Annotated in this window: 98 protein-coding genes, 1 pseudogene and 1 riboswitch (2 of these 100 running past the window's edge); of the genes and pseudogenes, 48 read left to right on the top strand and 51 right to left on the bottom strand. The window is 43.2% G+C overall.

Annotated features, from left to right (window positions below; genetic code table 11):
- The 5 genes from L884_RS0103710 to L884_RS0103690 form a co-directional block, all read left to right on the top strand.
- Positions 1-680: the 3' portion of a MotA/TolQ/ExbB proton channel family protein gene (locus L884_RS0103710; protein WP_028766227.1), read on the top strand. It extends 76 nt beyond the left edge of the window; only the last 680 of its 756 coding nucleotides appear in the window; its start codon lies off the left edge, out of view; it ends in the stop codon at positions 678-680.
- Entirely contained in the window at positions 677-1,090 is a 414-nt protein-coding gene (locus L884_RS0103705) for an ExbD/TolR family protein (protein WP_028766226.1), read from the top strand. The genes L884_RS0103710 and L884_RS0103705 overlap by 4 nt, the downstream gene beginning before the upstream one ends.
- Positions 1,091-1,225: 135 nt before the next feature.
- Positions 1,226-2,131, top strand: a complete 906-nt coding sequence (locus L884_RS0103700) for a heme/hemin ABC transporter substrate-binding protein (RefSeq protein ID WP_028766225.1) — start codon at positions 1,226-1,228, stop codon at positions 2,129-2,131.
- Between the two features lie 21 nt (positions 2,132-2,152).
- Positions 2,153-3,169, top strand: coding sequence for a FecCD family ABC transporter permease (locus L884_RS0103695; RefSeq protein WP_028766224.1), 1,017 nt, complete (start codon positions 2,153-2,155; stop codon positions 3,167-3,169).
- A gap of 10 nt (positions 3,170-3,179) precedes the next feature.
- On the top strand, positions 3,180-3,968 hold the full coding sequence (locus L884_RS0103690; protein ID WP_037410304.1) for a heme ABC transporter ATP-binding protein: 789 nt from the start codon (positions 3,180-3,182) through the stop codon (positions 3,966-3,968).
- Between the two features lie 46 nt (positions 3,969-4,014).
- Here the strand turns inward: L884_RS0103690 and L884_RS0103685 are convergent, their stop codons facing one another.
- Positions 4,015-4,584 (bottom strand): TetR/AcrR family transcriptional regulator, encoded by a 570-nt coding sequence (locus L884_RS0103685; RefSeq protein WP_028766222.1) that lies wholly within the window; start codon positions 4,582-4,584, stop codon positions 4,015-4,017.
- Between the two features lie 160 nt (positions 4,585-4,744).
- On the opposite strand from L884_RS0103685, the gene L884_RS0103680 reads away from it, so the two are divergent.
- The 9 genes from L884_RS0103680 (at position 4,745) to L884_RS0103640 (ending at position 13,355) form a co-directional block, all read left to right on the top strand.
- Entirely contained in the window at positions 4,745-5,278 is a 534-nt protein-coding gene (locus tag L884_RS0103680; protein WP_028766221.1) for a dihydrofolate reductase family protein, read from the top strand.
- A 46-nt stretch (positions 5,279-5,324) separates the two neighbouring features.
- Positions 5,325-5,822: a YdcF family protein gene (locus tag L884_RS0103675; RefSeq protein ID WP_028766220.1), complete on the top strand. Its 498-nt coding sequence runs from the start codon at positions 5,325-5,327 to the stop codon at positions 5,820-5,822.
- A 181-nt stretch (positions 5,823-6,003) separates the two neighbouring features.
- Positions 6,004-7,395, top strand: coding sequence for a heme anaerobic degradation radical SAM methyltransferase ChuW/HutW (hutW, locus tag L884_RS0103670; RefSeq protein WP_084221388.1), 1,392 nt, complete (start codon positions 6,004-6,006; stop codon positions 7,393-7,395).
- An 80-nt stretch (positions 7,396-7,475) separates the two neighbouring features.
- The gene (locus L884_RS0103665; protein ID WP_051435524.1) at positions 7,476-7,850 is read left to right on the top strand and encodes a DUF2956 domain-containing protein; all 375 of its coding nucleotides are present in this window, start codon (positions 7,476-7,478) and stop codon (positions 7,848-7,850) included.
- Positions 7,851-8,131: 281 nt separating this feature from the next.
- Positions 8,132-8,302: a periplasmic nitrate reductase, NapE protein gene (locus L884_RS0103660; RefSeq protein WP_028766217.1), complete on the top strand. Its 171-nt coding sequence runs from the start codon at positions 8,132-8,134 to the stop codon at positions 8,300-8,302.
- 39 nt (positions 8,303-8,341) lie between these two features.
- Complete coding sequence (gene torC / locus L884_RS0103655) at positions 8,342-9,520, top strand: pentaheme c-type cytochrome TorC (RefSeq protein ID WP_028766216.1); 1,179 nt, start codon at positions 8,342-8,344, stop codon at positions 9,518-9,520.
- Positions 9,521-9,534: 14 nt separating this feature from the next.
- Entirely contained in the window at positions 9,535-12,027 is a 2,493-nt protein-coding gene (gene torA, locus L884_RS0103650; RefSeq protein ID WP_028766215.1) for a trimethylamine-N-oxide reductase TorA, read from the top strand.
- Positions 12,024-12,689 (top strand): molecular chaperone TorD, encoded by a 666-nt coding sequence (torD, locus tag L884_RS0103645; protein WP_028766214.1) that lies wholly within the window; start codon positions 12,024-12,026, stop codon positions 12,687-12,689. Before torA ends, torD begins: the two co-directional genes overlap by 4 nt.
- Positions 12,690-12,815: 126 nt before the next feature.
- Positions 12,816-13,355, top strand: coding sequence for a prepilin-type N-terminal cleavage/methylation domain-containing protein (locus L884_RS0103640; protein WP_037410301.1), 540 nt, complete (start codon positions 12,816-12,818; stop codon positions 13,353-13,355).
- Between the two features lie 63 nt (positions 13,356-13,418).
- Here L884_RS0103640 and torS read toward each other — a convergent pair whose 3' ends face one another.
- The gene (gene torS, locus L884_RS0103635; protein WP_028766212.1) at positions 13,419-16,589 is read right to left on the bottom strand and encodes a TMAO reductase system sensor histidine kinase/response regulator TorS; all 3,171 of its coding nucleotides are present in this window, start codon (positions 16,587-16,589) and stop codon (positions 13,419-13,421) included.
- Between the two features lie 121 nt (positions 16,590-16,710).
- On the opposite strand from torS, the gene torT reads away from it, so the two are divergent.
- Positions 16,711-17,784 (top strand): TMAO reductase system periplasmic protein TorT, encoded by a 1,074-nt coding sequence (torT, locus tag L884_RS0103630; protein WP_028766211.1) that lies wholly within the window; start codon positions 16,711-16,713, stop codon positions 17,782-17,784.
- A 3-nt stretch (positions 17,785-17,787) separates the two neighbouring features.
- On the opposite strand, the gene torR is transcribed toward torT, so the two are convergent.
- From torR to L884_RS0103610, 4 genes are all read right to left on the bottom strand, one after another.
- Positions 17,788-18,498, bottom strand: a complete 711-nt coding sequence (gene torR / locus L884_RS0103625; RefSeq protein WP_028766210.1) for a two-component system response regulator TorR — start codon at positions 18,496-18,498, stop codon at positions 17,788-17,790.
- A 285-nt stretch (positions 18,499-18,783) separates the two neighbouring features.
- Positions 18,784-19,521, bottom strand: a complete 738-nt coding sequence (locus tag L884_RS0103620) for a TorF family putative porin (protein ID WP_037410297.1) — start codon at positions 19,519-19,521, stop codon at positions 18,784-18,786.
- A gap of 254 nt (positions 19,522-19,775) precedes the next feature.
- Entirely contained in the window at positions 19,776-20,600 is an 825-nt protein-coding gene (locus L884_RS0103615; RefSeq protein ID WP_028766208.1) for an ion transporter, read from the bottom strand.
- 207 nt (positions 20,601-20,807) lie between these two features.
- Positions 20,808-21,104, bottom strand: coding sequence for a winged helix-turn-helix domain-containing protein (locus L884_RS0103610; protein ID WP_028766207.1), 297 nt, complete (start codon positions 21,102-21,104; stop codon positions 20,808-20,810).
- A gap of 186 nt (positions 21,105-21,290) precedes the next feature.
- Here L884_RS0103610 and L884_RS21685 point away from each other — a divergent pair, with 186 nt between their 5' ends.
- Genes L884_RS21685 through L884_RS0103595 form a run of 3 tightly spaced genes read left to right on the top strand, consistent with a single transcriptional unit; the run spans position 21,291 to position 24,191 of the window.
- Positions 21,291-22,115 carry a PH domain-containing protein gene (locus tag L884_RS21685; RefSeq protein ID WP_051435522.1) on the top strand — a complete coding sequence of 275 codons (825 nt, stop codon included), beginning with the start codon at positions 21,291-21,293 and terminating at the stop codon, positions 22,113-22,115.
- Positions 22,102-23,619 (top strand): PH domain-containing protein, encoded by a 1,518-nt coding sequence (locus L884_RS0103600; RefSeq protein WP_037410295.1) that lies wholly within the window; start codon positions 22,102-22,104, stop codon positions 23,617-23,619. The genes L884_RS21685 and L884_RS0103600 overlap by 14 nt, the downstream gene beginning before the upstream one ends.
- 2 nt (positions 23,620-23,621) lie before the next feature.
- Positions 23,622-24,191, top strand: a complete 570-nt coding sequence (locus L884_RS0103595; protein ID WP_028766205.1) for a DUF924 family protein — start codon at positions 23,622-23,624, stop codon at positions 24,189-24,191.
- Positions 24,192-24,251: 60 nt separating this feature from the next.
- Here L884_RS0103595 and L884_RS0103590 read toward each other — a convergent pair whose 3' ends face one another.
- The 3 genes from L884_RS0103590 to L884_RS0103580 all read right to left on the bottom strand — a co-directional run bounded on the left by L884_RS0103590 (position 24,252) and on the right by L884_RS0103580 (position 25,736).
- Positions 24,252-24,695 (bottom strand): universal stress protein, encoded by a 444-nt coding sequence (locus L884_RS0103590; protein WP_028766204.1) that lies wholly within the window; start codon positions 24,693-24,695, stop codon positions 24,252-24,254.
- A gap of 104 nt (positions 24,696-24,799) precedes the next feature.
- Complete coding sequence (locus tag L884_RS0103585; RefSeq protein ID WP_028766203.1) at positions 24,800-25,231, bottom strand: universal stress protein; 432 nt, start codon at positions 25,229-25,231, stop codon at positions 24,800-24,802.
- 124 nt (positions 25,232-25,355) lie between these two features.
- On the bottom strand, positions 25,356-25,736 hold the full coding sequence (locus L884_RS0103580) for a SpoIIAA family protein (protein WP_028766202.1): 381 nt from the start codon (positions 25,734-25,736) through the stop codon (positions 25,356-25,358).
- 170 nt (positions 25,737-25,906) lie between these two features.
- Here L884_RS0103580 and L884_RS0103575 point away from each other — a divergent pair, with 170 nt between their 5' ends.
- From L884_RS0103575 to L884_RS22760, 3 genes are all read left to right on the top strand, one after another.
- Entirely contained in the window at positions 25,907-27,337 is a 1,431-nt protein-coding gene (locus tag L884_RS0103575; RefSeq protein ID WP_028766201.1) for a coniferyl aldehyde dehydrogenase, read from the top strand.
- A gap of 31 nt (positions 27,338-27,368) precedes the next feature.
- The gene (locus L884_RS0103570) at positions 27,369-27,941 is read left to right on the top strand and encodes a TetR/AcrR family transcriptional regulator (RefSeq protein ID WP_028766200.1); all 573 of its coding nucleotides are present in this window, start codon (positions 27,369-27,371) and stop codon (positions 27,939-27,941) included.
- Between the two features lie 75 nt (positions 27,942-28,016).
- A complete protein-coding gene (locus tag L884_RS22760) occupies positions 28,017-28,238 on the top strand; it encodes a DUF1272 domain-containing protein (protein WP_084221387.1) in 222 nt (73 codons plus the stop codon).
- 41 nt (positions 28,239-28,279) lie between these two features.
- Here L884_RS22760 and L884_RS21680 read toward each other — a convergent pair whose 3' ends face one another.
- The 7 genes from L884_RS21680 to L884_RS0103535 all read right to left on the bottom strand — a co-directional run bounded on the left by L884_RS21680 (position 28,280) and on the right by L884_RS0103535 (position 36,190).
- A complete protein-coding gene (locus L884_RS21680; protein ID WP_245603056.1) occupies positions 28,280-29,611 on the bottom strand; it encodes a sensor histidine kinase in 1,332 nt (443 codons plus the stop codon).
- 44 nt (positions 29,612-29,655) lie between these two features.
- Complete coding sequence (locus tag L884_RS0103560) at positions 29,656-31,059, bottom strand: sigma-54-dependent transcriptional regulator (RefSeq protein WP_028766199.1); 1,404 nt, start codon at positions 31,057-31,059, stop codon at positions 29,656-29,658.
- 231 nt (positions 31,060-31,290) lie between these two features.
- Positions 31,291-32,502 (bottom strand): ABC transporter permease, encoded by a 1,212-nt coding sequence (locus L884_RS0103555; protein ID WP_028766198.1) that lies wholly within the window; start codon positions 32,500-32,502, stop codon positions 31,291-31,293.
- 26 nt (positions 32,503-32,528) lie between these two features.
- Positions 32,529-33,830, bottom strand: a complete 1,302-nt coding sequence (locus L884_RS0103550; protein ID WP_028766197.1) for an ABC transporter permease — start codon at positions 33,828-33,830, stop codon at positions 32,529-32,531.
- Between the two features lie 20 nt (positions 33,831-33,850).
- Complete coding sequence (locus L884_RS0103545) at positions 33,851-34,582, bottom strand: ABC transporter ATP-binding protein (RefSeq protein ID WP_028766196.1); 732 nt, start codon at positions 34,580-34,582, stop codon at positions 33,851-33,853.
- Positions 34,583-34,666: 84 nt separating this feature from the next.
- Positions 34,667-34,909 carry a hypothetical protein gene (locus L884_RS0103540; RefSeq protein ID WP_028766195.1) on the bottom strand — a complete coding sequence of 81 codons (243 nt, stop codon included), beginning with the start codon at positions 34,907-34,909 and terminating at the stop codon, positions 34,667-34,669.
- Between the two features lie 18 nt (positions 34,910-34,927).
- A complete protein-coding gene (locus tag L884_RS0103535; protein WP_028766194.1) occupies positions 34,928-36,190 on the bottom strand; it encodes an efflux RND transporter periplasmic adaptor subunit in 1,263 nt (420 codons plus the stop codon).
- Positions 36,191-36,656: 466 nt separating this feature from the next.
- Between L884_RS0103535 and L884_RS0103530 the strand changes: the two genes are divergently transcribed.
- On the top strand, positions 36,657-37,814 hold the full coding sequence (locus L884_RS0103530; protein WP_028766193.1) for a porin: 1,158 nt from the start codon (positions 36,657-36,659) through the stop codon (positions 37,812-37,814).
- 178 nt (positions 37,815-37,992) lie between these two features.
- Here the strand turns inward: L884_RS0103530 and L884_RS0103525 are convergent, their stop codons facing one another.
- Positions 37,993-39,519: a sigma-54-dependent Fis family transcriptional regulator gene (locus L884_RS0103525; protein WP_028766192.1), complete on the bottom strand. Its 1,527-nt coding sequence runs from the start codon at positions 39,517-39,519 to the stop codon at positions 37,993-37,995.
- Positions 39,520-40,489: 970 nt separating this feature from the next.
- Here L884_RS0103525 and L884_RS0103520 point away from each other — a divergent pair.
- The 3 genes from L884_RS0103520 to L884_RS0103505 all read left to right on the top strand — a co-directional run bounded on the left by L884_RS0103520 (position 40,490) and on the right by L884_RS0103505 (position 44,300).
- Positions 40,490-42,049 (top strand): flavocytochrome c, encoded by a 1,560-nt coding sequence (locus L884_RS0103520; RefSeq protein ID WP_028766191.1) that lies wholly within the window; start codon positions 40,490-40,492, stop codon positions 42,047-42,049.
- A gap of 38 nt (positions 42,050-42,087) precedes the next feature.
- Positions 42,088-43,737, top strand: a complete 1,650-nt coding sequence (locus L884_RS0103515) for an HAL/PAL/TAL family ammonia-lyase (RefSeq protein WP_028766190.1) — start codon at positions 42,088-42,090, stop codon at positions 43,735-43,737.
- Between the two features lie 182 nt (positions 43,738-43,919).
- Complete coding sequence (locus L884_RS0103505) at positions 43,920-44,300, top strand: cytochrome c3 family protein (protein ID WP_028766189.1); 381 nt, start codon at positions 43,920-43,922, stop codon at positions 44,298-44,300.
- Positions 44,301-44,616: 316 nt separating this feature from the next.
- Here L884_RS0103505 and L884_RS0103500 read toward each other — a convergent pair whose 3' ends face one another.
- The 12 genes from L884_RS0103500 to L884_RS0103445 all read right to left on the bottom strand — a co-directional run bounded on the left by L884_RS0103500 (position 44,617) and on the right by L884_RS0103445 (position 58,939).
- Positions 44,617-45,000 (bottom strand): MAPEG family protein, encoded by a 384-nt coding sequence (locus L884_RS0103500; protein ID WP_028766188.1) that lies wholly within the window; start codon positions 44,998-45,000, stop codon positions 44,617-44,619.
- A gap of 131 nt (positions 45,001-45,131) precedes the next feature.
- Complete coding sequence (locus tag L884_RS0103495; protein ID WP_028766187.1) at positions 45,132-45,689, bottom strand: HdeD family acid-resistance protein; 558 nt, start codon at positions 45,687-45,689, stop codon at positions 45,132-45,134.
- A 185-nt stretch (positions 45,690-45,874) separates the two neighbouring features.
- Entirely contained in the window at positions 45,875-46,705 is an 831-nt protein-coding gene (locus L884_RS0103490) for a cobalamin-binding protein (protein WP_037410288.1), read from the bottom strand.
- Positions 46,706-46,990: 285 nt separating this feature from the next.
- The gene (locus L884_RS0103485; RefSeq protein ID WP_028766185.1) at positions 46,991-48,361 is read right to left on the bottom strand and encodes a tetratricopeptide repeat protein; all 1,371 of its coding nucleotides are present in this window, start codon (positions 48,359-48,361) and stop codon (positions 46,991-46,993) included.
- On the bottom strand, positions 48,361-49,023 hold the full coding sequence (locus L884_RS0103480; RefSeq protein WP_028766184.1) for a hypothetical protein: 663 nt from the start codon (positions 49,021-49,023) through the stop codon (positions 48,361-48,363). Before L884_RS0103480 ends, L884_RS0103485 begins: the two co-directional genes overlap by 1 nt.
- Before the next feature lie 5 nt (positions 49,024-49,028).
- Positions 49,029-49,430: an ExbD/TolR family protein gene (locus tag L884_RS0103475; protein ID WP_037410285.1), complete on the bottom strand. Its 402-nt coding sequence runs from the start codon at positions 49,428-49,430 to the stop codon at positions 49,029-49,031.
- Positions 49,430-49,819 (bottom strand): MotA/TolQ/ExbB proton channel family protein, encoded by a 390-nt coding sequence (locus L884_RS22590; protein WP_169731774.1) that lies wholly within the window; start codon positions 49,817-49,819, stop codon positions 49,430-49,432. The genes L884_RS0103475 and L884_RS22590 overlap by 1 nt, the downstream gene beginning before the upstream one ends.
- Position 49,820: 1 nt before the next feature.
- Complete coding sequence (locus L884_RS23205) at positions 49,821-51,059, bottom strand: MotA/TolQ/ExbB proton channel family protein (RefSeq protein WP_051435520.1); 1,239 nt, start codon at positions 51,057-51,059, stop codon at positions 49,821-49,823.
- Positions 51,046-51,846, bottom strand: a complete 801-nt coding sequence (locus tag L884_RS0103460) for a DUF3450 family protein (protein WP_028766182.1) — start codon at positions 51,844-51,846, stop codon at positions 51,046-51,048. Before L884_RS0103460 ends, L884_RS23205 begins: the two co-directional genes overlap by 14 nt.
- Complete coding sequence (locus tag L884_RS21665) at positions 51,828-53,570, bottom strand: ABC transporter ATP-binding protein/permease (protein ID WP_051435519.1); 1,743 nt, start codon at positions 53,568-53,570, stop codon at positions 51,828-51,830. Before L884_RS21665 ends, L884_RS0103460 begins: the two co-directional genes overlap by 19 nt.
- Positions 53,571-53,624: 54 nt before the next feature.
- Positions 53,625-56,441, bottom strand: coding sequence for a M16 family metallopeptidase (locus L884_RS0103450; RefSeq protein WP_028766181.1), 2,817 nt, complete (start codon positions 56,439-56,441; stop codon positions 53,625-53,627).
- A gap of 56 nt (positions 56,442-56,497) precedes the next feature.
- Positions 56,498-58,939: a TonB-dependent receptor plug domain-containing protein gene (locus tag L884_RS0103445; RefSeq protein WP_028766180.1), complete on the bottom strand. Its 2,442-nt coding sequence runs from the start codon at positions 58,937-58,939 to the stop codon at positions 56,498-56,500.
- Positions 58,940-59,509: 570 nt separating this feature from the next.
- On the opposite strand from L884_RS0103445, the gene L884_RS0103440 reads away from it, so the two are divergent.
- Positions 59,510-61,825: a tetratricopeptide repeat protein gene (locus L884_RS0103440; protein ID WP_169731773.1), complete on the top strand. Its 2,316-nt coding sequence runs from the start codon at positions 59,510-59,512 to the stop codon at positions 61,823-61,825.
- 121 nt (positions 61,826-61,946) lie between these two features.
- A complete protein-coding gene (locus L884_RS0103435) occupies positions 61,947-62,390 on the top strand; it encodes a hypothetical protein (RefSeq protein WP_028766178.1) in 444 nt (147 codons plus the stop codon).
- Positions 62,391-62,660: 270 nt separating this feature from the next.
- Here the strand turns inward: L884_RS0103435 and L884_RS0103430 are convergent, their stop codons facing one another.
- From L884_RS0103430 to L884_RS0103370, 11 genes and pseudogenes are all read right to left on the bottom strand, one after another.
- Positions 62,661-63,563 carry a hypothetical protein gene (locus L884_RS0103430; RefSeq protein WP_028766177.1) on the bottom strand — a complete coding sequence of 301 codons (903 nt, stop codon included), beginning with the start codon at positions 63,561-63,563 and terminating at the stop codon, positions 62,661-62,663.
- Between the two features lie 274 nt (positions 63,564-63,837).
- Positions 63,838-64,170: pseudogene (locus L884_RS0103425) on the bottom strand (transposase); the annotation flags it as partial.
- Between the two features lie 171 nt (positions 64,171-64,341).
- The gene (locus L884_RS0103420; RefSeq protein ID WP_028766175.1) at positions 64,342-64,773 is read right to left on the bottom strand and encodes a hypothetical protein; all 432 of its coding nucleotides are present in this window, start codon (positions 64,771-64,773) and stop codon (positions 64,342-64,344) included.
- A gap of 593 nt (positions 64,774-65,366) precedes the next feature.
- Entirely contained in the window at positions 65,367-65,984 is a 618-nt protein-coding gene (gene cobO / locus L884_RS0103405; protein WP_028766174.1) for a cob(I)yrinic acid a,c-diamide adenosyltransferase, read from the bottom strand.
- A gap of 287 nt (positions 65,985-66,271) precedes the next feature.
- Positions 66,272-67,879 (bottom strand): cobyric acid synthase, encoded by a 1,608-nt coding sequence (locus L884_RS0103400; RefSeq protein WP_028766173.1) that lies wholly within the window; start codon positions 67,877-67,879, stop codon positions 66,272-66,274.
- A gap of 11 nt (positions 67,880-67,890) precedes the next feature.
- Positions 67,891-68,427: a bifunctional adenosylcobinamide kinase/adenosylcobinamide-phosphate guanylyltransferase gene (cobU, locus tag L884_RS0103395; protein ID WP_028766172.1), complete on the bottom strand. Its 537-nt coding sequence runs from the start codon at positions 68,425-68,427 to the stop codon at positions 67,891-67,893.
- Positions 68,424-69,203, bottom strand: coding sequence for an adenosylcobinamide-GDP ribazoletransferase (locus L884_RS0103390; RefSeq protein ID WP_028766171.1), 780 nt, complete (start codon positions 69,201-69,203; stop codon positions 68,424-68,426). Before L884_RS0103390 ends, cobU begins: the two co-directional genes overlap by 4 nt.
- A 10-nt stretch (positions 69,204-69,213) precedes the next feature.
- Positions 69,214-70,242, bottom strand: a complete 1,029-nt coding sequence (gene cobT / locus L884_RS0103385) for a nicotinate-nucleotide--dimethylbenzimidazole phosphoribosyltransferase (RefSeq protein WP_028766170.1) — start codon at positions 70,240-70,242, stop codon at positions 69,214-69,216.
- A 36-nt stretch (positions 70,243-70,278) separates the two neighbouring features.
- The gene (locus L884_RS0103380; protein ID WP_028766169.1) at positions 70,279-71,322 is read right to left on the bottom strand and encodes a FecCD family ABC transporter permease; all 1,044 of its coding nucleotides are present in this window, start codon (positions 71,320-71,322) and stop codon (positions 70,279-70,281) included.
- The gene (locus tag L884_RS21660; RefSeq protein ID WP_051435518.1) at positions 71,306-72,166 is read right to left on the bottom strand and encodes an ABC transporter ATP-binding protein; all 861 of its coding nucleotides are present in this window, start codon (positions 72,164-72,166) and stop codon (positions 71,306-71,308) included. The genes L884_RS0103380 and L884_RS21660 overlap by 17 nt, the downstream gene beginning before the upstream one ends.
- 404 nt (positions 72,167-72,570) lie before the next feature.
- Positions 72,571-73,194, bottom strand: a complete 624-nt coding sequence (locus L884_RS0103370) for a histidine phosphatase family protein (RefSeq protein WP_028766168.1) — start codon at positions 73,192-73,194, stop codon at positions 72,571-72,573.
- A 249-nt stretch (positions 73,195-73,443) separates the two neighbouring features.
- On the opposite strand from L884_RS0103370, the gene metH reads away from it, so the two are divergent.
- The gene (gene metH, locus L884_RS0103365) at positions 73,444-77,199 is read left to right on the top strand and encodes a methionine synthase (protein WP_051435517.1); all 3,756 of its coding nucleotides are present in this window, start codon (positions 73,444-73,446) and stop codon (positions 77,197-77,199) included.
- A 75-nt stretch (positions 77,200-77,274) separates the two neighbouring features.
- Here metH and L884_RS21655 read toward each other — a convergent pair whose 3' ends face one another.
- Complete coding sequence (locus tag L884_RS21655) at positions 77,275-78,390, bottom strand: flavin-containing monooxygenase (protein ID WP_084221386.1); 1,116 nt, start codon at positions 78,388-78,390, stop codon at positions 77,275-77,277.
- Between the two features lie 317 nt (positions 78,391-78,707).
- A riboswitch (purine riboswitch) is annotated at positions 78,708-78,807 on the top strand.
- A gap of 92 nt (positions 78,808-78,899) precedes the next feature.
- On the opposite strand from L884_RS21655, the gene add reads away from it, so the two are divergent.
- Positions 78,900-79,895 (top strand): adenosine deaminase, encoded by a 996-nt coding sequence (gene add, locus L884_RS0103355; protein ID WP_028766166.1) that lies wholly within the window; start codon positions 78,900-78,902, stop codon positions 79,893-79,895.
- Positions 79,896-80,144: 249 nt separating this feature from the next.
- Positions 80,145-80,840 (top strand): class I SAM-dependent DNA methyltransferase, encoded by a 696-nt coding sequence (locus tag L884_RS0103350; RefSeq protein ID WP_084221393.1) that lies wholly within the window; start codon positions 80,145-80,147, stop codon positions 80,838-80,840.
- A gap of 116 nt (positions 80,841-80,956) precedes the next feature.
- Here L884_RS0103350 and L884_RS0103345 read toward each other — a convergent pair whose 3' ends face one another.
- The gene (locus tag L884_RS0103345; RefSeq protein WP_028766164.1) at positions 80,957-81,421 is read right to left on the bottom strand and encodes a hypothetical protein; all 465 of its coding nucleotides are present in this window, start codon (positions 81,419-81,421) and stop codon (positions 80,957-80,959) included.
- Between the two features lie 468 nt (positions 81,422-81,889).
- Here L884_RS0103345 and L884_RS0103340 point away from each other — a divergent pair, with 468 nt between their 5' ends.
- Genes L884_RS0103340 through L884_RS0103330 form a run of 3 tightly spaced genes read left to right on the top strand, consistent with a single transcriptional unit; the run spans position 81,890 to position 84,033 of the window.
- Positions 81,890-82,627 (top strand): basic amino acid ABC transporter substrate-binding protein, encoded by a 738-nt coding sequence (locus tag L884_RS0103340; RefSeq protein ID WP_028766163.1) that lies wholly within the window; start codon positions 81,890-81,892, stop codon positions 82,625-82,627.
- Positions 82,628-82,634: 7 nt separating this feature from the next.
- Positions 82,635-83,315 (top strand): amino acid ABC transporter permease, encoded by a 681-nt coding sequence (locus tag L884_RS0103335; RefSeq protein WP_028766162.1) that lies wholly within the window; start codon positions 82,635-82,637, stop codon positions 83,313-83,315.
- The gene (locus L884_RS0103330) at positions 83,308-84,033 is read left to right on the top strand and encodes an amino acid ABC transporter ATP-binding protein (protein ID WP_028766161.1); all 726 of its coding nucleotides are present in this window, start codon (positions 83,308-83,310) and stop codon (positions 84,031-84,033) included. The genes L884_RS0103335 and L884_RS0103330 overlap by 8 nt, the downstream gene beginning before the upstream one ends.
- 74 nt (positions 84,034-84,107) lie before the next feature.
- On the opposite strand, the gene L884_RS0103325 is transcribed toward L884_RS0103330, so the two are convergent.
- Complete coding sequence (locus L884_RS0103325; RefSeq protein ID WP_245603055.1) at positions 84,108-85,127, bottom strand: SEL1-like repeat protein; 1,020 nt, start codon at positions 85,125-85,127, stop codon at positions 84,108-84,110.
- A gap of 296 nt (positions 85,128-85,423) precedes the next feature.
- Here L884_RS0103325 and L884_RS0103320 point away from each other — a divergent pair, with 296 nt between their 5' ends.
- Entirely contained in the window at positions 85,424-85,765 is a 342-nt protein-coding gene (locus tag L884_RS0103320; RefSeq protein WP_028766159.1) for a TM2 domain-containing protein, read from the top strand.
- 97 nt (positions 85,766-85,862) lie between these two features.
- Here the strand turns inward: L884_RS0103320 and L884_RS0103315 are convergent, their stop codons facing one another.
- Positions 85,863-87,164 (bottom strand): hypothetical protein, encoded by a 1,302-nt coding sequence (locus tag L884_RS0103315; RefSeq protein WP_028766158.1) that lies wholly within the window; start codon positions 87,162-87,164, stop codon positions 85,863-85,865.
- 373 nt (positions 87,165-87,537) lie between these two features.
- Positions 87,538-88,431, bottom strand: a complete 894-nt coding sequence (locus L884_RS0103310) for a LysR family transcriptional regulator (RefSeq protein WP_028766157.1) — start codon at positions 88,429-88,431, stop codon at positions 87,538-87,540.
- 150 nt (positions 88,432-88,581) lie between these two features.
- Here L884_RS0103310 and L884_RS0103305 point away from each other — a divergent pair, with 150 nt between their 5' ends.
- The 7 genes from L884_RS0103305 to L884_RS0103275 all read left to right on the top strand — a co-directional run bounded on the left by L884_RS0103305 (position 88,582) and on the right by L884_RS0103275 (position 99,241).
- Positions 88,582-89,814 (top strand): adenosylhomocysteinase, encoded by a 1,233-nt coding sequence (locus L884_RS0103305; protein ID WP_051435516.1) that lies wholly within the window; start codon positions 88,582-88,584, stop codon positions 89,812-89,814.
- A gap of 457 nt (positions 89,815-90,271) precedes the next feature.
- Positions 90,272-92,875 (top strand): acylase, encoded by a 2,604-nt coding sequence (locus L884_RS0103300; protein WP_028766155.1) that lies wholly within the window; start codon positions 90,272-90,274, stop codon positions 92,873-92,875.
- A 246-nt stretch (positions 92,876-93,121) separates the two neighbouring features.
- Positions 93,122-93,625, top strand: coding sequence for a hypothetical protein (locus L884_RS0103295; protein WP_028766154.1), 504 nt, complete (start codon positions 93,122-93,124; stop codon positions 93,623-93,625).
- A gap of 440 nt (positions 93,626-94,065) precedes the next feature.
- Entirely contained in the window at positions 94,066-94,632 is a 567-nt protein-coding gene (locus tag L884_RS0103290) for an NAD(P)H-dependent oxidoreductase (RefSeq protein ID WP_028766153.1), read from the top strand.
- Positions 94,633-94,658: 26 nt separating this feature from the next.
- Positions 94,659-95,906 carry a NupC/NupG family nucleoside CNT transporter gene (locus L884_RS0103285; RefSeq protein WP_028766152.1) on the top strand — a complete coding sequence of 416 codons (1,248 nt, stop codon included), beginning with the start codon at positions 94,659-94,661 and terminating at the stop codon, positions 95,904-95,906.
- 306 nt (positions 95,907-96,212) lie between these two features.
- A complete protein-coding gene (locus L884_RS0103280) occupies positions 96,213-96,887 on the top strand; it encodes a DUF2076 domain-containing protein (RefSeq protein WP_028766151.1) in 675 nt (224 codons plus the stop codon).
- 311 nt (positions 96,888-97,198) lie between these two features.
- Entirely contained in the window at positions 97,199-99,241 is a 2,043-nt protein-coding gene (locus L884_RS0103275) for a S9 family peptidase (protein ID WP_028766150.1), read from the top strand.
- A gap of 73 nt (positions 99,242-99,314) precedes the next feature.
- On the opposite strand, the gene L884_RS0103270 is transcribed toward L884_RS0103275, so the two are convergent.
- The gene (locus L884_RS0103270; RefSeq protein ID WP_169731772.1) at positions 99,315-101,144 is read right to left on the bottom strand and encodes a carboxypeptidase-like regulatory domain-containing protein; all 1,830 of its coding nucleotides are present in this window, start codon (positions 101,142-101,144) and stop codon (positions 99,315-99,317) included.
- Between the two features lie 415 nt (positions 101,145-101,559).
- Between L884_RS0103270 and L884_RS0103265 the strand changes: the two genes are divergently transcribed.
- The gene (locus L884_RS0103265; protein ID WP_028766148.1) at positions 101,560-105,123 is read left to right on the top strand and encodes a hypothetical protein; all 3,564 of its coding nucleotides are present in this window, start codon (positions 101,560-101,562) and stop codon (positions 105,121-105,123) included.
- 95 nt (positions 105,124-105,218) lie between these two features.
- Positions 105,219-105,431, top strand: a complete 213-nt coding sequence (locus L884_RS0103260; RefSeq protein WP_028766147.1) for a hypothetical protein — start codon at positions 105,219-105,221, stop codon at positions 105,429-105,431.
- Positions 105,432-105,443: 12 nt separating this feature from the next.
- Here L884_RS0103260 and L884_RS0103255 read toward each other — a convergent pair whose 3' ends face one another.
- Complete coding sequence (locus L884_RS0103255; protein WP_028766146.1) at positions 105,444-106,520, bottom strand: linear amide C-N hydrolase; 1,077 nt, start codon at positions 106,518-106,520, stop codon at positions 105,444-105,446.
- Positions 106,521-106,618: 98 nt separating this feature from the next.
- On the opposite strand from L884_RS0103255, the gene L884_RS0103250 reads away from it, so the two are divergent.
- On the top strand, positions 106,619-107,659 hold the full coding sequence (locus L884_RS0103250) for a GGDEF domain-containing protein (protein WP_028766145.1): 1,041 nt from the start codon (positions 106,619-106,621) through the stop codon (positions 107,657-107,659).
- Positions 107,660-107,739: 80 nt separating this feature from the next.
- On the opposite strand, the gene L884_RS0103245 is transcribed toward L884_RS0103250, so the two are convergent.
- Positions 107,740-109,041 carry an NAD(P)/FAD-dependent oxidoreductase gene (locus L884_RS0103245; RefSeq protein ID WP_028766144.1) on the bottom strand — a complete coding sequence of 434 codons (1,302 nt, stop codon included), beginning with the start codon at positions 109,039-109,041 and terminating at the stop codon, positions 107,740-107,742.
- 415 nt (positions 109,042-109,456) lie between these two features.
- Here L884_RS0103245 and L884_RS0103235 point away from each other — a divergent pair, with 415 nt between their 5' ends.
- The gene (locus L884_RS0103235; protein WP_028766143.1) at positions 109,457-109,843 is read left to right on the top strand and encodes a DUF2541 family protein; all 387 of its coding nucleotides are present in this window, start codon (positions 109,457-109,459) and stop codon (positions 109,841-109,843) included.
- 63 nt (positions 109,844-109,906) lie between these two features.
- Here L884_RS0103235 and L884_RS0103230 read toward each other — a convergent pair whose 3' ends face one another.
- Positions 109,907-110,431, bottom strand: a complete 525-nt coding sequence (locus L884_RS0103230) for a hypothetical protein (protein ID WP_028766142.1) — start codon at positions 110,429-110,431, stop codon at positions 109,907-109,909.
- A 159-nt stretch (positions 110,432-110,590) separates the two neighbouring features.
- Here L884_RS0103230 and L884_RS0103225 point away from each other — a divergent pair, with 159 nt between their 5' ends.
- Positions 110,591-110,878 carry a DUF6482 family protein gene (locus tag L884_RS0103225; protein ID WP_051435515.1) on the top strand — a complete coding sequence of 96 codons (288 nt, stop codon included), beginning with the start codon at positions 110,591-110,593 and terminating at the stop codon, positions 110,876-110,878.
- Between the two features lie 32 nt (positions 110,879-110,910).
- Here L884_RS0103225 and L884_RS0103220 read toward each other — a convergent pair whose 3' ends face one another.
- Positions 110,911-111,696, bottom strand: a complete 786-nt coding sequence (locus L884_RS0103220; protein ID WP_028766140.1) for an AraC family transcriptional regulator — start codon at positions 111,694-111,696, stop codon at positions 110,911-110,913.
- Positions 111,697-111,796: 100 nt separating this feature from the next.
- Here L884_RS0103220 and L884_RS21650 point away from each other — a divergent pair, with 100 nt between their 5' ends.
- Positions 111,797-113,047, top strand: coding sequence for an MFS transporter (locus L884_RS21650; protein WP_051435514.1), 1,251 nt, complete (start codon positions 111,797-111,799; stop codon positions 113,045-113,047).
- A 65-nt stretch (positions 113,048-113,112) separates the two neighbouring features.
- Here the strand turns inward: L884_RS21650 and L884_RS0103210 are convergent, their stop codons facing one another.
- Positions 113,113-115,176 (bottom strand): TonB-dependent receptor, encoded by a 2,064-nt coding sequence (locus L884_RS0103210; RefSeq protein WP_028766139.1) that lies wholly within the window; start codon positions 115,174-115,176, stop codon positions 113,113-113,115.
- Between the two features lie 147 nt (positions 115,177-115,323).
- On the opposite strand from L884_RS0103210, the gene L884_RS0103205 reads away from it, so the two are divergent.
- Positions 115,324-115,343: the start of a hypothetical protein gene (locus L884_RS0103205; RefSeq protein ID WP_051435513.1), read on the top strand. It continues 247 nt past the right edge of the window; the window shows 20 of its 267 coding nt (coding positions 1-20); it begins with the start codon at positions 115,324-115,326; its stop codon lies beyond the right edge, outside the window.

Raw genomic sequence — 115,343 nt, 5'->3', positions numbered from 1 at the left:
TAAGCTTAATGATCATTCTAGAACGCTTAGCACTGATGCTGTACGAACTGCCTAAGCGTGATAAATGGTTAACCCAGCTACGTCAACAAGCTCGCAGTGCAACACCTGAGCAAAGACAAGAATTAATGAGTCAAATAAGCCAAGGCCACAGCATGCTTTCGAAAGGCACAGCTTTATTGCTAAGTCATGCCGAGCAATCAAGAACGATGCGTGAAGAGATCGTCTCACTATGGCTGGTGAAGCAAAAAAACAAACTACTATCAGGGCTGAAGATTTTACATATTATTGGGGTGATCACTCCCTTATTAGGCCTACTCGGTACTGTACTAGGTCTAATTGAGATGTTTGATCAACTCGGTTTATCAGATGGTCCGGTAACACCTTCACAGCTCGCCTCAGGTTTAGGCCTTGCCATGAATACCACCGCTGCGGGTCTGATTATTGCGGTTCCAGCTATCACACTTGCGCACCTATTTACGCTGTGGGCTGAAAGACGCTGCAATAAATTGGCCCATGCACTAAACCTGCTCAACCTATGGTTAGACGGCTTTGATCAAGCACTAAGTATTGGTAGTGACTCCCCTGCTCAACTTTGTAGTAAAGCTGCCACCTGTAAAGAAGCCAGCTGTCGTAGCGAAACTGAGCCGCAGCTAACTCAAGCAACTGGGGCTACCTCATGATAAACGCAGGCAATGACCAAAGCAGTCCGAGCTTTGGCTTAGATCTTACGCCACTAATTGACATTATTTTTATCGTACTGGTGTTTCTCCTGCTCACGGCTAACACCCAGTTACTTAGCTTGCCTGTTGATGTCCCTACAGAGGCAGACTCCAACCTAAGCGCTGTTTCACAAGAGAAGCATATTGCAATAAATGTGTTAGTTAACGAGCCGCACTGGGCGCTTGACGGAAAAAGTTATGCTGATTTTGATGAGTTTGAAGCTGCTTTTTCAAACAGTTTTAAAGCAAACCCTAAAGCAAAAGTGATTATTGCGGCTGATAAAACCGCACCAGTACAACCTTTAATGACGGTATTGGCAGCGTTGCAAAGGCAAAACATCAGCAACACTCAAATTTTAATGGAGCCCTGATGCTGCTAGAGGTTAGTTCTTCTCAAGATTAGTTCGGCTAAAAATTGCACCTGTTGTTGCTATTGATATTCAACTTTGATTAGCGAAATACCCCGCTAATTTTATTAATGAGTTTTGATTATTTTGGAGTTACCCATGCTTGGTAAAAAGATTTTTAATAACAAATTATTGGCTAGCGTTACCCTGTTATCTTCACTGGCATTTAGCCAGACAGTTCTTGCTCATGCAGACCATGAACATGCAGCCCCACGAGTGGTCAGTGCCGGCGCAGGAGTGACTGAATTAGTATTAGCTTTAGATGCTGGCAATGAGTTAGTCGCGGTAGACTCCACCAGCCAACTGCCTAAAGGCTATGACAAAGTTGAAAAATTAGGTTACCACCGCATGCTAAGCGCTGAAGGAATTTTGGCACTATCGCCAAACCTAGTGCTTGGAACAGATGCCATGGGACCTAAAGCGACCCTTGATGTATTAAATGGTGCTAACGTCAATGTTATCCAACTACCTGATGCACATACCCAGCCGCAGTTACTGAGTAATATTGACGAAATGGGCAAACTGCTTAACCGTGAAAAGCAAGCACAAGCCCTACAAAACCAAGTAAAACAATCATTTGTTCAAATCGAGCAAAAGCAGCAACAAATTGCTAAACAAGGCGATGCGCCTAAGGTGCTATTTTTATTATTGCAAGCAGATAGACCTGCACGCGTAGGTGGTGATGATACTGCTGCAGATATCATTATTAAACTTGCCGGCGGTAAAAATATCGCAGGGTTTAGCGGTTATAAATCAGTATCACAAGAAGGCATTTTATCACTACAGCCCGACGTTATTTTGATCTCAAATCGCTCTGACAAAGCCATTGAAAACCCAGTCGCTGATGTACTTAAGCAAATGCCGTTACTTGAACATACTCCAGCAGGTAAAAACCAACAGATCCAATCACTCAAGCCTCAAGCTCTATTAGGTGGCTTAGGCTTAAGTGCCATCGAAGCGGCTGACCAGCTTGCCAGTGATTTTATTAACGTCAAACAGTACTAGTTATAAAGCTTAGGAATACAAATGGATAATCGTCGTTGGCTTTGGCCCAGTTTACTCGCCGCTTTGGTGATAACGAGCCTGATGTCTGTCAGCATAGGTCCACTACAAATTAGCCCCACAGTCAGTTTTCATGCTGTGATGAACTGGCTTACACCGCTAGACATAGGTAGTGTCGCCCCCCACGAGCAACTGGTGATCAATAATGTGCGCTTACCGCGCACGTTATTAGCGCTTGCCGTAGGTGCCGTGCTCGCCCAATGTGGCGCTGTCATGCAGGGCTTATTTAGAAACCCTCTTGCAGATCCTGGCATTATTGGCGTCTCTTCAGGTGCGGCTCTTGGGGCTGCGATCTGCATTGTACTTATTCCCCAAGGTGGAGAGTACATGGTGGCGCTTAGCGCATTTATCGCCGGCCTTGTGACCACCTTAGTTGTCTACCGCTTAGCAAGTAGTCCTAGTGGCACCTCGGTAGTATTGCTGCTACTTGCAGGTGTGGCAATTGCAGCCCTAGCAGGCGCAGGTATTGGCTTACTGACATATATGGCCGATGACATGGCCCTTAGGGATCTGACCTTGTGGCAACTCGGCTCAATTGCTGGCGCACAATGGCATTACGTCATTTTAAGCTTAATCGCGCTAGCCTTAGTCAGCTGGCAGTTTAATCGCAGTGCCAAAGCACTTAATGCGCTGTTACTTGGTGAAGCTGAAGCTCGTCACCTAGGGCTTGATGTCGATAAACTCAAGCTTAGGCTAATCGTGTTGTGTGCTATTGGTGTCGGTATTTCCGTAGCGGCTACCGGCATTATTGGTTTTATTGGCCTTGTTGTGCCGCATCTGGTTCGCATGATGGTGGGGCCTGATCACAAGCAATTATTACCACTTAGTGCCATGTTAGGCGCTGCGCTATTAGCATTGGCTGATATCGGTGCACGCTCCCTCGTGGCGCCATCGGAACTGCCTGTCGGTTTGGTCACCGCTTTGCTTGGTGCTCCCTTCTTTATTGTGTTGCTGCTAAAACAGCGCCACCGCTTGGTTTAAGGTCATCATTATGCAGACAGACTCATTAACACCCGCCCTTGAAGTCAACCGTTTATCAGTACGCATCGGCCATAAGCCTGTGTTAACCGATATCAACCTAAAACTACAGCCTGGGCAAGTTACCGCACTGCTCGGCCCTAATGGAGCGGGCAAGTCGACCCTGCTTAAAAGTTTTTGCCAAGAAGTCGCCTTAGATGCTGGTGAAATAAAAGTTTACGGTAAAAATGTCAATAGCTGGGATCGTCAGCTACTGGCTAAGTCCCTAGCTGTTTTACCACAACATGCATCACTGACCTTCCCTTTTAAAGTCAGAGAAGTAGTGGAGATGGGACTCTACCCGTTAACCCTAAATCAGCAACAAGGTAAAAGACTTGTAGATGAGCAATTAGAACAAGTGGCACTGGCCCATTTGAAAGAGCGCAGTTATCCAACGCTTTCTGGAGGCGAGAAGCAGCGAGTGCAACTGGCTCGAGTATTAACTCAACTCGCACAATCTGAAAGACCACCTATTTTACTGTTAGATGAACCCACTTCTGCACTGGATTTGGCACAGCAGCACCGCGTATTAGCCTTAGCACGCAGCCTTGCTCATGAACAAAACTATGCTGTCATTGTGGTATTGCATGATCTAAACCAAGCATCACGCTACGCCGACAGATTAGTCGTACTCGAAAATGGCTGTATTGTTAGTGACGGTAAACCAAGTGACACCTTAACGCCAGAAACTATCAGACAAGTTTGGCATTACGATCCTGTTGTCGTAATGGAGCCGGGTAAACAAACACCGCTGTTGTTTTAAAGCAGCGCTAGTATATAAAGCGCTCATATTCTTGAGCGCTTTATATTCAAAATGACTTTAATGGTTCAATCGCCTTAAAAATGAGGCTTAATGGTCCTTTGATCGCCGCAATATCTAAGCTCTGTGGAGTTGTGTTACAGCGGGAAGCCAATGCAAACCCATGTAAGTAGTCCACTAATAAACATAAAATATCAGTTTGCAATGCTCCATCTAAATCAAGCGGCTTCAATATCATCTCAAAACGGCTCACAAATACCTCAGCAGGCCCAGTAGATTGCATTGATAACAAGGTTTCCAATAAACCTGAATACTGCTGTAATAAGTTGAGATAGCTACTACTTAATGCCATTAAAGCTTGCTGCCAATCATCCTCTATATTTGGCTGGTAGATCTCGTTCACTAAAGATATTGTAATCGCCTCAAGCAAAGCATCTTTGTTTTTAAAGTAATAATAAATCGCCATCGCATCCACCGATAGTGCACTGGCTAATGCTCGAATACTTGGCATTTTGCCACTGCTTAACATCAAACTCTTAGCCTTAGTAATTATCGCTTGTTGGCTCAATTGTTCAGCGTGACTTGCTGGTCGACCGCGCTTCTTTTGCTTGACAGTCATAAATTACTCTCGTTAAAATCCACCTTTTTCTACAGTGTAGAATAAAGTTTATTTTGCTACTTTACAAGTTGCTGCTTAGCTTAATTAAGCGCTGAAAATCTCAACACTCATAGCCAGACTAGAGTGACTGTTAACGCCAGTATTTCACTAAGGGATCATAATGACCAATATCGTGTATATCGCCACTAGCCTTGACGGCTTTATTGCAGACAAAAATAATCAAGTCGATTGGTTACATGACATTCCTAATCCTGATGGCTCAGATCTTGGCTTTAGTGAGTTTATGTCACGTATTGATGCGTTAGTGATGGGACGCAATACCCTAGAAATAGTGCTAAGTTTTGGCATTGACTGGCCCTATAGTAAACCCGTGTTTGTGCTAAGCAATACCTTGACCAAGGTACCAGATGGACTTGAAGATAAAGTGTTTTTAGTCAATGGTTCACTACCCGAGATTGTCCAGCAACTCAATAATCAAGGATATAACCAGCTTTATATTGATGGTGGTAAAACGATTCAAGGCTTCTTGCAGCATGATTTAATTGATGAGTTAATTATTACCACAATTCCAGTCATACTCGGTGGCGGGATTCCATTATTTGGCGAGTTAACAACGCCGCTTAAATTTAAGCACGTTAAAGCCAAGCGCCTCGTTGACTGTTTAGTGCAAAATAGCTTTGTTAGACAAAGGTAAACTGCGAGTGTGAAACGAAAATTAGCAGTAATGAGCAGAGTAAACTATGAATAGCGTGATTATCGTTTTAGGGGCACCAAATGACGACCAAGGTAACCTGTCAGAAATTGCGCAATCTCGCTGCCAAGAAGCGCTGAGAATACATAAGACTCAGCCACAGAGTAAATTGCTAATGACGGGCGGTTTTGGTGCATTCAATCAGACTGATATGCCCCATGCTTATTACTGCCAGCGCTACTTGATGTCCCTAGGTGTACCCGCTGATACCTTTACCAACATCGCCCTCAGCCGCTTCACGTTTGAAGATGCCACACTCGCTAAACCTATCGTGGAGCAGCATGGTTTTAGTCACATTACCTTAATCACCTCTGAGTTTCATATGCCCCGTGCAAAGCTTATCTTCAGCGCACTATTTGCCAATTACCAGCTAAGCTACTACGCGACAACCTCGCCTGTTTCACCTCAAAAAATGCGACAACTTCAAGCCCATGAACTAACCGTTATGGACAGAGAACGAGCTAATATAAGCAACTATTTTGCTTAGTCGATTTGCCATGTGCTTGGTTTACGCCAGCTAAGTAACCCAGAAACATAGCAGCGACACAATACAGCCTTAATCTAGCGCCATCTTTACATTGCAAAGAATGAAACATTGATCCATCGCACCAAATTTACAGTTGATAATAATTATCATTATCAAAATAACTCTGTAGATTGAGATAATCATGATTTTAACGCCAACCATGACAGGAATTACTAGCCCTGACCCATTGCAACATGCATTCAAAGTTAAGAGCGCTCCCCACGCTGGTCGAAGCGGCAGCCGCCCTGTTTTGCTTCAACCTCCGCAATGGCAACAATGGTGGCAGCAGCCTAGCCAAGCAACTGAACGTGCTCTGTATATCCATATTCCGTTTTGCCGTAAGCGCTGCACTTTCTGCAACTTCTTTGAAAATGGCACCAACACTCAGCGGATCAACCGCTATATGCAACGCTTAACTGAGCAACTAAAAATAGCCGCCGATACGGAGTTGGCGCAAAGCCGGCCCTTTAATACCGTATATGTTGGTGGTGGCACGCCCACGGATATCAGTAGTGATGAAATAAAACGGCTTGGTGAAGCTATAAGTCGCTTTCCACTTATCGACAATGCAGAGGTGACATTAGAAGGCAGACTCAACGGTTTTGACGATGATAAGTGGCATAACGCCACCGAAAATGGCTTCAACCGCTTTTCATTCGGAGTGCAAAGCTTTGATACTCAAGTTCGCCAAGCAGCTGGGCGCTTTGATGATAAAGAATATCTGCTTACAAGACTTAACCAACTCAGCCAGCACCCAAGCGCCAGTATTGTTATCGACCTTATTTTTGGATTGCCGGGACAAACCATGGAGATCTGGCAGCAAGACTTGCAAGCTGTTATCGACAGCGGTGTACACGGTATTGATCTCTACCAGCTAATTGGTTTGAGCGGCACCCGCATTGATCATGCACGGGAAAAAGGCAAAGTCTTAGGCACGGCTTTAAGTGAATATCAAGCAGACAGTCAAGCTAGAGCCAACATGTATGCCACAGGCGCAAATCACTTTGAATCATTAAATTGGCAACGACTTTCAAGCTGTCATTGGCGCAGAGATAGCCGAGAACGCAGTGTGTATAACAGTCTGGCCAAAAGCGGTATCGAAATATTACCTTTTGGGGCAGGTGCAGGCGGCTGTATTCATGGTCATGGTTGTATGAATGGCCGTGACTTAAAGCAGTGGCATTTGACACATGATGAGGCAGACGCTGCTGGTACATTAACCGCCCCAGTACAAGTGCCAGGTATGCTCATGAGCCCCAACCCGGCAGCTAAGTTAGATGCTATCTTCAAACGCGGGCTAGACAGTGGACGACTCGATTTAAACTTATTAGCAAAGGATATGACGCTGCATTTGATGCCTTTATTTAAAGCTTGGCAAACCAATGGGTTAGCTAAACTCGAAACAAGCAGCCTTACACTCACTTTGGCTGGACGTTTCTGGAACGTCAATATGCAAACCGGTTTATTTGAATTCCTGAGCGAAAATCCATTTGTCGCGTCACAAGATCCAGCTGCACAATCGATAGCAAGCTAACCATGACCCAGAGATGCGCACTGCACAACGCTTAGTAGAGCTGATATAGTGCGCTTATTCTTAGTTAACAATTAAAGTCGATGGCAACTCGTAGTAATAAAAAAGTCGCTACTCAAAGCGCAGCTGCTAAACAGCCAATTTCCGATGAAACCAAAGCGGAAGCAATGAAAATGGCAAAAGCTACTCAAAAACCCAATCAAACCAAAGAGCAAACTAAACTGATCGCCCAAGGTATTGAGAAAGGCATTGCTGAATATAAAAAATTGCAAAAAGGCAAAGCAAGAGAACGTGATAAAGCACGTAAACAGGAATCTAAGGCCAAAGCTCGCGAGGCCAATATTGCTGCTCAAGACCACAGAAATATAGAGGAAAGAGCATCCAGCCCATACCTGCCATGGGGATTACTCACATTAAGCTGGATTGGTTTTATCACTTATATACTTGTTTCAAAGTAATCTTTCAGCCCCCTATCTATCTGCTTCTTCCTGCCAACATGAGAGTCATTAAAGTTTAACTTATCGAAGTTATTCTATGACTTTCATAATCAAATCATTGTTTAGTATTTAAAAATATAGCTAAAGCTGATATAAGTTTCAGTCTAAAAACACGATGAGAAATCCATTCATATTTTGTCATAAGTTGTCTTATCTCATTCATTGATGCCCTCATCACTATTCACATTCACTAACTATACTTACCTTAATCAAAAAGTATCGATTAGCCGGAGCACACAGCTATGACTGAGCAATGTCCCCCAAAAGAACAGGTTCGCACCAAAAAAGATGAGCTTAAAGCTGTAGGCTTTATCATCTTCATTCTATTTCCAGCATTAGCCGCTACGTTTGTCAGCGTATACGGTTTAATCATTTGGATATCGCTTACATTTAGTGGCGTTGCGTCTCACTAATTTCAATTACATTTTAAAATTTATTACGAGGATGCCGTTATGAGATGGTTACTTAACATCTGGCGCACACTAACTAAACCAGCTAAATACTTAACCTTAGGAAGTGTCAGTGTATCTGCTTTTCTAATGGGTATTATCTTCTGGGGCGGTTTTAACACAGCACTTGAAGCGACTAACACAGAAGAGTTCTGTATTAGCTGTCACAGCATGGAAAGCAAGCCTTACCAGGAGCTACAGCAAACAGTGCACTTTTCAAACCACTCAGGTGTTCGTGCAACATGTCCAGACTGTCACGTACCACATGACTATGGCCGTAAAATTGCGCGTAAATTAGAAGCTTCTCACGACGTATACGGTTGGTTATTCAATACCGTCAACACGCCAGAGAAGTTTGAAGCTAAGCGTCTTGAAATGGCAAGCCGTGAATGGAAACGTTTTGACCGTGATAAATCAGCAGCATGTAAAAACTGTCACCAATATGAGTCTATGGACTGGGACAGCATGTCTAAACTAGCCGTTAAGCAAATGAAGCGTGCAGCAGAATTAGACCAAAGCTGTGTTGATTGCCACAAAGGTATTGCACACAAGCTACCAGAAATGGGCACCGCCCGTGCACCAGAACTGATTGCAGAAGTAGGCCGTGGAGTTAGCGGTGTACAAGTGGGTCAAACTTACTTCACAGCACTAACTAAGCCTTTATTCTTCAACGAAAAAACTGATGTTGAAGCGGGTACACTTAACATTGCAACTAAAGTGAAAGTGCTAGAAGTAAAAGGCACTCGAGCTAAGATTGGTATCACTGGTTGGAGAAAGAAAATCGGTGCTGGTCGCGTGATCTACTATGACTTTGGCTTAAACATTCTTTCAGCTCAACTTTCTAAAGATGCAGCACTTGAAGAAGGTGTGATAAAGACTTTCGAAGAGAAAGAAGATCCAATGACAGGCCTAAAATGGCAACGTGTTGAAGCAGATATCTGGACAGATACAGACTACTTGCTAACTGATCTGCAACCACTATGGGACTATGCTCGTAGCACATACAGCACAGCTTGTAGCGTATGTCACACTCAGCCAGCTGAAGCGCACTTTGATGCCAACACATGGCCAGGTATGTTCCAAGGCATGATCGCATTCGTCAACATGGATCAAGATACACAGGCTTTGGTGCAAAAGTATTTACAAGAGCATTCATCAACTTTCGATAAGTCAGCTCACTAATAGGACATAGCGTAATGAACAGAAGAGACTTTCTAAAAGGCTTAGTAGGAACATCTTATGTCGTACTGAGCGGCTCATCGGTACTTGCGCCATTAAACGCGTTAGCGGCATCTGGTGCTGACGCATCTGATGGCTGGTTAACTACAGGTTCGCACTTCGGTGCGTTCAAAATGAAGCGTAAAAATGGCGTGATTTCAGAGGTTAAGCCTTTTGACACTGATATGTATCCAACGGATATGATCAACGGTATTAAAGGCTTAGTTTATAACCCATCACGCGTTCGTTACCCAATGGTTCGCTTAGACTTTCTATTAAAAGGTCACCAAAGCGATACCACTCAACGCGGTGACTTCCGCTTTGTACGTGTGACATGGGATAAGGCACTGCGCCTATTTAAAGATTCACTTGATGAGATCCAAACTAAATACGGTCCATCAGGTCTACACGCAGGGCAAACAGGTTGGCGTGCAACAGGTCAGTTGCACTCAAGTACTAGCCACATGCAACGCGCTGTAGGCATGCACGGTAACTTTGTGAAAAAAGTTGGCGACTACTCAACTGGTGCAGGGCAAACGATTTTGCCTTACATCTTAGGTTCTACCGAAGTTTACGCTCAAGGTACTTCTTGGTCGTTAATTCTGGAACATTCTAAAACCATTATTTTATGGTCAAATGATCCGTACAAGAACCTACAAGTCGGCTGGAACGCAGAAACACACGAGTCTTACGCTTACCTTGCTCAATTAAAAGAGAAAGTAGCCAAAGGCGAAATTCGTGTGATCAGCATCGATCCTGTCGTCACGAAAACACAGCAATACCTAGGTTGTGAGCAACTTTACATTAATCCGCAAACCGACGTAGCGCTAATGCTAGGTATTGCTCACGAAATGGTAGAAAAGAACCTTCATGATACTAAATTTATCGAAGGTTATAGTTTAGGTTTCGACAAGTTCTTACCTTACATCAAAGGTCAAACTGACGGTGTTGAGAAAACACCTGAATGGGCCGCTAAAATCACTGGTGTTTCAGCTGAAATCATCCGTGATCTTGCTAAGGTTATGACTAAAGATCGCACACAAATGTTGATGGGCTGGTGTATTCAGCGTCAGCAACATGGTGAGCAGCCTTATTGGATGGCAGCTGTACTTGCAACCATGATTGGCCAAATTGGTCTACCGGGCGGCGGTATTAGCTATGGTCACCACTACTCAAGTATTGGTGTACCGTCTTCAGGAGCTGCAGCGCCAGGTGCGTTCCCACGTAACCTTGACGAAGGCCAAAAGCCAATTTTTGATAGTAACGACTTTAAAGGTGCAAGCAACACGATCCCGGTTGCGCGCTGGATTGACGCAATCCTTGAGCCAGGTAAAACCATTGACTCAAACGGCACTAAAGTTACCTATCCAGACATTAAGATGATGGTATTCTCGGGCAACAACCCATGGAACCATCACCAAGACCGTAACCGCATGAAAAAAGCGTTCCATAAGCTTGAGTGCATCGTGTCTATCGATATGAACTGGACGGCGACTTGTCGCTTCTCTGACATCGTATTACCTGCATGTACGACGTTCGAGCGTAACGACATTGACATCTATGGTGCCTATGCTAACCGTGGTTTGTTAGCGATGCAGAAAATGGTTGAGCCATTGTATGAAAGCTTGTCAGACTTCGAGATCTTTACTCGCTTTGCAGCACTACTTGGCAAAGAGAAAGAATACACTCGCGGCATGACAGAGCGTGACTGGTTAGTGAAGCTATACAACGACTGTAAAGCTGCTAACGCTGGCCAATTTGAAATGCCTGAGTTCGATGAATTCTGGAAAGCGGGTTACGTTTACTTTGGTGAAGGTAAGCCTTGGGTTCGTCATGCGGCATTCAGAGATGATCCAGAGATCAACCCACTTGGTACGCCTTCTGGTTTGATTGAGATCTACAGCCGTAAGATTGCTCACTACGAATATGATGACTGCCCAGGCCACCCAACTTGGATGGAAAAAGCAGAGCGTAGTCATGGTGGACCAGGTTCAGACAAGCACCCAATTTGGATGCAGTCTTGCCACCCAGATAAGCGTTTGCATTCACAAATGTGTGAATCGGAAGAGTTCCGTGAAACTTACACGGTAAATGGTCGTGAGCCTGTATACCTCAACCCTGAAGATGCTAAAAAACGTGGCATTAAATCAGGTGACGTTGTACGCGTATTTAACGACCGTGGTCAGCTGTTAGCAGGTGCTGTGGTATCAGATAAATTCCCACAAGGGGTTATCCGTATCCAAGAAGGTGCTTGGTACGGTCCTGTTGGCGAAGATGGTAGCAAAGAAGGCGGTGCAAAAATTGGTGCAATCTGTAGTTATGGTGATCCAAATACCTTAACTATGGACATTGGTACCTCTAAACTTGCACAGGCTTGTTCTGCTTATACTTGCCTTGTTGACTACGAAAAGTATCAGGGTAAAGTACCTGCAGTAAGTTCATTTAGCGGCCCGGTTGAGATTGCATTATGATAAAAGATGCTGTGAACACAGAGACAGTTGAAGTTAACCCAGTAGATCAGGTTAGAAGTACGATTTATCAATTACTTTCGTCATTATTTGCCAAAGAAATTGATCATAAAACGCTACACGATTTAACCAGTGATCAAGCCAAACAATTTTGGGCGCAACTGGGTAGCGAGGCTGAATTTAAAGCTGACGTAGATGTATTAGTCGCTGAGCTTGCAAAGCTTAACACTGATAAAGCTTTATTAGAGCTTGCCGCTGATTATTGCGGTCTGTTCTTAGTCGGCACTAAATACAGCGCATCACCATACGCAAGCCTTTACTTAAGTGATAAGCCTGCTAAGAAAGGTGATGAACCACTGCTCTTTGGTGAACAGCATCAGCAGATGACTCAGTTTTTAAAACAGAGTCAGCTGCAAGTACAAAGTGAGTTTCCTGAGCCTGCTGATCACATTGCAGTGATCTTGGCCTATGTTGCTCACCTTTGTACTCATAGCGATGAAACCGAGCAGCTCAGCTTTATTAACGCTAACTTAGCTAACTGGCTTGGCAATTTTGTGACCAAAGTGACTGAGGTTGATACGGGTAACTTTTACCAAGCCTTAGTTCGCCTCACTCACGCTTGGGTGAAGTCTGACGCTGAGTGGCTTGAGTCAGAGCTTAACTAAGCAGCATGCATCAATAAGAAATGCCGACTATGATTATCTTAGTCGGCATTTTTTGTTTTAGAGCGATAACCAATATCGCGTTTATACAACAGTTTCCCCTCCCCGATAACACTTAGGTCAGCTCCTATGAACATTCAACATAATTCAAAATCTACAAAAAATGCAGGCTTTACTCTAATAGAGCTTGTTGTAGTCATCATTGTATTAGGGGTTTTGGCTGTCATCGCAGCCCCCAAATTTATTAACTTAAAGTCAGATGCTAACCGCGCTGCAATCAAAAGCGCTGTAGGCTCGATAAAATCTTCAGTATCACTTTTTAAATCTAAAACACTTACTTCTGGAAACAACCTAACCGATGTGGTGACTTTCTCGGAGATCACTGGCAGTAATCATCAGCCATGGGCTGCAACGGCAACCGGAACAGGATTTAATGCAGGCTATGCGACACCGCCAGAAATATTTAAAGCAGCTGGACTGGATGTCAATGATTGGCGCTACCGCATTTATGTAGAAAACGGCAGCTACGCAGTTGCTGCAGCGCCTAAAAGTATCTTAGATATTGCTCAGCCGACAGCAAGCCAAGTTAAAGCAACTAACTGCTATTTTAACTACCATTGGCAAACTGCTGGTACACCCACAATCACCGATATCGATACAGGTTGCTAGCTAACTGAGTTCAAATAAATACGCAAATCGGCCGCTTTAAAAGTTTGTTTCGCTTTAAAGCGGCTAATCTTGCTGGCTAATCCACAATTGTAACGCCGCAATTGAGTCTTTTCTTAGTGCGCTTAATGCTTGCTGCTCTTGCGTTTGATATTCGCTTTGAGTTAAGCCCTTTAATTCAAGCTGTTTGCATTTTAATGACAAGGCATGCAGGCCAATATTAGCGCAACTGCCTTTTAGTGCATGCAAAATATGCTTCACATCAGCATCTGCCTGCATCAGCCCTGTAAAGTGCACCTCACTGCTTTGTTCAAAAATAGCTGCGAGCTCTTTTACTGTCTCTAAGCCGAGGTAATTCAAATCTTGTTCAAGTTGGCCAATATCTAATAGTGTTGGTGATTCTTGAACCACGCTTGATACTTGTGGAGCTGGTATAGCTGGATCGGCGTCTATACCAGAAGGCTCTTTACTGGCTAAAGGTTCTTTACTGGCTAAAGGTTCTTTACTGGCTAAAGGTTCTTTACTAGCTAAAGGTTCTTTACTAGCTAAAGGCTCTGCATTCCCTAACCAGTTAGATAGGGCTTGCATATCAAGGGGTTTCATCAATACTAAGTTAAAACCTTTAGCTTGATAATGCTGCATATCATCAGCCTGTAACTGTGCAGTAAAGGCGGCAATCTCTAATTGATGCCCCGCTTGTTGATTCACTTGTTGTAGTTCCTCGAGCAACTCAACTCCTGAACCATCACCCAATTGAATATCAAGCATCACCGCATCAAACTGCTGCGCTTTTTCTACCGTATAAAGTAACCGCGCCGCTTCACAGCTTTTCGCCAGTTCCGAGCTGTGGCCTAAGTGAGCCAAAAAGCCTTGAGCAACCATGGCATTGATTTTGTTATCTTCAATCACGAGAACATGTTTGGCTGCCGCTACCTTGGTGTGAGTTTGTTGCTCAATATCAGGGCAGTCACAAATCACCAGCGGTAAACTAAAGCCAAAACAGCTGCCCTTACCTACCTCACTCTCGACCCATACGCCAACATCGCTGAGCATAACGTCTGACGCTAATACCTGACTATTGCAGTAGTTACTCACATCACTGTTCATTAGCTCAACCAGCTGCTTACTAATCGCCAGTCCCAAACCGGTACCACGATCTCGGCCTTTGCTCGATTCATTACTATAAGCTTTAAACAGCTTTTTCATTGCCGCGGCATCAATCCCCACACCGGTATCTTGTACCCTAAATAACAGCTGCTTTCCCTGTGCCTCCACAATGAGTTCAACCCTACCTTGAGGAGTAAACTTAATCGCATTACCTAACAGATTAAGCAGTACTTGGCGTAATTTAGGGCCATCAATATATACCCACTTAGGTAAGTTTTCATGGCTTGATCTAAGAGTAAGCCCCGCAAGACCAGCCCCTGCAAGCATAATCGCCACAACTTGATCTAACAGTTCATTGATATCCACTGCTCTTGGTTCATTGGCAAGTTTTCGCTGCTCAAGTCGCGAAAAATCGAGGATATCGTTCAATACCGTTTGCAGTAGCGTTCCGCTGTACTGGGATAAGGCAAGCATCTGCTGCTGGGCTGGAGGTAAATTGGAGTGGCCAAGTAAGGTTAATGTCCCCAATAAGCCATTTAACGGCGTGCGGATCTCATGGCTCATGGTTGCTAAGAATAGCGATTTAGCTTGGTTAGCTTGCTCTGCCATTTCACGAGCTAATTCATGGCCTTTAGACTCTTTGTCTAGCTGAATATTGGCTTCTGCAAGTTCCTGAGTTCGCTCTTCAACTTTAACCTCAAGCGCTTGCTTATGCTCAAATAGCTCAGCAGCAGTATCACGCAGCTCCGCTTGAAGCTTTTGGTTATGGTCCGTTTTTTGTTTGAAAGCTTTAATAGCGCTTGCCATAGCTGCCAACTCATCATCACCTTGGGTATCAATGGTGACTGCAGTATTACCTAAACTTAGTTGTGCAAGCGCCTTAGTGGCGGCATCAAGCTTTAGCGCGATGCCTTTATAAATCACTTTATAAACCACCACAAAGATCACCAAAAACATCAGCAAACCAGTGACCCAAAGCCCTGCTTTAGACCAGCTCAACTGCTTTAAATACTCATGTCTGGCGTTTTCAGCTTCAAGGCGCTGAAACTGCATTGCCGTTGACACTATGTCATTCAACTCATCGAGCTTATCGGTGATCTGCTGCAACTGTAGTTCCTGCGCTCGATTATACTGAGTATACTCTTGCTGTAGCGCTACGCTCTCCGGTAACTTTTGCAACACGCTAAATTGCTGTGAAAGCGCATTAGCTCGATTAGGATCGCCGATTATTTTAGTTAGACTGGTTAGCGAAGATAAGTAACGAACCTCGACATCACCCACAGCCCTTGCAAACTTATCTTGTTGGATAAATCCTGAGTCTTTAGCCACTTGACTCGCAACTGAATTTGACGGGATATCGTAAATAACTTGAGTCGAACTGCTGCCTATATCACCGAGTAGTGAATATATCCCAGATTCAAGCTCTGGTGACTGAAACATCTGCCCTATCAAAGCAATGTTGTGGACTATCTTTAATGCTCGATTAAGCCGCTCTTGAGTATCTAAATCGCGCTCTATTAATGTATCTAGCAATTGCGCTGTTTTCTCTGCCCCAACCGCATCTGGGTATGCCAAACTCAATTTCGATAAAATGCCAGAGTCAACAATAGCTAACTCCGCGAGCAATAATTTAGTACTTTTGTTCGCGGCATCAACTAATGCTTGACCTCGCTGCTGCAGATCTCGACTGACAGCAATACGGCGGCCAACTTGCTCACCTAACTTGGAAACATCAACAATAATTTCAGATGCGCTTTGCTCAAGACTGAAGTCAAAGTTAACTTCTAACTGCTTAAGAATTTTAATCTCACCCAGCATGGTAGCGCTTTCTATAGATAACTTGCGCCCAATAAGCTGACGTTGCGACTCATCTTCTGTCAGCCCAAGTTGCTTAGCATTTTCCGCTAATGCACTGCTCGATAGCGCTAACTGACTAGCCGCTTCTGATGCTGGTAACGCACGATTATATAAATACTTATCAGCTTCTTGCAGACCACGTAAGCTAATGCTCCCTAAGGTCACCAATAGCAATAATAAAGAGCCCAACAAGCCAAACGCCAACATCAGTCGGCCAATTAAGCTTTTGCGTGATAAAGACAATTTCGGCAACGGGGAATTAGGCAAAAACAATACGCTCACTGCTATCTATTAAACTGATACAATACTATACCAATTGCATTAAAGAATTAATCAATTCAACAGAGCTAGACGTTTCAATTAAGCTCTATGATGAAGCATAGGAGTTCTCTGCATGATAAAGCTTCTGCAACAGCGCTTGTTATTTTTAGGCTTACTAATTGTAAGCCCGCTGATGAATGCTGCAGATAATACAGCTTGGTCGCTAGAACAGCGTGAGCCTTTTGCTCGCACTATCCAGCAAAGCAAAGCTATATCGCTTCAGCCGTTACATACCGCTAACCAAGCTTGGCGGCTATGTGTACTGGTTCCACATTTGAAAGACACCTACTGGACCGGCATCAATTACGGTCTAGTTGAGCAAGCTAAAGCGCTCAATATAGAGTTAGCATTATTTGAAGCCGGCAGTTACTACGGCTTAGATAAGCAGCTTAGCCAGCTCGATAACTGTATAAAACAAGACTATGATGCCATCATTATCGGCAGTGTTAGTCCTAACCTCCTCAGAGATTATGGTCAACCAATAACCAAACCTGTTGTCGCACTGGTTAACCGCCTTAGCCATGAAAAAGTCAACACGCGCATTGGCGTCAATTGGTATCAAATGGGTGTCAATGCAGCCAAGCATATTTTGCAACAATCTAACAAGCCAATAAAAATCGCATTGTTAACAGGCCCCGATAAGCTTGGTGGTAGCGACTCTGTTGAGCAAGGGCTTATTGATACGTTAAAAGATAGCCCGGCGACTATCAGTGCCATTCATCATGCAGACAATAATCGCAACTTATATAGAGATGAGTTAGAAGCGTTATTAGATAAGCAAACACCTGACTATATTCTTGGCAGTGCTGTCGCGGTTGAGGCTGGTGTCAGTATTCTGAGGCAGTACCAACTCACAGATAGAGTGAAGCTCGTCAGCAGCTATCTCTCTCCTGCCGTTTTAAGAGGAATTTATCGCGGTAAGGTAGAGTTCAGTAACGATGACCAAGTGGTATTGCAAGGTAAGCTTGCTGTTGATATCACGGTAAGAGAACTGCAAGGCGCTAAGGCTTTTGGCGATATAGCCCCCAAGATTCAAAGTCTTTATCCCAAGCACATTAACAGCAATGTGCTTGAAACCAGTTTGCCTCCAGCAGACTATTACCCGATTTACCGGGTAAATACCGACCAAGCTGATCCTAGCGAGTAAGCCTTAGTCTTTAACCTTAGCGGCAAACAGGTAGCCTTCACCGTGGACGGTAACGAATAAGTCACTGGATAACTTGTTACGCAATCGGCGGATAATCACATCAATTGTGCGATCATTTACATCTTGATTGCGGTGACTGGTTTGCATCATCAAGCGTTCACGGGACAGCACCTGTTGCGGGTGTAATGAAAATGCAGTTAACAGCTCAAACTCGGCTTTGGTTAGCTTGATCTGTTCACCATTGCGGCTCAACTGGCGACTATTAAGCTCTAATACATAGTCATTAAACGCAATAATGTTGTCATTGGGATCTTCTTGCTCTGCACTATCGGCTACCGCTTTTTTCACTAATGACATACGCCAAAGTAAATTCTTCACTCTGACTAATAACTCTCTAAGCTCGAAAGGCTTAGTCACATAGTCATCGGCGCCCATCTCAAGACCAACAATTTTATCTATGGTTTCATCTCGCCCTGTCACCAAGATGATCCCAACATGACTTTTACTGCGTAATTCACGAGCAAGACTGAGGCCATCAACGCCCGGCAAATTGATATCAAGCATCACCAAATCTATGTGCTGACGATTAAACTCATGCCACATCTGGTCGCCATCTTGAGCTTCAAGAACTTCATAGCCCTCTTTCTCAAAATAACCTTTTAACCTAGCTCTGATAACTGCTTCGTCATCGACAACCAGTACCCGGTATGCCATATATCACTCCAACCTTAAGGCGCCTTTATCTATAAAAGTGTCTGCATTTACGCGGCACATAATATACACAAGTTAGCACGTAAAGCGAGCAGTTAGGCGTGCAAGTAATAAATCACCGTAAAGTCAAAGGGATATATTAATACCAATTAGTATAAAGATTTGGTCGCTCAGCGAGAACTTAGCGGCTCTGAGCGAATCAACCTTTTATACTAATTGATATAAAGCGACTAGGCACAAAAAAGCCAACTAAAAAGTTGGCTTTCAACAACGCTTGATTGCTAGCAGTTAGAAACTCTTGCTGACGCCGAATACAACACGGTCATCGAAGATCTCGGTTTGAGTACCGTATACTAAGTGAGACTCGTCAACTGAACTGCCGTGGTAACGTAGATCGAATGTTAGTCCAACGTAGTTAGCTTCAACGCCTAAGTTCCAGTGTGTCCAACCTTCAGCGCCCTCACCATCAAGATCTTGATAGCCAAATGAGCCAGATAGTTTCACGCCGTTATTGAAATCATAGCTTGGGTGAATCGCATAGTTAACACCTTGCCAACCATCAACACCAAACCAATCATCTAATGTAGGTGTCACTTCTAACTGAATGTTTGCTTGGCCAAACTGCTTAGCGACACGCACCCATAATTCTGTGTAATTTGAGTAAGAAGCACCAGGATAAAGATATGAAAAAACCATGACATCGTAAGTAAAGCCGCTGTCACCAAAAGCACCCGCTTTACCTATGTAAGGAGCAGTAACAATTTCAAGGTTTGGATCTGCAAATTTAATGTTTGATGCAAATACACCAGTGTACCAACCGTCATCATTTGCCCAGCCTAATGTACCTTGTACCACAGGTACGTCGCCATCCATAGTTTCAGATTCACCACGGAAAACATAATCAGTTGCAAATTTTACATTACCACTAATTTGACCACCCAACAGCTCATTGTCGTCAGCTGCGAAAGCTGATCCCATACTTGCCATTGCTAAGCTGCCTAGCATAATTGCATGTGTAAACTTCATAATCATCATCCCAATATTTTCGATCTAAGTTATTAAACTAAATAGCTAACTTAAGTGTTGAATCAATCTAAACCAAAACGATGTTTAGCTTATACTAATTTAGCTTAACACCTAAGCTTTCAATCTAAGTTTCATCTAATCTTTTATCTAAATTGGGTAAAGCTTACTCTCAAGTTATTAACAAACTTGAGAGTAAATATGAATTAAAAAACCAACAATATGAAAAGATATGAATAACGAAGCAGAACCCGTAACTAGCTTGCCTTACTAACAAGTAAACGCTTTAGCTCATCAATTTGCAGCTTTAGCTCAGCAACATCGGCTGCACTCGCTGGTTTATCCTGTTCACTTTCAACAACTTCTTCTCCGCGCATCGTAGCGGTTTCTTGAGTCATCACATCAAGTACAGCTCCCACCATCATATTTAAAAATACAAATGCGGTTAAAAAGATAAAGCTGAGATAGTAGATCCAGCTCAAAGGATACACCGCCATGGTTTCATACATAATTGAGGTCCATGACTCAAATGTAGAGATGCGAAATAGCGTTAACATGGCAACCGAGACATCTCCCCAGAGAAAGTCGTTCACATCGGCAAAGAACATGCTGCCAATCGCGCCATAAATATAGAAAATCACAAACATCAATAACGCTATATAACCCATGCGTGGGATCGCTTTTAACAGCGCATTCACCAACATTCGAAGCTCTGGGATCATAGACACTAGACGCAGCACTCTAAAAATACGCAGTAAACGCGCTAGCAAGATTGCTGAGCCGCCAGCAGGAATGAGACTGCCAATGACAATAATGGTGTCGAATATATTCCAGCCATTGCTGAAAAAGCGCTTAGGACCATCACTGGCTAAGAAACGGATCACAATTTCAATGGCAAAAAATACCGTAATGCCGATATCTAACAACGCTAAGCTTTGTTCCATCCAACCGGGTAAATGGTAGGTATGCGCGCCAATCGATAGTGCTGACACCACAATAACGAAAATAATAAAGCCTTGAAAAAACTTACTATTGTCAATTTTTTTTAGTTTTGACTGTAAGCCTGAAACATTCGCAAGCACGCCGTGCTCCTATAAATATTAAAATTAAACAACACAGATAAAACCGCAAGATTTTAAAGACCGCGCAGTTTAATAAGCAAGGCTTAATTTTGTGTTAAATGCACTAGCGGGGAAGCAATAATAACAAAGCTCCCCAACATAGAACCGCAACTAGCATGGCGGGAGGATTGGCTTGGAAATATAAGCTAAAAAGCAGTTCGCTAACAATTAGGTTAACTCAGCAATTATTTGCTGCAAATGAGCCTCAACCCAATCACGATTAATCGCCCCCCAGTGGTTAATTTGATAGTAACCGGCATTATTACGCTCACCGTCTTGCACAAACTCGCATTCAATAGCGAGATCGCTCAATACTGCAATGGCATCTTGTAAAGTTCGTCGCGGCATATTGGTAAGCTTGTGCAGTGACAGCAAGTTATGCCTGTCATTATCAATTAGATAGGCTATATATATCTTACGTAAAAAAGCTTTCTGTTGTTTAGAGCCGTTAAAGTTAACATTCATATCTTTTTAGTATTAGTTATTGTTATTAAAAGAGTTCCCCATAAGCTACGCGATTGAACATAAATAACAAGCGACAATTCAAGTATTACAACACAATATGTTGCCAAATATGTCTCGCTATAGCGGTAACCTCTGCCATGCTGATATAGTAAATTCTAAAGAAACCATAACTAACTGCGGTGACACATGAGCGAAAACAGGGACATTAAGTTTACTCACAGTAAACTAGAGCAAGAGGCTCAACAGCAAGTGAATCCAAAGCAAAGTCAAGCGGCGCCAGAGTTCAGCTCTGAGCCAGTAAACAGCCCTGAGCCAGTAAGCAGCCCTGAGCTAGTAAAGAGCTCTGAGGCAAAAAATAACCTTGAGCATCCGCCCCAAACTGAATCGCAACCAGAGCCAACTCTCGCTAATCATCAACCGATAAACCATCAAGAGTGGCAAGGCTTCGATCAAGTTCCACTCGAACCCGTGCACGCAAACCACTACACCCAAGTGAATACCGAGAGCCTGATATTTAGCTGTTTATTATTGGTTGTCGCTTCATTAGTGATTATTCTTCCCGGTGATTTCTATCCAGCAAAAGTGCTCGGTGTCAGCCTAGCTGCGCTATTAATTATTAGTGTGGTGAGCTATGTGCGCTATCTGCATGCTAAATCACTGGCTTATGCCGTTTGTGAGCATGAGTTGATCATGCAGCAAGGTTTTTGGTGGGTAAAGCGCACCTCTTTGCCTTATTCAAGATTACAACACGTTAGCCTCAGCCATGGCCCACTCGAGCGCCACTTCAACTTAGCGACGCTAAAATGTTTTAGTGCCGGTAGCGGTAGCGCCGAAATCGAATTACCAGGAATTGAACAGCAAACTGCTGAAAATCTGCGCCAACATCTGCTAAACCAAGCTGCAAAAGCGAACCCTACAGCCGCCCCCGAAGCGACAGACTCTACACCTGAGCAACAAATAACAGCCTTGACTCAAACACCAATGAAGGAGAATCGTCATGACGACAGCTAAATTCTCCCAATGGTCACCGCTTTCCCCGTGGTCAATTATTAGCTTTACTTTACTTACAGCCAAACAGTTACTCAGCAGTGGCTACGCGATTATTCCGGTGGTATATACCGGCTGGAAGCAAGGTTTTAATAGCCCTTGGGTGATTGTTGCTATTGTTGCAGTCATTGGCGTTATCTTGCTATTTAGTGTGCTTAATTGGCTCAAGTTTCGTTTCAAAATTGCCAGCGACAAACTCATTATTCGCCACGGAATTATCTTTAAAAAAGCCGACGAACTGCCATTTACCAAAATCCAAAACGTGCGTTTAGAGCAGCCATTGTATTTTCGCCCTATGGGGCTTTATCGGTTAATCGTCGAAACAGCAGGGTCTAAAGAAAATGAAGCAGAGTTATCAGCATTAACCTATAAAGATGCGCTGAGTCTAAAAAAACAGTTAATGGCCGAACATGATGCACTGTTCACCCAAACAGACGGCATTAACAATCAAGATGTGAGTGACAGTCATTCTAAACAGGTTCACACCCTCAGCCGCAAGAATATCAGCGAGTTGGTATTATTTGGCCTTTACCAAAATAATGCCATTTGGTTGGCTGTGATTTTAGGCCCTATTTTTGGCCAGCTAGATTGGGAGTCCGTTGAAAGCCTGCAATTAGTACAAGCCTTTTTGACTTGGTACGATAACAATATTGCTGTGAGTATTTTGCTACAGCTAGTATTTGCCTCGTTAGCCTTAATCTTGTTTTACCTGCTATTTTCAATTTTATCGATTGTATCTGCAGTGTTGAAGTACTTCCCTTATAAGCTGAGTCGTAGTGGTAATACCTTGCATCGTACAGGGGGAATTATTGCCAAGCAAAATGACGCTCTTGCGATTAAACGAATTCAAGTCATTAAGTTTTATCAACCCCTTGTTGGTCGTTTACTCAAGCTGTGGACCTTGTACTTTAAGCAAGTCAAAGGCCATGAAGTTGAAAATCGGGGCAATACCAATATGTTGATCCCGAGTATGACGCGAACAGAAATTAGTAGCCTGCTACCTGAGCTAAAAGGCATTGAAGCCAGCGCAACTGTGTTACCCACTGATTATCAACGCATCCACATGGGTTGGTTTTGGCGCCGCGGCTTACTGCCTTTTATCGTCCCAGCGGTGAACAGCTATTTTTTAGGTCTCAATGTTATTACCGATATTATGTGGTTAGCAGCCGGGCTATTCAGCTTGGGGATTTACCTTAAGTATCGCCAGTATGGCTATGTCATTGAAGGGGATGATCTATGGTTCCATTCAGGCCTTCTCGGTCACAGTTGGCAGCTCATCGCATTAACTAAGGTGCAGCATGTTGCTATTAGCCAATCTCCTAACCAACAACGTAGCGGTTTAGCAAACCTTGAAATTGGCCTTGCGAGTGGTACAGTTAAACTGCCTTATATTTCAGTCAATGCGGCGCGAGACATTGCAGAACGCTCCCTTGCGCTTATTCATAACGATCACCGAAACTGGATATAGCTATGAACACAACAACCTCACTAGAGCAAGCTTTCACCCCAGATATGATTATTCATTTTTGGTTTGAAGAAATTGAACCTAAACAGTGGTGGATTAAAGATCCTGAGTTTGATCAGCTTATTGCTGAGCGATTTGGCAAATTACTTGAACAAGCAATACAAGGTGAATTATACCATTGGCGCGCCAGCCCTAAGGGACGTCTGGCTGAAATTATTGTACTTGACCAATTTAGCCGCAATATTCACCGCGATACCCCACAAGCATTTGCAGCCGATGCTATTGCGCTGGTCTTGGCCCAAGAAGCTGTAGCGGTCAACGCCGACTCAGAGCTTAAAGCGAAACAAGTTCCGTTTTTGTTTATGCCTTATATGCATAGCGAGTCAAAAGCAATTCATGAAGTGGCAGTCAGGCTATTTAACCGCGAAGCGGCACAAGGGAATTTACAGTTTGAAATAAAGCACAAAGCCATTATCGACCAGTTTGGTCGCTACCCGCACCGCAATCAAATTTTAGGTCGTGAGTCGACAGCTGAAGAAATTGCATTTTTACAGCAGCCAGACTCAAGCTTCTAATACCAATAAAAAGCCAGCTATGTCGATAAGAGTTAGCTGGCTTTATGTCATAAGGTTTGGCTATTTCACTACCAATACTGGGCACTTAGCTTTATTGGCTAGGCCTTCGGCAATATTTGGATTGAGTAAGTGAGAAATACCTTGATGGCCGTGACTGGCGATAACAATCATACCAATCTCACCCACTTTTGATTCAGCCAAAAGTTGATCTAAAGTATCGCCTTTACGCACCACAGTTTGCACTGTTAAACCTTGGTTTAACTCTTGTAGCATCTGTGACTTTAGTTTTTCTAGGTTACCTTCTGCTGCAGCTTCAATTTGACGATCTAACTGCTGAGCAGATTCCATTGCGATACCATAATGGTACTCGCTCAATGGCTCACTCATCACATGCACAAGTCTTACCCCCACGCCATATAGGTTGGCCATCTCGATGGCATAACTCATTGCGTGGGACGCTGTTTCAGAAAAGTCGGTTGGACACAAAATTTGTCGGGTACGCATAAACTCTCCTCAACCAAGCCCGTTTTAGCTTGGTTGCTAAATATTAACCAGCAACTACTAACCCAATAAAATCATTTCATTAAAACGCGTAACTATATTGCGCTTTATTTCACGACTAAAACCGGACATTCAGCACGATTTGCAACACTCTCCGCCACATTTGTATGTAAAAAATGGGCAAGTCCTGTGCGGCCATGGCTAGCAATAACAATCATCCCCGCTTCAGACACTTCAGCCTCTTTAAGGATCTGCTCTGTGGCACTACCATGACGAATAACCGATTCAACTGACAATTCACTCTTTAATTCAGCCAGTAACGCACGCATATTCTCTGCTGCACTGTCCTCCATGCTCTGCGCGAGCTCTTCAGGTGTCACCACCAACATCTGGTAGTTATCAACCCCTATTGGCTGCTCAATCACATGTACAATTCTTAGGCCTACATGATAAAAGTTTGCCATTTCAATTGCGTACCTAAGCGCATGTGAAGCAGTTTCAGAAAAGTCTGTTGGGCATAAAATTTGACGTGTACGCATAGCTAACTCCTCCAAACATTAACCTACTACTAAGATAAAACCACAAACTTGTGCCAGCATGAATTGAAGCTGAAAATGGCGCTAATACCAATTAGTGTAAAGCAAGCCTGCTCAATCTCTAAGATTAGTCATTAAGCCAGTCGCGCGCCTGTTTTTTATTATCAAAAAACTTAGCGTCATAGGGCGTAAACCAGTCAGCAATTTTTGCCATCCACTCCTGTAACTTACCTTCACCCACTATGGCTATTTTTTTAAATGCTTTACCGTGCTCAATGCCAATTTTTAAATCGTCCCACGCTGCACGTAACTCCCAGCCATCTAGCTCTGAAATATCTGCTAGGACATTTATCTCTGGTTTATCCACGCCAGCTATTGCCGCTTCAAGCATAGGTACCATGTATTGATAATCTTCATGGGTAAGCTTACCAACGGCAACAAACGTCATATAAAACTCATTCCCACTGCGCTCAATTCCAACAGATATTCCATGTACATTGCTGCTCATTTTTAATCCTTAGTTAACTAAGTACCTACTCTAATTTTAGAGTGCTGGCGATTATTGAATTTGATCTTGGTCACATCTTTTATGGGTATTTGCGCTTTAATAAAAACTTCATTATAGTGAAAACTGACTAATCAGTCGGTCAATAACCAAGCATCAGTGGAGCTCACTTAATGAATATGCATATCGACAATCAAACGGCACAACCCCTCACGCAAGTGTTGTTAAAAATGCGCAGCAGTTACCTTAATGAACCCGCCGCTAAATACGATGCTAGAGTAGAGCATTTGCAAAGCTTAAAGGCCGCACTATTAACGTATCAACAGCAACTCGTTGAAGCATTAAACCGTGACTACGGCAATCGTTCAGTCGATGACAGCATGATCTCAGATATCATGCCTTGCATTAACAATATTAATTACAGCCTAAAACACTTAAAAAAATGGATGAAACCGAGCTCACGCCATGCAGGTCTATTGCTCGCACCAGCTAAAGTTAAAGTACATTACCAACCACTAGGTGTGGTGGGTATTATCGTGCCATGGAACTTCCCAATCATGCTATCTGTAGGGCCACTTATCACTGCGCTTGCAGCCGGTAACCGCGCGATGATTAAACTGTCTGAGTTCACACCTGAGACCAATCAGGTTATTAAAACCATGCTTAGTAGCATTTTTGATGACACCCACGTTGTCTGTATTGAAGGTGAAGCTGAAGTTGCGGCAGAGTTTTCAGCATTACCCTTTGATCACCTACTGTTCACTGGGTCGACTACAGTTGGTCGCCATGTTATGCGCGCAGCAGCTGACAACCTAACTCCAGTGACACTCGAGCTAGGTGGTAAATCCCCTGTCATTATTGCCGATGATATCGCGATGGATATTGCTGTTGAACGCATGATTTACGGTAAATGCCTTAACGCAGGACAGATCTGTGTCGCCCCTGATTATGTTCTCGTTCCTCGTGCAAAACTCGATAATTTTATTCAGGCTTATAAAGCCAAGTTCACTCGTATGTACGGTAGTAAGGTTAGTGACAACCCAGATTATGGCAGCGTGATTAATCAGCGCCAATTTGATCGTATAATGCAAGTGCTAGAGGATGCCAAAAGCAAAGGTGCGCAAATCACTAGCGCCAATGGCGAAGCAATTAATAGCGTTAAGCGCAAGGTGCCAACACAACTCATTGAGCAAACCTCTGATGATATGTTACTGCTACAGGATGAGATTTTTGGCCCCTTGTTACCAGTGATCCCTTACGATGACATCAATGAAGCTATCGCCTACGTTAATCAGCGCCCTCGCCCACTCGCTCTCTACTTAATGAGCTTTGATAGCAAGATACAACAACAAGTGCTAACTCATACTCACTCTGGCGGAGTGTGCATTAATGAAACTGTATTCCATGTAGCAGCTGATGACGCACCGTTCGGTGGTATAGGTCCATCGGGAATGGGGCACTATCACGGTAAAGAGGGCTTTTTAACCCTAAGCCATGCCAAAACCGTGCTCAGCCGTGGAAAGTACCTCAATACTGGCAAATTGGTACACCCACCGTACGGTAGCTTTATTCAACGTATATTAATGAAGTTCTTCTTACGCTAGTAAACTAACCTAAACCGGACACGATATTGAAATGAGTCGTCTCGATAAAAAGCAAGCGCTGTTAAACACAGCGCTAACACTCTTTGTTAGCCAGGGGTTTCATGCAACCTCAACCGCCTCTATTGCCAAACAAGCAGGGGTGGCAACTGGCACGCTATTCCATCACTTTTCGTCAAAAGATGAATTAATGAAACAGCTGTTTCTCACAATCAAACAGGAATTTGCCGATGCAATAAAAGCGCAGCTCAGTCAACAGGGCGACTTAAAAGCTGACACTAAGCATTTATGGCAAGTCGCGATAGATTGGGCAATAGCCAACCCACTCAAACAAGAATTTTTCCAGCAGTACTCTATGTCTCCTTCAATCCCCACTGCGATTCGTCAACAAGCCATGAACGATATTCTCAGTTTTATGGGGGAATTGATTTTACAGGGGCAAAAAACGGGCGAACTTGCAGATTATCCACTATCCTTGATGCAAGAGAGTTGTCATGGTCAGTACTTGGCAGCCACTCGATATTTTCTTGACCACCCAGATATGTGGCAAGATGAAGCACATAAACAGGCAAGCTTTTCGATGTTTTGGAATGCAATGAAAGCCTAGTTTAGCAATAGCAAACTCATGGATGAGCCTTGTAGTCGCTATTGCCTTGTAGCTGTGATATTCAAAGGAGTGAATATGTTAAGAATGAAAACCGAATGCGAGCAATGTAAAACTAAACTGGCGCGTAAATCTGTCGCCTATATCTGCTCATTCGAATGTACCTATTGCAAAAGCTGCAGTGAAAAACTGCACTTTAGCTGCAAAAATTGCCAAGGCGCATTGGTACTTAGACCTCCAAGGTTAATTGAGCCTTTTAAGGTCCCTGCATCAGAACTTAAAAACACTCTGTTTAGTTAAACAACAGCGAAGACACTAAAGCCAGCACTCATGCTGGCTTTTTAATCGGTTGCTGACTGCGGTAACCATACACTAACACACAAGCCTTTATTTTCACGGTTATGTAAACTGATTCTACCGTCGTGCGCTTCGATGATCTCTCGGCATAACGGCAAGCCTAAGCCGGTTCCCGACTGTTTAGTGGAATAAAAAGGTAATAGAGCTTGGCGTAAAACATCTGCTGACATCCCAGAACCAGCGTCATTAATCTCAATACATATACCTTGAGTTTGTTCCGAAAATACTGAGTCTTTAACTTCTAAACTGACTTCACTTAAATCAGAACCAGATTCATGCGCATTTTTAAGCAAGTTGAGTAATACCTGCTCCATCTGGATCAGATCAAAACTGGCATGAGTTTCTGGTAAATCCCCCAATAACTTAAATTGGTAATGTTGTTTTAATTGCGCAATTAAGCTGTGCCAATCCACTTTAGACTTCGTTGGCAGAGGCAATTTAGCAAAGCGAGCATAATTAAAAATAAACTGACTCAAGTGACTTGTCCTATCTTCGATTGTATCGAAAATAAGCTTGAGCTTGGGATCATCTAACTCTTTGGTGATCATGCGTCCAGAATTTACCATAGAGGCAATTGGTGCCACTGAGTTATTGAGCTCATGACTTATAATCCGAATGACCTTTTTCCATACTGCCACCTCTTGACGATTGAGCTCCCTCGTCATCTGTTTAAGCAATATAAGATGATGAAACTGGCCATTTAACAAAAATTGGCCGCGAGAAAGATGCCAAGTTTGCCCTTCGTCATCTGAACTCTCGGTCAACGAAAACAAACCATCTTTGGGATTATTGACTGCATTTGCAAGCTCTGGCGAGGCTTCATCGAGCAACTGAGCTAAACTCATGCCTTCAATTCTGAGTCCGTCATGAAATAAGTGTCGCGCGGCATCATTTGCGTAAATAATCCGTTGGCTATCATCGAGTAATAACATCACATTAGGCGAACTCTGGATCACCTTATCGAGTAATAACTCTCGCTGATAAATATACTGGCGCTCTTTACGTAGGCTTTCCGCTGAGTCATTAAATAAACTTGCTAAAGCATGCAACTGTTTATCACCAGTAACAGGCAGGCTGACACTAAAATCATTATCTTTAAAGTTAAGTAAACCTACTTCCAACGCCATCAGGCTGCTAGCTAAGCCACGGCTGGCAATATAGCTTAGGCATGCCGTCAGCAATAACGCCAAAACAAATAAGCTAGCAAACAGCCAAGCGTCATTAGCAAGCATTTGTTGTACCTGTGCAGATGCAAGCCATACCAAACAAGTAAATGCCAATATCAGGCCTGCAGCACAGGCCAACACAGAACTCACAATTAACTTAGCCCTTAATGAAACCTTAATAGCGCTGCTCCTGTTTACTTATCAATTTGATATTTTTGCATACGCCGATAAAGCGCTTGCCGACTCAAGCCCAATGACTTTGCGACCCTAGCGATAACCCCTTGATGCCGCTCTAATGCCGCCACTATTTCGGCTTTTTCATCAACAGCAGACTCACTGTCCTCATTTACGCTTGTACGACTTTGGCTTGAAGCTTGATGCTCACTAGTTCTTTCAATCGGAGTCTGAGCCGCCACTAATGCTTGTTCAGTCACTAAGCCAAAATCAGTACTAGTCAATTCGGCGCTTTGAGCCAAAATGGCAGCTCGCTTACAGGCATTTTCAAGCTCGCGGACATTACCAGGCCAAGGATGAGATAGCAGTGCCTGTTGCGTTTGTTTTGGCAACGTAAAGTCAGCACCAATAAAGTGCTCAACGAGGGGCAAAATATCATCTTTACGCTCATTTAATGAAGGCAAAGCAAGCTCAATCACATTAAGACGATAGAAGAGATCTTCTCGAAAGGTTCCAGCCTGAATATCTTCAGCCAGATCAGCATTTGTCGCGCTGATCACTCGCACATTCACGCTGCGAGTTTGGTGGCTACCTAAACGTTCAAACTCACCGGTTTGCAATACTCGGAGTAATTTTACTTGACCTGACAGCGGTAAATTACCTATTTCATCTAAAAATAGCGTACCACCATCGGCGGCCTCAAAACGGCCAATTCTAGCCTTAGTTGCGCCGGTAAATGCCCCTGCTTCTGCGCCAAATAATTCAGCTTCGAGTAAGTCAATTGGCAGTGCACCGATATTCACTTTAATTAAAGGTCTGTTTTTTAGCGTCGAGTTAGCATGAATGATATCGGCAAGCTTATCTTTACCAGCCCCGTTAGGCCCAGTGATCAACACAGATACATCTGATTTGGCGATCTGCAATGCTAAATCAACACAGCGCTGCATCGCGCCGCTATTGAAAATCATGCCACATAAATCAGCATCTTTAATTGCCGCCATACGCTGAGTTTCAACTCGACTTAATTGGGCATTTTGTTTTGACAATCGATGCAATGAAATAAGATTACTAATGCTATTTAGTAACTTAGCATCATCCCATGGCTTGCCCATGTAGTCAGCTGCGCCCTCTTTAACTAGCTCTACCGCCAGCTCAAGCTGAGTCCAAGCTGTTAGCAAAATAATAGGAAGATCCGGTTGCTGCTGCCTAAAAGCATAAAACAGTCGTTTGCCCTCTTCACCAGAGGTGGTGTCTTGGGTGAAGTTCATATCTTGCACCACCAAAGCCACATCGTGTAACTGCACGAGCTCAAGGGCGACTTCGGGAGATAAGCAGGTTAAGGTCTGATAGCCATTAAGCTCTAACATTAAAGATAGTGCGTCACACACAGCCTGGTTGTCATCGACAATTAAGATGGTATCCATAACTTTTTTATTATTATTCCTTTAATGTATTTTTAGCTCAACGACTTACAAACCTCTGAAAGCCCATGAGATAGCTTTCGTAAACCCAAGCTGTAATAACCTGCTATAAAGCTACCCGAAAGCCAACCAGAGTGAAAGAGCGACTCTGAATTGGCTTTACTTAGTAGCAATAGTCTTACCGGCTAAACTTTTACCCACCAACCTGACAAAGCAAATTTGCTCGCTAGTCCCTTAAACACTACGGGTGGCTGTTGCCGGTGATATTTTTGCGGCTTTTTGCGCAGGAAAAATCACTGCGAAAGTAGTCAATACCAGTAAACCAGCAACTGTCGCTATGGGATAGAACAATTCCAGCTTAGGTAAGCTATATAGCGCCATTAGCTGCTGACCAAGTTGTACAGCAATTAATCCACCAATCACACCACCAGTGATACATATCAGGTAATTTTCAACTAAAAAGAAACTAACAATATCTCGTTTCTTAGCGCCTAATGCACGTCTAGTACCGATTTGCTTAGTGCGACGCTCAATATTAAACATCACCATTCCCGCAAGACCGAGGGAAGTGATAAGCAGTAATAAAACCACCATCATCGAAAGTACAGTCGCCATTAGCTCATGATCACGATATACAATATTGCGGTGTTCACTGATAGTGGTAAAGCCGCGTACGACTCGGTTAGGGTTTTCTTTATGTAGTGCAGCAGGAATGGCTTCTTTCAGCCCGACAATAGCCTCTTCATCGGCGCGTACTAATATTCGATTAAATGCAGCCGCGAGTTCAACATTAATAATCATGCCGCGTTCTAGGTTATTGTTATCGACCCAAGCACCTTGTAAACGCTCAACCACCCCGATAATTTTCATCGGTTGATTACCTATTTCACCGCGATACATCACTTTACCAATCGGTGATTCATCGCCGAATGTTTCTTGTGCATAAGCCTTAGAAACAATCAGCAAACTGGCTAATTCAGATCCTCCGGTTAGCACTTCATCGGGATAAAAATTACGGCCTTCAATAAGTTTTAAACCGAGTGTTGCGATCATTTGTTCATCACCGTAATAAAGCGGAGCGTTCGCAGCATCAACACGATCCTCTTTACTGGTACCATATGAAAAGTTAGAAGCCCAGCCGCCACCACTCAGCGGTGTCATGCTACTGACGGTTGCGGCTTTAACCCCCTCAAGATTACGAATAATCTCAATATCACGCTTAGTTTGACTGACTGGATCCATCCCATCGTCGAAATTGTAAATATCAAGATCAAATACTTCTGACTCGGCAATCCCTGATTCACGGCTCATTAAACTGACACGTTCAGTGATAATAAAACTGGCATTAGCCACAATCGCGACTGACAATATAATCTGTACTAATAATAAAATTGGCCCGCTTTTACTGCGCATCAACATGCTAATTATGGGTCTTATTTGCAACATAGTAAGCTCCTTTCTCACTCTGTAACTTATTGGCTCTTAAGGTAAATGCTTGGGTTAGTACTGCAGATCCGCCACGCTGGATACAGACCTGCAATAATCGCTGCGCTAACCGCTATCATTGGAGCAATAAGCCACATACTTTGATCTAGCTGAGCTAAAGACTGTTCTAAATCAAACTTAGACGATAAGACATACAGCGCGCCCCAAGCCCAGAGTAGTCCGAGTGCTCCTCCACAAAAGCCGATGACCCCGACTTCAACAATATGCTGCGAGAAAATTTGTAGCCGACTGGCACCAATGGCGCGTCTAACCCCCACCTCAGGTGCTCGTTTTAAAAATTTAGCAAGTAGCAGTCCCAGCATATTGACTAAACACACCACTAAGAACAAAACGCTTAAACCAACCAACACTTTATTGTCTTCAGGCACCACGTTATGTTCTTTAAGCCATTTATCAACGTCACTAATATCGCCATGCGCCTCAGGGTGTTTAAAGCGACCTAAACGCTGTTGCTGCTCAACATAACGCGATAGCCACTCTTGATATTCCTGCTGTTTAGCCGGTGTATCGAGTTCAACCCAATATTGATTCCAGTGCATTTCCGATGCGAGCTTATCGCTATAAGTTCGTATGTCTTCATGACGCCAACTGTTGTTATTGCCCCAACTTTCATACTCTTCAATCGGTGCCAACGAAAACGGCACAAATATCTGCTCTGAATCATTAAAGGCACCATTATTTACGTCGTAATATTTCGGGCTTGGGTTCCACTGTGCTGTGACTCCAACGACTTGATAAGGTTTACGGTTAAGTAATATGCTTTTACCTACACTGTTAACGCCGCCAAACGCCTTTTGGTTGATCTCTTCACTAATAACAACTTTATAGCCCCCTTCACTATCGACTTGTTTATCCCAAGGGCCACCATAAACAAAGGGCACTTCAAATAACCCAAAGAAATCACTATCTATTACTCTCACGCCTTCAAGGATCGGGGAGAAATTAGGATCTTCTGTTTGCACCGCAAGACCAGTTCTGAACATGGCTGTTTGCCTAACTGGAATCGTCGACTTTCTTAAGTTATAGGCATCTTGATAAGTAATTTGTGGAGTGAGCCTCTCCCAAGTATCGTTATCTTGACTCATTAACCGCAGCGCAAATAACTGCGATGAACGCTCTCCTGCAGGATTGATTGACGCCATTTTGTAAACGTTTAAGGTTGTAATGGTAATGCCGATCCCAATCGAAATAGCTAACACCATAAGTAACGATAAAAACGGCGTTTTTTTAATGCTGCGCCAAGCCAGATCTAAATAGTAAAAAAACATATGCTCTCCTTAGCTTGGTCTTAGGCAACTGATGCAGCATCTGCTATAGACTGTGTTTTCCCGCGATTCTCGCCAGCTTGATACATAGAAAAATCACACACTTGGCCGTCAACGATTTGAATATTTCGCTGGGCGCGGCGAGCTAAATCAGCATCATGGGTGACCATAATAATAGTGGTGCCAGCTTTATTAATATCCTCTAATAACTCCATCACCTGACGTGCCATTAAACTATCTAAGTTACCCGTTGGCTCATCTGCGAGTAAGAAACGAGGTTCACCAGCTAACGCCCTAGCGATGGCGACACGCTGCTGTTGTCCACCCGATAACTGAGTCGGAAGGTGTTTCATTCTCGCCGCCAAACCAACTTGTTCTAATGCTCGCTCAACCCGCACTTTTCGCTCTTTAGCATTAAAGCCTCGATAACGCAGCGGTACTTCAACGTTTTCCGCTAAGTTAAGATCTGAAATAAGATTAAACCCCTGAAAAATGAAACCTATCTTTTCATTTCGAATGGCGGCACTTTTGTTATCGCTTAGATTTGAAATATTGACCCCATCAAGAAAATAATCACCATGGTTGAAGCCTTCAAGCAGGCCTGCAATGTTCAAAAAGGTGGTTTTACCTGAGCCAGAAGGTCCAGTGACAGCAACAAACTCCCCCTCATTGACTGCTAAATTGAAATCTCGTAATGCGTGGGTTTCCACTAAATCAGTTTTAAATACTTTGCTGATATTTTTCATTGATAACATGGTTTATATTCCCTTAATTCTGTTCGTCCAAATTTACGTCCAATCGTCATCTTTACTTAAATTCAGTTTATTCGAGCCGCTGTATTACTGGTTTATCGCGGCTAATAACAACTCAATCGCCCTAATAATTAGCTGCTTAACATCACCACAAGACACCTCTAAAACACTGCCTAGGCTCACAGATGTTTCACTGCCAATTTCAATCAAATTCAAACCAATGAACATCCAATCACCCGTTCTTTCAGTTGCAACTTGCACCGCTATCACAAGCAGCAACAATACGGCTGCAGTGATAATTTGTTGCTTGTTTAGTCTGTTATTAATCATGGTCGCTTCCTTATCTGACTAGCGGACTAATACCTGTTCAGCTTTATTAAAAGGTTCGATACTTGATGTCACCCAAACATCCCCAACCTCACCGCCTTGAATCACTTCAATGTGACTCATACTACGAGCGCCTAACTGAATAGCGGTTTTCTCCGCAATATCATCGTGCATCACATATACCTGTTGACCACCGCCACTGGTCACAAATGCGCCGCGTTTTACCATCAACACGTTTGGACGGTGCTCTAATAACACTCTTGCTGATAGGCGCTGATTTTGGCGTAACTGCAAGCTATCGCTTTGTTCAAAGCGCACTCTTGCAGTGACTTCCCGATTACGCACCTCTGGAGAAATTGAGGCCAACTCTCCCATTACCATGACCGAGCCAAAACTCAACTCAACAGCCATGCCAATACCAAGCTCATCAGCATAAGATTCAGGTACTGCAAGCTCAGCTTCAAACGCACTTAAATCAACCACAGTGAGTATCGGCTGGCTCTGCGCAATTCGCGCTTTTTGCTCCGTAAGCCAGTTACCAATAATGCCTGCTACTGGCGCCTTAATATTGAGCGCTGCGACTTGACGTTCTAGCTCGTTAACAACCAACGCCTGACGTTGCACTTCCAACGCAGTATTTTTAAGCTCAAAGCTCAGGGTATCTTTCATCAACTGCGCTTCTTGGCCTGCATGAGCAAATAGCAACTTAGCTTTTTGTAAATCATCTTTACTCTTTTCAAAATCAATCTTACTGATCAATTTAGACTCAATTAGCTGATCCCCACGGCGACTTTCTCGATCTGCAGCTTCGAGATCGACCTTTGCCATATCTAAGGTTTGTTGAGCTTTAAGCTGCTGACGACGGGCATCTAAACGCGCTCTCTCTAATGAGCTTCTCATACCTTCCAGCAATGCTTGCTGCTGCTTAAGATTATTCGTGAGCTTGTGACTCTCAATACTGGCGACGATATCTCCTTGCGCAACTGTGTCACCTGGCTTAGCAATTAAAGTGACGGAGCCTTGCTCAGGGCTGTACAAAACTGGGGCATTGGCAGCAACTATTTTGCCTGTAGTTGGAATATCTCGAACCAAAGTCCCCCGCTCTAGCGTCGCAAACCTTAGTTCAGAACGTTTAATTGATGTGGCGATTGAGTCGCTATCCATGCTCGACCAAACAAGACCAGAAACCAGTAACGCCACTATGCCAAATATAGCTGGCAGCTTGAGCTTACTTGAGGTATTTGCTTGCTTAATAATGTCTTGTCCGCTGGTATCTTGAATCATCTTCTTTCCCTAAAGTGTCCGCTGCAGCATTAAGCGTTTTCGATAGGCCTATTAATACAAGCACTGTGCCATAAATTAGAAGAGAGAAAATAAACAAATAAAACCAACAAGATAACTAAATCAAAAACAATCAGGTTAGTTAAGAGTGTCCGTTAGTAACACTTAAAAGTGTCCGATTATGTTTAAAAGTGTCCGCTTAAAACCTAAGTGTCCGTTACTTGTCCATCGAGTAATCACAACAAAATCATCAGTATCTACAACTTGGCATTAACAACGATATTTCAGTTTCAACACGATATTTAAAGATCAGCTTTAACGATATTTCGTGGTTGATAGATCTTGCTCCAACTTATTCCGTCTAATCCCGCTATTTCTCGCCTTGGCATGCTAACTGCTCTTTTAGGACTAATTAAAAATAAATCAAAAGCAACATAGCTTTAGTAAAAATAGAAATAGGGAAAATGATATGAATAAGAAACTGTTAGCCTTGCTAATTCCATCCATGTTAATGGCGGGCTCTGCGCAAGCAGTTGAAATCTACAATGACCAAACTAATAGCATCAACATGATGGGTTGGTTAGGTTTTGCAGCCATCAATGACACCCACGACACCGCCGTTGTTGATAATTTCTCACGTGTGGGCTTCCGCTTTGACCGCCAAGAGAAAAATGGCTGGCGCAGCTTTGCTCACACTGAGTGGGGCATCAATATGGTCACGAGTGATGACTCACTCAATTACACTGGCGGCCAGCTAGGCGCTGAAAAAAGCTCAGACTTCCTATTTAATCGTCTAGGCTACGTCGGATTAGCAAATGACAAATGGGGTAGCCTAACCTTTGGTAAGCAATGGGGTGCATACTACGATGTGGCATACACGACCGACGTGCTCAACGTATACACAGGTTACTCTGTAGGTGCTTACACCTTTGGTGATGGTGGCCTTACTGGTGCTGGTCGTGCAGATTCAGCCTTTATCTACCGTAACTCATTCGGCAAGCTGAGCTTCGCGTTACAATACGCAGCAAAACAAAATGGTGATGTAGCGCTATATGATAAAGATGGCATGCCAATCAACGATGGTTCACATGTTGATTTCGACACTAGCTATGGTGCCAACATTGCTTATCACTTCACTGATAAATTTAAGATCTTAGCAGGCATTAACCGTGGTGACTTTAAAGGTGAGCTAGCGGGTGAAAGAGTTGACGATACTAATGAAATCATCGGTATCGGTGCCCAATACGGCTCGTTCTACCAATATGCGCCAAATCGCGAAGCTGATGGTTTCTATGTTGGTTTCAACGCTCATAAGAGTAAGCAAAATGAATTAGTAGGTGGTGAGCTATACGACTCTACTGGCGGTGAATTTTTGATTGCTTATCAATATGAAAACGGCTTTGTACCTAGCTTCTTGTTGTCTTACCAAGATTTAGATACCGACAAGACAACTGAAATTCAAGGAGACTGGACACGTCAGTTTGCGGTATTAGGTCTGCATTATCGTTACAGCAACGACACAGTTATGTTTGCCGAAGCTAAAATCGACTTTAGTGAAATGGACGATAAGAGCTATGAAGATCTACAAGACAATAGCTACTCTATCGGTATTCGCTATTTCTTCTAACTCACTAAATGACTCAAACGCGCTCATCCCTTTACAGCGCGTTTGAGTATTAAAAAACTCATCCCCTAAAAGCCATTGAGTCCTCATCATTCTTAATGGCCGTTGTAACATCAGTCCCTGCAATAAAAAACACTTCCTCGGAAGTGTTTTTTTATTGGTTTATAGACACGTATTTTGATTAACACAAACCCAATTTTTTCATTCTGCTCTTCAAGGTATTTGGATTCACATCAAGCAGTTCAGCCGCGCCACCAGGGCCATAAAGCTTACCGCCAGTGATACGCATCGCATGATTGATGTACTTACTGATCATAGTATCAAGTGGTACCAATTTATCGCTGGCATGACTAGGGTCGACAATAATGGTTTGCCCGCTTTGGGTCGGCACTTCTTCTTTAGCTGCCGCAGTTAATAAGTCAAAGCTAAGCGGCCCCGATGGATTTTGAATAATTGCCCGCTCCAGTACATTTATCAATTCACGTACGTTACCCGGCCAAGCATAATTATTAAGCACTGCTAATTGCTCTGGCATCACCCTAGGTAATTTTTCTAAATTGAATTTAGCAGCTAAGGTTTCAATGAAGTGTTGTACCAGCAGCGGAATATCACTGCGACGTTGGCGTAATGATGGAATATCAATAGGAAAAACCGCGAGTCGATACCAAAGATCTTCACGGAAGGTTTTTTCATGCACCATGGCCTGCAAGTTTCTATGAGTGGCCGCAATGACTCGAATATCGAGATCGACACTTTCAAAGCCACCCACTCGGGTAATAGTGCTATTTTGTAATACTCGTAATAAGCGCACTTGTGCAGATAGCGGCAACTCGCCTATTTCATCAAGAAAAATAGTGCCACCATTAGCCTGCTCAAAATAACCAGCCTTACGATTTTCAGCGCCAGTAAAAGCGCCCTTCTCGTAACCAAACAACTCAGAGTCAATCAGAGTTTCAGGAATTGCGCCGCAGTTAACTTTTATAAATGGCTTACCTGCACGGTTAGACTTGGCGTGAATAGCGTTAGCAATGACCTCTTTACCGCAACCGGTTTCTCCCTGCATTAACACGCTGGTATTCAACCCTGCAATGGCGTCAACCTGCACCATCACTTTCTTTAAACCACCTTCAGAGCCAACAACACCATCGGCAGAAAATACGCCTCGTCTGAGGTTATCATTTTCCTGACTCAACACTTGATTGGCTTTAAGTAGGTTTCTACCACGTAAAGTAAAGGCGGTAATTAGCGATAATGTATCCTTGTGGGGTTCAATAAGATCCGCATGCAAAGGCTTAAATTGTCCGGAGGTTTTAGAATAAAAGCCCACAACACCAAGGTGAGTGTTACTGCTGATCATTCGCAACAAGATCACAGATGAGATCTCTGGGATTACCTGCGGCGCGACAAAGTGAGTCACTTGATCATGTTTGATGTCATTAATGATCCGAATAACTGGACGGTCGTTTTGCTGCAAAACCTCAGCCATATCAGTAGAGATTTTTACCTGTTTATCAAGTGCTACCGCTTGTTGCTCGTTAACATGAGATAGGAATTGAATATCACCATGCTCAGGCCGATAGATATTGAGGAAAATACCGTCAATCGGTAAGTGCTGCTTGATAAACTCATAATAACGCTGCAGAGCAACTTCGAGAGATAAACTACTACATAAGCAATGAGTCGCTTGATAATAAAATTGTTCTTTCATTGAAATCTCGAGTTAATCACGAAGTTTCATGATGGTAAATCATTGCATATATAGGATCTGTGCCCCTGTTCATAAATTAATGTAAACAGAGGCTAAATTAATAGCCAAAGCTATTCGTCTAGCTTATTAACGCCCAAGGTAAAAGCTTAATAAGGCCACCTACTCTACAACTATAGTTGATTCTGTGAGTTCAGCGGTAATATATAAAAATATGTGAATTAGTCTAAATAATTTTAGCATCTGTGATGCTGTCACATCCAAATTACGACGCAATACTAAATAGCAAAACTTCTTATATTTATCGCGATTAATTTAAAACTAAATCAGAGTTCACAAATATATAGTGCAGCACAACAACAAACGACTTAAAGCACGTAGAATTGAATTACCGACTAACTACTAAAGAGTGAAAAAGCCCAGTGCCAAAGGGAGATAGCCATACTCTTCGCTCAACAACAAAGGAATAAGCGAGATAACAATAAGGCTGATATGCCACACTCGTCATTAAGGTTGTTTCAAGTTTATATATCACTGCTGCTGACTCATTTATAATCGGTAAGCCACACATGGCTCAATTTAACACCCCGTATTTCAAGCAGAGAAAACTAACCATTGGCAACAGTGATAAGCATCACAAATAAATATTTATAAAAACATATAAAAATGGGCAATTACCAATCTAAAACAGTAAGCAACTAATAATAGTGAATGTACAACTTATTATTGAGCCACTACTTAAACATAATATTAGTTGTTAGATTTTCACACTTTTTGCTAATGATATCTCAAGATAACCACGAAATATCAAGGCTGCCAACCATGATATTTCGTGATTTTATGTTCCTGCTCATAAATAAACAGCATTCAAGTCGCAATTGAACAGTTGGCATAGTCGCTGCAGCTTTACCTGTATCAAATCGGGCACAGATAGCTCGGATAGCCAAATAAAATACAGATAGGGAACCAAGAGATGAACGACAAAGAACAAGTTAGTCTAGGCAGACGCCAGCTTTTAAAAGGCGGCGCAGCTATGGCGGTTGCCGGGCTAGGAAGTAGCGTAGCCTTGTCAGCTAATGCCGCATGCGTACCACAAGCAGATGCTAAGTTTGACGAAGTTGTTGATGTGATCGTAGTAGGTAGTGGCTTTGCGGGAATGTCTGCCGCACTTCAAGCCAGAGAGAACGGCTCTAGCGTAATGATTATCGACAAAATGCCGGTATTTGGTGGTAACTCAACCATCAATGGCGGTGCAATGGCGGTTGCTGGTTCTCCACTGCAAAAGAAAGAGGGTATTGAGGATTCTGTTGATGTTATGGTTGCTGACATGCTTGAGGCTGGCCGTGGCATGAACGATGTCGAAATGCTAAAGCTAGTGTGTAATGGTACTTCAGAATCTTGTGATTGGTTGATTAACCACGGCGTTGAATGGAAGCCTTTCGTGCAACATTTTGGTGGTCACTCTATTCCACGCGTGCTACAAACCGTGCAAAGCTCTGGTGCTGGTATCATTCGTCCATTAATTAAAGTGGCGAAAAAGAACGGTATCGAGATGCGTAACCAAGCCAAACTTGAAGGCTTTATTAAAGATGAAAATGGCCGTGTGATCGGTATTGATGTACGCCAAGGTTATTACTTCCCTAAAGAGCGTACCGGCAAGATGATTAAAATTGGTGCCCGTAAAGGGGTGATCATGGCTACTGGCGGCTTTGGTAACGACATTGAATACCGTCAAATGCAGCAGCCTGAATACACGAATCAGTTGGACTCAACTAACCATCCAGGCGCAACATCTGAAGCACTAAAACAGATGATGCTACTGGGCGCAAACCCAATCCATTTAGATCAAATTCAATTAGGCCCGTGGGCATCACCAGATGAAAAGGGCTTTGGTACCGCATCTCAGTTCAACACCATCGCAACTTACCCAAGCGGTATTGTGGTTGATGTGCGCACCGGTGAGCGTTTCTTCAACGAACTTGCTGACCGTAAAGCACGTGCAGATGCCATTATGACCCGCCGCGATGACCAAGGTAATCCTGTATACCCAATCGGCTTTACTAACGCCGAAGGGGCAAAAGATGCACAAACGTTAGATTGGGGTCTGAAGTACAACGTCATTAAGAAAGCCGACACCCTAGAAGAACTTGCAAAAATCTACAACATGCCAGCAAAAGCGCTAATTGCTCAAGTTGAGCGCTGGAATGAATCTGTGACTAACGGCAATGACAGCGAGTTTGGTCGCCCTATGCAAAAAGCGATGTTACTCGATAAAGGCCCTTGGTATGGCGTGCGTATGTGGCCAAAAGTGCACTACTGCATGGGCGGCGTAAGAGTAAACACCGCATCTGAAGTGTTACACCTAGTGACCAATAAACCTATCCCAGGTCTGTACGCTGCCGGCGAAGCCACTGGCGGTATTCACGGTGCAAGTCGCTTGGGCGCATGTGCCGTAGCCGAAGGTGTAGTAACTGGCCGTAATGCTGGCCGCCACTGTGCAGAAAACCAAGCTGTGACCTTAAAACTTGCTTAATAAATCGCTACTAAATTTAATAAAAAATTATAGGAATGATGAATATGAAAACCACTAAAAATGTTGCCTTAACAACTCTTGCTTTAGCCCTTAGTGCTGGTCAAGCAATGGCTGCCGATACTGTTGTACTAGACGGTAAAAGTTTGACACAAGAGCAAGCATGGCAAATTGCAGATGGCGCTAAAGTTAAAATTGCTGCTCAATCTGCAACCGCACTAGTTAAGGCTCATGAACTACTGATGGAAGCTGCACGTTTAGGCAAGCCTGTATACGGTCTAACTGTGGGTGTGGGCTTAAACAAAGACCACAAACTATTTGATGCCAATGGCGAACTTAGCCCTGAAGTAATGAAGGCATCAAAGTCATTTAACTACAGCACACTGCGCGCTCACAGCGCGGGTGTAGGTGAAGCGATGCCAGTTAAATTAACTCGTGTTGCTCTCGCAGTTCGTCTAAATACCATTTTATCTGGCCACACTGGTGTACAGCCTTACGTTGCTGATTTATATCAGGCCTATTTAAACAACGACATCACGCCAATCATTCCATCTAAAGGCACGGTTGGCGAAGCTGATATTTTACTATCATCACATGTTGGTCTAGCCATGATTGGCGAGTGGGACGTGATCTACAAAGGCGAGCGCATGAACAGCGCGCTAGCAATGAAAAAAGCCGGCATTAAAGCACTTGATCCTGTAGGCAAAGATGCATTGTCGATTCTGTCAAACAACTCAGTTGGTGTTGCCTACGCAATGCAAGGCTACCGCGATGCTAAACACCTACTAGAAGTATCACCAACGGTATTTAGCTTAAGTCTTGAAGGCCTAAACGGTAACGTTTCGCCATTCTTGCCGCAAACGAACGACATTCGTCCATTCCCATACTTGAAAGAAGCCACCAGCGAGATCCGTAACGATCTATCTGGCAGCTACTTATGGGATGCAAACCCAGAGCGTCCACTACAAGATCCATTAAGCTATCGCACCACTGCATACACTTTTGCTAGTGCATACAAAGCGCTTGCCGATCTTGATCAAGTAATTGATATTCAAATTAACCACTCAGACGACAACCCAGGTGTTATCGTAGGTGCAGGTATTGATTACGGTAACAACTCTCAAGTATCAAAGTACTTAGTTGAAGGCAAAGGCGGTGTGTTCCCAACCACTAACTTTGAGCCGCTACCGGTTGCACTTGCTGTGCAGCAGCTAAGCATTGCCCTAACCCATGTATCACACAACAGTGCGATGCGTACTATTCATCTATCAGATGACCACTTTACACATCTACCGCGTTTCCTAAGCGCACCGGGTAACAATGGCCATGCTTTTGGTGCAATTCAAAAGACATTTGTTGATATGCAAGTACGTAACAAAGCCTTGGCTAATCCAGTATCGTTCGACGGTATTGCCATTGCCGGTAACATTGAAGATACCTTCACTAACCTAAAACTAGCGTCAGAAAGACTAATTCAAATCGTTGATAACACAAACGTGATGTACGGTCTTGAGTTAATGCATTCAACCCAAGCAATCGACCTACGCAAACTAGCTAACGATAAGCTAAAACAAGGCGAAGCAACTAAAGCCATGTACCAAGCATTCCGTAAGCAAGTGCCATTTGTTGAAATCGACCGTCCATTTACACCAGACATTAAGGCATCAACCGCATTTATCGCCCAGTACTAACTGTTAGTACTAAGAGTAAGCACTAAACATAGATTTTACTCAGCTAAAACACTTTTGCTCTTGCTCAGCGTTACCAATACCGCTCCCTTTGGTAAGGCTGAGCAAGCCGCAATTGTGCCCTAAAGCCATAAAAGCAAGATGTTATACAAGTTATCGGGCGCTACGCCCAACAAGGATTAAAGATGTTAAAAGTATTATCGACTATCTGCATGCTAATGTTGATAGCTATCCCAAACGCTAATGCAATGAAGATTAAAGACTATCACCAAGAGATCATGACTGGTGATAACGGTAAAGTTGAATGTAGCGCGTGTCACGGTGATGCAAAGCGTAAAACCATTCCTGAGGCCAGCGCATGTGAAAGCTGCCATGGCAGTGTTGAAGATATTGCAGAGCAAACTAAACGTCCTGCTGGTGCTGGCCATGATGTTGAGCCTAACCCACACGATAGCCTACATTACGGTACTGACTTACCTTGTACTTACTGCCATATGGAGCACAAAGAAAGCAAGGTTTACTGTAACCAGTGTCATGAGTTTGAATACCCAGACATGAAGCGATAAGTTCGAAGATTTACCAACCAAAGCCACGCTAGTATGTAGCGTGGCTTTTTTCTAGGACGCTCAGCCCTTTGTTTGCTTTTCCTAGAGCCTAAGCCCTAGCACCTTTCTTTACCTTTCCTAGGGCCTTTTTTTACTTTTCCTAGAACCTAGAACCTAGAACCTAGGACCTTTCTTTAGCTTTCCAAAACCTAGCACCATTCTTTACCTTTCCTAGCACCATTCTTTACCTTTCCTAGGGCCTTTCTTTGCTTTTCCTAGGGCCTAGGACCTAGAACCTAGGACCTAGAACCTTTCTTTAGCTTTCCTAAGACCTTGTTTAAACCGCCTGCCAAAACACGGTAAATGAAGCAAAAATCGCCACAAACCAAGACAGTGAGCGTAAAGTACCTTGATCCATTAAATACAATAGCTGATACGCAACACGAGCGATAACATGCACAATCGCTGCAGTTTCGGCAACAGCATTCACTTTATCTGTAGCAATAACAGCTAATACCGACAGACCAAAAATAAGCAAAGACTCAAACGCATTTTGATGACCCGCTACAGCACGCGCACCAAAGCCAGTAAGCTTAGATTGCTGCTCACGTGGATGGTTGTTGTCATATCCCCCCAATTTCGCCATGGCAACAGCCACCGGCCCTTTAGCCGCATAAGGCAGCAACATGGCAATAAACAAACAGATAAGTAATGTGGTCATGGTAAATCCTTTTGTTATTATTTTTCGCTAGTGCAAGCAATTGATTGTAATACCTATGTGCACCACTTAAACATGAAAAGACGCCACAGGTAAAGCCCTTGTGGCGTCCACTTTGCAGCTGACGGCTGCGATTATTCGGCAACCGCCTTTTTCATCTGCAAACCAATAAAGATAAAGCTAAGCCCTTCAAATAGAAAAGAAACCCCAATAAAAACACCCAAAATAGACAATGAAAACTCTGGATTGCCCATCAGACTAAAAAAGTAACCCGCTATCAGCGTCGAAATTAAGCCGCTCACCACAATCCAGCGCCACCCCGCTAAATTACTGCGACTATTAAAACCGAAAAACATTCGTGTAACGCCATTAAACAGCATAATGGTAATCATCATAATCGTAATGGTGAATAAGCCGACATAGGGCTCAGCGATAATCATGATGCCACCAATAAGATAAAACAGCGCGCTAATCACATACCAGAAATTGGATTTCCACTTCGGAATACTAAAGATATGATAAAGCTGTACTATGCCAAGCACTAAGAAAATAGCGCCTATAATCGCGGTGATCGTCACCCCCACAGCAACCGGCAAACTAATGGCAAAAATGCCACCTAGCGTAACCACAGCCCCAACCATTACAAACCACTTCCAACCTTTACTTAGCATCGCATTGACAGGATTATTCATCAGTTTTCCCCTATGTTATCCGTTTCTAAGTATTGGTCAGCATTAGCAATATAACTAGGTTAGATGGTTTTTTTGTTAACACAAATAATGGCAAGCGCTAAAACATAAGATTCTAAAGCTGATTAGCTAGCAGACTAGGTAGACGCGATAAACCTTACAAGGTTTATCGCCAGTAGAAATGAGTACTAACGCGCTTTATCTAACGCATCGCATAATGCTTCAACACCGAGCAGAGCTCTTGGTGCTGCACGGTGAAGTAAATCGGCATTAAGCTGATAGATATGCTGGTTTTTAACCGCTGGAATTTCTGGCCACTCACTCCAGTTTATTCCGATGATGTTGCCCTCATCTTGGCTTTGTAAAATCACCTGTGGATGTTTTAATACCACGGTTTCTAGACTCACCTGCGGATAATCACTTGCCGCATCAACAAATACATTATCGCCATGACACACAGAAATGATCTGCTGGATCCAACTGCTTTTAGCCACAGTACGCAGTGGGGTAGACCACAATTGATAAAATACCTTTACCTCTGGCTTAGCAAAATTATCATTACGCAGTTGTACTAACTTAGCCCGATAACCATCAGCCGCTTGCTTAGCTTGAGCTTGATTACCAGTCAGTTCACCTAACGCTTCAAGCTCATCCGCAACCGCCTCTAATGTCTTAGGGTTACTATCAAACACCTTAAAACCTAACTCTTTAATCCGCTGAATATCTTCAAGCTTATTACCACTAGCCCAAACCACAACGAGATCGGGCTCTAGCTCCAAAATACGTTCAATCTGCACGCCGTGGTATCCACCTATACGGGGAATATCCCGTGCCGCCTCAGGAAAGTCAGCATATTCAGTGGTTGCCACAATAGAGTCTCCAGCACCAATGGCATACAGCATCTCCACTGAGTGTGGTGACAACGCAACAATGCGCTTCGCTGGCTCAGCTGCAAAACTCGACATAGATACCGAGGCAAACAGACTTAACGCTATCAATAACTTATATAAGATGTTCATAAAATCCTTTTAAAACAGGCTATAGCTGACTAAGACTCGCCACAGGAGTCTAGGTTATAACAAAGCCAACATATCGGGTTGCATAGCTTGACATAAGCCCGTTTGAAGTTCCAATAACCACCAGATTACTTTGATATAAAATATCAATTCACACTGATATTAAGGAGTACTAATAACTCCTATAACTAATTTGCTAAGCCAATATTGCCAACAGATGTTGTTTATCACGATTAGCATAGATAAATGCCGAGACCTTGCCCCGGCACTGACTAACTTAAATTGATATTACAGTTGGGTTTGAGCTAATTGTACCAAGCGCTCAACACTACTGAGGTTTTCTTTCAACCCGTGAGTATCGGGCGCTAATCGATACGCCTTGGTTAACGCTAACAAGGCTCGATCATAGGCTTTGATATCTAATAAAATTTGGGCTTGCAAAGTCAAAGCGCGCACAGCACTGGTTTCAATGTCTGCTGCTCTTGCTAGTAAAATCTGCGCTTGCTGCTGATTACTTGATCTAAGTAAAAGCGCTTGCTGAATATAAGCTTCACCATTTAACGGGTTTGCCTTTACAGCTTTTGCAAAAGCACTCGCGGCATTAGCATCCCGCTGAAAAGTTAGTTCCGCACGACCAAGCAACATCCACAGCTCGCTCTGCAAAGACTGATTAGCGGCAGGATTAGAGAGTAAGCTGCTTGCTAGCTGCTTTACTTGCTTGGCCTGCCCCATAATTAACAAGTAATCGAGCGCCGCCACTATTTGTTTAGGCTCCGGCAGTGTCTCTTGATTAACCAAGCTTGTTAACGTTTGATTAGCTGAACCAAATGCACCGACTTTTAGATACATTTGGGCCAACTGCCAACGAATATTATTTGTTTGGGAGCTCGTTTTGCCGTTCAAGCTAAGCGCAAGCTGCAAACTATTAATCGCGGCAATATCTTCACCTCTATGCTGAGCTATATTCGCTCGAACCAGTAATAACTCTGCATCCATTGTTTGCTGAGATAGAAGAGTTTGCAAAATACTCTCTGCACTAGACCATTCTTGCAATGCAATATTTACCTGCAACAAGCCTTTCAGATAACTATTATTTAAGCCATCTAGCACTATTGCTTGTTGATAAGCAGCTTTAGCGGCCAAATATACTTGCTGCTTGAGGTAACCATAGGCCAACATGCCATATAAACTCGCTGAAGCTTGGCGTTTAATAGCCGCCTGCAACAAGGGTCTAGCCATATCAAACTCACCTTGCTGAGTATAGATACCAGCTAGAACACTCTGTGCCCGAGTAAAATCGGGCAAGGCAGCTAAAGCTTGATTTAATGAACTCACTGCAGATTTGGTTTGATTTTGCTGCAACTCAATTGTCGCCAGAGTATATAGTAAAGCTGCATTTGTTGGTTTGTGCTCACCAAGCCCTTGCCTAAGTTCAATACTCGCGGCCTGTAAATCTTGCAACTCAAGTAATCGAGTGACTTGCTTTAAGACCTGTTGACCAGACACATTCACCTGAGGTTCATGCATTCCAATAGGAGCAGTGGAAAAAGATGGCACAGGTAAAGGTACACTAAGGTTAACACTGGCCTCTGCATGCATAGTGCTAAATACTGCTAATAGCGTTAGCGATAAAACAAATAATTTCTTTATATTTAACATTAAACTTTGATCCTTACTGGCCAATAAAACTCGGCTTTTACCTTTTCCCCATGCCTCATTGGCGCTGTAAAGTATGCTTGCTTAGCAATTTTGCTCGCTACCACCGTTAGCTGAGGGTATTGCAGTTCCGGCGTACCGACCAACTCTACCTTGCCTGTCTCATGAATAATTACATGTAACATGAGCTGCAATTCGGTCACCCCTTGTGCTGCAATATCACTTGGTAGGCGAGCATTAATTCGATTAATCAAGCGAGGTGCCTGATCAAGTTGCTCCAGCCCAAAAGTAGCTATTTCATCTAAAGCCTGACTTTGCCCAACAACAAAGTCCGGCAATAAATCTTGCGGCTTGCCAAAATCCGAACTTGGTTCGATGACTCTAGGCAACTCCGCCTCTATTGGGTTGACTTGTAAACTGGTACCCGTCGCATGTTGTGGCAATAGCAATTGTGGAGCGCTGCTGACACTTGATTGTATTTGCGTTTTTGGAGGAGGTGGCGGTGGCGTTAATTTAGCGATATTAACTTCCCGCACAATTAGAGTCGTTGATGCGGCTTGCGGCGCGTTTCTTAACCCTTGCATAAAAATCAGTAACAGCACCATTGCAAGCGCGACTAAGGTGTTAAATAACGGCCGAGGTAAACAATTTAATAGCTTCGTCATCTTCTTTAACCTTGTTTGCTTGCGACGCTAACACTGGCTGATGAAGCTAATTTACAGGCATCGATCAATGACACCAGTATGCCAGCCTCAACTAATTTGTCAGCTTGGATCACCACAGGTTTATCGGGCATCTGCCGCAATAAAGGAGCGACTCCTGCTAAACCAATTTGTGCGCCACCGTGCCATACTTCACCACTTGCAGTTAAGGCTATTAACACGCTGCGCTCAGCTACTTGCGTAGCACTCGTTGCTTGAGGTCTTTCAATCTCAACTCCGGTTTCCCTGACAAATACCGCAGAAACAATAAAGAAAATCAACAAAATGAAAACCACATCTAGCAAGGGAGATATATCCACTGCCAAAGCTTTATCCTGTTGTTGAGTGACAATAACTTTACGCCTTCTCATCAGGCTTGCTCCAGTTTCAATTTACAATGTTGCTGTCCGAGCAAAAGCAAAATCCATGCAGGTATGGCCACAGCTAACCCCACCTCTGTCGTAATCAAAGCTTGTGCCATACCTTGAGTAATATTTCCGCTTTGACCACTTGCCAGAATTTCAAAGCTTCCGAGCAATCCATGAACTGTACCTAACAAGCCCATTAATGGAGCAACACTTACCCAAGCCATTAATTGTGCACATTTATGCTGGCGACACTGCCAGCAGCAATAGCTACCAGAACAACGAAACTGGCTGAGTAAATCAGCCAGTTGCCAATACAGCGTCGCCGCAAAAACCAATAAAAGCAGCAATACCGGGCCATTTGCCTGATACCAATTAGCGATTAGCTCAAACAAATTAACGATCTCCAAGCTGGCATAAGAGCCCTGCATCAGCTTCAAGTTGACTCAGTACCCCCTGATGCTTACGACTCAACCATGCATGTAATAGCAAGGCAGGAATCGCTACCACCAAGCCTAATTCTGTGGTGACTAAAGCTTCTGAAATACCTCCTGAAAGCACACTCGAATCTTGATTACCAAACAGGTTCATCATTTCAAAAGTTTGAATCATGCCTCCCACAGTTCCCAATAAACCCATTAACGGTGCTACAGCTGCAGTTGCAGCAATCAACGCCATTCCTTTTTCTTGCTTAGCTTTAATCGTCAGCAAATATTGATGCAAGTAGTCAGCCATAGCATCGCTACCGCAACCTTGATGCTGCTCCGCCTTTGCAACTAACAGTGCTTGCCAACCGTCAGCGAGGGGCAATACTCCATCAGCAAGGTAACGACTAATCAAACCACAATCAGGTTTTGGCTGCCCACGCAATTGCCATGCTTTGAATACTGCAACAGCAAAAGCCAAAAGGCCCATCGCTAAGATTGGAAAAACCCAAAAACCACCTTGATTAATCCGTTCATACCAAGACTTGTGATTAGCCTCAATCGTAATGGCTCGGTTACCCGTTATATCCACTGGCAGAGAACGAGGGAAAGTCTCATCAACAGTTAGAGTTAAACTAATTTCTGCAACCTTATGTTTATCTGCCCCCTGCATATTTAAAATGCTCAATTGATTATCATGATGCAGATAACCTAAAGGGCCTAACCGTAAAATTTGCCCCGTGACTAGAGCGCCATTACTGGCAATGGCTTTACCAGGGTGCCAACTCGGCGCTAATTTGCCGCCAATACTTGTAAGTTCACCATGAACCAAAGCTAATGGTGAGCCTTGTTGATTAGCTGAATGACGCATCAATAAATTGAAAATGTATCGATTTTGTTCTTGCCACTGACTTAGGCGCTGTTCCATTGCTTGCACACTAAGATAAGCATCATCTTGCGCTCGAGTTTGACCGAGCAATTGCTGACGTAATTCAATTAGCTCCACTTCAAGCGAAGAAAGCTCATTTAGTATTGGCTGACGTGACTTAGATACTTGTGCAACTTGTCGCTGATACTGCAGCTCCGCTTGATTAACTTCTTTAATAAGCTTTGCTTCATAGCTCGCCATATCAAAAGCTTGGGCAGCAACAGAAAAAACCAGCAGCAACCAAACCCCAATGTGGCTGAGCATCACGCTACTCTTTTTCATGCAGCCCTCCCTGAGCAAACAGCGGTAACGTAACTAAGCTGGCCTTTTGCTGCTGTAAATAAATAGCAAACGTCTGGTTAATCTCCTCTTGTGCATCATCATTAACTTGCCAATGCCAAGTATCCGTTGTCGTTTTTCCTGCAGGCATTCCCATTCCTACATGTGAACCGTCAGGTAAACGAAATAATGCTTTAGCTAAACCTAAGTACAACACCTCAGCTTGCCAATCTTGGCCATTTAGCTTCAATATTTGCTTATCTAAGGTAAAAGTTTGATCAAAACTATTCGTGGCCTCAAGCAAATGCACAAGTGCGGTTAGTCTTTGTGCTAATTCAGCTTTTTCGTTAGTTAATTGGCGGTACTCTTGTAGCTGAGAACGCTTAAGAGGCTCTGGTAATAATGGCCAGCTTTGCGTAAAACTTGCTACACCTTGAGTCAGCAAAGTCTGATATTCAACTGTGGTTTGCTCTGCCTTTGCCTGCTCTTTTGCCAAAGATTGACGTCGCAATACGGCATCGTCACTTTGTGCCCCGGCACTATGTAACTTAAGTTGCAACAGCTGCCTTTCAGCTTGATAGTTCGCTTTAAGCTGCAGCAAACTCGCCTGCTCTTTTTGCCAATTAAAACTTAACTCTGCACTCGCTTTATCAAGAGCAAGTTTTTTTGCCATCAATTGATCGGTACGCTGCAACTGCTCACTGCGTTGTAAGGAAGAAGACTCAGCTCGCACAGGGGCGGTTAAAAAAACTAATAGTAAGAGCATGTATATTAACAAGTTACACTGCATGCTTGCTCCTCCACTGAAGGCTTGCTTTTTGCTGCATACGGAGTTAAATCTAAGTGCCGCTCAAACAAGGGATACAATGCCGTTTGATGAGAAACCATCATTAATGTAGATTGTGGTAACTGAGATTGAAGCAGACCTATCATTGCGATAGCCGTTTCTTCATCTAAACTGCTTGTAGCTTCATCTAGAATCAGAGTGTCTGGCTTGCCGATCAAAGCTCTTGCTAAACTCAACTTTTGCTGTTCGCCTCCTGACAACTTTTGTTGCCATTCCGCTTCGATATCCAGTTGCGAAGTTAATTCAGCCAGACCTACTTTTTGTAGTGTTTCTATAAGAAACTCATCAGTTAACATTGGCTTATTAGTACTTCCTGTTACGCTATCTGTCGTTTCAGTTTCTCTCGGGTAAAGTAAGCAGTCTCGCAGACTACCTGTTGGTAAATATGGCCGCTGAGGTAACAAAAGAGTGTGCCCTTGTGGTTGAGAGAGTTCGCCATGATAAAAAGGCCAAATTCCGGCAATAGTACGCAACAGCGTTGATTTGCCTAACCCGCTGACTCCAGAGATAAATAATTTAGATTCAGGCGCTAAACTTAAATCTATATTGCAAACTAGCGGCTCACCGTTAGGTTTTTCTATGCTTAAGTTTTGCCAACACAAATTAGTTTTGCGCTGTACCCTGGCAATAGGTGCTAAGTTCCCCATCGCTTCAGTAAACTGTCCTAAACGCGTTACTGTTGCACTCCAACGAGTAAGGTTTTGATATTTATGAACGAACCAGCTAAAGCCGGAATACACTTTCATAAAAGCCATACGAACTTGGAATAAGCCACCAATAGTGATGGTTTTGGCCATCAGTGCAGGAATACCTGCAAATAGCGGTACCATCATGGCAACCTTATGATAAGCATTAATCACAAAACCCAGCTTTTTCTCTCGGCTCATTAACGCATACCAGTTACCTGTGATATCCGCAAAACTCTGCTTTAACTGACGCTGCTCGCAAGCTTCGCCATTTAATAAAGCAATTTGTTCAGCGGCGTCACGCTTACGCAGTAACAATGCACGAAAATTTGCCTCTTTTCGCTGCTGTTGAAAGTTAAGTCCGTGTAACTGGCGACCAAAGAAGTGGGTCACTGCAGTGCCAATAATTGAATAAATTAAAGCAACCCAAAATAGGTAACCCGCAATATGTATGGTTTCCCCTTGCCACTCGAACCCTAGATTGCCCGATAAATCCCATAATATTTGGGTAAAAGCGATCAATACTGCTATAGCTTGAATACCACCAACAAACAGCTCAACCGAATCTTCTGTGAGTATTCTGGCATCTTCTGCAATACGTTGATCAGGGTTATCAGGCTCGCTACCCAACGTCATACGATAATATGTTTTGTCGCGCATCCAACTTGAAATTAGCTGCTCGGTTAACCAACTTCGCCAACGTATAACTACCAACTGTTGCAACCATTTTCCATAAACCATCAACACGACGGTTAATGCAATAATGCCGCAAAACTCAAGCATAAGAGGGTAAATAGCATCAATATCCACGGCAGCTAAAGCATCATAAAAATGCTTATTCCACTCGTTGAGCCAAACAGTGGCCTCCACTACGCTTAGTAATGCAGCCACACTTAGAAACAGCAAAACCCAGCTAAACCAATGAGCAGGGTTCATCCAATAAGGTTTGGCCAAAGACCAAAATTGTTTTAACAGCAACATTTATATGCTCCAACCCGGCATTGCTGCCGGGTCAAATTTCGAGTTAAAGAGTACTTATATGGTTTCAGGAAGTAGTCTGGCATCGATAGTATTGGGCTTTTCGAGCACAGCTTTAGCAAAGGCATTCAGTTCTGCTACTGTCACTTGATCTAGCCAGTCCAAATAAGCATCGCGCTTACTTTCAAACTTGTTGTACTTAGCGTTGTCTGTGAGCCAAGTAAGACGTTGACGATCAGTGATCATTTCAGGTGCTAAAGCGGATTTATGCTGTTGCTTTATCTGAGTTAGCTCCTGCGGTGTTATACCTTCAGCGAGTGCTTTAGCTATCACCTCATCAGCTTGCAGTTTAAGTTCATCACCTCGCCCCGGTTGATGACTGTAGCTCAACATTCCACTCGCTTGTTGGCGTTCTCTTTCTAAACGAATACCAAAGCGAAGGCTATATACACCTCCCGATGCCTCACGTAACTGTTCACGTAATCGAGTTGATATAATACGACTGACTAAACCCGCTTTATTATTGGCATCATCACTGAATGGCATAGGCACATTAAATAGCACACTCGTTAATGCAACCGGTTCGCTGCCAGCCTCGATTCGCACTTGGTGATGCCCTTCTGTCACCTTAGGTAAAACGATTTCGGTATAACTTTCACCGGCAGGCAAATGCCCGATATAACGAGCTGCCATATCAATAACCTGTTCAGGTTTAGCATCACCGACAACGACTAATTGATGGTCAGCTGCGCCAGTAAATATCTTTTTCCAAGCATTAAGCATGTCCTGACTACTAATGTGCTTTAACTCTTCTTTAGTAAGCTGCAGTGTCATCGGGTTATCTTTATAGCGAATATTATCGATTGCTTGATTAAAAATGCCATCTGGCGAAACATTGCGATTATCTATCCCACGCTCAATGATTAGCTGGCGAGATGCCCAAATAGTGTCATCAATTTGCGGAGCGGTGATACGCTTATTAAGGTTCTGCATCCATGTTTCTAACGAATGCATATCGGTACTTCCAAAGATGATATGCTCATCTTGAGTAATAAAAGCTGATTGACGCATTTGATTACCGGCATTCGCGGCACTCATTTCAGTAGCAGTTAAGCCGCCATAACCAAATAGCCCTAAGTTTTGCGCTGATAACTGCGCTGCACGCTGCTCTGTCTTAGCAAGATGCTCGGTACCACCATTACCTTGCCATTTAAGCATTAACTGATTTTCGGTTTCATCACTTGGCACAAACCAGACGCTGGCTCCGTTCGCAAAAGTCCAAACATGAGTGTCACCATGCTGTTGATAACTAGTATATCGAGCTGGCTCGGGGACTTTATCAAATAAGCTCTTTTGTGCTTTATTTTGATTGTCTACCGCAGGAGGATTAGCTAATGCATGTTGCCATAGCTGCGTCACTTCAGATTCTGTTGGCAGTAATTCAGCATGCTCCGGGTTCACTTGTACTATCGCAACTGGCGCTCGACTCGACAACATATTGCTAAAATATTGATTAACCTGCGTTAGAGAAAACTGATTGATTAGTTGCTGGGTCGCAACAAACTTCGCATTAGGGTCAACTAAAGGCTCATGGGTGCGCAATTGACTAAAAAGCGCCATTAATAAACGACTATTGCTAGAGTTTTGCTGTGCTTCAGCCATTTGCCGATAACGCTGTACAATATTGGCTTTAGCAACAGCTAAATCTGCTTCACTAAAACCGTGAGCCTTAAAGGCACTAACATTGGCAAAAAGCTCACTATAAGCTTGTCTATAGTGCCTATCTTGTAATATCGCAATTATTCGATTGTTGTTATAACCTGTAGCCAGTGGTTGTGACGCTGCAACCATGCGGCTAATATAATCACTTTCAACTTGGTAGCTTTCTGTCATACGTTTGGTGAACATTGCCATTGCAAGATCATTAAGTAACTCTTGCTGCAAGGTGCCCAAAGTATTTGGTGATGCCTGTTCACCACGGAAACTCACCGAAACCACTTCTGTAGTGATCTCTGGATCTTCAATAACGGCCAGTTTTAATTGCTTAGACAGCGGCACCTTAGTGCTGCTACGTTGAGGTAGTTCAGCTGAAGGAATTGGTGCAAAGTAGTGATTAAGCTTAGCTTCAACTGCGGCTTTATTAGTTTTACCAACAACCACTAAGGTCATATTATTTGGGTGGTACCAAGTTTCCCAAAAGGCTTTTATTCGGCTCGCATCAACGTGTCGAACAAGCTCCATATCTCCAATAGGTTCACGCTCACCATGACGACTGCCTGCAAGTAAAATCTTACGGTTTTCTTGGCCTAAACGCGCCATCATATGGCGACCACTTCGCCATTCTTCTTCAACAACAGGGCGCTCTTTTTCCAGTTCCTCGTTATTAAACTCTATTGCAAAAGCTTGTTGCGATAGCATATGAAACGCTTCGTCCAGCATTTGTTCGCTATTATTGGGGAGATGTAAAAAATAAGATGTGGTGTTGTACTCTGTCATGGCATTGACATCACGACCAAATACCATACCTAAAGACTCCTGATGCTCAATAATTTCATTAGCAGGAAAATCTTTAGTACCGTTAAATGCCATATGCTCAACTAAATGAGCAATACCTTGTTGATCATCATCTTCATCAAGAGAGCCAGCATGTACAATTAATTGTAGTGATACTCGCTCACCAGACTGCTCGTTTTCCGCAACAATGTAATTCATACCATTTGCAAGCTGGCCACGCTGAATACCAGCACGCTCAGCCAATACGTTTTGCACTTGAGGTGCGCTATTCCCAGTAGTAATTAAATTAGCTGAATTGTCTGTCGCACAGCCACCAAGTAACACTGAGCTAACCATGACAGCAAGAGAAAGTTTTTTCATAAAATATCCAAATAAGCATTGCGAGCCAGTTACAACTGGCTCGCCAGAATAAACAATTAATATTTCAAGGTGAGTGCTAGCCAGACTTCACGGCCTTTGTTGTAATAGCTACTGGTATTATCTTTGCCATTAACATTGGTACCATAACTGGTGATTTCAGCATGACTATCAAGTAAGTTAGTTACGCTTAACTCAACACTTGCATGATGTTGAATTAAAGCCTCTGGACTCCAGCGAACGCTAGTATCCCAAGTGATTAACGATTCCATCTTCGCGGTATCAATCGCTTTAACATTAATGATTTCGCCGTCTATATTGGCCTGTTCCATTCCCATGAATTGCGTCAAATTTCGACCATCTTCAAAGTTAATCAAGTTACTCCAAGTTACCCCCCAACTTTCCCAGGTCATGGTCGTCCCTAAACGTGCTTCCCATGGAGAACTAAAGCCTGAGGTATCCATATCATTGCTACGCATAAGCTGACCATCAAACATAACCCAAGTGTTTTCATAACCTGAGTTCAAGTCATTCACATCATCATAGTTAGCCGATAAGTTTCCACTTCCTGAGCGATTCTCATAAGTGACATTTAAGAAAGCATCTAACCTTGCGCCTACTGCTTGCCATGCCTGAGTGTTATGGATATTTAAGGCGAATATTTGGCTTTCACTTTCTACATTGTTAAGCACTTCATCACCTGAGATAGATAAACCAGCCTTTTGCTGACGTAACATATAGCTAGGATTAATGCTTAAACCTGCTACTTCGTACTGCCAATTAAGGCTCAATTCATCAGAGTAAGGCACATCCGCAGTGTTAAGCTCGACAGCAGCCACTGGAGGGCGGGCAGTACAGCTATAATCAGCAAGGCTATTACTGCTGTAATCCCCATTAATAGGCATACATACGCTGTATTTAGTCTCTAAAGATTTCGCAGCTTGACGCAGTTCCCAGCCTAATTGATCATTTGAGTAGTAACGGTTTACTCCAAGCGTTAAGCGGTTCATCTGCTCTTGGTCAAAATCCCAACTAACATTAAGTCGGGGAGCAAATACCGTCTTATCAAACTGAGCGAGTTGTTCTGCACGAGCACCGAGGTTTAAAGTCAATTGATCCCAAGTCATTTGGTTATTGGCGAACAGTGCATAACGCTGGCTATCGACTTCCACTGTACCTTTCTGATAATGAGACCAGTTGGATATCGACTTTTTCCCCCTTACATCCATATAATTGAAAGCGCTAAAATCACTGTGGCGCTCTTGCTTAGCATTTTGACTAATGAACTCAGCTCCCATCATCAACTGATGACGGCTATTACCTATATACATAGGCGTAAATTCAAATAATGATTTTACTTGCCAAGTATCTTGCACCTGACTTAAATCACCATAGCCACCGGTATTCTCGCGCAGCATTGCACCATCAACTGGCATCACAATGTTAGTACGAAAATAGTCTGCTTCAGATTGGCGGTTATCTTCTAGTTGGTCATAAGCGAATGTTGTTTGCCAAGTGCCCGATTGAAAATTCCCCGATAACTTAATCGTTCCGCCTAAGCCCAAATGCTCGTTACTGGAATCACTATTGGCTTGAGCTGCATCCTGATTTACCGAGTCATTCAAAAAGTCTTTACTGACAAATTTTGAATAACGAAGGTCAGACTGTAATTGCCATTGACCTAAATCCAGTTCATGGGTGACAAATAGATTATCAATCGACTGACCATAATCACTGGTCACGCCATTATTGCTCAGTGGGATCTCTGAATCTTTACGACTATAGTTCACAGCGAGTTTTTGATTTTCTGTAATCGCGCCACTCACGTGCAAAGTGTGAAAACGTTTTTGATAATTTGGCTGATAACGACCATCGCCAAAGCTGCCATCAGCAAAGCCTTTATCTTTCGCAGAAGTTTCAGGTTCTGCATTCCAGTCGCTATCAGTCATTCGGTACTGGTATTCAGCTTGAAATTCGTCTTTTGCTTTACGTAGTTCAACATTAACCACGCCCCCCGTAAAACCGCCGTACTCAGGGTTAATGTTTTTATCCAACACCTCAACTTCTTCCATCAAAGCTGTATCAACATAATAGCCTGAGGGATGACCACTGCTCAGCGTACCTGAATTACCTTTATTTGAAGCTGCGGTAGTGATGTTATTAGTGCTCACACCACCAATCATGTATTGAGTTTGATGAGGTCTGGCACCAGCAATAGATATCTGTTCTGGCGTTAAATCACCACCACGCATGCCGGATAAACCGGTATCAACGCCAACACTCGATTCACGAGCGAGTAACGAAGATAAGTCGGTATTCCCTACTGGAGTATTAGTAATTTCAGTACGTTCAATGCTGATGTTTGTATCTGAGTCATTATGTACTGCTTGGGTTTCAGCTAATTGTGGTACAGCCTCGCCTGCTGAAACATTCCCCCCCGAAAGAGCAATAAATATACTTACTGCCAACATTTTAGGGCGAAGCTTGCTTTGCGTATTCATCCTTAATCTACCTACTCAAAAATTTAGTGGCTGGATTCTGGATTACCCATAAACACAAATAAAGATCTAAATGAGAATGATTATCATTTTTGTGATCAATTGCATATTCTTTATCTGTTTCTTAATCGAAAATAACAAATAAATAACACCTGTGATGATACGAAAATGCCTATTAAGTTCTTTTACAATATTTAAATTGCATACGAAATCAGCAGGCTTACACATTAGCGCCAAAACAACAGCTATAAATTGAGATTAGTAGAAATGAAACATTTAGCAGGCCAACTCGTTTACTTTGTAGACAGTTAACTCATAACAACGTTATTAATCCGTTAATTTGCACAGCAGATGAAACAAGCGGTTTTTGTAGATATTCATTGTGTTACTATTCGCGATAAAAGCTCAATATAATTAATAACATTTCATAATCGACTCTAGCTTTTCCCATAAAAGACCACTCCAAGGGCAATAGCTCATTTAAAGCCGTTGGATAAGAATGTTAGTTGCAACATTGAAATGCCGTTAACACCCAACAATACAACTAAAAACCAAGCAACAGAGAACATAGCAATGCAGTTATTCTCCCTACTTTATTTTAAGCGCAGCCCACTTCCCCTTACGATAACGGCCGCTTTAATGACATTCTCTGGTTGCGCCATACAGGTATCCCCTGAACAGGCACTCGATGATGAGATCAAAGAGTATCGCCAAATCGACACTCCAACTGAGCAGCAAACACAAACCCTAAAAAAACAACTCGAAGAGTCTGAATCTCGAAGCCCTTGGGCAACGGCAAGCCTTGCTAATCTGTACAACAACACTGAAGCTAGCCAACAAGATAAGACACAAGTCTTGCCTCTGTATGAGCAAGCGTTTGAGGAAGGTTACCTCTCTGCAGAATCTATGGCCTACGTAGCTAATCAACACTTAACCGGTGGGCTACCTAATGCAGATAAAATCAAAGGCTATCATTATCTTCGCAAGGCGGCGAACTTGAATAATGAGTGGGCTCAAACTCAAGTTGCCAACCTATTTTTAGATGGCAATGATGATCTGCAAATACCATTTATTCCTAAAACATCGATACTCTACATCCCAGAAGATCATGTTGATTTTAAAGCTTGGTATTGCCTTTCAACATTCAATTACCGCATGGATAAAACCTGCGTTGAAAAGATTCTTTTACCCAATGCCAATGCTCAAAATCCTTACGCGCTGCTTGGGGCTGCGATTGCTTACGAAAACGGCTGGCATGTCGCAAAAGATCAAGCTAAGGCTATAGGCTACTATCGACAGGCAGCCGAAATTGGCGTACCGAACAGCAAACAGTATCTGGGCGAACTTTTGTTAGCTGCAAACGAGCCAAACCAGCAAGCTGAAGGTGTATCACTGTACGAGCAGCTCATTAGTTCTGACTCTGCATTAGCCTCTGGTTTACGCACTGAATTGGCAACGTATTATTTCCAGCACAAACAGTATCGAAAAGCGTTGGCTTTAGCGCAATCTGCCGGCGCGAATGCTGAGGCTTACTACCAACTTTATCAGCAGTATGCCAACGGTTTAGGTGTTACAAGAAATAGAGCCAAGGCTGAAGCTTATCTGCAGCGTGCAGCTGTCAGTGGTCATCCTGATGCAATGTTCACTCACTATTCTGCGGCTAAACTCGAGAAAAATGAACGTGTACGCCTTATCAAAATGGCAGCAGAAATGGGCAGCATCGAGGCTTCAGTGTGGATGGCAAAGCAAGCCAAATCTGTAGCGGATGAAGACAACTACCTATTCTGGTTAAAAGAATCGGCCATTGAAGGCGACATAGATTCACAAATTGAACTGGCGCAATATTACCAAACTCATTTTTCAAAGTTAGCTTATGCAGGTATTTGGTATCAACGTGCTGCGGATCAAGGCAGTAAACAAGCAAAGCGCTGGTTAGCCGAACACCGTTATCTGTCACTCAAGCTAACCTCGGGCAAACTGTTAAAAGATGGCTCTTTTATTCTGCCTAAAGACTATAGGCTGATTTTTGATGGCAGCGATCAATACCTGCAAGCTAATATCGAACAAGTTTGGCCAAGCCATTGCGGCTGGGTGATCCAGCGAGCGTCCGGCGAGGCAACGGTGGCGGTTCATCAATCAAAACCATGGTGTGAACCTAGTGATCAAGAGCTCGAACTCATGTACGAGCATGGGGTTAACAAGGTCGTCCATAATAATGGTGCCACAGCGGTACTACTCAACAATGGCCAAGTCATCACTTGGGGAGGCAGACAAATTGGCGGCTACCTAATTGAAGAAGCTCAATGGCATGAAGATCAAGCCGAGAACTGGCAAGAATTACTCGCCCCCTATCGCGCTATGCAACAAGGTGTGGTTGATATAGCAGCGCTAGAAGGTGGCTTTAGCGCGTTAACTAAAAGTGGCGATATTTGGCAGTGGGGTGTCAACGGTAAAGCAACTCACATCGAAGGCCAATATCGTCAATTACTCGGTGGATACAACAATATTGATGTTTGTGGCCTAACCACTGACGATACCCTAAACTGTTGGACACAACATGCACCGGAGAAAATCAAACCTGTGGTGAAAGGTGTGACATCAGCATATGCTACCCCATTCTCAAGAGGCGGCTATGGTTTTGGCATAGTAGGTATGCGTGGCGGTGAGTTCGAGGGCATGCTAACAAGTTGGTCTGTCTATTACAGCAATATCAAACACGACCGTCAGATAGAGAACAACAAAGAGATCTTAAAGCATAATTGGCACAACCTACGCCAAGATAAAGCAGGTAATATTCTGGCGACAAACGAAAATGGAGATGTCGCCCTACTCTATTACTCGGGCGCTACACGCTTTGGCGGTTTTAGCTATCAACCCCATCTAAAATAGCGCCTAAATACATTTAGAAACCATCCACTGTTTGGGCTGCTTATGGTAGCCCAAACATCATGAATATTTCACAGAATTTGAGGTTGTGGCTAGGCGGTCAAATTTTTGAGAGCAGTAATTTATGATTGATTTTAAATATGATTATTTGAGCTTATTTTTAAACGCATTACTTAATGCTTTGTTTATAATCGTTGGAACATATTTATTATTAAATCAAGACACTATACTCGAAGACCAGTTTGGAAGAGCTTTTATATTAATGTTGATGGCTCCCATCTTTACTTTACTGTTAATTAATCTACTAATAAAGGCATATAAGACACCTAAAAAGATAGTAATTGATTTTAACTTGGGCTTTTTGGCTTTTGAAGAGCACGCAATAGATTTAAACGACTTGAATTGTATCGACTTCATATACAAGCGTAAACGAATCTTCTTGATGGTTGAAAATAAAAAGGGAGAGATTATTTTAAACACCAAAGCTAATTATTGGTGCAACAAATCGATAGATGACATAAAAGAAGTTGCAGCTAAATTTGAAATCGCATCCGTTTATTATAGATAAATGTCTTAGCAGGTAGTTGATCTATACAGAGCACCACGCTAGAAGCGAGCAGCCCATAAAATAATCTCTGCCACTACCGAAAACTAGCTCCGCCGTAGGCGGTTTTGTTCCCTACGAAGTAAGAGGTTAACGAACATAGGGACGGTTCCGAACCGTCCCTATTTTTTCAATTGTGAAGTTACTTACCAGGAGCACCCAACTTTTTAAAGTAGGTATCTTCAGTTTTAAATTTATATGCAGCCTTACCACTTTTAAACGGATATCGTTTTGTTATTGGGGGTTCTTACAGACAGTCTCTGTGCTTCCTGAACAATCAATTACAGTTACCGTTCCACGAGGCACAATTTTGGTTGTTGCTCCTCTAACTGCCAACCCGTAAGCTTTAAACGCCGAGTGAAGTGATTGCCATGAAGTTAGTGATAAACCACCTACATTTAACCTTTTGGGAAACGGATTATCTGATTGCAAGTCTATTTGATTGCCTTTAGCGTCAATCACTTTAGTAAACTTATAGTGCAATTTATCATTCATATCAATAAAATCAATCTCTGCATAAGCTGTTGAATTATCTGAAAACTTAAACACCATAGCTGGTGCGTTAAACACTAAGCCATTCGACGCTAATTTTGTTGCAGAACTAAGATATAAAATAGCATCATGAAGAATAGTTCTGCTTATGGGTAACGAATTAAAATGGTTAACAACCTTTGTCTCCATATACGATGCTCCAATAAGTTCGTATCCATTTTCAACTACTTCTTTTGGTATTTCGATTGTGGCCCTAAACATTGACTTTTTTAATTCAATTGAAGCTGATGCGAAGTCAATGAAATTATTTACTTCAGAATTAGTAAGATTAACCTTATCCGCTTCTAAAGTTGTTTCCAGCCAACAATCTTGAATGAACCCACCTTCACCGTCAGGCTCTCTTCCATTTGGGTCACATACCGTTCTAGAGTTTTTATAAACTCTATATTTTCTGATTTCAAAAGAGTTAATATTCATTACATTAATGAAAACGGTTTGTCTATGTATTGCATTATCTTTTGCCGCTTGTTTAAAGTCTGCTTCACTAACACAGCTTTCACATTCAACATGATAATTATTCGTTGCGAACGTCAATGTAGAAATTGGTGCTATGACTAAAAACAAAAATGTAGGTAGTAATTTCATCTAAAACTCCTTTTTATAGATATTTACTGCCTAATAACTAAGCAATGTATAATCTATATCTAATCTAATTTAGAATGAAAAGATACTACTTTTTAAGCACAATCGAGAGCATAAAAAAGTAATTAGAAACAAGCCACCCAAATAGAAACAAGCAATAGAAACAAGCCCCCCATTGTTAATCAATAACATAGCGACCTTTTTGGATGTCAGCAAGTGACCTCACCTAAGTGATTAACGGTCGGCTTAGGGAGTGTTTGAATTAGAAAAATCTGTGGCCTTTAGCGAACTTATTGGTTAATACATCACCTTTAAACAACTTATGCCATTGTATAACCACTTCAAGGTCACTCCAATGGTTTACCGTGGCAATATCAATGTGTAACACCACATGCAGATGATTAGACATCACAGCATAAGCGGCTACATCAATAGCAAACACATCGGTAAGTTCAATAAGGAGTGATTCTACCCAACCACGTCTGTGGTCATAGTTGTTACCTGTATATTTATCATCACCACATAAGAAAGCGCGGCGAACCACGCGGCTACAGCAATGATAATAAGGGGTGTCTTCAAGGCTAATTTGGCTTCTACAAGGACGCGGCATCATAACCTCCCTGTTTAATGCTCAAATCAAGCATAGTAAGAAGTCGCGATTGATGCCATTAACTATGGGTGTCTCTGTACCTCTGTTACGCCCCAACACCTGATTTTAACCGTGCTTGGTGTATCCGGTAATTTTTCCTGCAACTGCGTTGTTTGTAACATTACTAGATCATCAGATCTTAAAAGCCTTCATATCTCCTTTGAATTGATCCCAGTCACCTCTCCTAAAGGCTGAAATAGCTTTTTGAGAGTCGTCCCCATCATGGAATCCCGTGAGCGTAATACCTAGCTTAAATAGTACTATATAGCCATAGAACTCATAGGGATCGCCATCTCTCTGGCAAAGAGTATCAAATAGGTCGTCTTTCCAATTTAGTGTCAGATCGTTAACTTGAAACCGACCAAAAATCTGCGGCAATAGAGTGCCTTCACGCACATGCTTGCTATTCGCATCGTACCGAACAATAAGTTCATCGTAATGGTATTCCAATTCATTTTCGTTATTAGTACGAATACTCACTGGCTTTCCGAGTTGAATAACAACCTCAGTTTCAGACATGCCGAATTTAACTGGACCAAATGATTTATAAGCTTCGATCTTCATTACACCTATCCTATTTATTAAGCATGCCTTGTGATTTTGCATAGTCCAGCATTTGACCCATAGCTTGATTGTACTTGGTTCGACTTCCAGAACCCTCAAGTGAAAGAAGCAAGCCATTGTTAATCAATAACATAATGACCTTTCGGGATGTCAGCAAGTGACTTAACCTGAGTAAGTAACGGTCAGCTTAGGAAGTGTTTGAATTAGCAAAACTTGATGGGATTTCAGTACATTCAGCTTATATTTGCCGATTTAAAGTCAGCACTTTCTCAGCCCATGAGCATACGACTCTTTCTAAAAACCGATTCAACGCTAGAAATAAGCTTCTTAGTTAATCATCATGGATATTTCACAGCATTTGAAGTTGTGGCTAAGCCGTCAAATTTTTCCAGCTCCTGAACATATGCTTTATATATGATGGAGTGGAAAAATGCAGACAATAACGCCACAACAAAGAAGGCGAAGAAAGAAAATGGCGTCATGAAGAAACGAAGTACAAGGCGCCCCGCAGCGAACAACGAAGACATACCTTTAGGTAGGCGAGTTGTGAGCGAGGACGTAACGCAGTAATTCGCTTCTGCAATAGCCATTATTTAGTAATCGAAGCCGGGCTGGGCTTTAACTCCAGCCTCAAAAGCATGCTTAATTGGCTGCACCTCGCTCACAGTATCTGCAAGCTCCACGATAGCCCTATGGCAGGCTCTGCCCGTTACTATCACATGCTGCATTGGCGGTCGGTTCTTTAGCGCTGCAATCACCCGCTCAACCTCTAGATAGTGATAACTCACCATATAAGTCAGCTCATCGAGCATAACTAAATCGATACTGTCATCTTGCAGTAGTTTTTCGGTGGCTTCCCATGCTTTAACGGCGGCAGCAGTGTCTTTTTCACGGTCTTGGGTTTCCCAAGTAAAGCCGGTGCCCATAACATGAAATTCAACACCAGCACCTTCAAGTAATGTGCGCTCACCACAGTCCCAGTTACCTTTAATAAACTGCACTACAGCCGCTTTTTTACCGTGACCAACCGCCCGTGCAACCGTACCAAAACCTGAGGTCGATTTGCCTTTGCCGTTACCAGTTAATACCAGCAAAATACCTTTTTCTTCTTGAGCGCGAGCGATCTTAGCATCTACACCCTCTTTGATCCGTTGTTGACGGGCTTTATGACGCTCTGCTTTTACTTCATCTGTCGATCTATTATCAGTCATCATTCCGTTCCTATTTTTGTCCCTGAAAATCGGTTTTATAAAACTCACATACACTAAATTGTTTGAATTACAAACAGCCAATTTGCCTCAATTCAATAACAAACCAATAGCAAATTCAGACAAGTTAAAACTCGCTCAAACTCAATGTTGGCGAGGGTTTGAGCAACTTGAATTATGATGAATGCGTATCATATTTTAATTGTTTAGTTACCACTCAACTAACGTTTAACTTTCACCCACAATGGCTACTTTTAATTCGTTACAATAATAGTGACTTAAATGGTTATTTAGCTTGGATCCCAGATCTTGTTAACAAGATCGAGATCTAGGTGTTGCGCTAACACATCAGCTAATCGATCTAATTGCTGCTCGCGTACTTGATTAACATCGACAATTTCTGCGTCTTGCATTCCAGCCCATTTTAAGATCAATTGGCACGCCGCTGGTGAATCAAATAGCCCATGTACATAAGTCCCGAGTATTTTGCCATCGTTCGATAACATACCTTCTGCTGCTGATGTTTGCTCTGGCTTTTCAGTGAGAGACTGCTCTGCCACAGCTTTACCCTGCAAAGAGGTTGATTTACAGCGCAATTGCAGCGGCTGAGCTAACGCCATTAATGAGCGTGAGCGACCACAATGGATCTCGTAACCTGCAACCGTAGCTGTCTCACCAAGTAGGTTTAAACTCCCTTCGACTTGCTGCAATATCTTATGAGTCGTTAACTCTGTTGCTAGCGGTAATAAGCCCAGTCCTTCGCTGTTCCCCGGTGTATCTTCGACCCCTTGAGGATCATCTATAATCATCCCAAGCATTTGGTAACCACCACAAATTCCCAACACTTTACCGCCATAGCGCAGATGCTTTTCAATGGCATTATCCCAGCCTTGCTGACGAATAAAATCAAGATCGGCGCGAACATTTTTACTGCCCGGAATAATGATTAAATCAGCTGCAGGCAATGGACTTGCCGTGTTATTTGAATTTTGTGCCTGAGACTGTAGCGACACATAATTAAACTCAATTTGCGGATGCAACCTTAACGGATCAAAATCGGTATGATTACTAATTCGTGGCAACACAAGTACTAATACTTTAAGCTTGGTTTCTGCTGATTTGTCAGGCGCGGCAATTAATGCATCTTCTGCATCTAAGTGTAGATCTTGTAAATAAGGCAACACGCCTAACACTGGCTTTTGAGTATAGTTTTCTAGCCAATCCAAGCCGCCTTGAAGCAAACTTATATCACCGCGAAAACGATTTATCACAAAGCCTTTTACCCGTGCTTGTTCTGTTTCGCTCAATAGTGCAAGCGTACCGACTAAGTGGGCGAATACCCCGCCTTTGTCGATATCAGCAATGATAATTACCGGACAATCGACTTCCTCAGCAAAGCCCATATTGGCAATATCACCTTCACGTAGATTGATTTCAGCAGGGCTACCCGCCCCTTCCACCAGCAGCATGTCGTAATCGTCGGTTAAACGCTGGTAGGACTGTTTTACCGCTGTCATCGCTTTAACACGATAGCCTTGAGCATTTTTACCAAAGTAATCTTCAGCTTCCATTTGCATCAATGCTTTGCCATGGACGATGACTTGCGAGCCGGTATCGGAACTCGGCTTTAATAAAATGGGGTTAAAGTCGATTTGTGGCTCTAGCTTGCAGGCTACAGCCTGTAAGGCTTGTGCGCGGCCTATCTCGCCGCCATCAATCGTAACCGCACTATTAAGGGCCATGTTTTGTGGTTTGAATGGTGCAACCTTAACGCCTTGACGCACAAACAGACGGCACAGACCAGCGACTAGGGTGCTTTTGCCCGCATCGGATGTGGTGCCTTGTACCATGAGCACTTTGCATTTTGCTATGGCTTGATTGTTATGAGATGTCGACATCTTCTGTTTCTTTAACCTTTTAAATGCAGGGGCAAACCTGCTGTCACTAAAGTGACTTTATCTGCAATTGCTGCAATATCTTGGTGTAGCCAACCCGCCTCATCAACAAAGCGGCGGCTAACCTCCCCCATAGGTACTATGCCGCAGCCAACTTCGTTACTCACCAAAATTAGCGTGCCAGTATGCTGAGCTAAAGCCTTTAAAAACTCACTTTTTACTTGCTGCCAATTGTTATTAGCGTGAAAAAGTTGATTACTCAGCCACAGCGTTAAACAGTCCACCAATATCACGCTATCATTAGTAGAATGCAGCTCTATAGCTTGAGTTAGCTCAAGCGGACACTCTATGGTTTTCCAGGCTATCGCATCTGTTTGTCGCTGAGCTTGATGGTGTAAAATCCGCTGCTGCATCTCGCTATCTAGCGCTTCGGCGGTAGCAAAATATAAGCAAGGTTTTACTGAGTCTGCAGCCGTCATATGGTGCAATACCTGCGACTCGGCGTAACTGCTTTTACCACTGCGCGCGCCGCCTAACACAAAATGGATCACCAGCTTACTCCCAATATCAACAACAGTAGATAGCAAGCTAATTCAGATCCTTGCTGCGCAGCGCCTAGTGTGTCACCGGTATAACCGCCAATCTGCTTTCTAAACAACCTCACAAAGCCATAGCGCACAATGACTAATGCAGCGATCAATACTATGGCTTGCATCATGCTCACAAGCAGTAGCACAAGTACGCCTGTCGCCAATAAAATCGATAACTCATTCACCCCTTGCTGCTGGGCAAGAGGCTTGCTTTTGCTGGTGTCTGTATCACTAACGTAGTTTTCAGAGAAGATAAAACTTGCCGCCACCACTCGGCTCAAACAATGGCCTAATAGCAGAGCTAAACTAACACTACTAGGATCAAATAGTGCCAACTCGGTAAGTAGCTGCCATTTAAGTAGCAAAGCTAACACCAGTGCCAATGCACCATAACTACCAAGGCGAGAGTCTTTCATGATGTTGAGTTTAGCTTCTACCGTCCAACCTCCACCTAAGCCATCGGCGGTATCAGCAAGGCCATCTTCATGAAAACCACCTGTGACCAATACGCTGGTGATCATCGCCAGCACTATCGCAATCGCAGGCGAAACCCAATACAGCATTAAGGTGTAAACCGTCGCGCTAATAGCCCCAACTAATAAACCGACTAAGCCGAAGTAACGGCTGGCTTTGTTAAGCTTATCTGCATCTACTTCAATCCATTTTGGCATCGGGATACGGGTAAAAAAGCCCATCGCGATAAAAAACAAGTTGAGCTGTTTGTGCCACTGACTCATCGAAACCGCCTTAGATCTCTATGCCTGCATCTTCAAAGCTGGCCATTTGATTATAAAAGTTAGTCGCGGCCTGAATAAGCGGTAACGCTAACGCTGCGCCAGTGCCCTCGCCTAGCTTCATGCCAAGTTTTAATAGCGGTTTAGCTTGTAGAAACTCAAGCATCAAGTAATGGCCTTTCTCATCAGACTGATGAGCAAAAATCATATAGCCACGCACGTTTGGATTAATTTTAACTGCCGCCAATGCCGCTGCCGAAGCAATAAAGCCGTCAACAACAATAAGCATGTTACGCTCTGCAGCCGCTAACATAGCGCCGGTCATCTGCACAATTTCAAAGCCACCAACACAAGCCAGCACCTGCATTGGGTCGTTCAACTCGCTGTGGTGTAATAACAACGCTTGTTCAACTAACATTTTTTTGCGCTTATAGGTCGCGGCATCAATACCTGTGCCACGGCCTACACAGTCTTCACCTTTAATTCCTGTCAATGCAGACATCATCACCGCTGCCGATGTGGTATTACCAATGCCCATTTCACCTAAGGCAATTAAGTTACAACCATTTTGATGGTGCAAATCAACTCGAGCTCTAGCCATCTCAAAGCCTTGTTTTACGGCGCCTAAAGTCATAGCAGCACGTTTGTGAATTGGCCCAGTGCCTGCGCCTAAACGCTGATTAATCACACCTTCAACGTTGTCTAATGGCTTTAAAATACCGCAATCAATGACCTCTAAATCAAAGCCCACTTGGCGAGTAAATACATTGATCGCGGCACCGCCATTCATAAAGTTAACGACCATTTGTGTAGTCACTTCACTTGGCGCTATAGACACGCCAGAGTCAGCGATACCATGGTCAGCTGCAAACACCATCATCTTAGGATTACAGATCTGCGGTTTATCTTTACCTAATACTCGAGCAATTTGCAGCGCTAAGGTTTCTAAATCTCCTAAGGCACCTAGCGGCTTAGTTTTGCTGTCTATCTTATGTTGAATCTGTTTATCAAATTCAGTATTAACTGGTTTTATCTCAAACATCTTTAATCCCTTGACCACTCAACTTGGGTGCTATTGCTAAATACGCTTGGCACTGCGACTAGCTAAAATAAACAAAAAGAAAATACTGCCCATGACAGAGGTAATAATCCCCACAGGTAGCTCTTGGTAACTCAATAAGGTTCGCGCGAGTACATCGACCCAGACCATAAATAATCCCCCGACTAGCGCAGTTAACAATAGGGGATAACGCCCTGGAAACAGCAAACGCACAGTGTGCGGCACCATTAGCCCGATAAAGCCAATACCGCCACAGTTAGCGACTAGAATCGCGGTAATAAGCGAACACAGCAGTAACATGTTTAAGCGTAAATGACTGACATTAATTCCTAAGGTATGGGCGGTTTCATCACCGGCACGCATGGCGACAATTTGGCGTTTATTAAGCAAAATTATCAGCATGGCAATCAGTACTACCGCTGCGGGTAACCATAAGCCTTGCCAACTGGCTTTAGCAAAGCTGCCTAAGGTCCAAAACAGCACTGATGCTGCGGCTTGTGGACTGGAGAAATACAGCATTAAACTGGCCATAGCGCCAAACATAAATGAAATCGCGACCCCAGAGAGCAACATACGCTCCACCTGAGTACTTAGGTTACGGCCACATAAGCCTAAAACCATGACAACTGAAATGCTGGCGCCAATAAACGCTCCCACAGGTAAACTTAACCACAACACACTTTGGCTAAATAGGGTCAGCACCACCACAGCGCCAAACGAGGCCCCAGATGAAATACCAAATAAGTAGGGGTCGGCTAATGGATTACGAGTCACCGTTTGCAGCACGCTACCAGCAATAGAAAGTCCCGCACCCGCTATAAATGCGAGTAATACCCTTGGTAACCGCAGTTCCCAAATAATACGCTCACGCACGCCAAGTGATTCACCAATACTAAAGAGCTTATGGCTCAATACACTAAAAACATCGACCACACTGATTGTTGCCGCACCAAAACTGGTCGCAGCAAAAGGCGTGAGTATCGTTAAGCCCATAAGCAGGCTATAGAGCAGGTATTCAACTAATCGACGCTGAGGGTTAAAAACCTTACTTGCTGTGCTCATCAACACCTCCAACATCTGCTGCATTTGGAGTTTGATAGCCGTAGAAATAACTGATCAATGGATTGCCGTGTTGCGGGTGCGGTTTTATTTCACAGCACACATCAAACACCTCAGCGATTCTCTGCTCGGTTAATACTGTTTTTGGAGTGCCTTTTGCCACACAATGACCATCGTTGAGAAGCAAAAGCTCATCACACAGGGCGCTCGCAAGGTTCAAGTCATGAATAGAGGTGATCACGGTAATATTTAGGGTTCGCAGTAGCTCCAAAGTCTGGATCTGATAACGAATATCTAAATGATTAGTTGGCTCGTCAAGAATAAGTAATTTAGGTCGCTGTACTATCGCACGAGCAATCAGTGCGCGCTGCTTTTCACCACCAGATAAACTCTCATAGGCTTGATTGGCTTTATCTTGCAACCCCACCTTGAGCAGCGCTTTGGTTACCTCTTCGCGGTCGCGTTTACTGGTAAAATCAAATGCGCCTTTGTGGGGAGTTAAGCCTAATGCGATAAGCTGAGAAGTGGTCATTTCAAAATGGTGTGGTGTGTCTTGCAAGACCACCGCAACTTGACGAGCAAACATCTTGGCTGACAAGGTGCTAATCTGCTCACCAAATAACTCTATCGTGCCGCTAGTTGGGGTAATAAAGCGATATAGACAGCGCAGTAAACTCGACTTCCCTGCACCATTAGGACCAATAATGCCCAGCATTTTGCCTTCAGCTAAGCTGAAGTCGACCGCCGACAAAATGGCTTTACCTGCGAGTTGCCAGCTTAAATTATTGACCAGCAAAACATGGTTGTCCTGCTGATTCAGCGCTGGGCTAGGCTTAACATTAGCCATAATGAGCAGCCGCCCAAACAATAGATTTCATTTAATTATCTCCCTCGAGTCGCCCGCTCGAGTCAACGTGCATCACTGCACTTTGGGTTATCAATACCGATTTAGATAAACCATATTCGATTAAGCTAGGCAGGTATCTGACTTGAAAGCGAGCATAATGCCGCCATCATACAGTTGCGGGTACAGTCCGGACTAAACTCAGTAAACCACTGGCCTCCGGTTCCCTTTATGCTGTTAAGCACCTAACTTGATTAGTACTTTCGGCTAACTGTTATTAGCGAAAATAGTGTAATTTCCATATTTTAGCATTATCACCGCAAGGCTAACATCACCTTTGCTAGCATGAATTATGCTTATAAAACTGAATTGAGCTATTTGGTCACGCTAAGCTATATCAATAGCCTTTATCCCCAATGCACACTCAAATGTTGCTCCTGCTCATGGTGCAGTACATCAATGCAAACTTTGGCCGCATAAGGCAGCTTTAACGATGTATAAAACCCTACACACTGAGTTGCGCCTAGGGCTTTACTGAGCAAATGGCGTATCACTCCGCCGTGGCTAACAACCACTATCTGCTTACCTCTATGCTGGAGTAACATATCCTGCCAAGCTTGTTCAATTCGTTGTTCAAAAGCTTGCATCGACTCTCCATTTGGCGGCGTAGCTAACCACGGGTTCGCCCAATAGTTATCTAATGCTTGGGCATGACGCTGATATAAAGCATCAAATGTTTGCCCGTCCCAATCGCCAAAGTTAAGCTCTTTAAAGCCCGGCTCAATAAATAGCGCTAGCTGCTTTGATTCAGCAAACGCTTTTGCTGGTATTGCACAGCGGAGCAGCGGCGAGCTTAATACCACTAACTGTGTTGCAGCCAATTTTGGCACTGCCGTTAAAAGCAACTCAGAAAATGCCTGTTGCATCTGCAACTTACCTTGTTCACTCAGGCAAACATCTACCTGACCGCGCAAAATGTCGCCACCTTCACATTGACCATGGCGCAGTAAGATAACGCGTGTGGTTTGCATGCTATTAATATACCTTCAATATTAATCAATAACTTATGATAATTAACCCGCTTTTAATGCTGAAAAACTATCATGCTTTAGCACTTGCACTTTTGAATAAGCCTTGGGTATTATGGACGTCTATACGTATAAATGTCCAAATAAATAAAATGTCGTTTAAATCAACAGACGATTTAAGCCAAAATAACGGGCATGATGCACAAGCATAAAATACAAGAATAATCATTTGCGAACAGGTAGGAAATAACGATGGCAAGTAGTACCCCAACACATGCCTTGAGCGCAGTTGCACACACTCAAGACACTGCCGAAAAGGTTTTAGCTGTACTTACCCAAAAGCTTAAGGATGGGATCCTAATTCTTGATGGTGCCATGGGCACAATGATCCAAGACCGCAAATTTGAAGAGGTTGATTTTCGTGGTGAGCAGTTTAAAGACTGGCATTGCGACGTAAAAGGCAACAACGATATGTTGGTGCTAACTCAGCCTGAGTCGATTAAACAGATCCACAAAGACTACCTGCTCGCTGGCTCAGACATTATTGAGACCAACACTTTCAATGCGACCCGCATTGCCATGGCCGACTACGATATGCAAGCGCACTCCGCTGCCATCAACTTTGCTGGCGCCCGCCTTGCCCGTGAAGCAGCCAATGAAGTTGAAGCTGAAACCGGCCGCCAGTGTTTTGTTGCTGGGGTACTGGGGCCAACCAACCGTACTTGCTCAATTAGCCCCGATGTGAATGATCCCGGCTTTCGTAATATTACCTTTGATCAATTAGTTGAAGCCTACATTGAATCTATCAATGCCTTGGTCGCTGGCGGCAGCGACATCATCATGGTGGAAACCATTTTCGACACCTTAAACGCTAAGGCTGCACTATTTGCCATCGAAACCGTATTTGATGAGCAAGGCTTCCGTTTACCCATCATGATCTCTGGCACCATTACAGATGCCTCTGGCCGTACCCTTACCGGACAAACAACTGAAGCGTTTTATAACTCATTGCGCCATGTTAAACCGCTGTCAATCGGTCTTAACTGTGCGCTAGGGCCAACAGAGTTGCGCCCCTATGTTGAAGAGTTATCAAAAATTGCAGAGTGCTATGTGTCAGCACACCCTAACGCTGGTTTACCAAATGAGTTTGGTGGTTATGATGAAACACCTGAGCAGATGGCTGAAGTCATTGGCGAGTGGGCTCAAGAAGGCTTTTTAAACATTATTGGTGGTTGCTGCGGTACCACGCCTGATCATATCCGCGTTATTCGTGAAGCCGTGATTAAACACTCTGCTCGTGCGTTACCAGATCTACCAGTAGCTTGCCGCCTGTCTGGTCTTGAGCCACTGACCATAGATGAGAACTCGCTATTTTTAAACGTAGGTGAGCGTACCAACGTCACCGGTTCAGCTAAGTTCTTGCGCCTTATTAAAACAGGCGAATATGAAGAAGCGCTGTCAGTTGCACGCGATCAAGTCGAGAATGGTGCACAGATCATCGATATCAACATGGATGAAGGCATGCTCGATGGTGTTGAGGTGATGCAAAAGTTTCTCAACTTAATAGCCTCTGAGCCAGACATCTCCCGTGTACCAATTATGATCGACTCCTCTAAATGGGAAGTGATTGAAGCAGGGCTTAAGTGTATTCAAGGTAAAGGTATCGTTAACTCTATCTCGCTTAAAGAGGGCGAAGACAAGTTTATCGAACAGGCCAAACTGGTTAAGCGTTATGGCGCTGCGGCTATTATCATGGCCTTTGATGAAATAGGCCAAGCAGACACTAAAGCGCGTAAGGTGGAGATCTGTACTCGCGCCTATAATGTGCTGGTTGATAAAGTCGGCTTCCCGCCAGAAGATATTATTTTTGACCCGAATATCTTTGCTATCGCCACAGGTATTGATGAGCACGATAACTACGCGGTTGACTTTATTGAGGCAACCCGTGAGATCAAGCAAACCTTGCCGCACGCAATGATTTCAGGCGGTGTGTCGAATGTGTCATTCTCGTTCCGCGGTAATAACCCTGTGCGTGAAGCCATTCATGCTGTATTCCTATATCACGCCATTCAAGCGGGTATGGACATGGGCATTGTTAACGCTGGCCAGTTAGCCATTTATGATGATATCGACCCAGAGCTAAAAGCCCATGTTGAAGCGATTGTGCAGAACTTGCCTTGCACTGTAGCCGATACCAATAACACCGAATTGCTATTAGAAGTTGCTGAAAAATTCCGTGGTGATGGTAATCAAGCAGCCAAAAAAGAAGATTTAGAGTGGCGCACTAAGCCCGTCAATGAGCGCTTAGCCCATGCGCTGGTTAAAGGCATCACCGAGTTTATTGATGAAGATACTGAAGAGGCACGCCAACAAGCTAGCCGTCCGCTAGATGTGATTGAAGGTCCGTTGATGGACGGCATGAACATAGTCGGCGATCTCTTTGGCTCTGGCAAAATGTTCCTGCCGCAGGTGGTTAAGTCAGCACGGGTAATGAAAAAAGCCGTGGCTTACTTAAATCCCTTTATAGAACTTGAGAAAGTCGAAGGTCAATCTAACGGTAAAGTGTTGATGGTTACCGTAAAAGGCGATGTACATGACATAGGTAAAAACATTGTTGGCGTTGTACTGGCTTGTAACGGTTACGAGGTCATTGATTTAGGTGTAATGGTACCGGTAGAGAAAATCATCGAAGTCGCCAAAGCTGAAAACGTCGATATTATCGGTATGTCAGGCTTAATCACCCCAAGCCTTGATGAAATGGTGCATAACGTAAAAAGCTTCCACAAAGCAGGCTTAACCATTCCATCAATTATTGGCGGCGCGACTTGCTCAAAAATCCATACCGCTGTGAAAATCGCACCGCATTCACCTGAAGGGGCGATTTATATTGCCGACGCCTCACGCGCAGTGCCTATGGTATCTAAGTTAATTAATAATGAAACTCGTCAAGCAACAATCGATGAAGCGTATGCCGAATACGATATGATGCGTGAAAAGCGTTTGTCGCAAACCAAGCGCAAGCAGATCACTACGATTGAGGCTGCCCGTGAAAATCGCTGCCAGCACGACTGGCAAAATTACACGCCTTTTGTGCCAAATCAACTTGGTCGCCAAGTGTTTGATGACTATCCGTTGGAAGATTTAGTTGATCGTATCGACTGGACACCATTTTTCAGAAGCTGGGAGCTGCACGGGCATTTCCCACGTATTTTAGAAGATGAAGTGGTAGGTGAAGAAGCACGTAAGCTATATCACGATGGTAAAGCCATGCTTGATAAAATCATCAATGAAAAGTGGCTTACCGCTAAGGGCGTGATCGGGCTATTCCCAGCCAATAGCGTCAACCACGACGATATAGAGCTCTATACAGATGAAACTCGTAGCACAGTTGAAATGACAACCCATCACCTGCGGATGCAGATTGAGCGCGTAGGTAACGACAACTTCTGTTTAGCTGATTTTGTCGCACCTAAAGATAGCGGCGTTGCTGACTATATGGGCGGTTTTGCGGTAACTGCCGGCCATGGTATTGATGAACATGTAGCACGCTTTGAAGCCGACCATGATGACTACAGCGCGATTATGCTTAAGTGCTTAGCAGACCGCTTAGCTGAGGCCTTTGCTGAACGTATGCATGAACGTGTACGTAAAGAGTTTTGGGGCTACGCCAGTGACGAAAACCTCGATAACGAAGCGCTCATTCGTGAGAAATACAAAGGTATTCGCCCAGCACCGGGCTATCCTGCTTGCCCAGATCATACCGAGAAAGGCTTACTATGGGACTTGTTAAAGCCTGATGAAACCATTGGCCTTAACATCACCGAAAGCTACGCGATGTTCCCAACGGCCGCAGTATCGGGTTGGTACTTTGCCCACCCTAAATCGCGCTACTTTGGAGTAACCAACATTGGTCGCGACCAAGTCGAAGATTATGCAGCCCGTAAAGGCATGAGCATTGAAGAGACTGAGCGTTGGTTGATGCCAGTGTTGGACTATGATCCGCAATAATTCGCTCGTGAGTAACATACTCAATTGACATAAGCTCGCGGTATTAGTTTGCCAACTACTACCGCGATGACTAAGTTAACTCTTACTGCTATAAGCTAGATGCGGATTTTGTTGGCAGTCACTGTTGTTATCGGTATCTGTGAGTGACTGTTGGCGACGCAAAATGTACTCCATTAGATAGTGTGCATCTTTCCACACCCCGCCAAGGGTTGCTGAGCCACGGGTATATAACCAAGGTAATCCGATAAAAAATAACCCATCGAGATCAGCACTCACGCCACGATAGTTACTCGGATAATTCATTTCATCAAATGAAATGCCCTCAATCCAAAAAAAGTTCGGCTTAAAACCTGTGGCCCAAACAATATTCTTAATACTGTTCACGCTGCCTTTTTGAAAAGTAATGCTATTAGCATCTGCTGATAAGGTGCGCCCCATATGGATCACATTATCTTTTGCTAGCAATGCTTTCACATCTGTACCAATCACAGGCTGCACGCCTTTGCTAAGCCACTTACCAATTCTGCTATAACGATTCACCGTTAAAAAACCAATCTTACTAAACCACCACCAGAGCGTTTTACCTAAAAACGTCTGTGGAATAGCTGCAATTTTATCGCTACCAGAAAAGTAAACTTTACGTCCGCTATCAGCAATTTCAGATAAGATTTGTACCCCGGAATCACCTGCGCCCACTACTAAACAATCCCCCTGTTGTAGCTGCTCAGGATTTTTGTAGTTTTCACTGTGGATCTGATTGATCTCGTCGGCAATATCGATATGGCAAGGTGGCGTATACGGTGTATGAAATGGCCCGGTAGCTATAATCACTTGCTTGGCTTGGTAACTAGCCGTGGCACTTTTGATCTCAAAGATGCCATTCACTTTGTTTACAGAGGTAATTTTTTGATTAAATTCAATGGGTATCGCAAACTTTTCAACATAAGCTTTTAAATAGTCAGCAACTTCATATTTGTTCGGATAGTAACCCTTAGGGAAAGGAAACGGCATGCCCGGCAAATGGTTAAACTCTGTCGGGGTAAATAGCTTTAATGAATCCCAACGCTTCAACCAAGGCGCGCCCACCTGTTCATTGGCATCTAACACTAAGTAATCTTGATTATTCTTGGCCAAGTTATAGGCCATCGCCAAACCAGACTGCCCCGCCCCAATAATGATAAATTGTTTCATAATATCCAATTGCATAACTGTTATTTTTATTATGTTGAGCATGATAACAGAACATGGGCCTAGAACCTGATTTAGACAAAAATTACTCAATAGACTAACTGTAAAGTTCAGCTAAATTAGCTTACAAGCTACTGATATGCTGACTACGATTAACAGCGAATTTAGCAGAGAGTTATTCAAGTTAGGCTCCCAGCGCTATATCTCTCTAAATTGTGCTAGTTTCATGCATATTTTGTATTAGGGGGCATAGCATTAATTTCGGTTCTGCTCTGGTATTATTTGTTATTAAGCACTTTCGCAATTAGTTAAATGAGTGCTAAAATTATCCGTTAACACTTCGTATAATCTCAATGATATGGTTTGAGAGTTTCTACCAAGAGCCCTAAACTCTTGATTATGAAGACTTTACTTTATAAACACTAAACTAACTAGCTGGTCAGTTTTCATTGTTGTCTACAATGGGAAGTTGTCAGTCTTGGTTGGTATAACGACTAATAAAGGAGAGCTTCATGAATTTTCTACAGCTACCTAAAATCGATCTTCATTGCCACCTAGACGGCAGCGTACGTCCACAAACTGTTATTGACCTTGCAACCATCCAAGGTACTGCAATTCCTAGCAATAACGTCGACGACATTAAAGCGCTGATGGTGGCACCCGAGTCTTGCCCGAATCTGAATGAATACCTCACCCGCTTTGCTTTGCCTGTATCGGTAATGCAAACAGAAGCGGCGTTAGAGCGGATCTCATTTGAGCTTTTTGAAGACGCAGCAAAAGAAAACGTGAAGTACCTAGAAGTCCGTTTTGGCCCACAGTTACATCGTCAACAAGGCCTTAACTTTGAGCAGATCATTGGCAGCGTTGTCAAAGGTATGCGCAGAGCTGAAGCCCAATATGACATTAAGGGTAACTACATCCTATCCATTATCAAGGTGCTACCTAAAGATGACATCAATGATGTCATTGATGCTGGTGCTAAGTTCCTCGATAAAGGGGTTGTTGCATTCGACTTAGCAGCAAGTGAAGAACCTGGCTTTTGCCATGAATATATTCCTTACGCTAAGTACGCCCTTGAAAAAGGCTACCGCATAACGATTCATGCCGGTGAGCAAGGTGTAGGACAAAACGTATATGACGCTATCGCGTTACTAGGTGCTGAACGTATTGGCCACGGTATTCATATAAATAACCACCAACAAGCCTATGACTTAGTGCGCTCTGAAGCGGTTGCGCTAGAAACCTGCCCAAGCAGTAACGTGCAGACTAAAGCAGTTGAAAGCCTAGCAAGCCACCCATTTGGTGACTTTTACCGTGATGGCTTATTGGTTACCATTAATACCGATAACCGCACCGTATCAGACACCACCATGACCAAAGAGCTACAACTCGCGGTTGAAAAGTTTAACTTAACTGAACAAGACTACTTTAAGATCTACCAAATTAGTGCAGAGAACTCGTTTGCATCTGATGAAGTAAAACAGCATCTTTTAACGTTTATTGGTTAATTTGCGTCATAGCTAGTCGACTTAAAGATAGCGAGTGCGAATATGCATTCGCTATCTCACTCTGAAATCCCCTACAAACAGTCAATTCAACCATAAATATTGCGAGATATAGATCGCAAATTGCTTAATTACTCATCGCTAAAACGTATTCTTGCTATAGAATGCCGCACCCCAATTTACTGGTCACTCTCATTGCAAACTGCAGCATCTACCGCCCTTTATACCGATCTATCAAGTTACTACAATTTAATGTGTGCTGAAATCGACTACTCAGCGCAAAGTGAATGTATTCGTAGACTACATCAAATCTTTGGTAATGGCGGCAACGCGCACCTAGATCTTGCCTGTGGCACAGGGCCACATGTAAGACATTTCATCGACAATGGCTATCAAAGCCAAGGTTTGGACATTAATCAGCCTATGCTTGATATTGCTAAGCTGCATTGTCCTGAAGCCGAATTTAGCCGCCAAGATATGGCTAACTTTACGGTTGAACAGCCACAAGATCTGATCACCTGCTTTTTATATTCAATTCACTACAACGATGGTATTGCAAAGCTCAAGCAGTGTATTGCTAACGTACATAGTGCATTAGCTGATGGCGGCGTATTTTGCTTTAACGCAGTAGAAAAGCAGATGATCATCAATGACTCCTTTGCCAAGTTTCAATTGGAGCATGAAGATAGTCAGTTTACGTTTAGTTCTGGTTGGGATTACTGTGGTGAAGGCGATAAACAATCATTAATCGTCAACATAGAAAAAACCAATCAAGACCAAAGCCTGTCTTGGCAAGATGAACATCCTATGGTCGCCGTTAGTTTTGAGCACTTACAACAATTACTTGCTCCCTACTTCAACGTCACCATGTTTGAGCATGACTATGAAAAAATCTTACCTTGGAATGGCAAGTCAGGTAACGCCATTTTTAGCTGCGTAAAGATTTAACTTTTAGAAAGATATACGGGCTTTAGCCGCTAAGCTGTTATGTTCAAGTTTTCCCTGTGAGTCAGCAGGGAAACGCCAACGTGAAACAGTTAGCGCTAATCCTGTTTGATATATTATCAACGGCCATTTTCACGCATATTTTTCTTTTCTAACTCCAGCTTTTGATTAATTAACTCTGTTAGCTGAGCTGATAAAGCACCGATTTGCGACTCAAGCGCTTTGCGTTTTTCTGCGGCGACTTCGGTATTATCCCCCTCTAAAGCCTGTAAAGCTTGGCGGAGCTCATCAAGTTGCTTTTTTAACATCGCAATGATCTCATCAATTTTTTGTTTTGCTTGCTCGTCCTGCGACTCCACCGCCGTCGCTTTGCTTTGGGCAACGCTTTGATCATCATGTAACTCTTTGCCTAAGCTAGAAGCCAGTGCAGCCCTTGCCGATTCAGAGATGGAGACTTTGTCTTGGTTTTCACTTTGTATTGGCCGTTGTGAGCCCTCAGCTAGCTCACTACTTTTAATGCTCGGTAATGATTGATTACGTTCAGCAACAAAGGCCTTGCTGTTATTTACACTCAATAGTTCCATAAAACCCCTCGCCAATTCGCTATTATTTGTATGCAGTAAAATAAACAGCTCAAGTCTCTGCCATGACACAAGCTTTAACACCAGAGACTCAAATGAAACAACTTGTAACCATTACTATCGACAACCTAGCCAATCACCTTAGCAGAAAGGGGCGAAAACGTGATCTCGCTCCAGTACCGCAAGCTAAGTAGACATTATTGCAAATAACGTTCGCTTACTTTTTAAGTAATTCAAAGCCATCACAAATCAGCATTTTTATGCAAGTTGAAATAACATTCAAAAGTTAAGTAGCAAAGATGATGCAGCAAGGTTAACCGCTAGTTAACACGCAGCAATTTAGCTCAATAAAAACACACTTAAACATTGTCAGATTGAATTTTTAATCATTTTTACTGAATAACTATTGATTTAATTTAGTCGTAGTTTATAGTCGTCCCCAGTTAAGTAATTTGATTAAGAGAATGAAAAATGAAGCAGTCAATGACAGGTTTAGTGAGTTTAGGGTTAGCTAGCGTTTTATTACTCGCAGGCTGCGGTAAAAGCGATGATGTACTCGTTGTTGGCACCAATGCCACCTTCCCACCTTTTGAGTATGTTGGCGGCGCAAGCGGTGATGAGATCCAAGGTTTTGATATTGAACTGGCTAAACAAATTGCCAAAGATGCAGGCAAAACCTTAAAAGTCGAAAACATGAATTTCGACTCACTTATCGTGGCACTTAATGCAGGTAAAATCGACTTTATCGCATCGGGTATGACCATTACTCCAGAGCGACAAGCCAGCGTTGACTTCTCAACACCATACTACGAAGCAACCCAGCTAGTATTAGTAAATAAAGACAACACCAGTATCAATAGTATCGACGATTTAAAAGGTAAACATATTGCCGTACAGCTTGGTTCAACTGGTGACATCATGGCCAAGACTTATAGTCAAAAAGTGACCGCGTTTAATACCGGCTTTGAAGCGGTTATGGAGCTTAAAAACAACAAGGTCGACTTAGTGCTTTTTGACAGTGAGCCTGCAATGAGCTTTTTGAATAAAAATCCACAATTAAAGATGGTAGAACTGGATTTTGATGCTGAATTTTATGGCCTAGCTGTGCCTAAAGGTAAAACCGAATTACTCAACAGCATTAACGCAACACTGACCTCAATGAAAAGCAATGGTGCATACGATGCGCTTGTCACCAAGTACATGAAGTGAGCCTGCGATGATTGATGCGATAACTACCTCTTTATTTACCCCAATTGGTGAAGATGGCTTAATCGGGATTTACCTCATTTTAAATGGTTTGAAAGTGACCTTAATCGTGACCTTCTTCGCCATGATAATGGGTTCTATCCTTGGGGTTGCCACTACCTTGATGAAGATGTCATCAAAATGGTACTTAAGTTGGCCAGCTAACCTATACGTTAGCGTGATCCGCGGTACGCCAGTTGTTGTACAGTTAGTGATCCTTTACTTCATTGTACTGGCCTCACTCGATGTAGATAAAATCACAGCAGCGATTATCGCCTTTGGCCTTAACAGTGGCGCTTATATTTCTGAAATCATTCGCGCTGGTATTCAAGCCGTTGATAAAGGTCAAATGGAAGCCGCACGTTCACTTGGTTTATCGCACTGGTCAACGATGAAAGAGGTGATTTTACCTCAAGCGATTAAGAATATTCTGCCATCGCTAGGTAACGAGTTTATCGTGTTACTCAAAGAGACGGCTGTAATTGGCTTTATTGGCGGCGTTGATTTGATGCGTGCAGGCGAAATAATCCGTAGCCGCACATTTGAAGACAGCGTACCGTTATTTACCTGTGCTCTGATTTACTTATTACTGACGTATATCTTTACCTTTATGCTTTCTAAATTTGAAACGAGGCTGAAACAAAGTGATTAAAATAAATAACTTACATAAAAGCTTTGGCGACAACCAAGTATTAAAAGGCATTAGCGAACAGATAAATAAAGGCGAAGTTGTCAGTGTTATTGGGCCTTCAGGCAGTGGTAAAAGTACCTTTCTACGTTGCATCAATTTGTTAGAGCAGCCAACGGCAGGTGACATTTTAATTGATGACCAATCGATTACCGCTGCTGACGCTTGTGTAGACAAGCTCAGACAAAAAGTGGGAATGGTGTTTCAAAACTTTAATTTATTTCCTCATAAAACAGTGAAACAAAATATCACCCTAGCCCCCGTAAAATTAGGGGTAATGAACCAGCAAGAAGCGGACGAAGAAGCCGATAAATTGCTAACTCAAGTGGGTTTAAAGAACAAAGCTGACGCTTATCCATCAAGCTTATCTGGCGGCCAAAAACAGCGGGTAGCAATAGCAAGAGCCTTAGCGATGAAGCCTGATTTAATGCTATTTGACGAGCCAACATCTGCGCTCGATCCAGAAATGGTTGGCGATGTACTTGATGTGATGAAGTCGCTAGCACAAGATGGCATGACCATGGTTATTGTTACCCATGAAATGGGGTTTGCTCGGGATGTATCTGACAGAGTTATCTTTATGGATGGCGGCTATATTGTCGAGCAGGGTGATCCTGAAGCGCTGTTTAGCCACCCAAAAGAGGCCAGAACTCAGGAGTTTTTAAGTAAAGTATTAAGGTAATATTGTGCCACTATGGTATTCGCAACATAGTGGCATTTCATTACACAGACTCAGTGCAGCAAAAACGGCTGCACTTAGTGGAGAGTACGAGTCGTACTTGGTGTTTGCATTAATGCTTCTAACGCTTTTTGATGTCCCTGAGCCGCAGCCTCTAGATACCACTTTTGTGCAATGTCTGAGTTTTGTGGCTCACTTTTATCCGACTCATAGATAGTGCCCAGCACATACTGCGACTCCGCATCGCCTTGATTAGCGGCTGCCGTATACCAAGTTATCGCTTCCGGTATGTTTTGAGCCACACCATCGCCCTGTTCAAATATGACCCCAAGGCTGTACTGTGCATCTACAACACCTTGTTCAGCCGCTTGCAAATACCAGCGGATCGCTTTCGCTTTGTCTATTTTAGTCCCTTGGCCTTGCTCAAACATAGAAGCCAAATAAAGCTGTGCTTTAGCATGCCCCGCATTAGCAGCTTTCTGGTACCAAACAAAAGCACTTTGCTTGTTAACCGCAACGCCTTGGCCAAAATCATAAGCAGAACCGATATAAAATAAAGAGGCAACATGCCCTTGAGCAGCGGCTTTCATATACCAAGTAAATGCCTGCTGCTTATCTTCTTCCACTCCAACACCAAAGGTCAGCATTCTGGCAATGTCATACTGAGCTTCATCAAGACCTTTATCTGCCGCTTTTTTTATCCAATAAAAAGCTTGCGGATAATGTTGCTGAGTCGAGTGAAAAATCATTCCGATAGCATAAAGCGCATCAACATGTTCTTGCGCAGCCGCTTGATAGTACCAATGCAATGCTTGTTGTCTATCTTCTGCCACACCAAGACCATAGTCATAAAAAGTACCAAGGGTATATTGAGCGTCAGCATAGCCTTGTTGTGCCGCTTTTTGGTACCACTCAACGGCTTTCTGTTTATCCTTCAATGTACCGTTCCCAAAGTCATAAAAGCGTGCAAGCTGGTATTGTGCGTAAACATCACCTCGCTCAGCTGCCTCGCGGTAGCTAACAAGCTCTGTATTTTTATCAGAGCTTACGCAGCCTGCCTGAAGCACAGCTAGTAATAAAACCCAATACCTCATCATGATTGTTAATCGCCAAGAGTCACACACAAATTCAATCGCGCCATCATGCAGCTTTTCTCAACTTGGTTCAATTAAACTTCAGTGCCTTGTGAGGAAACTAAAATGATTGAAAACTCATCTCAAATTTCGATTGCAAACATGGGTTAACACCCACCACTTGGCACTCGACGCGGCAAGCGTGATCTCGGTGCGATTTCAAACTGGTTTATTTTCATTTTGTGAGCTACGCACCTATTTTTCAGCGAACACTTGTACACATAATGACGAATCAGCCATTTTGATTATTGGAGTCTGTAATGCCAACCATAGATTGCCCACAGTGCAACCATAAGATTGACCTTAATGCAGTAGCTTGCCCTCAATGTCATGCAGCGCAAGGCTTTGATTCCCTATCAGGTGTTGACCCTGATATGCGCATTAAAAATCAAAAATTGGCTATTTGGTTTAGTTTGTTGTTAGGTGGGCTTGGCCTGCATAAATTCTATTTAGGTCAGCACCTTAAAGGCAGTTTATATTTAGCCTTTAGCTGGACACTTGTACCTATGGTTGTCGGCTGGGTTGATGCCTTCCGCACGCTTAAGATGACACCATTTCATTTCGAGCAACGTTACTGCAAGCGGGTATCACAAGGGTTTTAGACACGAAGTATATTCAGCTCTATCAGAGCGAGTTCAAAAGACAAAAAAGACAGCCTATGCTGTCTTTTTAATGTAAGCCTCAATAATATAATATTAATTAAAGCTCGAATTCTAAACGCATATAATTAGTTTCATAATCAAGTACACTAATCTCGTTATCTGCCATAGCACGTCTTTCTAATAATAACTTACGCCACTGAGCAAGAGACTTTTCAGCCCCATAACCTCTAATACCTATCTGCAATCTAGCTGAATAAAGTGAATCAAATTTAGCATCCAAGTCTGCTGGTAACTTAAGATCAGGCATACTTCCTGCGGCACCGCCCCAAATCGTCCAATCTGCATCGCCGCTATCTGTTTCCCCCAACAACGTCATATGGGTTAAAGCGACTTCTCCAACTCCGCTAAAATCATACTGATAAGGCCCCTCTCCAGTCGAAATCTCGTTGAATAATCGATAAACAGCATCCGAAAATTCATTTGCCGGCTGCCAAAGCATGATTGGAGAAGTTGTCCCCTCTGCTGTAACTAGATGTCGTGCAGAGCTATAACTATCAGCAATTACATTTCCTATATACTCTTGACCGTATCGTGCAGGCCAAACATAACTCTTATACGTCAATGTCGGATAAACAAAAACTAAATCATCCTGGCTGTAGTTACGCCAACCGTCAAACGACAGCGCATATAAAATCCTCGCGTCATATGGATTCACATAGTCAACGGCTACGCCTTGGTGAGTAAAGTCATCTAGACTCAATGTATATTCGGTTTTATCAGCTAAATCGATACTGCCAGCTAGGCTACTTTGGCCATCTGCAGCAATCAATTGCACATCCATCAGCCCCGTCCCTTCACACCACTCTCTTGATGGAGAGCTTGCAAAAGGCGTTAAATCATAACGATAACTCCCCAAATATAGTTGGCTATCAGGCGCATCGGCAATCAAAGCCTGAACCGGAAACTCAACCTGCTTACAATTACAACCAACTAGATCATTGTCATCTCTAAAGTAAAAAGCCCCCAGCTCTCCGGCCTCAACTTCCACTTCTGAATTTACAATAAGTGTTGTCTGCTCTTTAAAACTGTAGCGACTTTCTCCACTAATAGTTAAGTGTCTAGCATTACCCGGCCAATCAGCGGTCAGCGCACCGTTACTATCAGTCACGTATTGAGCAATAATGTCACCGGCATTATTATGCACAAACACATCAACACCCGCTTTTGGCTTTTCAATTCCACACCAATTAGTTGAAACCGTGTTTAAAGTAATTTGCGAAAGATTGCCGCCAGATGAACCACCGTTGCCCGCGGGTTCAGATGAGTCATCACCTCCGCCACCACAAGCAGTTAAAACCAAGGTAGATAATGCAGTTAACGTCCATTTTTTTACCGTCATATTTTCTTCCTGAATATGTATAAACTAAGTCATCATTTACCTAGTTTTGAATCTAAAGCCTGTTACTAGCTCATTAAAAATGATAGAAATTCCACATCTCTAGAAACGCACAAGTATGTTGCGTAATTGTTCTAAAACGAGAGCCAAAGTAACTTTTTACTGTTCCAGTGTCTATGGTTGAGGATGAGTTTTTTTTAACAACATTATTTAAGCAGATGGTAATTTAACGACTTGTACTTACTATTAAATTCATCACGACTTGAGCCTTATTAAGTAACACTTGAGACACCTAAATGAGACTTAAAAAGTGATTTTGAGTTAGGACAACTTCCATAGAGAGGCAAAATAATCTCGCCTAAAGGGCTAAAACAACCTAGTTAGTGCTCTTTGGCAATATCACATCAATTAAAGTGCGTGTCTTAAGCGGCACGACTGCAGCGTATGGGAAAACTAAATAAAGTTCTGTTTTCCAAGTAAATGGCTTCAAAATACTCACGAGTTGTCCACTGGCTAGCTCTTTAGCAACAACAAAATCAAGACTAGTCGTTACCCCAAAACCATTACATGCATATTGTGCCAACATCGACTCGCTCATTGACGCAAAAGCCGGAGTTATCGGCACATTAAACTGCTTACCATCTTGCTTAAACGACCAATTAAGGCCTGTTAAACAATGGCTGTAATGCAAACACTTATGGGTTGTTAGTTCATTAGGGTGTGTCGGTATTCCAGCAGTGTTTAAATATTCAGGCGACGCAACGACATAAGTATCAATATCACGGATTTTACGGCACAAATAACTGCTGTCTTCGAGCTTGCCGATACGAAAAGCAATATCAACGCCCTCTTTTACTAAATCGCCTAAGTTGTCATCAAACACGATATCCAATAGCAGCTCAGGATGGTTGACATGCAGCAACTGTAGACTCTGAGCAATACCATTATCGTGCTTGAGAATACTCGGCATTTTAATGACTAAACGTCCGCTGACCACCCGCTGCTTTTCATCAATGTAGTCTTTAACTTGAGCTACTTCGTTAAAAATTGACTGACATTTTTGATACAGGAACTTGCCCTCTTCAGTTAAATCTAGCGCGCGTGTGGTACGAATAATAAGTTGGCTATGTAAACTCGACTCAAGCTGTTTGATATGCTTGCTGATCACAGAGTGGGTTAAGCACAGCTCATCGGCCGCAGCGTTAAAAGAACCATGTCGAGCCACCGCATAAAAGCTAGTTAACAGATTAAGATTAAAGCTAGGTTTCATTAGAGCATATTGCACTTAGAGAACATGGCATCATTCTAACTCAGTAAACGACTATTCATGCTTTCTTGGAAAGAATATTGTTCAATATGTGAAATTGTTAAAACTGTAGTGCTGGTAAATGATGAATAAACAATAACTAGGATATTCATCATGACTATAACCCCCCTAACACCGCAAACCTCTGCCAAAATCGATTGTGAAATTGCTGATATCAGTCTTGCACCACAGGGCAGAAAACGGATTGACTGGGCTCGTGCCCATATGCCCATTATGCGCAATATCATTGCTCGCTTTGAAAAAGAGCAGCCTTTTAAAGGCTTAACTATTGGTATCTGTTTACACGTAGAAGCAAAAACTGGGGTTTGGCTAGAAGCATTGACAAAAGGCGGTGCAACCGTGGCTATCACCGGCTCTCCGGGTACTACCCAAGATGAAACGGTAGCTGCTATTGTTGAAGATTATGGCGTGCATGTTTATAGCCAGCGCAATGAAACTTTTGCCGATCACTTAAGGTACTGCCAAAAAGTTCTCGACCACCAGCCCGATATTATTTCTGATAACGGCGCAGACTTACATGAACTGCTGTTTACCCTGCCACAAAACCAGCATTTAATTACCAGCTTACTGGGCGCAACTGAAGAAACCACCACTGGTGCTAACCGCCTACGTGAAGACTTTAAATCCGATAAATTCGCCACTTTGATTATTAACGACACTCAAGCAAAACGAATTATCGAAAATCGTTATGGCGTCGGTTCATCGGTCGTTGATGGCATCATGCGCGCTACCAACGTGATGTTACATGGCAAAAAGGTAGTGGTTATTGGCTATGGGTATTGCGGTAGTGGCACAGCACAAAGACTCAGAGGTATGGGCGCCCATGTGACTGTGGTTGAACAAAACCCACTCACCAGATTAGAAGCCCACATGGAAGGCTTTTATACCGCCTCACTTGAAGATGCGTTGCCAAATGCAGATATGGTGATCACCATTACCGGTCGCGACAATGTACTCGATAAACAACATTTTGAGTTAATGGCCGACAATGTGATTATTGCCAATGCTGGGCATTTTCAACGTGAAATCAACCTGCCAGCATTAGCTCAACTTGCCGATTCAACAGATCCCATTCGCCAGCACGTAAAAGGGTATCGCGTTAACGGCAAAACCCTATTTGTGTTATCTGATGCCAATTTAGTTAACCTTGCTGCAGGAGATGGCAACCCCATTGAAATAATGGATCTAGGTCTTGCTCTGCAGTCATTAAGCCTCGAACGAATTGCGCTAAACGCGAAATCCCTAACACCAACACCGCAGCCTGTACCTTATGATATCGAACTCGATGTCGCCGCCCTAGCCTGCCAATATTGGATCAACCACTAGTGCTTAATACCAAGTCGTTTACGCTAAGCTAATTCGCTTTACAGGCAGCCAAAATACCGCTGCCTTTTAGTGCAATCTCTTACTCAACAACATCGTTCGCCATTAGCTATCTGCTGCTATCCATTTAATTTGAGCCTATTTTTATTTGATGCCCTCATCAATCTCACCGAAAATCTCCCTGACCTTAGCCATTTATGCCACTAATTTCGCCTTTTATAGTGCCGTCATTGCTTGCTAACAATTAAGTATTAGCAAATGTTACCCAAATGTAGACAAACGTTTAAATGACTGGTTAACTAACCCAACATGTCTTTGTGTATTTGGTAAAAGCATTTTGGGTATTTATGCTTAAGACTTAGCAATAAATATATGTTTTACAATCAAAATAAAGGCATTGGACATAATAAAAGTATTCACCGGCAATGATTGGTGGAACAACAAATAAAAGGATCTTTCAATGCGCCTAAATAAGTTAGTACTCGCTTTAGGGGTAGCTTCAACTGTAACGTTAGTAGGTTGTGGCTATGATGAAACCGACAACAGTGACTCATTATTTGTGCCTGACCCGGCTCCTGAGGTCATTCCACCGCTGCAAGCATTTGCTCCTGATGGAAAGCTTAATGCACAAATCCGCCGTACCAGTTTTGGTGTGCCACACATCAAGGCCGATAACCTTGAAAGCTTAGGCTTTGGTAGTGGTTACGCTCAAGCTCAAGACAATCTATGTATCCTCGCCGATGGCTTTATTAAAGCTAATTCTGAACGTTCAATGTACTTTGGCCCGCATGCCTCAATCGACTTCACCACCGGCTTACCGACCGCTGAAGATAATGGCAACTTAATCTCTGACTTTGCCTATAAAGCCCTTAAAATTCGTGAAAAAGCTGAGCAACAATATCCAAGCTTTAGTTATAACTCTCGCGCCTTGATGGAAGGCTTTAGTGCCGGTTATAACCAATATTTAGCCGATCTAGAAGCTGGCACACAAAACGGCGACCCATTTTGTGCGGGTCAGCCTTGGGTGAAGCCAATTGATGGAGTCGATGTAGCCAACTATTTATTCTCAATTGCATTACTTCCGGGCGCAGCTAATTTCCTTGATCTGATTTTTTACGCTAACCCAGGTGATGGTCAAGAGTATCTACCACGCATTATCGGTCCGGCACCAACTCAGGCTGCAACCGAGGCTCAAACTGCCTTTATCAATGATGTGAACAACAAATTTGTGGCTTTCCAAAATGCCATTACAACTCCAGAAACCAACCCTAGAGATCTCGGTTCAAACGGCTGGGGCTTAGGTAAAGACAAAACCGAAAATGGTAAAGGTATGGTGTTGGGTAATCCGCACTTCCCTCACACTGGTAACCTACGCTTTTGGCAGTCTCACCTAACAATTCCAGGTCATATTGATGTAATGGGCGGCTCATTAGTGGGTATGCCAGGCGCGATTAATATTGGCTTCAACAAAGATGTCGCTTGGACCCATACTTTCTCAACCGCTGAACATTTTGTACTTTACAACCTTGAACTCGTTAGTGGCGATCGCATGCAGTACCTATTTGATGGTGAAGTAATGCCGATCACTAAAGAAACGGTACAGATCTTAGTTAATGGCGGTCCTGCTGGCATGTTAGTGGCGGAAAAAGATATCTACACCACTGCAAAAGGTCCAATCGCTGAAGCACCAGCAACCCAAGCACCATTTGGTTGGGATGATGGCCAAGCCTTTATGTTGCAAGATGCCAATATGGCTAATAAAGACCCTATCGATCACTGGCTCGCAATGAACCGAGCCACTAATAAAGATGAGTTTCAGCAAGCCTTTAAAGACTTTGACGGGGTGATTTTTAATAACACCATGTATGCCGACAAAGAAGGTAATGCCTTCTATATTGATGACTCGACAGTACCGGGTTTATCAGGTATTGCCATTAGCTTACTGAAAACCAACCCAGATATTATTGCTGCTCGCCAGCAAGCTGGCTTTACCATTTTGCCGGGTAATACCTCAATGTTTGCCTACGACAAGCCATTGGCTTATGAGTACGCGCCTAAGCTTGAACGTACTGACTTTGTGCAAAACTCTAATAATTCATTCTGGTCAACTAACCTTGAAGCGCCACTTGAGGGTTACTCTGCTATGTACGGGCCAGAGCGTGGTCAACAATCACTGCGCACCCGCATGGCATTGAAGCTAATGGCAGAAGCTGGCGGCGAAGATGGCAAGTTTAATCTTGAAGAGTTAGAAGCAGCAGCCCTTGGCAATGATATCTATCTTGATAGCCTCATCTTTGATGATTTGATCGCCCAGTGTGAAGCTCAAGCTGATACACCAGTGATGGTTAGTCCTAGCCAATCTAAAGATATCAGTGCCGCCTGTGCCGCTCTAAAACAATGGAATGGTAAGCAAGATAACGACAGCATTGGTGGCGCATTAATCCGTGAATTTGCACACCAATTTGATCAAAACAGTATGTTAAGCGTGCCATTTGATTATCAACAAGCTGCAACAACTCCAAATACTTTAGCAACTGACGGCAGCGCACTGGTAGCCCTAGCCAAAGCAGCATTAAACCTTGAAGCAGCAGGTTTCGCTGTTGATGCCGCTATGGGGACAGTGCAATTTGTTGAGAAATCACTGCCAGATGGCATGCCATCAGGTAACAAGCAACCATGGCCGGGAACTCATAACGCTGAAGGTGGCTTTAACGTGTTTTCAACTAGCCTAAGCGGTGACGATACTCTAGTACCACAGCATAGCTACGCTGCGGTTATGGACGCTGTAACTGGCAAGCCACTAGCATCAGGTTTATCAGAGCAAGGTTATGCCATTCGTTATGGTTCAAGCTGGATGATGGCGGTAAGCTTTACAGATACTGGTCCAGTTGCGAAAGGGATTTTGACCTATTCACAATCGACCAATAGATTAAGCCCATATTTTAACGATCAAACTGAACGTTACTCTAGCAGCAAGCAATTCCGCCCATTCCTGTTTAATGAAAGCGATATTGCTGCAGCAGTAGAGTCGACCATTGAGCTTAGCGCACAAAAAGGTGAGTAACAGCTTAACCGTTAGCGGTCTACTTTTGCTTGCGCAGCGCTAAACTAATAGCGCTGCCGCAATACAAAATAGTCAATCCACAAAGCAGTCGTTCAGGCTGCTTTTTTTATGTCTTACATTCAAAAATACTTATCAATAAAACCATTAATTTTCAAAAACTTAATTAAATGTAAATCCTTGATTTAATCTTGTTTCAAGTACATGATTCAAACAAAGTGCCAACAGAGCACTAACAAGGAGGGCTACATGCGTAATCAACTTTGGTTTTTAATTGTAATTATTGCACTCGGTTTGCTGTTGTCGATACATAGCCAAGCCAAGATACAAACCTCAGTGCAAAGCGAAATCAAAGCAACTGCGGCAAATAAAATTATTGAACTGAATAAATATCTTGGTGGTGCAGAGGGCAAGCTCAATAATAAGCCCGCACTAAACTTTAAGTTCACCAACGCCAGTGGCAGCCCAGAAAACACCTGCAGTATTATCACCACAGATAATTATCTTAGGCATTCAAAAAATCGACTAGAAAACATTAACCTCAGCGAGTCTAATTTTTATTTTGACTGTCAATGGAACGGCACTTATTACTTTCTATCCAATCGATACCGTACCTATGCAGAGGTCATTATTAAGCAACCCGATAGTCAGTTTCCAATGTCGATGCATATTGAAGCTAAGTTGGTCAGCTTAACTGGAGAGCGAGTTGAAATTATTAGCGGTGATATTTCACTCCGACGAAAGCCTAGATAATAAGCAAAAAAACCACAAAAAATCAGCACAGCACAATTATTACTCAGCGATATAAATAAGCAATACATCAACAAGCCATTGATAATTAAGTCTTATCAAATAAAATACTCAACGATAACAAACCATATACTTGGTCAATTGCAGTACGTTTCGTCTAATAATCGTGCAAGACTTAGCGACCAATACCAATTAGTATAAAGATTTGGTCGCTCTGAGTAGCTCAACTTCTTATATTAATTGGTATAAATGTGACTCGCCCGCCAATAAACCATCAAGTTAATCCACATTTGAAGGCAGCTATGCAATATTAGCGCGCCGCAGAATCCAGACTGGATAACTGGTCACTTTATAACACTAATATTACCCTCAACACTCGCAATATTGAGGTCGGACTGCGCGCACTTACACATGACTTTTTGACAACTTTAAGTGTACACAAAATGACTAACACCAACAGCAATGTACTGTTGATCTCGGGTCACCCAGATCTACAACGCTCAATTGCTAATAGCGAAATTCTTAAACTGCTAGCTAGCACTAGCCAGATTAAGATCCATAAACTTGATCAGGCCTGTCAAGGCTTCCAAGTTGATGTTGCCGCTGAACAAGCCTTGCTCACTCAGGCCGATATTATTGTTTTCCAGTTTCCTCTTTACTGGTCAACTTATCCGGCATTGATGAAGCTTTGGTTTGATGAGGTATTTACCTACAACTTCGCCTTTGGCCCTAACGGCGACAAGCTGAAAGGCAAGAAGGTTCTACTATCGATTACCTGTGGTGCGACTGAAAACTCATATCAACCAGGTGAATTCAACTTTTTACCTCTTGAGCAATATTTGCAGGCTGCAATGCACCCTGTAAAAGCCGCGCAAATGGACATTATCGATAGTGTTATCACCTTTGAAATGAACTCTACTCCTGACGAAGGTGGCGATCAGAATAGCGTGATTCAATTAGCTCAACAGCATGTAGAGCGTTTAACCCATTTAATTAATCAACTGAACTAATTAAGTTCAGTAATAGGTCTTCAATTATGTTGCAATCTTTACTAGGTATCGCAGCCCTGCTGCTTGTAGGCTACCTTTTCTGTAATGCGAAAAAACAAGTTAACTGGCGCACTGTTGGCGGCGCACTGATTATCCAGTTAATTATCGCCGGCTTTGTGTTAGCAACTAGCTTTGGTGCTAGCGTTTTATTGGCACTATCAAACGGGGTGGCGAATGTACTAGGCTTTGCAGCCAAAGGCATTAGTTTTGTGTTTGGTAACTTGGTCACTTTCCAAGTTGAAAACTTAGGCTTTATTTTCGCTTTCCAAGTACTACCTGCGATTATCTTTACTGCATCACTAGTCAGTTTACTGCACTACATGGGCATTATGGGCTTTGTAGTTAAAGTGCTAGGTGGTGGTCTACAAAAGCTAATTGGTTCATCAAAAGCAGAATCAATGAATGCCATTGCTAACACTGTGTGTGGTCAAACTGAAGCGCCACTATTTGTAAAACCTTGGCACCCTCACCTAACTAAGTCAGAGATCTTTGCCATCATGGTTGGTGGTCTAGCATCTATTGCTGGCTCAGTTCTAGCAGGCCTTGCAGGTATGGGCGTTGAAGTACGTTACCTTGTTATGGCGTGTTTTATGAGTGCTCCTGCAGGCCTACTATTTGCTAAGTTAATGATCCCTGAAACTGAGCAACCAGTAAACGACGTACCGGCACTGCCTGACGAAGAAAAGCCATCGAACTTTATTGATGCGATTGCAAAAGGCGCTATTGCGGGTATGCAGATTGCTGCGGTTGTAGGTGCGATTTTGATTGCCTGTATCGGCTTAATGGCCATGTTAAACAGCATGATCGGCTGGGCTGGCGGACTGTTCGGCTTTAAAGATGTCACTCTTGAACTATTAATGGGTTATGCGTTTTCACCTATCGCTTGGTTAATTGGTGTACCTTGGGACGAAACCATTGTTGCCGGTAACTTTATTGCGCAAAAGCTAGTGCTTAACGAGTTTGTGGCTTACGCAGGCTTTGCACCATACATCTCTGGCGAAACAGTCGTTGCTGCTACTGGCGAAGTAATGTCACCAAAATCAGTAGCGATCATCACTGTTGCACTATGTGGCTTTGCTAATATCGGCTCTGTATCTATGGTTGTAGCGGCGCTAAGCACCATGATCCCAAACAAGTCTAGCTACATTGCATCTGTTGGTATGAAAGTACTATTAGCAGCAACACTAGCAAACTTGCTATCAGCTACTGTTGTGGGTTTATTTATGTCTTTCTAAGCTAACAAGCTGAAAGATAAACTCATTGATGAATGCTTAGCTTTGGGCAACCAGCGCTAAGCATTTTTTTAGCCCTCTTTAATACAGATGATATATTTCTGTCCCTGCAAATCTCGCACAAACTAGATAAAACTCTCTTAATCTTTGTAAGTTTTTAAAGCTGCTTGTTTGTTAATTGTTGTTAACTGATAGTTATTTAAGCTGTTGATAAGCTATAAGTTTATTAGTTGTACATTCGTAGTGAACCTTGAGCTAGGATGCGCGTCAAATACGTAAAGACGTATCCTTACATTTAGGAATTTGACAATGACTCCACAAGAACAAGAACTGATTCAAAACGTAGCTAACAAGCTAAAAGCTAGCCCAAACAAACCAAAAGATGCTGAAGCAGAAAGCTTAATCAACCAAGAGATCGGTTCACAACAAGATATCGTTTACAAGTTAACTCAAGCGGTACTTGTACAAGAGATGGCACTAAAAGAGATGAAGTCTAAAAACGACTTCCTAGAGTCTCAAGTTGAGCACTTTAGAAAAGAATCTGAGCGTGGTGCATTAAGCCGTATGATGGGTGGCAAAACACCTCCACCAGTTGCGCCGCAACCAGTTAACCAACCAAGTGCTTTTGGTAGCTTTATGCAAACCGCAGCGGGTGTTGCTGCCGGTATGGTCGCAGGTAACTTAATTAGCAATGCACTATTTGGTGATGAAGCCCCAGCAACTGCAGAGGCAGCACCTGAAGTTGCTCCAGAAGTAGCTCCAGAAGTAGCTCCAGAAGCAGAAGCGCCAACAGAAACGGCAGCGACTGAAGACACAGGTTCAAGCTTTTTAGATGGTAACTCTGACTTTGCCTCTGAATATGCAAGCGAAGACACTTTTGCTAACACAGGTTTTGGTGGTGACGAAAGCTTTGGTGGCTTTGATGACGCTGGCTTTGGCGATGGCGGTTTCGGTGACTTTGGTGGCGACGACGAAGAGTTTTAATCTCGCCTAGTCACAACCAGCATCACAATTAAGCATGCAAAAAATAATGGCGGCAGAACTTAAGCTTCAGTCGCCATTTTTTATAGGCATTATACCAAGCTCCCTCCCTTCTCTAATCTACCTCAAGCCCCAGCTTGGCTTCAGCTTGCCACTGAATTAATAGACTCTTAATGCAATTGATATAATCTGCAACAGCCTTTTGATATTGATATCCTTTTTGTAATATTCGCGGCTATACTAGCTTCGCCAGTTACAAACTGGCTAAAACACTAATAAAAAACTCAACAAATTGCTCCTAAGGAGAACCACTCGTGAAGAAAGCCGGGATCCTGTTACTTTCTATGCTAATGCCAATGGCAAGTGCATATGCAGAATCAACTAAACCCCTTTCGGTTGATGTGCTGTGGCAACTAAACCGTATAGGCAGTCCAATTATTTCACCAGATGGTGACAAAGTCGTTGCCCCCGTCACCCAATATGATGTGCCTGAAGACAAAGGCTCAACTCAGCTTTGGTTGTTTGATACAGACGGTGATAGCCAACAAGCACTTACAGCCAAAGGTATGCGCGCCAGCGAAGCAACTTTTTCACCAGACGGCAAAACCTTAGCGTTTATCAGTAAACGTGATGATGATAAAGCTGGTCAAGTTTACCTATTACCAATGGATGGTCCAGGCGAAGCGCAAAAGCTGACCGATGTACCTGGTGGCGTATATGGTATGAAATGGGTCGGTAAACATATCTACTTTATTAGCCGTATTTTCCCGGGCAAAAACTGGCAACAAATGGCTGAACAGTTAAAAGCAGATAAAGACACTAAAGTCTCAGCCCATCAGTGGACTGAACTGCCTTACTCAAGCTTTGACCACTGGATTGATGAAGACCGTCAAGCGCACGTATTCCGTATCCCAGCCAAGGGCGGCGAAATTGAAGCGATCACGCAACCGTTAAAGCACCAGTTACCTCGCTCATCACAAAGCGCATCAAGCTATGATATTGCGCCAAACGAGCAGTGGATTGCCTTTACAGCCAACGGTTGGGATAAAGCAAAGAAGACCCGCGAAGTGGATCCAAAAATTGACATCTTCTTAGCTAAAATCGGTAGCGGTAAAGCTGAAAACTTAACCCCAGATAACGAAGCGCCAAACAGTAATCCGCAGTTTAGCCCTAACGGCAAAACCTTAGCTTTTACTCAGCAATTGATCCACGGCTTTTACGCCGATACCTCGCGCCTCGTGTTAATGGACATGAAAAAGCGTCAACCAAAAGTGATTAACGACACTTGGGATCGCTCGATATCACGCTTTGGCTGGACCAAAGACAGCAAAGGTTTTTATGCGGCTATTGATGATGCCGCCACTAGCCGCATTTATCATATCAATGCTAAAAACGGCAAAGTAAAAGCCATTACTAAAGACACTAACTTTGGTAAGCCGGTGATGGCTGAGGATGGCACTATCGTTGCGACTAACGACAGCTTCCTATATCCAGCTCGCTTGGTAACGATTAATCCACGCAATGGCAAAACCAGCCGTCTAGATAGTTTTAACGACGACATTCTTGCTGATGTTGATATGGGCACTTACGAGTCGGTAACCTACAAAGGCTATAACGATCAAGACATTCAGATGTGGGTTCACTACCCTCCTGGATTTGACCGCAGTAAAAAGTACCCGCTAATGATGCTTATTCACGGTGGTCCACATAACGCCATTTCTGATGGTTTCCACTACCGCTGGAACGCGCAGACCTTTGCCTCTTGGGGCTATGTGACAGCATGGCCTAACTTCCACGGTTCAAGCGGCTTTGGTCAAGAGTTTGCTGACAGTATCAACCCTGACTGGAAAAACAAGTCACTAGAAGATGTACTAAAAGCGGCGGACTGGTTTGAGCAAAAAGACTGGATCGACAGCGAGCGTATGGTTGCTGGCGGCGCGAGTTACGGCGGTTACTTAACCTCAATTATTCTTGGGCAAGAGCATCCATTTAATGCGCTACTGATCCATGCAGCGGTATACAACATGTACTCGCAAATGGCGGCAGACTTCTCGGTACACAGCACTCGTTTTGGTAATTACTGGGAAAAACCTGAGATCTACAAGTCAATTTCTCCGCACTACTTTGCAGAGAACTTTAACACCCCAACATTAGTTATCCACGGTCAGCTTGATTACCGCGTGCCAGTTGGTCAAGGTTTTGAGCTATTCCGTACCCTACAAACCCGTGGCGTTGAGTCAAAGATGATCTACTTCCCTGATGAGAATCACTGGATCATGAAGCCAAACAACTCTATCTATTGGTATAACCAAGTAGAAGATTGGATGACTCGCTTTGCTGAGCCAGGCGGACGTTAATCCATTTAAAATAAGCTATTAGCTACACAAAAAAGGCTGCCAATTGGCAGCCTTTTCTATTATCTAAATCGACTTATTTAGTCACGCTAACATCATACCACTTAAGATCATCATAGTTATCCCAAGTGATAATACCGTCGCTATTACGCACTAACACTCTGAAGTTGAACTGGTCGACCGCATCTTCATCTTTAAAGGTATAATCTACCTCACATGCGCCCCAGTCACTAACTAAGCTATCTAACGTGCTATGGTTACCCGCCTTTTCAAAGCGACATTCAACCACATCATTTTGTGGATCGCTATACAGCGCCTTTAGCTGATAAGTTTGGCCCACTCGAGCCATCACATCAGTCGCGGTCACACCATTAATCAATAAGCTATCAACCATTGCAGGCTTTAACTTAGTATCAAGTGGAATTTTAATTACCACCTCTTCACTCTCAACTAAATAGTCACTATAGGTGATATATTGGATCTCATAAATATACTGAGGGTATGCGCTATCGGCTTCAAACAGAAGGCTATCTCCTTTTGGTAGAGGCGCAGTGCTATCTTTTCGACCTACAATATGAAACTCAGCCACACGCTCATCGGGCCCAGTGACTTCAACATCTATCTGTACGCTGCCATCAATAGCAATCGGTTGCTGCACTTCAACTAGCATGTAAGTTGAATCTGGTGGATTATCGAAAACCTCATCACCAACAGTGACGGTTTCCACCTCTAGCGCTTCTGATTCAACATAATCCGCCATTAAAAAGCTAATATAAGCCTCGACATCGGTTATGCCATCGAAACCAAAGAAACCATCATCATTGCTCAGCTGAGCCACAACTGATATCGAATACTCTTCGCTGTCTTTTTCAGTAATGGTGTATTGATAATGATAGACACCGCTTCCCGTTATCACTTGCTCAGAGCCCGGCCTTAAACCAACCTCAAATTTACCGGTTACAGGGCGATTGTTAGGATCTTCTACGGTAACTTCAACCGAAACGGTATCACCAACGGTATACTCAGTTTCAATATCATTTGACCACCAAGAAAACTGTTGCCACAAGCCTGTTAATGTCTGCTCATTATTGACATTAACTTGGGTAATAATCGGATCTTGGTGCATTCTGAACGCACCAATCGAGTCATCAAACTCTTCAATTTCAACAATAGTGCGAGTCCAGATATTAGAACCATCTAGGGCGACATCGTCAGCTTTTAAGGTGTAACTACCAGTTGGAATACGCTCAAATGAGAACTTACCATTGTCATCAGTAGTCGTTTCAAACTCACCATATTTTCCTTGCAGCAATACTTTAACGCCAGCAAGGGATACACCATCGCTATCGGTATAAGAAAAGTCTGGCTTGCCGTCGCCATCAATATCAATTAATCGATCAGCCACCATGTCGCCATCAACGTCAATGTTGAGATCGCTAATACCATCAAAGTTATTATCGATATTCACATCCGCCGCAGCATCACAGTTCATATCAACGTTCAGGTAAATCCCCTCACGAGATGTTAGTGTGTTTAACTCAGCTAACTTGTCGCCGTTAAGGTCGATATTGTAATAAAGGTTACCTTTGTCATCGGTTAGGTTGGTGTCAGCAACACCGTCTTGATCATAATCTTGATTGTACAAGTTTTCTGCTATCAAGCTGTTATAGGTGTCACCGCATACATGCCATGTGGCTAGCTCTGCTTCACCTTGCTCACCATTTTCAGCACTGTAATTGGTACCACGACGCGAGTTGACTCTCGCAAGCGCCTTATCATCAAACAAATAGGCATCAGCAACTACAGATCCCAACACTTGGCCGCCAGATTGCTCTGACTCACTCCCACCACCGCCACACGCGGTTAATGCACTTACTGCAAACGAAACAAATAGCGCTTTTTTCATCATGACTCGTATTTACTCGTAAAACCTTACTGACATCGCCTTAGCAAAGAGCGAGGATTACCTATAACAACTTTATTTAAATTAGTTAATTAGGATGCAAATACCTTGCTCTCCTAAAATCGGCGCGAGATTATAAACGCAAGCAATCAAATAAGGGAGACAATTTTTAGCGGGTAAAGAGACCCTAGGTTTTGCTGATAGGAAAATCGTAGTTACTTGCTTCAATCTGTAGCATTAATCCAAAACGGCCTCGCCCTGCCAAGATTTCTGTCTGTGTTATCACAAATTTCCAGACCGTCATAAAATTGATTGGCTAAATAACTGATCTGGTTAAAGTGATCAGGTATTCTGCAGTGAAAATCTAGTAGTTATCCCAATTCCCTCGGGATCAATCCAATGTTTACAGGACAGCAGTATGGACACATTTAGCCAGCTACAAGTTATCGAGTTTAACCGCCACAGCACGGCCAGCATCAAGCAAGCCTTACAAACCTATCAAGCTAAGCTAGAAGCACATCAAGCCTTTGATAAAAGCGGTCGATTCAACTTGATGTTTATGGATAACAGCAGCGGCACAACTGAACACTTGCAACTAGAGATGCTACAAGACACGCAGCCAACAATGGATGCACTTGGGTTAAACCCGGATGGTGGTCACTTGAGTAGCTATGTTGTCAGTGATGAACGTCAACTGCATCTGTCTGAGACCTTATTATTTGCCCTAGCCCTTGAGCATAACTCACTCACCCCACAGCTACGTAAGACTGCACAAGCCATGGTTAACCATGCCCGCTTTGAAAACGACACCAGTGACATGTGGCTTGATGATACGCGAGTATTCGGCGCAGAACCGCTATATATGATGGCGGCAAAAGACGCTAATGACGCCGTTTATTTAGCGCAGTTTTTTATTCCGTACTGGGATGATGAGCATGCAGTTGGCTATGGCGATATGCTGTTAAGCCTACTCAGAAAACATGGTTGGTGTGAGGCAATGATCAACGCCTTTATCTGGTGTGATAATCATAGCTTTAGGTTCGCTTTTTACGGCAGTGATTGGGAGCAACCGGCGCCAAGATACCAACCTCTTGGTGATTACTTAAAAGCTAATCCAGATAAATATCCGCGTTTTATTGAGCTGATTAAGCAACGCTTTCATGCCCAGCCCGCACTGGTTTATAGCGAGCATGACTCACTGGAAGAACAAAAACCAATCCTCAACTTATATATCACCTTAATCGCCGAATGTTGTGGTCAAGATAGTGAAGAAATGAACTGTGAGCTAGCCGAGCATTTCATTCATGATAGTCTTGAAAATGAAGCCATTAACTTACAAAACCAACTAAAGCAGGAGCTTAACGGCAAGCTCTGTTGTTATGCAGGCAGTATTGCCTACCAACGAAAGCAACGAATTGAGCGCGCAGAACGTAAAGAAGCACGCGACAAGTACCTAGGCGGACTGAAGATGGTCAGCGAGTTTATGTTGAGCCTTGAAAATAGCCACGCGCTACTGGCTTACATATCTACTGGCGAAAATCCGCAGATCCTTGATGATATTGAATGCTTTAACATCGTCCCACATAGTGAAAAGCACGCATTAACCTTTTTTGAAGCAATCCAAGAGTCTTGCTGGGATATGGACGACTTTGACCATGTACGCGATAACTTCCATGAAGTGATGGAGCTCCTAGCAAAAGATTTGCTGCAAGATAATGATGAGGACATGGACGAAGCAGAAATCAATGGCTTTATCAGCCGAGTCAATCCCAAGCCCGAAAATGTAACATTGGCATCGGCTAACAGTCAGCCTGAAAGCCAAGTACGCAGTGCGCAAACCCTATTACGATTTGTCGACATTTTCTACCGCTTCTTTGGCCAACAAGCCTTTAATGACGAAATGTGCGACCTGCTAACCGGTGAGACAGAGTATCAAGCCATTATCAGTGTTGATGATTACTACGCTCGCTACATGCCAGCTGGTGCCGAACAAAAATCAACTAATGGAGTTAGTAGAGCAGAACAAAAATCATTAGAAAGCTTACTCGATGAATTTTGTGACATTGGCTATAGCCAGATCTCTGCAGAAATGCTCGAACAAGCTGACGAACTATTTGCCAATCGCGCCTGCTTAAACTGCCAAGACTGGCCTGAAGATGAGTTAGGTATCGACGCACTATGTGCTTACCTATTACTTAAAGATAAACAGCAAAATTGCGATGATGAATACACTCAAGCCTTGCAGCACAAACTCAATGGCATATTTGAGCGTGCTGTAAACTTGATGCTCGAAAATGCCGATATCTTAGAAGATGGTCCTTTCACCGAAAAAGGCCTCAATGATACAGAGCTACAACAGCTAAAAGCTTATTTTACCGATCCTCATCCTGAGCTTGATCAACAACAAATAATAGCGCTATTAAACCAATACCTTTATAGCGAAAATATCTGTCGTCAGGCATCTTTATACTTCCCTAAAATTAGTCCACAGCAAAAAAGCTATAGCTTCTTAGATGACCGTGATGATGACTACCAACGGGTGATCCTAAGTTGCTTATGGCTAAAGCAACTCGACATCCCTGAAGCCATTAATGCTGAGCGCATTTGGCAACTGCTGATCACCATGGCACCGATCAGAGTTGTGCATGTTATTGCTAAAGCCTTTAGCGAACATAGCCGCAAGTTGAGATTTGAGTCAGCTGTCGATGAGCGCAACTTTTTCGATATGTTAAACAACCATGGCATAGATAAAGCCTTTACCTTGGCCTATCAAGTTGAGCAATTTAGCGCTAGCTCATCTCGCACTGAAGATTACGTAAACTTAGTCGAGTTAATAGGTGCTTTAACCACTGAAAAACCAATAGATCCAATAGCACAGGAAAACGCTAAGGCGTTATTACGCGGATTAGATTATAGCTATCAACCCATAAAGCTCGATTTTCATAAGCATGTAGCAATGGCTTTCCCAAGTATGCCTTTTGCTCTCGATAACCAGCTAAAGCAATGTCTAGCCGACTTTATTAAGCTTAATCAAAACTCATGGGAAGAGGTGGTTGCCAGCAAGTTTAGCGACAATGTGATCTTTTCTGACTTTGTCACCGACGAGGCTGAGCTGCCTAAAAAGTTACGCTTTCAGGTCAAATTGCATCCTAACGCCGATATCAGCCAAAGCCGTAAGAACGATAGAATGGATTGGATCTACACAGAGATCTTACAGCAGGTTGGCGATGAACTACTGGTGTTAGTGGCAGACAAAGACGCGTTTAAAGACGGTAATTTTTACGTTGGCGGTCAAATTGTGATCCTCGATGACAAGGTCGATGCCCAAACCGTGATTGACGCAGTCAAAAACCTACCTACTCCAGAAGAACGCCAAAACCAAGTTAACCAAAACCTATGGGCCTATCTTCACGGCGAGCTAGATTATGCAGAGTTTGCACCGCAATTTAACCAGTATGTTAGCTATGAAACCACAGTCAACCTAAAAGAGTATCGTAGCCATGCACTGAGCCAATATGTATGGCTGCTGGACGATGAGCGTTGCGGTCGCTTAGTTAAGTTGCTAGCAAATCACAGTTATCGTGCTTACAAAGTGATTACAGACGGGCTAGTCACAGGTTACGTAGACATGCTTGCCCTACAAGGCAAGATGGACTTAGCGACTCGCTTAGAGTGCGATGAAGATGATTATGAACAAGCCGCTTATCAAGCTCTGCTTGATTGGCTGTTTAGCCATAAGGTAAAGCCTGAACTCCTGTTGCTATATATGATCAAACACTATCAACCATGTATGGGGCAGTACATTATCGCCATGGCGCAACGCGATGAAATTAAACCTTTGCTGCCATTTTTGCGTATTGATTCTAAAGCTGAGTTGGTCGATATTTTAGCTAAGCAAGCAGGCGGAAATGAGTTTATGACATTGTTCGCCAAAGAAAAGTCTCGCAAGATCCGTGATCGAGTCGAGGCTGCACAAAATTAAAGCGTGCCCGTATCGCAACTAGGTAGTTTAGTACTTAAATTAGTCAGCAAAATGGGCTAAATTTTTGATAAACCATCAAAAGTAAGGAAGGACATATGTTAATCGCTATTATTGCTAGTATCGTTTGCTTTGCCGCTTTTGTCGGGTTGCTGCAAGGCACCCACCACCTCTATATTGCGTATGCTGATAATGAAGTCGCGCTATATGGTGTTGCCGCATTAATATGCTTAATGTGGGCGTGCTTGATTGGTGGTTTTGTCAGCTTAGCTTTTCCAACACTTAAAAAGTGGTGGCAAAAGCAAGCTTAAATGATACTTGAGTTAACTCTTGTAAGGCTCTTTACAAGGTTGCAGATAACTTAGCATATCTCCTTGCAACTCACGGTGATTGTCAACGATTTGCAACTCTGTGTTGACCGAGATAAGTTTCACCTTGGCGCAATTGGCAATATCTGCGCTCACCCGAAGCCATACTGGCATCATGTTAAGTGGGTTAATAAATGAGTATTGACCCGCTTTATGAACCGCTAAATTTGTCCAGCGCGTACAAGTAGCATACTGCTTTTGGCTTGGGTTAAACGCGAATGGGATCGCGCCGTTAGCCATAAAGGCACGAGTCTGAGCAATCACATCATCATGATTTTCCACCGCTTGTGAAAGTGTTAAATAAAAAGCTGCTCTCTCAAAGCTCTGAGTCGGTGAAGTTCCTCCCGGTGCCGTAAATATCGGAGTTGCGATAGCTGGCTTAGTTTTGCCCCATAAATATTGCCAATAAGTCAAAATTGCTAATTGAGTTGGGTAATCAGGTTCATTGGTGACAATTTGATTCTCTTTACCTGCATATACGGACAATTTCCCTTTTTTAATCTCAATGACAACAGAGCGACCTGCCGCGTCTGACACCGCTAGATGTATCTTATCTTGACGTAACTCCCTCGCTCCCGCCCCTTCAGGGATCTTCTCTCTGATTAACTGTAAGCTATTACTTTCGGCATACTTTATTACCTGAGTGACATTCTTAAAGCAGTCTAAAATATACTGAGGCCAACGCAATATACTGATATTACTATGTTTGTCTTGATAATTGGGTTTACCATAAGTGGCTGGCGTATCATACAATACGTTGACAACTAACCCTTCAGCATTCATCCCATCTACAGTTGCAAATCCTTGCTCCTCATCCCCCATCATAGTGACAACACTGGCAAACTTAGATTGCCAATTGAAAATCATACTGGGGTCTAACTGCAATTTACTCGCCTTTGCCAAACTTAATCCTTGCTTGTGCAACCCTTTGGGAAATTGAAATAGATTGGCTTCTATTGGCCTAAACCAGTTCATGTTACGCCCGGTGACAGGATAATCATTATTAAGGTTATTCAACACTCTCAGACACATATCAACTCCCTATAGCTCCATTATAAAAATTAACATTTGCGATCCATTGATATTACAATAACATATAGGTATCACAATGAAGTGGACTGAGTACTAAAATGGATAACATCGAGCTAAACAACACAGCTCAATTACGAAGAGCGGTTCTCATCGGCATGTGTACGCTTTTAGGGGGACTAAGCTTACTACTGGCACTTATCAACCTTGTTATCTCACCAAAGTGGATTTTACTCGGTTATGTAGAGCTATTTTACGCACTATTTTCATTTAGCCTTGCTTGGCAAGCATATAAACATAGCCACAAGTTTTGGCTGGTAAACCTCTACCTATACGTACTTACGGCGATTGTGATTTACGCAGTGACACTGTCTGAAACGATTAACTCTGTCGTTTGTTGGGCGCTTATTTTACCGACTGTGTTTTATCTGCTACTCGGAAAAAAACTCGCTAACATTCCTACCGTTATTCTATTAACAGCGACTACCAGCGCCATTATCAACAAATATGGCTTAGTTGTGAGTCCGCTATTCGTCAATTTTGTATTTAGCTACCTACTTGTTTGGGTAATATCGCATATTTATGAAAGTAATCGTGCTGCTTCAGAGCAAAAGCTGCAAAAACTGGCTTTACAAGATCCACTCACAGCAAGTTTCAATCGGTTAGCCTTAACTCGCTACTTTGAGCAATTGCACTCATCTCGTGCATTCAAGCATATTGGCACTGAACAGCACCTACTGATTTTAGATATAGACTTTTTTAAGCAGGTTAATGATGAATATGGCCATGAAGCTGGCGATCTTGTATTACAAGAGTGTGCCAATATCATTAGCCGTATCGCAGGTAATCAACGTACATTTAGAATTGGCGGTGAAGAATTTTGCGTTGTGATAGAAAACAAACTCAAAGATGAAGCACTTTCGATTGCAGAATCGATTAGAACTCAAGTTGCTCGACACCAATTTAATATTACGCAACAAAAAGAGATCAAAATTACTGTCAGCATTGGCCTAACTCAATATCAATCCGGTATGGCTTTGTCCAATGTGTTACGCCAAGCGGATCAACGTTTATATCGCGCTAAGAATGCTGGCCGCGACCAAGTGATATTTGATAGTGAACCTCTCGTCAGCTCTGCGTAAAAACGACTACATGCCTTGAAAGTAAACTATTCGAACCTAAAAAAGGGAAGCTAGCGCTTCCCTTTGAATAGGCATTCGTACTAATGCAGTTTCATTCTTGGACGTACCACTCGCATCACTTTTTCTGCGCACCACAAAGCGATCGTCTTAAACGTACCGTGGATCGCCTGCTGATGCATACGATAGAGTGAGATATACACTAAACGTGCAATCTTGCCCTCAACAAACATACTGCTTTTAGTTAGGTTGCCCATCAAGCTACCGACAGTACTGTAACGTGACAAGTTAACCAACGAGCCGTGGTCAACGTAAACATAATCAACTAGCGGCTCACCTTTAAGCTCATTAAGAATGTTCTTTTCAACACACTCTGCCATTTGATGTGCCGACTGTGCTCGCGGTGGCACAAAGCTACCATCGGCTTGCTGACAGGCACAGCAATCACCGATAACGTAAATATCGTCGCTTACTGTACTTAGCAAGTTAGGCTTAACCATGATTTGGTTAGCACGGTTTAGCTCAAATAATCCGATATCTTTGATAAAATCAGCGGCTTTCACACCAGCGGCCCACAACATAATGTTGGCTTCAATCAAATTGCCTTCAGAGGTTACAAAACCTGCTGCAGTCGCTTCGCTAATACGGGTATTTTCCATAACATTTACACCAAGCTTACTGAGTTCAATTCTTGCTGAAGTCGCAATACGCTCAGGCAGCGCTGGCAAAATTCGCTCGCCAGCTTCAATTAGGTGAATATTGAGTTTATCTGCCGTCATCTTACTCAAGCCGTAGACCTTAAGCATATCTGTGACATGGTAAAGCTCAGCCGATAACTCCACGCCTGTCGCGCCACCGCCGACAATCGCAATATTAAGCTCATTAATGGTTTCTGACTGATGTACTCGAGTAAAGCTGTCTAGCAATGCATTATGGAAGCGGTTTGCTTGTTGATGTGAGTCGAGAAAAAAGCAGTTTTCTTTAACGCCTGGCGTATTAAAGTCATTGCTTACGCTACCCACTGCGATAACCAGTTTATCGTATTGAATTTGGCGCTCAGGCAACATAACTTTGCCAGATTCATCGACAATCGCAGCCACTGAAATCGACTGGGTTGCTTCATCTAAACCGCAAAATGTCCCTAATTGAAATTGATAACCGTGTTTTGCTGCATGGGCTGAGTACACCACGCCATCAAGCGCTGAATCGAGCGAACCTGTAGCAACCTCATGCAGTAACGGCTTCCAAATATGAGTACGATTTTTGTCGACCAAAATTATTTGAGCTAGGTTCTTCTTACCTAATTTATGCCCTAATTGGGTCGCCAATTCCAAACCACCAGCACCACCACCAACAATCACAATTTTTGGATTTGCCGATTTCATTATTTGATTCCTCACAAGGCGCGACTACATTGCTCACTTAATGGCTCAATAGCGCTAAACACTAATTTAAGTTTCACTTCTTTAACGCTCATATGTTGACGCAAAACATGAGCTAAGTCACGTTGAATAAATTCGTTTTTTTTGACAAATAACAGTTGATTTAACCAGTAACAAGACAACTTGCAACACTTTAATCAGGCTTTATTCACACAAACATCGAGTTAAATACTAAAAAAAGCAACAAGCCGCTGCCAGGTGCTTAAAGCCAACTTAACTCCGTGTGTAAGTTAGCGGCCAACACAAGGTAATGACTCATTAAAAAATGCAAGCTAGATCAAAATTCATTCAAGATAAGCTAGCACTAACGCAAACAAAGCACTAATTTAGCCGCCCTTTTAAATCACAGTATTAATATATGAATCGCAAATCCCTTCTAGCTGGCCTAATGGTGGTCGCAAGCATGCTGGCTGTTAGCAATGTCGCTAAGGCTGATGAACAAATTACTTTAGGTCGCACTATTTTATTAAGCGGTGGTGATCACGGTGCCAAAATTCCTCTACTAATTTGTCGAAAAACAGATGCTATCCGTGTAAAAGCTGAGCGCGATCTGCACTTAGAAAGAATTAAAGTGACCTTTAACAACGGCAATACCAAGACCATTCACTTTCACCGTGATCTTAAAGAAGACCAATACACTGACTGGAGAGGGTTTGGCTACCGTCGTTGTGTGAAAAAACTCGAAGTCTTCGGTAACTCAGATGGCTCAAAAGCCGGCGTGAAAGTACTAGGGCGTAAAAAGTAATCGCGTTAAAACAGAAATGACCACATAAAATGTGGTCATTTACTATTCACTTCAAGTTCAATGCTAATTGGCTTGCTGCTGGCATTCACTCAGTAACTGCTGGAAATGTGCTCCTAGATCTTGGCTCGCAAACTCTTCACTTGCCGTGGCCATTTGCTCAATGTGCGCTAAGCCTTTTTCGATGCCTTGATCAGCAATAATTTGCTTAGCATAAGCCGCCGCATCTGCGCCTTTTTGCAGCAAACTCGACATATTCTCTAGGCTAAAGTCCTGCTCCAGCAAACCTTCAAGCTCGCTCATTAACTCTGCGATTTTCGCTGATTCAACTAACGCGCCCTCAACATTAACGAGTTCACCTAGCGGATCCATCTCTAGCTTACCCGCAACACAAGCGGCAACACTGCCCGCTGCGGCGCCTTTGGCTACAGCATCAATACCTTGGCTGCGGATCTGCTCAATAACTTGCTGCAATTGTTCATCTTTAGCAAGCCAAGCTTGCTCTAATTGTTGCTTTTCATCGCCACCGAAATAACCACAACCACTTAGACCTAATGCTACAACGGCCGGAACAACTGTCTTTAACTGCATATTAATACTCCAAAAAACAAAGGCTAATAAGCCATTGCGGCTAGTATACCTAGATAATTATCTAGCGACTTTTAAACTTAGTTAATCTTGATAGTTGCCGATTATTTAAACCGTTTCCTGAGGTTTAACGTAGTGCAAAAAAACCACAAGGAGCGGCATATGAATCAATCTCAAATGGTAACGACGGCAACCCACGCAGATCCTCAAGCAAAAATCATTGGTATCGCAGATGCAACTCATTATTTAGTTGGCTGTATTGATATAAATAATAATTTTACTCAGCTCAACGAAGAGACAAGTGTTCAATGCGTAAACTCCCTTGCGCAAGCTAAGCAACTACTGCGCAGCCATCAATACCAAGTCGCTGAACTAGAGTATCAAACCGCATACGATGAAATGTGTGGTTTACCCTACAGCGGTAACTATAAAGAAACCATTAGGCTTTAATTTGAAAACACAGATCGCTCGGACTTACTCAGCTAGTCTTTGTGTTTCATATATTGCTTAGGCGATTTGCCGAGTGTCTTTTTAAAAAACGTAATGAAAGCACTGACAGATTCATAACCAAGATCTTCGGCGATACGCTGCACTGTTTCGCCGACGGCGAGCTTTTGCAGCGCCAATACAATATGTAATTGGCCTCGCCAACGACCAAACGTAAGACCAATCTCATTTTTAACTAAACGAGAGAGGGTTCGCTCACTCATGGCATATTCACTTGCCCATTGCGATACTGTTCGCCTGTCTTCAGGGGCTGATAACAAGCGCTGCGCAATCATGTTTAACCTAGGTTCAATTGGTAATGGGAAATCAAAATGCTCCCTAGGCATGAGTCGCAATTGATCGATCAATACATCCACCAGCTTATCAGCGACACTGTGTTTGCTATAATTTTGCTCAAGCGTTGTGAGGTGGGCGATTAGCTCTCTGAGTAATGGTGTAATAGACAGAGTACAGCTCGAAGCTGGCATACCTTCGATACTCGGATCAACAAATAGCATACACACATTGGCGTCTTTAGAGACTAAGTTACTATGGGGCACCTGACTTGGGATCCACACAGCACAGTTAGGCGGCACCATCCAGATCGCATCCGCAATCTTACATTTTACGTAACCATTAAGCGCCAGCACTAACTGACACTTACGGTGGCGATGAAATGGTGTTTCTGCATACTCTTCTTCAGCAATTAACCGAGTAGCCACCACGGCTTGTGGGTAATCATCAGAATCAAAACCTGGCATCGAAGCGAGAATAGACTGCATACCTTGACCGTTTTTAGCAACAATAAGTCACTATAGCTCAATTCAGCAATCTATTAGAAGCGTAAGCTAGCACGCTTTTATAAATACTTAGGAGCTGGTAATGACGTTAAAGTCCTCTTCTCCCATTGCAAGCAAAGCATTATTAGTTCTCGGCATATTGTTAATTGCAATTAGCTTGCGCAGCCCTATCACTGGAGTTGGGCCATTACTCGATGCTATTAGCAACGAGTTACACTTATCTGCAACTCAAGCCGGTATGCTAACGACATTACCGCTATTAGTTTTTGCTTTTTTCTCACCAGTAGCCTCTAAAATCGGTACTAAGCGTGGTTTAGAACAAGCATTGATGCTGGCGCTATTATTTATCGTTGCTGGTTTATTGGTGCGCTCAGCAGGTAATGCGCTCGGACTATATGTTGGCACAACGGTGATTGCTGCAGGTATCGCCATTGCGAATGTGCTACTACCAAGTTTAGTCAAACGCGACTTTCCGACACACATTGCTATAGTCACTTCAATTTATGTATTAATGATGGGAGCAGGCTCAGCCATAAGCGCTGGTTTAGCCATTCCTCTAAGCGATTTAGCAAGCCAGTTTTCAGTGAGTTTTATTCCTAGCTGGGCATTTTCATTAGGCTGCTTATTGCTGTTTCCTATCATCGCGATTTTGCTATGGTTACCGCAAATGAGTCATCACAATGTGCCAACCAAAGACACTGAACAAGTGGATAGTCATAGTTACCTATGGCGCGAGGCAAGTGCTTGGCACATCACGCTATTTTTGGCATTAAACTCTTTCTTGATGTACATATTTATCAGTTGGTTACCCACTATTTTAGTCGACAATGGTTATAGCCATCATCAAGCTGGAGTGGTTCATGGCGTATTACAACTATTTACTGCGGTGCCAGCCTTGGTGCTCATCCCTTTTATGAGCAAACTCAAAGACAAACGTCTACTGAGCTTCAGCCTTACTTTTATGGCATTTATCGCAATCATTGGCCTTATCGTCATGCCACATATGGCAATGTTATGGGCAGTACTCTTTGGTTTTGGCGCTGGCGGTGGCTTTATTGTGGCACTAACACTCATTAGCCTGCGAACCTCAACAGCCAAACAAGCCGCAGCGCTATCAGGTATGGCGCAATTTTCAGGCTATCTTGTTGCTGCGACCGGGCCGATGATTATGGGCGAGTTACATGAACAAACGGCTAGCTGGCAATTACCTTTAATGATCTGCGCGATATGCAGTTTATTCTGGGGCGGATTTGCTTGGCTTGCAGCAAAAGATGAGGTTATCCTCTCTGGCAGAAAACCAATATCGTTAACAACATCTGAAAGTATCTCGTAAACTTGATACTTTTAAATCAATGAAAAAAGGAAGCCTCGGCTTCCTTTTTAACATTAATTCTGCAGTTAAAAACTATACATCACTGAGACACCAATATTACGAGGGTCAACAACAGCTGCGTAACCATGGTCATAGCCACGTCCCGGTGGTTCTTTAACCGTTAGCGCTTTTTCATCGAATAAGTTGTTTACAAAGGCACTGATGCGCCATTGATCTGTTTGGTAATCAATATTTAAACGACTAACAACGTAATCTCCGGCAACCCGTTCAGGCGTGTTGGCAATGTCGGCATAATATTCATCAACATAATTACCAGATATGCCAAAGGTCAATTCATCGTTAAACCAATATTTCAGTCCTAAATTAGCCGTAAAGTTCGGCGCTGAATTTAGCTCATTACCAATAATATCGCCGTAACTCGGATCGGCCTGTTTGATCTCTGACTCTAGCCAACCAGCCCCCGATACCAGTTGCCAATCACTGCCTAGCATAGCGATAAACTCAAGCTCTAAACCATAGGTGACGGCTTTATCAATATTAGTGATCCGTCTTAAGCTATTCGACGCTTGATAGCCGTCATAGTCGTTGTAGAACAAGTTTGCATTTAAACTCACGTTGCTATTATCAAAGCTGCTACGCGAGCTTAATTCATAAGTATCAACAGACTCTTCATCGTAATAGTAGTAATCCCCACCACCCGGAGTTAGTGCTAATGCACCGCCACCAGCGTTGTACCCCTGACGACCACTTAGGGCTAGCGTTGTGCTATCGCTAAGGGCGTATTGCAGGACCAGTTTTGGTAATGCCACGGTTTTGGCTTTGTCCAAAATTTCATCTACGCTGCTACCACGAAACTGCATCGCAAAATTTCGAGTTTGTTCATCGCGCATAACACGACCACCAGCTGTTAACCACCATTTATCGGCCAATGCAAACGTCAGCTCACCGTAAATTGAAGACGAAGTACTGCTGTCATCACCACCGTAACTAAAACCGCCAACGCTGCTAAAATCTTGCTTACGCTTATAATAAGCAAGACCAATGAAGCCATTGAAATCTCGGTCAGTTAAACCAAAACTATATTTACCATCAACGGTATAGCTTGTGTCTTTCATTGCTACAGTTGCCTCATCTGTCGCAACTGGCTCGTACGAATCAAAACCCCAGTCGTAATCCATATAAGCAACTAATAGATCCAACGCGTGATCAGCGCTTAACTGGTAATCGAAATGAACCGAATGGGTATTGGATTTGGTTTTTATGTAACGCTGGAAAATAGGCTCATATGCCCAAGGATCATCACCTTTAAAATAGTTACGCCCTGAGTCACCTTTTTCATCGTTATAAGCAAAACTGTACTTTACGCTTAAATCTTCAAGACCTGCTGGTTGCCACAACAACTTACCACGCCAACGATTGGTATTTAGCTCATTTTGATCAAATGTTTTTGGATTGCTAGGGTAAACTTCACCTTTGTTATAAGTGTTACCTGTAACATTTTGTCCGGTAATACGAAAAGCTAGCTGCTCCTCAAGAATAGGCCCTGATAACATCACCGCGCTATCTACAAAGCTATCTTGATCGCGATAACCTATACGCGCAGCACCTTGCCAGTCAAAGGTGGGATCGGCAGTTTTGATAAACACAGTACCGCCAATACTATTGCGGCCATTAATGGTTGACTGTGGGCCACGAAATACTTCAATTTGTTCGATATCCCACAGACCTGTATCACCTGTCAGATCGGCAACAAAAGGCTCTGCAACACCATCAACCAGAGTAGAAACCCTCGCTTTGGCACCACCGGTAAAAGAGTTAAAGCCGGTAGCACTACCGTTACCAGTCACACCACGAACGTCAGGAACAGCCCCGGTAGTCACAACGATGTTAGGTACCTCAGATAAAGCCGCTGAAATAGATTGATACTGACCGCTATCTAAGGTCTCTTTATCAATAATCGCCACTGATGAAGTGGTGTCTTTTAGGCTACGTTCAACCTTTTCACCATACACAGTGATCACTTCAATATCTGACTGCGACTCAGCCTCTACAGCATGCGCTGCAGAGAATATCGGACTGCAAAGGATTGCCGTGACAACAAGACTTCTTTTAAACACCCTTAGTTCCATGGGTTACCTCTAGTTACAAGTAATTAAAACCAGCATCAATTTGTTGCGGCAGCAATTTACAGTAAATGATAATCAATCGCAATTGATAGTGATTCACATTTACATTACTCTTTACACAAAGTTGCAATATTCATTTCGGAGGAACAAATGGAACTGTTTCAATTCAC

This window comes from Shewanella fidelis ATCC BAA-318 (genome assembly GCF_000518605.1).
GTDB classification, from domain to species: domain Bacteria; phylum Pseudomonadota; class Gammaproteobacteria; order Enterobacterales; family Shewanellaceae; genus Shewanella; species Shewanella fidelis.
Note: the sequence above shows the minus strand (reverse complement) of the source record. Positions and strands in the feature narration are given on the sequence as shown.

Coding starts and splice junctions, on each gene's coding strand:
- cobO (WP_028766174.1), bottom strand. CDS start 65,984: ATGACTGATAATAGATCGACAGATGAAGTAAAAGCAGAGCGTCATAAA.
- L884_RS0103600 (WP_037410295.1), top strand. CDS start 22,102: ATGACGACAGCTAAATTCTCCCAATGGTCACCGCTTTCCCCGTGGTCA.
- L884_RS0103235 (WP_028766143.1), top strand. CDS start 109,457: ATGAATCGCAAATCCCTTCTAGCTGGCCTAATGGTGGTCGCAAGCATG.
- L884_RS0103440 (WP_169731773.1), top strand. CDS start 59,510: ATGCAGTTATTCTCCCTACTTTATTTTAAGCGCAGCCCACTTCCCCTT.
- L884_RS0103485 (WP_028766185.1), bottom strand. CDS start 48,361: ATGTTAAATATAAAGAAATTATTTGTTTTATCGCTAACGCTATTAGCA.
- L884_RS0103450 (WP_028766181.1), bottom strand. CDS start 56,441: ATGAAAAAACTTTCTCTTGCTGTCATGGTTAGCTCAGTGTTACTTGGT.
- L884_RS21660 (WP_051435518.1), bottom strand. CDS start 72,166: ATGGCTAATGTTAAGCCTAGCCCAGCGCTGAATCAGCAGGACAACCAT.
- L884_RS0103555 (WP_028766198.1), bottom strand. CDS start 32,502: ATGTTGCAAATAAGACCCATAATTAGCATGTTGATGCGCAGTAAAAGC.
- L884_RS0103340 (WP_028766163.1), top strand. CDS start 81,890: ATGAAGCAGTCAATGACAGGTTTAGTGAGTTTAGGGTTAGCTAGCGTT.
- L884_RS0103480 (WP_028766184.1), bottom strand. CDS start 49,023: ATGACGAAGCTATTAAATTGTTTACCTCGGCCGTTATTTAACACCTTA.
- L884_RS0103400 (WP_028766173.1), bottom strand. CDS start 67,879: ATGTCGACATCTCATAACAATCAAGCCATAGCAAAATGCAAAGTGCTC.
- L884_RS0103225 (WP_051435515.1), top strand. CDS start 110,591: ATGAATCAATCTCAAATGGTAACGACGGCAACCCACGCAGATCCTCAA.
- L884_RS0103430 (WP_028766177.1), bottom strand. CDS start 63,563: ATGAAATTACTACCTACATTTTTGTTTTTAGTCATAGCACCAATTTCT.
- L884_RS0103680 (WP_028766221.1), top strand. CDS start 4,745: ATGACCAATATCGTGTATATCGCCACTAGCCTTGACGGCTTTATTGCA.
- L884_RS0103695 (WP_028766224.1), top strand. CDS start 2,153: ATGGATAATCGTCGTTGGCTTTGGCCCAGTTTACTCGCCGCTTTGGTG.
- L884_RS0103675 (WP_028766220.1), top strand. CDS start 5,325: ATGAATAGCGTGATTATCGTTTTAGGGGCACCAAATGACGACCAAGGT.
- L884_RS0103320 (WP_028766159.1), top strand. CDS start 85,424: ATGCCAACCATAGATTGCCCACAGTGCAACCATAAGATTGACCTTAAT.
- L884_RS0103595 (WP_028766205.1), top strand. CDS start 23,622: ATGAACACAACAACCTCACTAGAGCAAGCTTTCACCCCAGATATGATT.
- L884_RS0103500 (WP_028766188.1), bottom strand. CDS start 45,000: ATGACCACATTACTTATCTGTTTGTTTATTGCCATGTTGCTGCCTTAT.
- L884_RS0103705 (WP_028766226.1), top strand. CDS start 677: ATGATAAACGCAGGCAATGACCAAAGCAGTCCGAGCTTTGGCTTAGAT.
- cobT (WP_028766170.1), bottom strand. CDS start 70,242: ATGTTTGAGATAAAACCAGTTAATACTGAATTTGATAAACAGATTCAA.
- torT (WP_028766211.1), top strand. CDS start 16,711: ATGATAAAGCTTCTGCAACAGCGCTTGTTATTTTTAGGCTTACTAATT.
- L884_RS0103245 (WP_028766144.1), bottom strand. CDS start 109,041: ATGAAATCGGCAAATCCAAAAATTGTGATTGTTGGTGGTGGTGCTGGT.
- torR (WP_028766210.1), bottom strand. CDS start 18,498: ATGGCATACCGGGTACTGGTTGTCGATGACGAAGCAGTTATCAGAGCT.
- L884_RS0103545 (WP_028766196.1), bottom strand. CDS start 34,582: ATGTTATCAATGAAAAATATCAGCAAAGTATTTAAAACTGATTTAGTG.
- L884_RS0103475 (WP_037410285.1), bottom strand. CDS start 49,430: ATGAGAAGGCGTAAAGTTATTGTCACTCAACAACAGGATAAAGCTTTG.
- L884_RS0103560 (WP_028766199.1), bottom strand. CDS start 31,059: ATGGATACCATCTTAATTGTCGATGACAACCAGGCTGTGTGTGACGCA.
- L884_RS0103525 (WP_028766192.1), bottom strand. CDS start 39,519: ATGAAAGAACAATTTTATTATCAAGCGACTCATTGCTTATGTAGTAGT.
- L884_RS0103495 (WP_028766187.1), bottom strand. CDS start 45,689: ATGAATAATCCTGTCAATGCGATGCTAAGTAAAGGTTGGAAGTGGTTT.
- L884_RS0103580 (WP_028766202.1), bottom strand. CDS start 25,736: ATGAGCAGCAATGTACATGGAATATCTGTTGGAATTGAGCGCAGTGGG.
- L884_RS0103305 (WP_051435516.1), top strand. CDS start 88,582: ATGACTATAACCCCCCTAACACCGCAAACCTCTGCCAAAATCGATTGT.
- L884_RS0103370 (WP_028766168.1), bottom strand. CDS start 73,194: ATGCAAACCACACGCGTTATCTTACTGCGCCATGGTCAATGTGAAGGT.
- L884_RS0103620 (WP_037410297.1), bottom strand. CDS start 19,521: ATGAAGTTTACACATGCAATTATGCTAGGCAGCTTAGCAATGGCAAGT.
- L884_RS0103585 (WP_028766203.1), bottom strand. CDS start 25,231: ATGCGTACACGTCAAATTTTATGCCCAACAGACTTTTCTGAAACTGCT.
- L884_RS0103520 (WP_028766191.1), top strand. CDS start 40,490: ATGAACGACAAAGAACAAGTTAGTCTAGGCAGACGCCAGCTTTTAAAA.
- L884_RS0103280 (WP_028766151.1), top strand. CDS start 96,213: ATGACTCCACAAGAACAAGAACTGATTCAAAACGTAGCTAACAAGCTA.
- L884_RS0103390 (WP_028766171.1), bottom strand. CDS start 69,203: ATGAGTCAGTGGCACAAACAGCTCAACTTGTTTTTTATCGCGATGGGC.
- L884_RS0103515 (WP_028766190.1), top strand. CDS start 42,088: ATGAATATGAAAACCACTAAAAATGTTGCCTTAACAACTCTTGCTTTA.
- L884_RS0103290 (WP_028766153.1), top strand. CDS start 94,066: ATGACTAACACCAACAGCAATGTACTGTTGATCTCGGGTCACCCAGAT.
- metH (WP_051435517.1), top strand. CDS start 73,444: ATGGCAAGTAGTACCCCAACACATGCCTTGAGCGCAGTTGCACACACT.
- L884_RS21665 (WP_051435519.1), bottom strand. CDS start 53,570: ATGTTGCTGTTAAAACAATTTTGGTCTTTGGCCAAACCTTATTGGATG.
- L884_RS0103505 (WP_028766189.1), top strand. CDS start 43,920: ATGTTAAAAGTATTATCGACTATCTGCATGCTAATGTTGATAGCTATC.
- L884_RS0103315 (WP_028766158.1), bottom strand. CDS start 87,164: ATGACGGTAAAAAAATGGACGTTAACTGCATTATCTACCTTGGTTTTA.
- L884_RS21655 (WP_084221386.1), bottom strand. CDS start 78,390: ATGAAACAATTTATCATTATTGGGGCGGGGCAGTCTGGTTTGGCGATG.
- L884_RS0103325 (WP_245603055.1), bottom strand. CDS start 85,127: ATGATGAGGTATTGGGTTTTATTACTAGCTGTGCTTCAGGCAGGCTGC.
- L884_RS0103530 (WP_028766193.1), top strand. CDS start 36,657: ATGAATAAGAAACTGTTAGCCTTGCTAATTCCATCCATGTTAATGGCG.
- L884_RS0103610 (WP_028766207.1), bottom strand. CDS start 21,104: ATGAATGTTAACTTTAACGGCTCTAAACAACAGAAAGCTTTTTTACGT.
- L884_RS0103460 (WP_028766182.1), bottom strand. CDS start 51,846: ATGCAGTGTAACTTGTTAATATACATGCTCTTACTATTAGTTTTTTTA.
- L884_RS0103335 (WP_028766162.1), top strand. CDS start 82,635: ATGATTGATGCGATAACTACCTCTTTATTTACCCCAATTGGTGAAGAT.
- L884_RS23205 (WP_051435520.1), bottom strand. CDS start 51,059: ATGAAAAAGAGTAGCGTGATGCTCAGCCACATTGGGGTTTGGTTGCTG.
- L884_RS0103310 (WP_028766157.1), bottom strand. CDS start 88,431: ATGAAACCTAGCTTTAATCTTAATCTGTTAACTAGCTTTTATGCGGTG.
- L884_RS0103285 (WP_028766152.1), top strand. CDS start 94,659: ATGTTGCAATCTTTACTAGGTATCGCAGCCCTGCTGCTTGTAGGCTAC.
- L884_RS0103685 (WP_028766222.1), bottom strand. CDS start 4,584: ATGACTGTCAAGCAAAAGAAGCGCGGTCGACCAGCAAGTCACGCTGAA.
- L884_RS0103420 (WP_028766175.1), bottom strand. CDS start 64,773: ATGAAGATCGAAGCTTATAAATCATTTGGTCCAGTTAAATTCGGCATG.
- L884_RS0103220 (WP_028766140.1), bottom strand. CDS start 111,696: ATGCAGTCTATTCTCGCTTCGATGCCAGGTTTTGATTCTGATGATTAC.
- L884_RS0103535 (WP_028766194.1), bottom strand. CDS start 36,190: ATGATTCAAGATACCAGCGGACAAGACATTATTAAGCAAGCAAATACC.
- L884_RS0103540 (WP_028766195.1), bottom strand. CDS start 34,909: ATGATTAATAACAGACTAAACAAGCAACAAATTATCACTGCAGCCGTA.
- L884_RS0103210 (WP_028766139.1), bottom strand. CDS start 115,176: ATGGAACTAAGGGTGTTTAAAAGAAGTCTTGTTGTCACGGCAATCCTT.
- L884_RS0103690 (WP_037410304.1), top strand. CDS start 3,180: ATGCAGACAGACTCATTAACACCCGCCCTTGAAGTCAACCGTTTATCA.
- L884_RS0103300 (WP_028766155.1), top strand. CDS start 90,272: ATGCGCCTAAATAAGTTAGTACTCGCTTTAGGGGTAGCTTCAACTGTA.
- L884_RS0103230 (WP_028766142.1), bottom strand. CDS start 110,431: ATGCAGTTAAAGACAGTTGTTCCGGCCGTTGTAGCATTAGGTCTAAGT.
- L884_RS0103575 (WP_028766201.1), top strand. CDS start 25,907: ATGAATATGCATATCGACAATCAAACGGCACAACCCCTCACGCAAGTG.
- L884_RS21685 (WP_051435522.1), top strand. CDS start 21,291: ATGAGCGAAAACAGGGACATTAAGTTTACTCACAGTAAACTAGAGCAA.
- L884_RS0103665 (WP_051435524.1), top strand. CDS start 7,476: ATGGCAACTCGTAGTAATAAAAAAGTCGCTACTCAAAGCGCAGCTGCT.
- torD (WP_028766214.1), top strand. CDS start 12,024: ATGATAAAAGATGCTGTGAACACAGAGACAGTTGAAGTTAACCCAGTA.
- add (WP_028766166.1), top strand. CDS start 78,900: ATGAATTTTCTACAGCTACCTAAAATCGATCTTCATTGCCACCTAGAC.
- L884_RS0103700 (WP_028766225.1), top strand. CDS start 1,226: ATGCTTGGTAAAAAGATTTTTAATAACAAATTATTGGCTAGCGTTACC.
- L884_RS0103490 (WP_037410288.1), bottom strand. CDS start 46,705: ATGAACATCTTATATAAGTTATTGATAGCGTTAAGTCTGTTTGCCTCG.
- L884_RS0103570 (WP_028766200.1), top strand. CDS start 27,369: ATGAGTCGTCTCGATAAAAAGCAAGCGCTGTTAAACACAGCGCTAACA.
- L884_RS0103265 (WP_028766148.1), top strand. CDS start 101,560: ATGGACACATTTAGCCAGCTACAAGTTATCGAGTTTAACCGCCACAGC.
- L884_RS0103640 (WP_037410301.1), top strand. CDS start 12,816: ATGAACATTCAACATAATTCAAAATCTACAAAAAATGCAGGCTTTACT.
- L884_RS0103445 (WP_028766180.1), bottom strand. CDS start 58,939: ATGAATACGCAAAGCAAGCTTCGCCCTAAAATGTTGGCAGTAAGTATA.
- L884_RS21650 (WP_051435514.1), top strand. CDS start 111,797: ATGACGTTAAAGTCCTCTTCTCCCATTGCAAGCAAAGCATTATTAGTT.
- L884_RS0103550 (WP_028766197.1), bottom strand. CDS start 33,830: ATGTTTTTTTACTATTTAGATCTGGCTTGGCGCAGCATTAAAAAAACG.
- torC (WP_028766216.1), top strand. CDS start 8,342: ATGAGATGGTTACTTAACATCTGGCGCACACTAACTAAACCAGCTAAA.
- torA (WP_028766215.1), top strand. CDS start 9,535: ATGAACAGAAGAGACTTTCTAAAAGGCTTAGTAGGAACATCTTATGTC.
- L884_RS0103345 (WP_028766164.1), bottom strand. CDS start 81,421: ATGGAACTATTGAGTGTAAATAACAGCAAGGCCTTTGTTGCTGAACGT.
- L884_RS0103660 (WP_028766217.1), top strand. CDS start 8,132: ATGACTGAGCAATGTCCCCCAAAAGAACAGGTTCGCACCAAAAAAGAT.
- hutW (WP_084221388.1), top strand. CDS start 6,004: ATGATTTTAACGCCAACCATGACAGGAATTACTAGCCCTGACCCATTG.
- L884_RS0103250 (WP_028766145.1), top strand. CDS start 106,619: ATGGATAACATCGAGCTAAACAACACAGCTCAATTACGAAGAGCGGTT.
- L884_RS0103350 (WP_084221393.1), top strand. CDS start 80,145: ATGTGTGCTGAAATCGACTACTCAGCGCAAAGTGAATGTATTCGTAGA.
- L884_RS0103590 (WP_028766204.1), bottom strand. CDS start 24,695: ATGCGTACCCGACAAATTTTGTGTCCAACCGACTTTTCTGAAACAGCG.
- L884_RS22760 (WP_084221387.1), top strand. CDS start 28,017: ATGTTAAGAATGAAAACCGAATGCGAGCAATGTAAAACTAAACTGGCG.
- L884_RS0103435 (WP_028766178.1), top strand. CDS start 61,947: ATGATTGATTTTAAATATGATTATTTGAGCTTATTTTTAAACGCATTA.
- L884_RS0103260 (WP_028766147.1), top strand. CDS start 105,219: ATGTTAATCGCTATTATTGCTAGTATCGTTTGCTTTGCCGCTTTTGTC.
- L884_RS0103255 (WP_028766146.1), bottom strand. CDS start 106,520: ATGTGTCTGAGAGTGTTGAATAACCTTAATAATGATTATCCTGTCACC.
- L884_RS0103295 (WP_028766154.1), top strand. CDS start 93,122: ATGCGTAATCAACTTTGGTTTTTAATTGTAATTATTGCACTCGGTTTG.
- L884_RS0103380 (WP_028766169.1), bottom strand. CDS start 71,322: ATGAGCACAGCAAGTAAGGTTTTTAACCCTCAGCGTCGATTAGTTGAA.
- L884_RS0103270 (WP_169731772.1), bottom strand. CDS start 101,144: ATGAAAAAAGCGCTATTTGTTTCGTTTGCAGTAAGTGCATTAACCGCG.